Origin of the sequence: Kribbella kalugense, assembly GCF_004365875.1 — a bacterium.
Lineage (GTDB): Bacteria > Actinomycetota > Actinomycetes > Propionibacteriales > Kribbellaceae > Kribbella > Kribbella kalugense.
In genome coordinates, this window is the sequence record NZ_SODF01000002.1 from 335110 (window position 1) to 448788 (window position 113679).

Below are 113679 nucleotides of genomic sequence, written 5' to 3' on the forward strand. Positions count from 1 at the left end.
GCTCCGGCGACCTGCGTGACAGCGTGCTGAAGCTGCTGCTGCTCGAGGCGCAGACTCACCCGCTGGCCGTCATCCGCGCGCACGAGCTGCGCCGCTGGGTCGACGAGGGCGAGTACACCACGGTCGTGTCCGGCGACTACCCGAAGCGCCAGGACGACGGCAACGCGTCGATGTCGCAGGAGGCGAAGAACGCGGCCAAGTCGTACACCGACGCGTTCAACCGCTCCCAGGACCCGCTGGCCAAGCTGCTCCGCGACCTCGGCGACGGCCTCGGCGGTGTCCGCGACTGGGTGTCCTCGAAGTTCCCACCCCGAAACTGACTGGTCCTGGAACCGGGCCGACTGCGATCCTGTCGGCGTGATCGACGTACAAGCAGTTGGCCCGGATGACTGGAAGGCCTGGCGGGAGCTCCGGCTCGCCGCGCTCGAGGAAGCGGCGTTCGCCTTCGGTTCGCAGCTCGCGGACTGGGTGGACGCCACCGAGGAACGCTGGCGGGAGCGGCTCTCGGTAGCCGGCGCCTACCAGGTGATCGCCTCGATCGACGGTACGCCGGTCGGTCTGGCCGGCGGGTTCCCGGCTGACGAAGAGTCCAACGCCGAGTTGGTGTCGATGTGGGTCGCGCCGGCCGGTCGTGGTCACGGTGTCGGCAACGCGCTGATGACCGCGATCGAAGACTGGGCCCGCAGTACCGGCGCCACTGTTCTCGACCTGTCGGTTGTCCCCGGCAACGATCCGGCGCACAACCTCTATCTCCGCAACGGTTTCGAGGACACCGACGAACAAGGTGACCTGATGGCGGACGGCGTACGCCGCGAACTCGTGATGCGCAAGCAGCTGTAGAGACAAACGAAAGGCCCGCTTCCCCCCTCCCGGGAAGCGGGCCGTTCGCGTATCGGGTGATCAGCCCACGTGGACCGGGCTCTTGCCGTCGTTGGCCAGGTCCTTGTGCTTGATCGACAGGCCGACCAGCGTGACCAAGGCCGCGCCCAGCGCCAGGAACCCGGACCAGATGAACGCACGGGTGAAGCCGTGGGTCGTGGCCAGTGCGGTGAACTGACCCTGCAACTGCTTGATCTGGTCGGGCGACTGCCCGGACTCGGCCGCCTTCTGCAGGCCCGGGGCCAGCTCGGCGAACTTGTCCTTGATCGCGTTGGCCGAGATCGTGCCCAGCAGCGCCAGGCCGATCGCACCACCGATCTGCTGCACGGTGTTCAGTACTGCGGAACCGACACCGGAGTCCTCGTCCGCGACCCCACTGACCGCGGTCAGCGTGAGCGGCACGAAGATCAGGCCCATACCGAACGCGAGCACCAGGATGTACGGCAGCAGGTGACCCCAGTACGTCGAGTCCACCTCGAGCCGGCTGAACCCGAACATGCCGGCCGACACCAGCACGCCACCGGCGCCGGAGATCCAGCGCGGGTCCATCCGCGCCACCAGCGTCGAAGCGACCTGGGCCGCGACCACGATGCCGACGCTGAACGGCAGGAACGAGATACCGGTCTTCAGCGCGCTGTAGCCCATCACGCTCTGCACGTAGATGCCGAGGAAGTAGAACATCGAGAACATCGCCGCGCCGACGATCAGCATCACGAAGAAGCTGACCCCACGGGTCCGGTTCGCGAGGATCCGGAACGGCATCAGCGCGTGCCGCGACCGGGCCTCGATACCGAGGAAGATCCCGATCAGAGCCAGGCCGCCGAGGATGAAGGTCAGCGTCAACGCGTCACCCCAGCCGTTCGAGCCCGCGTGGGTCAGACCGTAGACCAGCGAGGTCAGACCCACCGTGCCGGTGATCGCGCCAGGCAGGTCGAACTTGCCGGTCTGCCGGGCCGACTCACCCAGGAACCGGAATGCCAGTACGGCGACGATCAGGCCGATCGGCGTGTTGATGAAGAAGGTCCAGCGCCACGACGCCTCGGTCAGCGCACCACCGAGGATCAGACCGACGGCCGCACCGGCCCCGGACATGGCGGCGTACACACCCATCGCCCGGTTGCGCTCCTTGCCGGCCGGGAAGGTGGTGGTGATCAGTGCGAGCGCGTTCGGCGAGGCCGCCGCGGCCGCGAGACCCTGCAGAATCCGGCTGGCCAGCAGCACGCTCTCGCTCTGCGCGATACCGCCGACGAACGACGCCAGGCCGAACAGTACGACGCCGAAGATGAAGACCTTGCGGCGACCGAGGATGTCCCCGATCCGGCCGCCGAGCAGCAGCAGACCGCCGAAGGCCAGCGCGTAGGCGTTGACCACCCACGGCAGCGACGCGTTGCTGAAGCCGAGCGCGTCCTTGATGTGCGGCAGTGCGATGTTCACGATGGTGCCGTCCAGCACCACCATCAGCTGCGCCATGCAGATCAGCGCGAGCGCGACACCGAGATTGCGGTGACCGTGCGCCGCGGGCGCGGCCGCGGCGTTGACTCCGTCGACCGGCCTCCCCTCCGGCGGGTCGGCCTTGATGACTTCTTCGGACATAGGAATTTCCCCTCTTGGGCAGACTGTCTTGGTCGCGAACCGGCACCCCGCCGGTCAGCTCGCCTGCGACCCCCGCGCCGCAGGCAGAATCACGTTGTCGATCACTCGGAGGATCAGCTCGTCGGTCGGCGGGACGCCGAGGACGTAGGCGTGGTGCACGATGACCGCGGGCAGTGTCGTCGAGAGCAGCTCGATGTCCACTCCCGGCGCGATCTCGCCGCGCTCGACGGCGCGCTCGAACACCTTGCCGGTGACCTCCTGCCGAGGCGCCAGGAAGCGCTCGCGGAAGGCCTTCTGCAGGTCGGCGTCACGGTGCAGGGCGGTGATCAGGCCGGCGATCACCGACATCGGCATCTCGTCGGTGAAGCCACCGTCGCCGCACGACATCGAGATCAGGTCCCCGCGGAGGCTGCCGGTGTCGACATCCTCCGGCATCGGGCAGCCCTTGGCCCGGCTGATCGCGTCGACGACCAGCTCGGCCTTGGTGGTCCAGCGCCGGTACAGCGTGGCCTTGCTGGCCTTCGCCGCCGTCGCCACCGCGTCCATCGTCAGCCGGTCGTAGCCGAGCTCGGCCACCACCGCGACGGTCGCGTCGAGGATCTCCTCCTCACGCCCACCTTCGACCCGCGGCCGCTGCCGCACGCCTGCTGTGTCCACCTTCATCACCCTGAGTAGTTACTAGAATACCGATGGAACGAAACCGTTTCGTTTCATCCACCACTGTACGACTCATGTGAAGGAAGGCACAAAGGATTTTGCGGAGAATTCCGAAGTGGCATAGGTCACTCTCCGTACCAGTCGATCACTGGTACGGCGTCGTGGGCCTGACCGGCGGCGCGGTCGGCGCTTTCCGGAACCTTCCTGCCACCTGGTGCAAAATTTGTTCCGCAAACTCGCCTGCCGCACTCACCCCCCGCCCAGCCCTGCTCGCCCGAACGTCTCAGGGGTCAACCCCTCACCTGGTCGGTTAACACCCCCCAGTCCACGGGGGCAACCGGCCAGCTCAGGGGTTGACCCCCGAGACGGCCGCGTCGGAGAGATGCACGCCGCCGCGATGGTCGCGGACGGACGGCGCGCACGGGGAAGGTTCGCGCGGCGGGCGGACCCGATCAGGCGCTTGGACGGCAGCGGGGATCAGCCCCAGCGGTCCGAGCAGCGGGAAGAACGGCGTGACCGGGATGTACTGGACGCCGAGCAGCCGCGCCAGCGAGGCGATATGCCGACCAGCGGACAGATCTCCTCAGCGCCGACGACCGAGCACGGGGACGAGCGTCAGTCGTCGTCTTCGGCGGTGCGGGCCTGCTCGAGGCGGGTCGAGATGTTCGCGGCGCGGGTCTCGATCTTGCCGGCCAGCCGGTCGCGGGCGGCACGGAGTACGAAAATCGAGAGGATCGACGACAGGACCAGCGCGATGAGGAGCAGCGGGAAGATGGTCAGCCAGCTGTGCAGCACGAGCCAGAACACGGCGAAGCAGACGGCGAACAGGACCGCCCGCAGGCCGGTGTAGATGGCGAACTCCTTCATCTCACACCCCGGCGTAGGAGTGCATGCCGGAGACCAGCAGGTTCACGCCGACGAAGTTGAAGATGAAGACGAACCAGCCGACGATCGCGATCGTCGCGGCCCGGCGGCCCCGCCAGCCCGCGGTCGCGCGTGCGTGCAGGTAGGCGGCGTACACCACCCAGGTCACCAGCGACCAGACCTCCTTGGGGTCCCAGCCCCAGTACCGGCCCCAGGCGTGCTCGGCCCAGATCGGCCCAGCCACCAGTACGCCGAACGTCCACAGTGGGAACGCGAACGCCAGCACCTTGTACGCCGTACCGTCCATCGACTCGGCGCTCGGAAGCCGACCCAGCGAAGCCGACATCGTGCCGCCGGCCAGGACCTTGCGCTCGGCGCGCGCCTTGATCAGGTAGAGCACCGAGAGCAGCCCTCCGACAGTGAACGCACCACCGGAGATCGCGGCCGCGGACACGTGGATCACCAGCCAGTACGAGTGCAGCGCCGGGACCAGCGGACCTGCCGGCGTGTACAGCGCCAGCGACGCCAGACCGAGTACGGCGGCGATCACGAAGGTCACGCCGAGCCCGAGGTACTGCAGTTTGTAGCGCTGGACGAAGATCAGGTAGACGATCGCGACCGCCAGCGACGCGGTGATGGAGAACTCGTACATGTTCCCCCACGGCACCCGCTGCGCCGCGAGGCCACGGGTGACGACACCGCCGAGGTGCAGCAAGAACCCCAGCCAGGTCAGCAGCAGCCCGATCCGGCTGGCCGCATCCATCCGCTCGCCGGACTCCGGCTCCTCCACAGCAGGTACGTCGGAGACCGGCTGGCCGTCAGAAGCGACCAGGACCCCTTCCTTGACCACAGCGGTCTTCACGACGGACGCGCGGCCGATGGCCCACTCCATCGCGTGCGAGACCATGGCCAGGGCATAGATCACCGTGGCGGTAGGGATCAGCAGGTTGGAGACATGTGCGTAGGTCTCCCCGCTCATCCACGTCCTCGCTTCGCTCCGGGCGCGGATGAGGCTCTGCACGCGCTGTGCTTGATGATGAGCTCACTCCGTTCGCTCATGGCTGCTCCTGGTTACTCGGTCCGGCGGGTTTCAGGCTCTTGGTTATCGCGTGGATCTCGTCACCGAGGCCGCGTTCGGGACCGCGGTCCAGACCGGCCACCTCGACCACGGTACGCCCGTCCTCGTCCCGGACGCGCACCCAGGTACGACGTGGGTGCACGAACAGCGAGCCCATCAGTCCGAGGATCGCCAGCAGGATGCCCGCCAGCGCGAGATGCGTCCCGGGAGTGTGGCTGACCTGCAGCTTCACCCACCGGCTGTAGCCGTCGAAGGTGATCGACCCGGCCTTGTCCGGCAACGTCGCGCTCTGCCCTGGCGCGAGCTGGAACCGCCACTTGTCGCCGTTCTGCTCGAACTGCGTCAGCTTCGACTTGTCCAGCTGGTACACCGACTCCGGCTTCCCGGTCTCCGGCTGCGGGCGGCCGTAGTACCCGGTCATCACCAACTGCGGGTTCAGGTCGTCTGGGAAGACCGACACCGGACCGTCCTGGCCGATCACCGCGGTCGGCAGGAAAAACCCTTCGAAGCCGAGCGTCTCCGGTCGTGCGTCCGGCGCCTTGATCACGCCGAACGACGAGAAGTTGTTGTCCTGCGGCAGGAACGGCGCCGGCCCGGAGAACGCCACGTTCCCCTGACCGTCCCGGACCGTCACCCGCGGCGCGTATCCGTGGCCGAGCAGGAAGAGGCTGCTGCCGTCCAGCTCCAGAGGATGGTTGACCTGCAGTACGTAGGACTTCTGCGGCGAGTCCGGCGTCTCCTGGTACTCCAGCTGCGCCTTGAACTCCCGTGCCGCACCCTTCTGCGGCCCGTCCTGCTGGAACTTCACCTGGAAGTCCTTCACGGTCAGCGAGAACGGCGGCAGATCGTCGTCACCGCCGAACGCGCGCCCCGGCGTGAAGTCGTCGTACTGCGCCAGCGTGTTGGAGAAACCGTTGCCCACGACAACCAAGACCGTACCGCGGTAGCCGAACAGCGAACCCCAGGCGAATCCGATCAGCGCCAGGATCAGCGAGAAGTGGAAGAGCAGGTTGCCCGCCTCGCGCAGATAACCACGCTCGGCCGAGACGGCGCCGTCGTACGTCTGCACACGGAACCGGCGCCGGCGTAGCTCGCGCTTCGCGACTTCCAGCACGTCGCTGTCGGCTTCGACCTCGAAGCGTTCGTACCCGGGCAGGCGGTTCAGGTTCCGCGGCGGCTTCGGCGGACGAGCGCGGACGGCCCTGAAGTAGACCGAGAGCCGGGGTACGACGCAACCGATCAGCGAGATGAACAGCAGCAGGTAGATCGCGGAGAACCAGGCCGACTTGTAAACGTCGAACAGCCCGAGCTTGTCGTACAACGGCCCGAGCTTCGGATGCGCGGTGAGGAAGTCCGACACCTTGATCGGGTCGATCGCCGTCTGCGGAACCAGCGAGCCCGGCACCGCGCCGAGCGCGAGCAGGAACAGCAGCACCAGCGCGGTCTTCATCGACGTGAGCTGCCGCCAGGTCCATCGCAGCCAGCCGACCAGGCCCAGCGCCGGCGGTCCGGACGGCTCCTCCGGGCGGGACGAGGCTCCGATGCGGTCCTTGATCTCGGTCATCTCACACCGCCGATCCGAAGTTGGCGACCCACTGCCGTAGCTCCGCGGTCATCGAATCCCACACTCCCGTCAGCAGCAGCAGTCCCACCGCGATCATCAGTACGCCGCCGATCCGGATCACCAGCAACTGGTGCTTGCGGACCCACGTCACCGCGGACAGCATCCGCCGGAACGCGAGCGCCGCCACGATGAACGGAATGCCCAGCCCGAGACTGAACACCAGCGCCAGCAGAGCACCTCGCCCGCTGCTGCCTTCGGTCGTGGCCAGCGTCATCACGGTCCCGAGCGTCGGACCGATGCACGGCGTCCAGCCAAATCCGAACAGTACGCCGAGCAGCGGCGCCGCCGCGATCCCGACCGCCGGGACCCGATGCACCCGCAGATCCTTCTGCATGAACCCGAACCCGCCGAGGAAGACGACACCGAGTACGACGGTCAGTCCGCCGAGCACTCGGGTGATCGCGGTCTGGTGATCGATCAACAGATCACCGGCCTTGCCGAACACCACCCCGGTCAGGATGAACACGGCCGAGAACCCGGCCACGAACAACGCCGTACCGGCAAGCATCCGGCCGCGCTTCGCCGAGTCCAGCTCGGCCGCGGACAGACCAGTGACGTACGACAGGTAGCCCGGCAGGAGCGGTACGACGCACGGCGAGAAGAACGAGATCGCGCCGGCCAGCACTGCGATCGGCAGTGCTACCAGCATCGACCCCGTCATCGAGTCGGCGAACCACTGTCCCATCAGGTCAACCGGCGTCCTTGACCATGCCGAGCAAGGTTTGCTTGGTCACTTCACCGACCACCCGCGAGGCGACCTTGCCGGTCTTGTCGATCACGAGCGTGGTCGGGATCGCGGCCGGGGAGATCTGACCGCGGAACCGCAGCAGTCCTTTACCGTCCGGGTCGTAGAGGTTCGGGTACGGCACCCCGAACTCCTGGACGAACTTCTTCGCCGGCGCCGGATCGAGGTCGCGCGTGTTCAGGCCGATGAACTGCACCGACGGCCCGAGCTCCTTCGCCGCCGCGACCAGATCCGGTGCTTCCTTACGGCACGGCGGGCACCACGAGCCCCAGACGTTCAGTACGACGACCTTGCCGGTCTGGTCGGACAACGTCCAGGTCTTGCCGTCGAGCGTCTTGCCGGTCAGCACCGGCGCCGGCTTGCGGTCGGCCGCCGCGAACACCGAGACGTTGCCGGTGCCGCTGACGAAGCCCGACTGTCCCTGCCGGTTCTGCGCGGCCTGCTGACCTGAGCTGCACCCCGCGACAAGGAGGAGTCCGGCCACCACGACCGCCGTACGACGGATCATCACGCGCCACCGACGAACTTCTTCGGGTTCTTGACCGGCAACAGGTCCTTCGCCGGTTCGGAGTACCCGACGGAGACGATCTGGTCGCCGTGGAAGGTGAAGGACGTCAGGCTGGCCAGGCTGCACTGCCGTTTGCGCGGGTCGTGGAACATCCGCCGGCCCTCGATCGCGGACCGGACGATCCAGATCGGCAACTGGTGCGACACGATCAGCGCCTCGTGCCCGGCGGACTTCTCCCGGGCGGTCTCGATCGCGTCCCGCATCCGCCGTACCAGCTGCTGGTACGGCTCGCCCCAGGACGGCTTGAACGGGTTCCGCAGCAGCCACCAGGCGCTCGGGTTGCGCAGCGCGCCGTCGCCGACGCCGAACTTCTTGCCCTCGAACAGGTTCGCCGCCTCGATCACCCGCTCGTCGATGTCCGGCGTGATCCCGAACACCTTGGCGATCGGCTCCATCGTCTCCTGGGCCCGCTCGAGCGGCGAGCTGACCAGGTGGACGATGTCGCGACCGGCCACGTGCTCGGCGACCCGTTCGGCCATCTTGCGGCCGAGCTCGGACAGGTGGAAGTCGGGGATCCGGCCGTAGAGCACACCGGTCGGGTTGTGCACCTCGCCGTGACGCATCAGGTGCACGACCGTCGTTTCGGTCACCGCTGTCCCTTCAGTTCTGTACTGCGGCTGCTGCCCGAGCAGCAGGGGTCAGGGCGGACTCCAGCTCGGCCAACGCGTCGTCATCGACGGCACTGCTGACGAACCAGGCCTCGAAGGCGCTCGGCGGCAGGTAGACACCGGCGTCCAGCATTGCATGGAAGAACGCGCTGAACCTTGGCAGCACCTGGGCGTTCGCCCCGGCGAAGTCCCGGATCTCGGCAGGTCCCTCCGAGGACTCCACGAAGAAGACGCTGAAGAGGTTCCCGGCCGCCTGAATGACGTGCGGCACACCTTCCTTGTCCAGCGCGGTCGACACCAGTCGCTGGATGGTGAGCGAGGTCTCGTCGATCTTGGCGTAGACGTCGTCGGTGGCCAGCCTCAGCGTGGTCAGACCGGCGGTGGTGGCGATCGGGTTCCCGGACAAGGTCCCGGCCTGGTAGACGGATCCTTCCGGCGCGAGGTGGGCCATCACGTCGGCACGCCCGCCGAAAGCAGCAGCCGGGAAGCCGCCGCCCATGACCTTTCCGAACGTCATCAGATCCGGCTGTACGCCGTCGACGCCGTACCAACCGGACCGGGTGATCCGGAAGCCGGTCATCACCTCGTCGGAGATGAACAGCGCGCCGTTCTCGGTGCAGATCCGGGCCAGGAAGGCGTTGAAGTTGTCCCGCGGCGGTACGACGCCCATGTTGCCGGGCGAGGCCTCGGTGATCACGGCCGCGATCTGATCGCCGTACTCGGCGAAGGCAGCCGAGACAGCGGCCTGGTCGTTGTACGGCAGCACGATCGTGTCGGCGGTCGTTGCCTCGGTGACTCCCGGCGTACCGGGGATGCCGAGGGTGATGACGCCGGAACCGGCCTGGGCCAGCAGTGCGTCCACATGTCCGTGGTAGCAGCCGGCGAACTTGATGATCTTGGCGCGCCCGGTGAACCCGCGGGCCAGCCGGAGCGCGGACATCGTTGCCTCGGTCCCCGACGACACCAGCCGGACCTTGTCCACCGGCGTCCGGGCGACGATCTCCTCACCGAGCAGGACTTCGGTCTCGGTCGGCGTCCCGTACGACGTACCCCGGGCGACCGCGGCCTGGACGGCGGCGATCACCTCCGGGTGCGCGTGGCCGAGGAGCAGCGGGCCCCAGGAGGAGACCAGGTCGAGGTAGCGGTTGCCGTCGACGTCAGTCATGTGACATCCGTCACCGGATGCCATGAAGCGCGGCACACCGCCGACGGCGCGGAACGCACGTACGGGAGAGTTGACCCCGCCCGGGGTGACTGCGGAGGCCCTGTCGAAGAGCTTGGCGGACTGTTCAGTGTGGTCGGGCACGGCAGTTATTCTCCCCGACCACCCGCGCGGTCCGACCGGCAGGGCAGGGACAATTCCGGCACCGGATCGTTCCCAGGGGGTTCACAGGCGCTTTGTTACGCGCCAGTATGGGTACCCGGTGACCGCACGTACACGGTCTGCATCCGACGCGTAACCCACGCAACGGGGCGGACGTTAGACCTATTACGACGGCAACCGAGAAAGACTACGAAGACTGTCCGCAGCGTGGGGCCGGACTGGTCGATGAGTCACGGAGGGGAATCATCGATGGCGAAGGGCAAGCGCCGCGCCTCGGGTAGCGGGTGGCGTCAGGTGGCGCCGCTGATCCCGGTAGCGCTGTTCGCGAGCGCGTTCACCGTCAGTGCCACGGACGACCCGGCGATCGCCACGGCGTCGCTGGACAGCGGTCTGTCCGGAGGCAAGTCGGTCGTCGTACCGAAGCAGCCGATCTCGGAGCCGGCCAACGTGCCGGTGCCGGGTGTGGTCGGCCAGGGCGTCGATCCTGGCGAGCAACCGACCCAGGTGGTGTCCGGGCTGTCCCGCAACGGCATCCCGAACGCCGCACTGAAGGCATACTCCCGGGCCCAGCAGGTGCTGGCTCAGGCCGACCCGGCCTGCCACCTGCCCTGGACGCTGGTGGCCGCGATCGGCCGGGTCGAGTCCAACCACGGCCGCTTCGGCGGCAACTCGCTGAACTCGCAGGGCGTCGCGGTTCCGGGCATCTACGGTCCCCGGCTGGACGGCTCGTCCGGGATGGCCAAGATCTCCGACACCGACGCCGGTGCGTTCGACGGTGACGGCGCGTTCGACCGCGCGGTCGGTCCGATGCAGTTCATCCCCGGCACCTGGCGAGCCATGGGAGTGGACGGCGACGGTGACGGAGTGCGGAACCCGCAGGACATCGACGACGCGGCCATGTCGACCGCTGTGTACCTGTGCTCCGGCAAGACCGACCTGTCCAAGGCGTCCGACCTGAATGCGGCGATCCTGCGCTACAACCACTCCCAGCAGTACGCCGACCTGGTGATCAGCATCGCCAAGGCGTACGCCGGTGGCAGCTGGATCGCGGTCGGCAACGGGACCTCTGGTGACGACGTCGACGACGCCGGCGGCCAGATCGGTGGCGGGGACATCAACGCACCGTCGGACAAGAACCTGCCGAGGTCGATCGACCTCCCGACGCCGCCGCCCACGGTGATCCCGACGCCGACCGACGAGCGTGACCAGACGCGGCCGACGGTGGAGCCGACCGATCGTCCGACGGACCGGCCGACCAGCAGGCCGACGACGGTCAAGCCGACGACCACGAAGCCGACGCCGGGTAAGCCCACGACGACGAAGCCGACCACCCCGACCACGACGACGCCGGGTGTAGCCACCCTGACGACGGCCGCAGGGCTGATCGTCGGCACGGTCGGCACCACGCTGAACGAGTTGAAGACGGCCACGACGTACTGCCAGTCCGAGATGACGAAGGTGACGATCACCAAGCCGACTCAGGACCAGCTGCAGAAGTGCGTGACCGCCTACCAGACCGGTGGGGCGAAGGCGGTCGACCAGGTCATCCGCAACCTGCTGTCCCTGCTCGGACTGCTGGGCGTTCTCGGTGGAGGCATCCTCGGGAGCTGATCCCCCCTAGTCGGGCGCGCCTGCCCCCACCCCTCCCTTGGCGCGCCTCTGGCGACGCCACGGAGCACATCCCCCCGGCTTCGTGGCGTCGCCTCTTTTTAACGTTCAGTTCGCCCAGGCGCGGTCGATGGTCTGGGTAATGCTGTTGCCGATCAGATCCTTAGCCGTCACCCGAATGCTCGGGTAAGCACCAGCCGGGACCTGCGCGCGGACCGTGCCACCGATCCCCCGCAACGACAGCTTCTGCCAGGTCTTCCCGTCGTACGAGATCTCCGCCGTGGTCCGGAAGAGTCCAAGACCACGCGCGCCTGGCTGGTACCGCGGTGTCAGCTCGAGCCAGCCGTTCGTGTGCTTGTAGTCGACCTGGACCAGCGGCAGCACAGCCCGGGTCTTGGTCGGCGCCGAGAGGAAGTGCCAGGTCGTGTGCGTCGACGTGGACGTGGTCGCCCAACTGCTCGGACCGCGCTTCTGGTCCAGCGTCAGGTCGTACCAGGCGGTCCGGGTCGGGACCGTGAACTGTGCAACCGACCAGTTCATGCTGCCCAGCTCGACGCCGTTGCTACTGAGCTTCATGCTCGTCACGTCGCCACGATCGCCCCAACCGAAGACACTCCGGTCACCACTCACGTACTGCGGAATCGCGATCCGCAACGCGTTCTCGAACCGCGCCGGCGGCCAGCCCTGATCGATGTCCCCTTGCGCCTCCGACAGCCCTGGTACGGCGGGACGCATCAGCGACCCCCACCAGCCCCGGGTGACCTGCTCCCCCGGCCGGTAGGCGCGCGGAATCGTGGACTCGAATCCGCTCTCGTTCCACTCCCCGGCCGCCGTCGTCTCGTCCCAGGTCACACCCTTGACGTCGCTGACCAGGTAGTCGGTACGGGTCACCGGACCGGTCACCCCTCGCGACGAGCTCAGTCCGGCGGTGATCCCCGGAAAGTGTGCGATCCGCTGGTCGTTGTGCAGCGGGAACGCGTCGTTGCGCTGGAAGTCCATCGTCACGACGGCCGGGTGCATCTTCGCGACGTCGTACGTCAGCGGGCCCTTCACGATCGACGGTCCGATCGCGACGTCGTACCGGTAGGTGCTGTCGCGGACTCCGCTGAGCTTGAGTGAAACCGGGCCTTTCGCGAGCGTGCCCAGCAACTGCTTGCCCTGCTCAGATTGCAGTAGGTAAAGCGGGATGCCTTGCTCGGTCCCGGTCGACCACCAGCCGGGCGCCTCGTTGTAGAGGAAGACCACCTTGGCTCCGGCCGCCTTCGCCGCCTGCACCTGCGGGGTCGTCTCGTCCGGCGACGTCCAGCGGATCAGCGCGATCTTGTCCTTGGCGCCGGTCAGCTCGGCCGGCGTACCATCGCCGCCGTTGTAGAGCGGCAGGTTCTCGTTCCCGACGTACACAGTCCGGGACGAACCGGGGCCTGGGGTCGGCAGACGGCCCGCGCCGGGAACGTCGACGGTCAGCTGCGGCTGGGCGAGGTCCCAACGCTGCACGACCTGGAACGTGCCGTTGGCAACCTTTCCGAAGTCCTGCACGTAGATGCCGTTGGCAACCTTGCCGTTGAAGCCCCAGCCGGAGACCGCGTCCCGGTTGCCGACCTTGCGGTGCCAGGCGATCCCGATGCTCTGCGCGTCGGCCGGCCGCGGCGTCTTGATCGTCACCTTGTGCGCGGTCCGGGCGTCGAACGTGAACGTCCGGTCGCTGTCGATCCACTCGTCCGGATCGCCGAGCAGCGTGATCGAGTTGGCCCAGTCGGCCTCGTCCCCGCCCACGGCGTACGCCATCACGCTGTAGCGGCCGCTTGGTACATCAAGAGTCCGGCTGCCGGTCTCGTCGAACGCGATCGCGTTCACATCACCGGTGTCCTCGTTCCACAGCTGCACCCCGCTCGCACCGGCGGCGGTGGTCGCGGGCTTGCCGTCGCGGCCGATCGCCTTCACCGTCACCTGGTTCAGCCGTCCACCGGCCGCGAACCCGAGTCCGGTCCGGATCGACGTGTTGCCACTGCGGGCAGTCAGTACGCCGGCGTAGTTGGCCGGTTTGGTCTTCGCGAGATCTAGGGTGACCGTTGCGGACGCCGTACCGCCGGCCGGGACGGTCAGGCGGGATGGCTTCACGGTGAGGGCGGCCGCGACCTTGGCCGGCGACTGTGCGCCGACGGACAGGTCGAGGGTCACCTGGCGGTTCGAGTTGTTGCGGTAGGCAACCGTCCGGGTGACCGGCGCGGGGGCGGTCGGGCCGGTCCAGGAGACATCGCCGAAGAACAGGTTGGCGGTGTCCGGGAGGACCTTCGGGTCGAGCGCGTTCGGGATGTTGATCAGGCCGAGGCCCTGCTGGTCGGTCCGGGCGCCCGCGGACGGGACGGCGGTCGAGGCAAGCGCGGCCTTCAGTTGCGGGCCGGTCCAGTCGGGGTGCCGCTGAGCCAGGATCGCGGCGGCGCCGGCCACGTGCGGCGTGGCCATCGAGGTGCCGCTCATCGCGGTGTAGTACTGGCCGAGGATGTGACCCTGCGTGGTGCCGGCGGCCCGGGCTGCGGCGATCTCCACACCCGGGGCGGTCACCTCGGGCTTCAGTGCGCCGTCGCCAAGTCGCGGGCCGCGGCTGGAGAAGTTCGCCAGGTTGTCGTCGCCATCGACCGCACCGACGGTCAGCGCCTCGGACGCCGCACCGGGAGAACCGACGGACTGCTCGGCGCCGGCGTTACCGGCCGCGATCACGAACAGCGTGCCGCTCGACTTCGACAGCCGGTCGACGGCCTCGCTCATCGGGTCGGTGCCGTCCGACGGCAGGCCGCCGAGGCTCATGCTGACGACCTTCGCACCCTGCTGGACGGCCCACTCCATGCCGGCGATCGCCTCGGAGTCGTAACCACCGCCGCTGTTGTCGAGCACCTTGCCGATCAGCAGCTCGGCGCCCGGCGCGACCCCCTTCCGCTTGCCGTCGGACGCCGTACCGAGGCCGGCGACGATCGACGCCGTGTGGGTGCCGTGGCCGTGCAGGTCCTGGACGGCCTCGTCGGGGACGAAGCTCTGCGACCCAACGACCTGCTTCGCGAGGTCGGGGTGGCCGGCGTCGTACCCGGTGTCGAGTACGGCGACCTTGACGCCATGACCGTCGTACCCCTGCTTCCAGGCAGTCGGGGCACCGATCTGCTGGTTCGACTTGTCGTCGGTGGCGTGGGTGCGGCCGTCGAGCCAGATCTTGGTGACCTGGCTGGACTTGAAGGTGGTCGGGCCGCTGATGCCTTCCCAGAAAGCTTTCGCGTCGGACTTCTGCACGGTGACCGCGGAGCTTCCGACGCTGGTGAGGGTACGGCGGAGAGTTGCAGCGGGGGGAGTCACAGGCGGCGTGCTGGTATCGCTGCGCAGGGTGGCCGGCGCGGTGAGGAGGAGGGGCAGCTGGTTGCTGCTCGCGTCGTCGTACCCCTGCGCAGCGAGTTCGGTGAGGTTGAACAGCCGCTTGTCCAAGCGGCCTTCGGTGAGCAGCGGGTACGCCTCGGCCGGGACCAGGCTCAGCTCACCGTCGAACGTGCCGAAGTAGTACGGCTCGTCGCCGATCAGGTGGGCCGAGACCTGCCCGTTCGCACTCGTGGTCAGCTCGGCGACGTCGCCGGTGACCAGCGTGATTCGCTTGCTGCTGGCGCCGGGTGTCGGCTGCACAGCCGCAGCGGGCTCGCCAGGGCCTCCGGCGTTGGCTGTGGTGGTCGTCAGCAGCAGGGAACTGACGACCACCCCAGCAAGCAGGCTCTTCGCGATCCGGAGCCGGGACGATCGGGAAAACACAGCGGGACACCTCCCGACGCCCCGACCCACGCGAGGCCATCATCGGGAGCCTGTCAGTTGCCCTCAGCCCCGGTCCACGAATACCGCTGACATACACCCGCCATGACCGGTACCGGTCAGGCGAAGCGCTTCGTGATGTTCTCGACTCGCTCCAGCAGGTCCAGGTCGTAGGCGACGCCGGGGATGTAGAACAGCACGTAGTCGGCGCCGGCCTCGAGGACCGCCTCGACCTTGTTGGCGATCTCGTCCTCGGTGGTGATCAGGTTGTCCCGGTCGAACTTCTCCCGGTTCATCGGGCCGAGCGCCTTCTCGGTCGCCTTCTGCGGGTCGTCACCCTTGTCGATCGGGAACACGTTGAAGTTCGTCGACTTGATGATGTCGTCGTAGTTCCGGCCGACCTTCTCGCAGTGGCCGCGGAGGATGTCCGCCTTCTCCTTGAAGGTCTCCGGGTTGCCGCCACCGATGTTCGCGGCGTCGCCGTACTGCGCGACCAGCTTCAGCGTGACCTTCGGGCCGCCGCCGCCGATCCAGAAGCTCGGGTGCGGCTTGCGGACGCCCTTCGGCTCGTTGATCGGTGCGTCGATCGAGTAGTACTTGCCGTTGTAGACCGGCTTGTCCTCGGTCCACATCTTGTAGATGATCTCGGTCGCCTCGCGGAACGCCGCCATCCGCTGCGGGATGTCGGTCCACTCGTAGCCGTAGGCCTTCCACTCGTGCTCGTACCAGCCCGCGCCGATACCGGCGTACAGGCGGCCGTGGCTGGCGACGTCGACGGTGGACGCGATCTTCGCGTACAGCGCCGGGTTGCGGTAGCCGTTGCAGCCGACCATCTGGCCGATGTTCACCCGCTTGGTGTCGCGGGCCAGCGCCGCGGTCGCGCTCCAGCACTCGAAGGTGGTGTTGTCACTCGGCTCCGGCACCGTGTGGAAGTGGTCGAACAGCCAGATCGAGTCCCAGGACTGCTCGTCGGCGCGCTTGGCGACGTCCGTCATCGCCTCCCACTGCTCGATCGGATCGGCGATCTGCGCCAGATCCATCTTCCAGCCCTGCGGGACGAAAACCCCGAAACGTGTAGTCATGCTGCCATCCTTTCTGGGGATGGCAGCATCGGTCCATCACTACGAGTACTGAATTTGCACTCAATCGGACCACTACAGCTTCTTAATTCATCGCGCGCTCAGCACTCCCGCGCCCACTCCGGGTCCCGGGCGGTGTACGGCGCGCGCGGCCAAGATCGCGTTCAGGGCGATCGGTGCCAGCCGGCCGCCGAACTCCTGCCGGGTCAGGGCCGCCACCCCGGCGGCGCTCGGCGCGGAGGCCGACGTACCGAAGAAGAGGCAGGTCCGGTTGAGCGTGGTCGGGCAGGTCCCCGAGCCGAAGCCGCCGGCACCGCTCACCGAGACACCGTCGGACGCGAGCCAGTACGGCGCCGGGAAGCTCACCGAGCCGGGACCGGGGATCCCCTTGCACGGACCGGGCTTGCCGCCCGGGCAGCGGGTGGTGGTGATCAGCTGGGTCGGACCGGCCGCGCTGTAGGCCTCGAGCGGCGTGGTCTTCGGGTCGACCGACGTGTTCGCGTTGACCGCGCCGGCGCTGGTGGCGAAGCCGATGTAGTTGGAGTCCGGGTTCATCGAACCGGCGCGCTCCGGCGGGTCGATCGTCTGGACGCCGGCCGACAGCGCACGCCAGCGCAGGTCCAGGATCGGCGCCTTGCGGGCGGTCGAGGTGCCCTGGACGTCGACGACGAGCTTCACGGCCTGGGCCGCGGTGGTCGTGTTGTCGTACTCGAACTGCTCGATGGTGTCACCGACGCCGTTCGCCTGGACTCCGGTGCTGGACGCGAGGCACCTCGTGCCGGTGCTGTCCATCAGGTACAGGTTCAGGTCGGTGAAGCCGCCCTGGCCCGCGGTCGGGTAGACCGCGCGCGGCTCGCTCCACTGCAGGGTCGGCATGACCGACGCCCCGGGCAGCAGGTTGAGGTCGTACGACGTGTCGTCGCCACGGAGCTTCACCACGTTGTCGGGCGCGTCCGGGCAGCCGTTGAACGGGCCGGTGGCGCCGTCCGGGCCCTTGCCGGTACCGACCGCGGCGACCCGCGGCGCGTGCCGGTTGCCGAGGTTGCCGGCCGACGAGCTGACCCAGATGCCGTGCTTGGCCAGGCCCTCCGCGGTCGCGGCGCCGATGCCCTGCTGGAAGACCGGCTCGTCGTCGAGCGCGATGTCCTCGGCGATCATCGAGACGCCCGCGTTGGCGAGCGTGTGGAACGCCTCGACGTACTGCGCCGTGGTGTCCTGCGTGCTCGCGTAGGCCAGCTTCGCGCCGGGCGCGAGGTCGTGGATGATCTCGAGCATCGCGGTGCCCTCGTCGTCGACGTACGACGCCGCCTGCTGGAGCACCTGCACGTCCGCCGGCAGCTCACCCGCGGCGATCGCATCGGCGATGTGGTCCACGTCGCCGGAGATCGCGCCGACCTTCTGCCCGCGACCGGTCAGGCCGCGTGCCTGCGCGAGGTCCGCCTTGTGCAGCTGCACGCCTTCGGCGGTCACCGGTCCGACGTCCACCTGCGGGCGGAGCGACGGCCGGAGGGCGGTCACCCAGCCGAGGGCGGCCACCGCGTCGAGTTTGTCCGGCGGGATCGACGCCGAGACCAGGCCGGTCTGCGGCAGGTCGGCGCCCGGGACGCTCTTGAAGCTCGCGGTGTTCTTCAGCACGGACACGCCGAGCGAGGTCAGCGCGGCCTCCTGCTGCGCGGTCACCGGCGAAGCGGCATAGACCTCAACACCGAGCCGGCCGCTGCCGTCCACCTTCAGCGCCTTGGTCCCGGCGCTCAGCGACCTGCTGTTCGCCGTCGCCTTGGCCGCGGCGTCGCGCAGCATCGTGGGGATCTTCACCGAGCCTGCCGAGTCCTGCGGTGATGCCGCTGTCGCTGGTGAGACCACCGCGACCACAGCCATCGGAACGATCAGCGCCACGCTGCTCAGCACGTATCGAAGCTTCATGGAGTCCTCCCCCTCGTCGCCGGGACCACAGTCACCTAGCCACGAACCAGCTGTCCAGACTTCGCGTCAAACCCAACTGACCGCAAGGGAGAACTCTCATCGACAAGTTCGAACGGCTGTTCATCACGGCCGCCACAAAGATTGCACAAGGCACCCATCAACGCGACGAACTCCCCCAGGACGGCGGCCGCTGGCCCGTCTCCGTCGTACTGCGCCCTCCCCAGGACAGCCCACTCACACAAGCCCTAGACACCCTGACCACAGAGGCAGCCGCCCTAGCAGGCCCAGCCCACTGGCAAACCGGCCAACTCGGCTCCGCCCACCTCACCGTCCGCGCCCTCGAGCCACGCCGAGAGCTGATCCCACCCGACGACCCCACCCTCAGGCGCTACCAGTCCGCCCTCCACCGCGCCACCCTCGCCACCACCTGGCCCATCCCCTTCCAAGTCACCGGCCTCACCCTCACCCCCGGCACAGTCATGGCCTGTGCCGAGCCCCTCGACGAAAACGCCGACCTCTTCAGCAAACGCCTCACCACCGAACTAGGCCCCGACGCCCATCACGAGCCCGACCCTCGCGACATCTGGTACCTGAACCTTCTGCACTTCACCACTGAGATCGCGAAGCCTGATGCACTGATCGACTGGGTCGCCGCCCGCCGTAGAACACCCATCGGCACCACCACCATCTCCAGCCCGGAACTCGTCCGCTCCGACTACCACCCCGGCCCCAGGCCGCACATGCGACCGGGCGGTGTGAGAGCGCTCTAGTTTCGGAACCGGTGAGGGGTTGACCGGCGGGTTGGGAGGGCTGAGAGTCGGGCGCAGCGTGGGTGTGAGGCTCGCGGTGAGGTGGGGAGTCGCTGATGCGTGGTTTCCGGCGGGTTGCTCTGGTCGCGGCGGCGACTCTGGTCGCGGGACTGCTGCCGTTGTACGCGGTGGCCGATGATCCGGCGCCGCTGACGTTGGCCGCCTTCGAGGGAGCCGAGCCCTTCGCGTCCCCGCCTAACGCGGGGATCTTCGCCTGGGGCAGTGACGCGGACGACCCGCCGACGCTGGAGCTGCAGACCCGGGCGGACGCGCCGGCCGGTGACAAGGTGCTGCACGGGACCTACAACATCAGCGGGTACGGCGGGTTCAGCCACGACATCACGTACGACGTGAACCCCGGCAACTGGTCGGCGTACAAGGGCATCCGGTTCTGGTGGTACGGGCAGAACACCGCCCCGCTCCCACCCGGCTCCGGGAAGCGGATCTTCTTCGAGATCAAGGACGGCGGCGCGAACGCCGAGGCCTCCGAGCTGTGGAACACCAGCTTCACCGACGACTGGCAGGGCTGGCACCAGGTCGAGATCCCGTTCAGCCAGCTCGTCTACCGCAGCGACTACCAGCCGGTCGGCGGTATCGACCAGATCCTCAACCTGACCCAGATGTGGGGCTACGCGGTCACCATGCCGGTCGGCTCGCCTGGTGAGTTCGCGATCGACCAGGTCGAGGTGTACGGCAAGGCCGATCCGGCGTTGAAGGCGAGTGTCGTCACGGATGCCGGCGTCTATCCGGTCAAGGAGGGCGCCACCGCTCAGGTCAAGGTCTCCGTCGCGACCACCGACAGCGCACCGCTCGAAGCACCGGTGACCGTCGACTACAAGACCGGCACCGGATCAGCCGGAGCCGACGACTACACCCCCGTGAGCGGCACTCTCACCTTCCCAGCCGGTACGGCGTCCGGCACCAGCCAGACCGTCGCGGTCGTGACACGCAAGGACCACACGGCGGAGGCCGCGGAGACCATCCCGCTCGAGCTGACGGTCACCGGCGCGAAGGCACCCTCGACCCAGCCGGTCGTGGTGATCAACGCGCACGACCTGCCGTACCTGAACTCCAAGCTCCCGATCAAGAAGCGCGTCGACGACCTGGTCGCCCGGATGACGACGGCCGAGAAGGTCGGCCAGATGACGCAGGCCGAGCGCAACGCACTGCAGTCGAAGTCGGACATCGCGTCGTACGCCCTCGGCTCGCTGCTCTCCGGCGGCGGCTCGGTCCCGACTCCGAACACCCCGGCGGCCTGGGCCGCGATGATCGACACCTTCCAGCTGAACGCGCAGGCGACCCGGCTGCAGATCCCGTTGATCTACGGGGTCGACGCGGTGCACGGGCACAACAACGTGGTCGGCGCGACGATCCTGCCCCACAACATCGGCATCGGCGCGACCCGCGATCCGGCGCTCGCTCAGAAGGCGGGTGAGGTGACCGCAACCGAGGTCCGCGCGACCGGCATCCCGTGGGACTTCGCGCCGTGCTTGTGCGTGGTTCGTGACGACCGCTGGGGCCGGGCGTACGAAGGGTTCGGTGAGGACCCGGCGCTCGTTCAGTCGATGGAGACCGTGATCACCGGGCTCCAGGGCAAGGCGGACGGTAGCCAGCTGTCGAAGAACACTCACGTACTGGCCACCGCGAAGCACTTCGTCGGCGACGGCGGTACGACGTACGGCAGCTCGACGACCGGCTCGTACAAGATCGACCAGGGCATCACCCAGGTCACCACGCAGCAACTGGAGACCTTGCACCTGCCGCCGTTCAAGACCGCCGTGGATCTCGGCATCGGCACCGTGATGCCGTCGTACTCGAGTGTCGCGCTCGACGGTGGGCCGCCGGTCAAGATGCACGGGAACGCCGACCTGATCAACGGCGTCCTCAAGCAGAAGATGGGCTTCAACGGCTTCGTGATCAGCGACTGGCAGGCGATCGACCAGCTGCCCGGCGACTACGCGAGCGACATCCGTACGTCGATCAACGCCGGCCTCGACATGATCATGGTGCCGACGAACTACCAGGGCTTCACCCAGGGACTGACCACCGAGATCGCCGCCGGCAACATCCCGATGAGTCGGATCGACGACGCGGTACGACGGATCCTGACCGAGAAGTTCAAGCTCGGTCTGTTCGAGCACCCGTACGCCGATACCTCGAACGCGAGCACGATCGGGTCGGCCGCACACCGGGCCGTCGGCCGCGAGGCAGCGGCGGAATCGCAAGTGCTGTTGAAGAACGACGGCAATCTGCTGCCGTTGAAGGCTGACCAGAAGGTCTATGTTGCCGGCAGCAACGCCAACGATCTCGGCAACCAGATGGGTGGCTGGAGCATCACCTGGCAAGGCGGTTCGGGTGCGACGACCACCGGTACGACGATCCTGGACGGGATCAAGCAGGTGGTGCCGACGGCAACGTTCAGCGCCGATGCCTCTGCCCCACTTGAGGGTCACGATGTCGGCGTGGTCGTGGTCGGCGAACGCCCGTACGCCGAGGGAATTGGGGACGTGGGCAACGGTCACACCTTGCAGCTCTCCGCTGCCGACAAGGCCGCGGTGGACAAGGTCTGCGGCGCGATGAAGTGCGTCGTACTGGTCGTGTCCGGTCGGCCGCAGGTGATAGCGGACCAGCTCGGCGAGATGAACGCGGTCGTCGCGTCCTGGTTGCCAGGGACCGAGGGTGCCGGTGTTGCCGACGTACTCTTCGGCAAGCGTCCCTTCTCCGGTCGCCTCCCGGTCAGCTGGCCGCGTGCCGAGGACCAGCAGCCGCTCAATGTCGGTGATGCTTCCTACGATCCGCAGTACCCGTTCGGTTGGGGTCTGACCACTCAGGCCGCGGCTCGTCAGGCGCTGACTGATGCTCGCAACAGCCTGCTCCGTAAGCACGATCCCAACGCTCTGGCGGCCGCAGTCACGGCAAGCATCGCTCTGAGCGTGAAGGACTGGTCGGGGCCGCAGGCAACCATTGCCTTGGCCGCGGCGGCTCAGTCGGCGAAGTTCCTCGAGCGCACCAAGGTGGACACCTTCGCCGAAGACGACGCCGTCGTCGGTGTGGCCCGCTGGGTCGCCCAGAACCACATCGGCCAGAACATCACCGAACCCACGTCCAAACTGACATCCGACGCGGACCACCTGCTGCTGAGCGGAAGCTTGAGCGCCGCGGTCAGCAAGCTGACCGCGGCCTCCAAGAGCTAGCTAGAAGTGGGGGTGGGTTCAGCTCACCCCCACCAGCTCACGGTCGACAGGAGCCAACGCCTGCTTGTGCAGACGGTTCGGCCACCACGCGCGGCGACCGAGCAGCACCATGATCGACGGCAGCATCACGATCCGGACGAGCGTGGCGTCGATCAGGACAGCCACCGCCAGGCCGACACCCATCTGCTTCATCTCCAGCATCGCGAGGGTGGCAAAGACCGCGAACACCGAGACCATTACCGCGGCCGCGCTCGTCACCACGCCGGCGGATTCGGTGATGCCCTTCCGGACCGCCTCGCTCGGGGTCAGTCCCTCGACCACGCCCTCGCGGATCCGGCCGAGGACGAACACGTGGTAGTCCATCGACAGCCCGACCAGGATCACGAACAGGAACAACGGGATCCAGGAAACCACGAACCCGGATGACGTGAACCCGAGCAACCCTTCCGCCCAGGTGTGCTGGAACACCAAGGACAGCACCCCGAAGCACGCCGCCACCGAGGCGAGGTTCAGCACCGTCGTCACCACCGCGATCGCCACACTCCGGAACGTCACGGCCATCATCACCAGTGTCAACGCCAGCACGAAGGCGATCACCCACGGCAGCTTGTCCCGCTGATTGTTGCCATAGTCAACCGACTCGGCCGACTCCCCGCCAACCGCCCAGGTCGTGGATCCCAACGCGGCCGGCGCCAACTGCTCACGTAACTGATCCAGCGCAGTCTCGGCGTTCGCACTGCCCTCCGGCAACACCGACACCAGCGTCAGTACGGCGGTACCGTTCGCCTGCCGGATCGGATGTCCCGGCGGTACGACGAACTCGCCGCTCTTCACCGCAGATCCCTGCAACCCGGCCAGCGCCGCAGCCGCGTCTCCACCCTGCGCGACCACGTCGTACGACAGACCGCCTTGCGACGGGAAGTTGTCCTGCAGGGCCTTCAGCGTGCGTACTTCGGGAATGGTCTGCGGCAGCGTATTCAGGTCAGCCGACTCGGTCTTCATCCCCAGTGCCGGTACGGCGAGGGCGATCACAATCACCGCGGAGAACGACAGTGCCGTGCGCGGATGACGCAGTACCGGAGCCAGGATGCGGCGGCTGATGCCGGCCGGACCGATGCGTCGATTGAGCCGCCACAGCAGCGGGACGCGCGGCCGGTCGACCCGGTGACCGAGCTTGGCGAGCAACGCCGGCAGGACGGTCAGCGAACCGAGAACCGCTACCGCGACGACCACGATCGTTGCCGTTGCCATCGAGGTGAAGGTCGCGTCCTGAGCGACGTACAGGCCGGCCATCGACACGATCACGGCCAGGCCGGAGACGACGACCGAGTGGCCGGACGTTGCCGCGGCGATCTCGACCGCGTCCAGGGTGCTGCGGCCTTTGCGGCGTTCCTCGCGTTCGCGTTTGAGGTAGAAGAGCGAGTAGTCGACACCGACCGCCATCCCGATCAGCAGGACCACGTTCGCGACCGATCCGCCGTCCGGGAAGAGGTACGACAGCGGCGCGTAGAAGCCGAGAGCCGCGCCGACGGCCGAGAACGCCAGCAGGACAGGGATCCCGGCCGCGATCAACGCACCGAAGGCGAGCAGCATCAGCCCGAACGTGATCGGCAAACTGAGCTTCTCCGCCTTCGCCAGGTCGGAACCGACCTGCTTCCAGATCCCCGCGTCCACCGAGGCGTTGCCGGCCTGGGCGATGGTCAGCTCCGGATTCGCCTTCTGTACGTCGGCTGTGGTGGCGACGATCTTGTCGATCGCGTCGGCCGCGTCGTCCGCCGTACCTTTGAGCTCCATCGGAACGAGCACGGCCTTGCCGTTCTCGGACCAGACCGGCTTGCCAACGGCCTGGACCGACGGCAGTGCTGCCAGCTTCTGGCTGAGCTGGGCGATGGCCGTGGTTGCCGCGGCCTTGCTCAACGGACCGTCCGGGTCGGTGATCAGAACGGTTTCGGCGGGGCGATCGCCGAGGCCTGCCTTCTCGACCAGTTCCGCGGCCTGGCCGGACTGACCGACCCAGTTGTCCTTGCTCTGCGTGTGTTGCTTCGGGATGACCACCGACATCCCGACCGCGACGACGACGAGCAACAGCCAGAGGCCGATCGCCCGCCATGGATGGACAGCACTCCAGCGCGCGACGCGCACAGTCACTGAACCCCTGGTCATCTTCCCCACCTCTCGACGGCCGGGCCTTCTGCCCAGTCAGAACGAGCCTGACCTGGTTGACCGCGGATCTCAGGAGTCCTGACCCCCCGGCCAAGGGGGAGGTAGGTCTACCCAGCGACCGGTTCGGTCGTCCGGGAGCGGAGGCGGCGGAGCATGCGGGCGTCCTCGAAGCCGACGGTTCGGGCCGCCGCCTCGATGGTGGTGCCGTGGCCGATCAGGTGCTCGGCGCGTTCCAGGCGGAGGAGTTGCTGGTACCGGAGCGGGGTGAGGCCGGTGGCCGTGGTGAAGATGCGGGTCAGGGTGCGCTCGCTGACGCCGACCTGACCGGCCAGGTCGGACAGCGGGAGGCGCTCGGCGTACTGCACGTCGATGACGTCCTGGACGCGGTGGGCGAGGTCGCTGAGATGACCGCGGTGGCGCAGCATCGCGCTCTCCTGCAGCTCGTCGCCGTTGCGGCGCGCGTACACGACCATCTGCCGGGCGACCCGGGCGGCCGCCTCCGCACCACGGTCGACCGCGACCAGATGCAACGCCAGGTCGATCCCGCTCGCGATCCCGGCGGAGGTGATGATCCGGTCGTCCACGACGTACAACACGTCCCGAACCATCGTCCCCCGCGGGTAGCGGGCAGCCAGCTCGTCGGTCAGGTCGTGGTGGGTCGTGAAGCGCCGGCCGTCGAGCAGACCGCTCGCCCCGAGCGCGTCCGCACCCGAACAAACACTGGCCACCGACCCGCCACTCGCATGGTGATCACGCAGCCTCTGCCGGACCTCGGGCCCGATCGGCGGCACCGGCGACAGCGACGGCGATCGCCACCCAGGTACGACGATCAGGTCCGTCGGCTCGATCTCCGGCCAGTCCAACTGTGCCCGCAACGGCACGCCCTGAGCGGTCATCACCTCCTCGGATTCGGCGACGTAGCTCAGCTCGTAGCCGTACCCGAGGTCGTTGGCCGTCGTGAACGCCTGCGCCGGCCCGGCCAGATCCAGCAGGTGCACCTTCGGCACGAGTACGAAGACGATCCGAGTGGGACGCATTCGGTCAGGATGACACGGGTACGGCGGTGAGTTCGTCGAGTGTCCGGATCGTGGCGAACCGACCCGCCAGCACGTACTCGGTCCGCTCGCTGACCTGGTCCGCGGAGAGGGTCCGGGGATCGGCGAGGACCTCCTCGACAGTCGCATCGTCGCGGATCGACCAGTGCGCGAGCGCCATCGTCGCGGTCGCCTCGGTCACGAACACGACGTCGTACCCGAGGTCCGATCCGACGCGCGCGGTGGTCTCGCAGCACTGCTCGGTACGGATGCCGCTGACAACGATCTCGGTGACGCCGTGCTGGGTCAGCAGTTGCTGCAGATTCGTTGTGGTGAAGGCGTTGTGCGACGTCTTGGTGATCATCGGCTCACCGGGCAGCGGCTCGAGTCCGTCGATCAGCTGGACGTGTCCGTTGGCCGGGTCGAACGCGCCACCGGTACCGGGCTCGGTGTGCAGGACCCAGACGACGAGGTCGCCCTTGTCCCGGGCCGCGCGGACCAGGCGGTCGACCCGGTCGGCGATGTCGGGGTGGTTCACCAGCTGCCAGTTCGGGCGGACCCGGAACGATTCCTGGACGTCGATCACGATCAGTGCGGTTCGGCTCATGACCCCATCGTCGCCCGCTGACGGCGTACCGCAGAAGGCTCGATCGAGGCCGGGACCGGACCGATCTGGTCACAGCCGCGCGACCTCTTCAAGCATGGTGGAGAGATCGGACGAATTCACACCGTTCCGAACTGTTCCAAACACCGGTCTGGCGCGCTTATCGTGCCAACGTCTGGATCTACAACGATTGAGGGGATTGCGATGCCCGACCACCTGCCCCGCCGCCAGGTCCTCCGGACCGCCGGCGTCCTGGGTCTTGGTGCCGCCGCCGCGGGCGCTTTGAGCAACACCGCGGATGCCGCCACCCAGGCCGCTCGTACGCCGGATAAGTTGGCCGCCATGGGCGAACACCACGGCAGACTCGAGATCCACAAGGACAAGTTCGGTACCACGCCGGACGGTCAGCAGGTGGACGTGTACACGTTCACCAACGGCCGGGTGACGATCTCGATGCTCACCTGGGGCGCGACCATCCAGCGGGTCGAGACGCCGGACCGCCGCGGCCGGACCACGAACATCAGCCTCGGCTTCGACAACCTGCCCGACTACGCGGCCCTCAGCCCGTACTTCGGCGCCACCATCGGCCGCTACGGCAACCGGATCGCCAAGGGCAAGTTCACCCTGGACGGGACGACGTACCAGATCCCGATCAACAACGGCGAGAACGCGTTGCACGGCGGCACCATCGGATTCGACAAGAGAGTCTGGAAGGCCGAGGTCGTCAAGTCCGACAAGGCCGTCGGCGTCGCGTTCACCTACGTCAGCCCGGACGGTGAGATGGGCTTCCCTGGTGAGCTCACCAGCACCGTCACGTACACGCTGGACAAGCGCGACAGCCTGCGGATCGACTACCACGCGACCGTCGCGGGCAAGCCGACCATCGTCAACCTGACGAACCACTGCTACTTCAACCTGCTCGGCGAGGGCAACGGCACCATCTACGACCACGTGCTCGAGCTGAACGCGGCGAAGTACACCCCGGTCGACGTGAACCTGATCCCGACCGGCGAGATCGCTCCGGTCGCAGGTACGCCGTTCGACTTCAACCGGCCGACCGCCATCGGCGCCCGGCTCCGCGGCGACCACCAGCAGCTGATCTTCGGCCGCGGCTACGACCACAACTTCGTGCTGGCCGGCCAGCCGGACAGCAACGGGATGCGCCTCGCGGGCCGCTTCACCGAACCCGAGCACGGCCGCACCATCGAGGTCCACACCGACCAGCCCGGCGTCCAGTTCTACAGCGGCAACTTCCTCGACGGCACCTTCCTCGGCATCGGCAACAAGGCCTACCGCCAGGGCGACGCCTTCGCCTTCGAAACCCAGCACTTCCCCGACTCCCCCAACCACCCCAACTTCCCGTCCACCGTCCTGCGGCCGGGCGAGACCTACAAGAGCACCACCGTCTACAGCTTCGGCACCAAGTAGCCCGGTGAGGTGCAGGACCGGCGTCCTGCACCTCACGCTTGCCAGCACCGGCCAACCGGCGCACGCTGGCCGGTGGAGGGTGGGTGACGGGTTGTGGTTAGGGCGGCGCCGGCGATCGAACCGGCCCGCGGACCGGGGCCGTGGGCTCTGTGGACAACTGTGGTGGCGGGTTTCGGCACGCTCGTCGTCTCGATCGCGCTCGCACTGGCAGGCGACGAGCTGGTCCGGCCGGGACTGCAGGCACTGCTCTTCAACTGGATCACCGTCCCGTACCTGATCAGCGGGACGATCGCGTGGTGGCGCCGGCCTGCGAGCCGGCTCGGTCCGCTGATGATCGCCACCGGATTCGTGATGGCCCTGACCGCCCTGCAGTGGTCGACCGTGCCCGTGCTGCTCTCCGTCGGTCATCTGCTCGACCTGGTGCCGGCGGCGATGTTCCTGCACGTGTTCCTCGCGTATCCCACCGGACGCGTGGCCGGACGCCTCCGCCAGGTGGTCGTCGTGGCCGGCTACGCGACGGCCGTCGTACTGCAACTCACGAAGATCCTGCTCGGGATCAACCCTGACAGTCTCTTCACCGTCACAACGAAGCCGGTCCTGGCCGGCCGGATCGAGCAGGCCGAGCTGATCACGATGAGCGCTCTGCTGCTCGTCGGCGCCGCCCTCCTCCTGGTACGGCGACCATCCGCGATCCGGGTACGTCGTCGGCCGGTCGCGTTGCTCGTGGACAGCTTCGGTCTGGCGCTGATCGTGCTCGCGATCCTGTTCGTCGCGGGGCTGCGTGGCTGGTCGCAGATCGAAACGGTTCGGCACGTCACGTTCGCCGTACTCGGGCTCGCGCCGGTCGTGTTCCTGCTCGGGCTGCTCGACGCCCGGCTGGCCCGCACCGATGTCGGCGCACTGCTGATGGATCTGCGCGCCGACCCGGCCGGTGACCTGCGCGAGCCGCTGGCGCGCGCCCTGCACGATCCCTCGTTGACCCTTGCCTTCTGGTTGCCGAAGTACGGCAGCTGGGCGGACTCCGAAGGGCACGCCGTCACGCTGCCCGGCGGATCCGACGGGCGGGCGACGCGAGTGATCTACCGCGACCACGAACCCGTCGTCGCTCTCGAGTTCGACCGGTCGCTCGAAGACGAGCACGAGCTGCTGGACGCTGTCGCGGCAGCGGCCGGCATCGCCTTGGAGAACAGCCGCCTGCAGGCGGAGCTACGGGCCCGGCTGCACGAACTGCAAGGTTCCCGTGCGCGCGTCATCGATGCCGAGCAGCAGGAACGGAAACGGCTCGAACGCAACCTGCACGACGGCGCCCAGCAGCGCCTGGTCGCGCTGGCCCTGGAAATCGGGCTGCTCGCCGGCCAGTCCGCCGGCGACGCCGACACCAAGGCGCGCCTGATGCAGGCCAAGCAGCAGGTCAGCGCATCGCTGGACGAACTCCGTGACGTTGCCCGCGGCATCCATCCGGCCGTCCTGACCGGACACGGCCTGGCCGTCGCACTGGAGTCGCTCGCCGCGCAGGCCGCTGTCCCGGTGACGCTGGAGGTCGTGGCCGACGGAAGGCTGCCCGAACACGTCGAGGTCGCCGCCTACTACGTGGTCAGCGAGAGCCTGACGAACATCGCCAAGCACGCCCACGCTAGTACGGCGTCCGTCCGGGTCACGCGATCCGCCGGCCGGCTCGTGGTAGAGGTCGTCGACGACGGGGTCGGCGGCGCGGACACCGAACGCGGATCGGGTCTGCGCGGACTCGCCGACCGGGTCGAGGCGATCGGCGGGCGGCTCCGGATCTGGAGTCCCGCCGATGGCGGTACCCGGCTCGAGGCGGAGATCCCATGCGGGTAGCGATCGCGGAGGACAGCGTGCTGCTGCGCGAGGGACTGACCAGGATCCTCGGCGACGCAGGGCTGGACGTGGTCGCGGCGTACGACAACGCCGACGACCTGCTGCGGTACGTCCGCGGCTTCCCGCCGGAGGTCGCGATCCTCGACATCCGGCTGCCGCCGACCCACAACGACGAAGGGATGCGCGCCGCCCTGCAGATTCGCGAGCGGCATCCCGGCGTCGGTGTGCTGGTGCTGTCGCAGTACCTCGAGCTCGGTCTGGCGATGCAGCTGCTGTCCGAATCGGCCGACGGCGTCGGCTACCTGCTCAAGGACCGGATCAGCGACGTCGAGGACTTCACCGGCGCGGTACGCCGGGTTGCCGCCGGCGGCTCGGCCATCGATCCGAAGATCGTCTCCACCTTGCTGCAACGCCGGCGCAGCGATGACCCGCTGGCCGCGCTGACCCCGCGCGAACGGCAGGTGCTCGAACTGATGGCGACCGGCGCCTCCAACCAGGGCATCGCCGACGACTTGGTCGTCACGTTGCGGGCCGCGGAGAAGTACGTCTCCGGCATCTTCACCAAGCTCGGCATCCCGTCCACGCGCAGCGAGTCCCGCCGGGTGCTCGCCGTACTGCTGTATCTGCGCGCCTGACGGGACACCAGAAACCCGAACCCCGCCTTCACCGGCTGCCCGGTCTGCCGAACGCGCCCGCCGGCGCGAGTCTCGAGGTAGACCCCTGGAGGCGCCGTGAAGACCCGAATCATCCAGAACCAGCCTGACGACGACGGCACCCCGCCGCCCGCCCGCGTCGCGGCACCACCTGACAGCCACCCGTCCGCAAGGAGATCCGTCATGTCGTTCGTCCGCAACCACCCGGTGATCAGCTTCTTCGTCCTGGCCTACGCGCTCACCTGGGCAACGCTGCCGTTCGGCAGCTTCTTCGCCCCGGGCGCCCTGCTCGCTGCTCTCATCATCGCCTTCCTGAACGACGGCCTCGCCGGTCTCCGGGCCATCGGCGCCCGGCTGATCCGCTGGCGGGTCCGCTGGGTCTGGTACGTCGTCGCGGTCGCCGTACCGCTCCTCGTCCACTTCGTGACGATCGGGATCAACCAGGCGATGGGCGCACCGTCACCCAACTCCGGGCAGTTCGCGCCGTGGTACGGGCTGGCCCTCGTCATCGGCATGAACATGGTCGACCCGATGGGTGGCCCGTTCAGCGAGGAGCCGAGTTTCCGCGGCTTCGCACAGTCGAAGCTCCAGACGACCCGCACTCCGCTCGCCGCTACCGCACTGATGGCCGTGGCGGTCGCCGGCTGGCATCTGCCGCTGTTCCTGATCTCGTCCTACGGCCTCCAGCCCTACGAAGCCGTGACCACCGTCGCCGTCACCTTCTGGTACGGGTGGCTGTTCGATCACGCGGCCGGCAGCGTGCTCATCACCCTGATCGCCCACGCCACCGAAGGCAGCATCAACACCAGCGACCTCTGGCCCACCGGCCCCGACCTGACCCGCGAGACCTGGCTGTACGTCGTCGTCTGGTCCGCAGTCGCCATCACGTTGCTCATCGCCAGCCACCGCTTCTGGACCCGCCCTGCACCAATCAGCGCCACCTCCCCCGCCCCCACACCGGAGCGTGTCTCATGACCACCACGCCACTCGCCCCCGCACCACCGGTACGTCGCTCCTGGAGCGGCTGGCGCACCCTGCTGGTCGTCGTGGGTGCCACGTTCGCAATGGTCAGCGTCGTCCTGTTCGCTGTCGGCGGCGTCGGCCTCTGGGCCCAGCACCAGCGCGACGACCACGGATACTTCACCGCCGGACCAGAGCATCTCACCACCAGCACCTACGCGCTGTCGGCTCCGTCGCTCGACATCGGCGGTACTGGACCGGACGCGCTCTACACCGACGATTTCCTCGGTGATGTCCGCGTCGACTTCGAGTCGAAGACGCCCGGTACGACGGTGTTCGTCGGCATCGGTCCGGCGGCCGACGTCGCGGCGTACCTGAACGGCGTCGGCCACGACGAGGTCGCGGACTTCGACGTCGATCCCTTCAAGCTCTCCACCACGTCCCAGGCCGGTGACGAGCCGTCCGCCGCTCCCGCTACTCAGTCCTTCTGGGTCGCGTCCGCCACCGGCGCCGGACTCAGCACCCTGACCTGGCCCGCCACCGGCGGCGACTGGTCCGTGGTGATCATGAACGCCGACGGCTCGCGGAACGTCGCTGTCGACCTGAGCGTCGGCGGCACCCTGCCGGTGGTCGAGGGCATCACGATCGGCGCGCTCGTCGGAGCTGTCCTGCTGCTGATCATCGGGACCGCCTTGATCGTCCCGACCGTCGTCACCCGGCGACGCGCTGATCGCTGAGCAAGGGTTACCTAACTTGCTTAGGGTTGGGCGCATGGTGCTGCAGATTCCGTTCGAGGATGCGTTTCGGTTTGATCCGTCGCCGACGTTCGCGGAGCTCCGGGAGAACGAGCCGGTGGCGCGGGTGCGGACTCTCGCGGGCGCCGAGGTCTGGCTGGTGACGCGGTACGACGACGTGAAACTGGTGCTCGCGGATCCGCGGTTCTCGCGGGCCGCGGTGGTGAAGCAGGGCGCGCCGCGGGTGGCGCTGGCCAAGCCGATGCCGAACAGCCTGACCACGACGGACCCGCCGGAACACACCCGGCTCCGACGATTGGTCGTACCAACGTTCGCGCACCGGAAGATCGAGCGGACCCGGCCGTGGGTCGCGGAGCTGTCCGCGCAATTGGCCGAGGACGTCGCCCGCGCCGGTGACGGTGCCGACATCCGGCAGCTGGTCGCGCTGCCGCTGCCGATCCAGGTGATCTGCCAGCTGCTCGGCGTACCGTATGCGGACCGCGCGCAGTTCCGGGAGTGGACCGAGCTCGGGTACAGCATGAAGATGGCCGAGAAGGATCTGGTCGAGGACGCGATGACCAACCTGACGGCGTACATCGAGGACCTGGTCAACAAGAAGCTGGCGAACACCTCGGGCCCCGCGGAGGATCTCCTCGACGAGCTGGTGCGCGCTCGCGAGGAAGGCGACCGGCTCAGTCAGGAGGAGCTGATCGCGTTTGGCGTGAACCTCCTGGTCGCCGGTCACGAGACGTCGGCGAACCAGATCTCGAGCTGTGTCGCGACGCTGCTCCGCTGGCCGGAGAACTGGACCCAACTCGTCGAGGAGCCGGAGTTGGTGCCGTCGGCAATCGAGGAGCTGCTGCGCTTCAACCGGTTCAGCGAGGTCGGTCAGCTCCGGGTCGCGGTCGAGGACCTCGAGCTGCACGGCGTACAGATCAAGGCCGGCGAAGGCGTGATGGCCGCGCTCAACTCGGCCAACCGGGATCCGCGCGCGTACGACGCTCCCGACGAGCTGCGGGTGGATCGGCCGGACAACAAGCATCTGTCGTTCGGCTTCGGGCCGCACTTCTGCCTCGGCGCACAGCTGGCGCGGATCGAGCTGCAGGAGTCGTTGCTGGCGCTGGTACGCCGCTTCCCGCGGATGAGCCTGGCGAAGCCCGCCGAGGACCTCGAGTGGCGACGAGTCCTGGTGAGCGGTCTCGCAGAACTGCCGGTGAACCTCGATTGAGGTCCACCGGCAGGTCGGCTAGTTCTGCGAGGCGAACACGACTCCGTGCTCGGTCTCGTACTGCTCGATGAAGCGCGCGGCCATCGGCTCGCTCGACGCGATCGCGTCGGCCAGCGTCTTCGCCGTGCGCTCATGACCGGCCGGCCAGTCGGACAGCAGCGCGTACGCGCGCATCCGCTTCTTCTCGAGCACGGTCGGCTCCGGCTGCTCCTCCACCACCACCGGCTTCGGGTCGGGCAACACGGGCTCGACCTTCGGCGTGGTGATCAGCGCCGGCGGCTGCGGGTCGGCCGGTCCGGCGAACGGCGACGGCGGCTTGGGCTTCTCCACCGTCGGCTCGGCCTTCGGCTGCGGCGCGAACGGCTTGAGCTTGCCGGACGCACCGTTGGTGCCAGAGCTGCCGTTGGTGGCGGAGCTGCCGTTGACGACATGCTGCGGCTCGCCGGCGTCCTCGACCACGACCGCCTCGGCGACCGACTCGTCGCCTTCCGGCGGCTGGTCGACGATGGCCATCAGCTCGCCGGTCCAGGCGTCCTCGTCGCGCAGCGACACGCCTGAGTTGTCCACCCGCCGTGGCTGCCCGCCTTCGAGCACCCAGACAGCGGCCGGCACGCCCGCACCCTCTTCGGGCTCCGGCGGCGGCGAGATCGCCTTGGTCAGCTTGTTGGTGATGACCTCGTAGTTGATCCGCTCCTCGAGCATCCCGGCCAGCCGGTCCGGGTCGTACGTCGTCTCGGCGATCTTCGCCAGCCGCTCGTCCTGGTGCTCGGACCGGATGTACTCCGCGACCGTCCCGGCGATCGCCTCGCGGCGACTCCGGTTCCGGATCTGGTGGTGCGCCGCGCGCAGGCTCTCGTACAGGCCGTAGCCGTGCTCGATCGCCAGCGAACGCGCCAGCCAGGTCACCCGCGGCTCGCGGGCCCACTGCACGACGCCGTACACCGGACCGGTCTCGCGCATCTGCCCGGCGCGGCGCAGCGCGTCGCGACGGCGGGCCGAGCTGTGGATCAGCCAGAGCACGTAGGCGAACGCGGACAGGCCGCCGAAGCCGAAGGCGAGGAAGCGCTCCTCCGGCCGCCAGTGGCCGACCACGTTGAAGACGACCGCGACGAGTGCCGCGAAGAACGACATCGCGCGATAGGCGTAGGCCTGCTCGCCCTTGCGCCGGCGGAGGTCGGCCAGGGCCGCGGTGGCGACGCCACCGAGCTCGAGCACTGCGACCGCGGGCGTGACGAGGACGATCTTCAGCAACTGCGAGAAGCCACTGTCAGGCCAGGGGATGTGGGTCACGCCGGCCCAGACCTGGCCGACCAGCGCCGCGGCAGCCGCGGTCGCGTAGAAAGCGTAGGCGACTTTGTCCGCACCAGTAAGAGGTACGTTGACCAGTTCGCCAGTACTGGATGTGCTGGTGTTCTCCTGCAAGACGTGCACTCCTGACCGGTTTGGGCTCTCCGGCAGTTCGTCGGGTGGGTGGTACGGCGGCCCCCATATAGCGCGCTGCACGAGGCTACCGGTTTCCGGCCCCGATCGGGGAGGCGAATCCGGAAACGTCTCGAACCTCCCCACTCTTACCACGGTTCTAACCTGGGAATTCAAACGACCCATAGGCTCGGGTCCGTGATCCCGACCGTCCGCTCCCTCCCCGACCCCGCTGCGCTGGCCGGCTGGCTCGGCCCGCGCTACGGCCTGAGCTTCACCAGTTGCACCCTGCTCCGCTCACTGGTGAACGACGTCTACGTACTGTCGACCGACGAGTCTCGATATGTCCTCAAGCTCTATCGGTACGACGGACGCCGACCGGACGAAATCCGTTGGGAGACAGGGCTTTCGGCCCATCTCGGTGCGGCCGGCGTACTCGTCCCGCCTGTGCGTGAGTTGCTCGATGGAGACACCGTCGGGCTGCTCGAATCACCCGAAGGACCCCGCACGTTCACCCTCTCGTCGTACGTCGAGGGGACCAAGCCGCGGCCGCCGTTCACCGACTCGATGTACGCCGAGTTCGGCGAGCGACTCGCTGCCTTTCACGATGCCGCCGACAACTACACGTCGACGTACTTCCGGCCGCCGGCCGACCTCGTGCACCGGCTCGACGAACCGCTCGAAGAAATCCTCGCTGTCGACAACGCGGAGGAAAACCTGCTCCGATCCCTTGCGGAAGCTGTACGGAACAACGTCGCGCAGTACTCAAAGGCAGGAACCTGCCACGGCGACGTCTCGATGGACAATGTCTTGTTGACGGAACAGGGACTCCTCCTTCTCGATTTCGATCTCGCCGCCGTCGGCCCGTTGGCCTCGGACTTCGCCGGCGTCGCGACGACAGTGCACTGGGATGCGTTCAAGGCCGGCTACCGGATCCGCCGGCCGATCACGGCCGAGGACGAGGCGGCGATCCCGTACCTGCAGGTCGTCGGCAGCATCTTCAACCTGCGGTTCCATCTGGTCGACAAGCCGCAGTGGCGTGGCGCCGAGTCGCGCGACGAGGGCTGGGCCGCGGCGGAGCTCGATCGGCTGCGGGCGGCGGCCGACGTACTGCTCTGAACTTCACAGCAAGGTGCCAGGAAACGCCAAGCGGCTCTGAGGGCTGGCCGCACATCCTGAAGGCATGAAGGTTGCGGCGCGTTCGCTCAGTGTGCGGGTCGCGGCGGCGATGGTGCTGCTGGTCGCGGTGATGAGTATCGTGATCGGCGCGCTGACAACCGCCGCGATCAGCTCCTACCTGACCAAGCAGCTCGACGGGAAGGTCGACGCGGCGCAGGGTCGGGCGATCGGCGCGCTGCAGAACAACGGGCCGCCGCGGGATTCGCCGCACGGGCAGGACGCCGGCACCGTGACGGTCTATGCGGAGTCGTCCGATGCCGTCGGCAGCGTGATCACCGCGGACGGCAAGCTGACCACCCTCTCGACCGAGGTGGTCGACGTACTGGACAAACTGACTGCCGGTGCGAACAGTACGGTCGATCTGCCGACCCTCGGCGAGTATCGCGTGCACGCGTCGAGCGCCGGTCCGATCACCGTGATCACCGGCCTGCCGACCAAGGACATCCAGGACACGATCAGCAGCCTGGTCGGCTGGGAGGTGCTCTTCGGCGGCGTCGGCGTACTGACCGCGGGTGGTGTCGCGGTGTTCGTCGTACGGCGTCAACTGCGACCACTGCGCCGGGTCGCACAGACTGCCCGGGAGGTGGCCGGTCTGCCGCTCGACACCGGTGAGATCGGAGTGACCGCGCGCGTACCCGATCAGCTGACCGACGAACGCACTGAGGTCGGACAGGTCGCGGTCGCCCTCAATACGCTGCTGGGTCACATGGAGAACGCGCTGGACGCGCGGCACCGCAGCGAGCAGCAGGTCCGCCAGTTCGTCGCCGACGCATCGCACGAGCTCCGTACGCCGCTCACCACGATCCACGGCTACGCCCAGCTGAGTCTCCACCAGGGCGACCCCGAGCTGTTCACGCACGCTATGGGCAAGGTGATGGTCGAGACCACCCGGATGGCGTCGTTGGTCGAGGATCTTCTGCTACTCGCCCGCCTGGACTCGGGCCGCCCGCTGGACAGCCATCCGGTTGACCTGTCCCGGCTAGCCCTCGACTCGGTCACCGACGCCAGGATCGTTGCCCCCAGCCACCATTGGGAGCTGGACCTGCCGGCCGACCCGATCATCGTCATCGGCGACGAGCAACGCCTCCACCAGGTCGTCACCAACCTCCTCACCAACGCCCGCCGCCACACCCCACCCGGCACAACCGTCACCGTGGCAGCGAGCCTCGCGGACGAATCCGCCGTACTCACCATCCACGACGACGGCCCCGGCATCCCCGCCGACCTACTCCCCAACGTCTTCCAACGCTTCACCCGAGCCGACCCAGCCCGCACCAGCACCGCAGGCGGCACCGGCCTCGGCCTCTCCCTGGCCCGCTCCATCACCAACGCCCACAACGGCACCCTCACCCTCACCTCAGTCCCCCACAGCACCACCTTCACCCTCCGCCTACCGAGGTGACGGGTTAGGAGGCGAGGGCCTTTTGGGCCTGGACGGCCAACGACTTGGCTCGGTTGTCGTCGGAGAGGCCGTCGGCTACTAGTACGGCGTAGCGGAGGGGGAGGGTGGTGGTGGCGGGGAAGGGGAGTTCTTCGGTGAAGAAGGGGGCGGGGCAGACGGCGGCGAAGTCTTCTGAGCGGACGAACCACTCGGGTGGGTGGCGGACGTTGTCTCCTGCGTCGGCGATGATGATCGTGGAAGCCGTGTCGGTCTCGTCCTGGCGGGCGGTGAAGCCCATCCACGGGGCGCGCTGACCGCGGAGTTCGTCGCCGCCTTTGCCTTGTGGGGCGAGGATCGTGCCGTTGGTGAACGACCGCGGTCCGCGCCAGAACAGGCCGCCGTACCCGGCGTTCGGCCGACCGGCTGTGGTCGGGCTGCCGATCTGGATGTCCTCGCCGGACACGTTGGTCATCGCGGTCTCGTAGACCAGCACCCAGCCGTCGTCGGTGAGCCGCGTGGTGATCGTGCGCGTCTCGTCGACGATGTGCTTGCCGCCCTGGGTGTGCCACGACAGGTGGTGCGCGAACCGGACCTCGTCGTCGGACACGTCGAGCGCGTCGACCCGGTCGTGGTCCTGCGAGCCGTTGTTGCCGAGCGCCTTGTACCCGTTCTCCTTGGTGTACGTCGGCCCGCCCCAGAAATTGTCGTGCCCGAAGTGCGGCAACGACCACGACATCCCCTTGTGCCACAGGTGATCCCACGGCCGGTACACGGTGACCAGGTCGCCGGTCAGCGTCCGGATCGGGTGGAAGTACGGACGCGGCGACTCGTACTGCGGATCGTCCGCGTTGTAGACATAGGTGAACAGCTCGCCGTCGCCCGCCGTCACCTGGATCGATTGGTTGACAGCGTGATTGCAGCCGAGATTCATGAATTCTCCCGTGGTGATTGCCCTGTCCATGGCGCCCCGAGCTCGCCGAACAGCGCCAGCTCGTCCGAGGCCCGGTCGATCCAGTTCTCCACGTCGAGAACGATCGGCCGGCGCTCAAGTCCTTCGCCTTCCCAGCGCACCGACTCGGCCGGGATCTCCACTGGATCCGCAGCCGTCCGGACCGCCTCGACCACGCGGGTGAACCCACCCGTCGCAGCCAGCGGCACATACAGCGGCACGGCGGGATCGGCCCGATGCGCGAGCAGATTCTCCAAGAGATCGGCTCGCGCGTACTTGGTCTCGCCGATCCGGTCCGAGGCGTACCGCAGTACGGCGTCCCCCTCGGACCCGTGCACGATCAACGATGGCTCGAGATGCTCGGTCGCGCACAACGTGACCGCGATCAGGATCGTCGTACCGCGGCTTGTCGTGATCCGCACTGTCGAGGTGTCGTCGGACTCGATCGGGTTCGCGCGGTACAGCTCCGTCTCGACCGACCGTACGTCGTCAACACCGGTCGACCCGTCCAGCAGCAAGGCAGCCGCAGTCGAGTGCGCGAGCGGGTTCGTCACGGCACCGTCGACGACATCGACCCCGTCGAGCCTCCGTTTACCGGCCCACCGCGCCCGCTGGAAGTACTTCGCGGTTCGCACCCACTTGCCCGTCGCGCTGATCCCGCGGATCTCACCGAGCTGCCCGTCGGCGACCATCGCGGCCAGCTTGAGCGTCGCCTCCGACGCCTGCGCCTGAAAGCCCACCTGACAAGCCCGCCCGGTCTCAGCAACCACCGCCGACAACTGCTCGAACTCGGCCAGCGACGCCGTCGGCGGCTTCTCCAGCAGTACGTCGGCACCCGCACGCATCGCCAGCTCGGCCAGCGGTACGTGCGTCTGGATCGGCGTACTGATAATCACCACGTCGACCTCGGTTGCCTGCAGCAACTGCTCCAGACTCGTGAAGGAGGGCAGATCCCCACCAGGCCTAGGATCGGCGACCCCCACCAGCTCGGCCCGGCCGGCCGCAGCCAGCCGGGTCACGTTCCGAACGTGGGACGCGCCGTGGCCGTGGACACCTGCCACGGCCACGCGCGGCCCGGTCATCGACAATCAGTTGCCGTCAGCAACACTATTTGAGTCCCCCGCTGATCTCGTCCAGCATGGCCTTCGCGGCCTTGTCGGGCGCCTGCCGGCCGAAGAGTACGTCGGTCGTGTAGCGCTGGACGATCTTCTCCGCCTGACCGCCACCGACCGGCGGCGCCGGCGACGGGTCGCCGAGTTCCTTGCCGATGTCCTGGATGAACTTCGCGGACGTCGCGTCGGCCGGCTGCAGCTTCGGGGCCACCGCGGCCCGGATCTCGGTGTTCGGCGGTACGCCACGCTCGGCGAGCAGAACGTTGCCGGCAGCGGCACTGTTCGCCAGGTAGTTGACGAACTCCGAAGCCTCCTTCTGGTGCTTCGACCTCGACGAGATCGACCAAAACATCGAGCCCTTGTAGTACGACCCGTTGTCGGCCGCCTTGCCGTCGGGGCTCGGGATCCGCAGCAGCTTCAGGTTCTGACCGGAGGCCTTGCTGAAGGCAAGCAACTGGTTGCTCCAGGTGAAGCTCATCGCCAGCTTGCCGGTCGCCATCATCGACTGGTCCAGCGCCGCATTCAGATCCTGGGATACCGCCTCGGCCGACGGCAGCGCCTTCGCGTCACGCAGCTTCAGGATGTACTTGAAGAAGTCGGTCGCCTTGTCCTGCGTGACGCCGAGCTTGCCGTCCTTGGTCCACAGCGACTCGCCGTTCTGCCGAGCCCAGAGGTTCAGCCCGGCCTCGTTCTGGCCGAGGGTGCCGGTCCCCCAGGCCTTGCCGTTCAGCTTCGACGAGAGCTCGGCAGAGATCCGGGAGTAGTCGTCCCAGGTCCACGTGGTGTCGTCCGGCATCGCGACTCCGGCGGCCTTGAAGACAGCCGGGTTCGCGATCACCGCGAACGAGTTGATCCCTGCGTTCAACCCGTAGAGGCCGCCGTCGAACTCACCGGCGCTCAACGTGTCGGGCTCGAACTTGCCGGTGTCCAGGCCCTGCGCCTTCTTGAGATCGAGCAGCGCGCCACGGTCGGCGTACTCGCGCAGGTACTTCTCGTCCATCTGGATGACGTCCGGAGCGTCGTTCGCCGCGACGGTGGTGGCGAGCTTGTCCCAGTACCCGGACCACTCGCCGAACTCGCCCTTGATGGTGACGTTCGGATGGTCCTTCTGGTACGCGTCGATGACCTGCTGGGTGAGCTTGGTCCGGGTGTCCGAACCCCACCAGGTGAATCGGAGCGTGACCTTGCCGCCGGCATCGTCCGACGAGCCGCCCGGACCGCCGGAGTCGCCGCCGCAGGCGCTTGCCGCCAGCAACGTGGTGGCCAGGGCCAGGGCCGTTGCCACGCGTGGGATGTGCAGCCTCATGATGTGCACCTTTCAGGGGGAGCTACTACTTGATGCCGGTGGTCGCGATGCCCTTGATCAGGAACCGCTGGCCGAGCAGGAAGGCGAGGAAGACCGGGACGAGGGAGACGACCGACATCGCGAACATCGATCCCCAGGAGCTGCTGGAGGTCGAGTCGATGAAGCCCCGCAACGCGACCGGGACGGTGTACATGTGCGGGTCGGTCAGGTAGATCAGCTGGCCGAAGAAGTCGTTCCAGGTCCAGATGAACGTGAAGATCGTCGTGGTGGCGAGCGCCGGCACCATCAGCGGGAGGATCACCCGCAGGAAGATGCTGCCCCGGCCGCAGCCGTCGATCCGGGCGGCCTCGTCCAGCTCGCGCGGGATGCCGCGGATGAACTGCACCATCAGGAAGACGAAGAACGCGTCGGTGGCGAGCAGCTTCGGCACGATCAGCGGCAGGAACGTGTTGATCCAGCCGAGGTGCGAGAACAGGATGTACTGCGGCACGATCACCACGTGGATCGGCAGCATGATGCTGAGCAACATGATCGCGAACCAGAACTTCTTGCCCAGGAACTCGAGCCGCGCGAAGGCGTACGCCGCCATCGAGCAGGACACCAGGTTGCCGAGGATCGAGCCGAGCACCACCACCGCCGAGTTCAGCAGGTAGCGGGTGAACGGCTCGGTCAGCGCGTTCCAGCCGACCCGGTAGTTCTCGATCCGCAGGTCCTTCACCAGGATGCCGGGATCGCGGAAGATCTCGTTGCCCGGCCGCAGTGAGCTGACCACCATCCAGATCACCGGATAGAGCATCACCAGAGCGGATCCCGCGAGTACGACGTGGGTCACCAGCGGCCGGACCCGGGCCCACGTGATGACGCCGGTCCGCCTGGTGGTGACAGTCGCGCGGAGCGTTTCAGTCGTCATAGAACACCCAGTACTTCGAGGCGAAGAAGTTCGCCGCGGTGAAGACCCCGATGATCACGAGCAGGAACCACGCCATCGCCGACGCATAGCCCATGTCGAAATTCCCGAAGCCCCGGTCGTAGAGGTAGAGCGTGAAGAACATCGTCGAGTCCGACGGCCCGCCGCTGCCCCCGGAGACGACGAACGCCTGGGTGAACGACTGGAACGCGTGGATGATCTGCAGCACCAGGTTGAAGAAGATGATCGGGGTCAGCAGCGGCAGCGTGATGCTGAAGAACCGCCGAAGTACGCCGGCGCCGTCGACCGACGCGGCCTCGTAGTACATCGACGGGATCTGTCTGAGGCCGGCCAGGAAGATCACCATCGGCGAGCCGAACGTCCAGACGTTCAGTACGACGAGGGTGCCGAGCGCCGTACTCGGGTCGGAGATCCAGCCCTTGCCCTCGATGCCGACCAGGTCGAGCACCTGGTTGAGCAGACCGGTGGTGCCGAACACCTGCCGCCAGAGGATCGCGATCGCGACACTCGAGCCCAGCAGCGACGGCAGGTAGAACACCGACCGGTAGAACGCCATCCCGCGGACGCCACGATCGAGTACGACGGCCAGCAGCAGAGCGATCGCCAGCTGCAGCGGGACCGAGACGAACACGTACGTGAACGTCACCCGGAGCGAGTTGTGCAGCCGCTCGTCGGACAGCATTCGGGTGAAGTTGTCCAGGCCGATCCACTTCGGCGCCTGGATCAGGTTGTAGTCCGTGAAGGACAGGTACAGCGAGGCCAGCATCGGCCCGATCGTGATCAGAAACAGCCCGAGCAGCCACGGGGCCAGGAACAGGTATCCCGCCAAGTTGTCTTTCTTCTGACCGGGCGGCTTCTTCCCCCGGAGGCTGCCCAGCTCACCGAGCGCACTCATAACACACCCTCTTCCAGCCGTCGGCCTGCGGCCCGACGTTCGGAAAGCGCTTGCCTTGGCCGGTCAAACTAGTACAAGAAACCGGTTCCCGCAAGGCCTCGTGAACGTGCTGAGATGGATCCGTGGACGACGACTTCCTGAACCTGCTGACCAGCGCCAACCAGGCCCAGATCCCGCTTGTGCTCGGGAGCTACCAGAACGCGGACGACACCGTTCGTACGGTCGCGCGGAGAGCCCGGCGGCTGGTCTCCGGGTACGTCTGGGGCAGATCGGCGTACCACCATGACGGCACGCTGCTCGGGCCGGTGGGGTGGCTCGTCGGTGAGCTTGCGGCGCGGCAGCACGAGGACGGGCTGTACGACGTCGGCAGTTTGCACTCGCCGCCGGACAGCGCGTTCGCGATTCAGGACATCTGCATGCTGTACGCGCTCCTCGACGCGGACGGCCAAGCGGAGACGGCAGCGTTGCGGGCGACACTCGCCTCGGTGATCAAGAAGGCCGGGCCGGCGTTGGCGGCCGGCGGCGTACACACGCCGAACCATCGGTGGGAGGTATCGGCGGCACTGGCGCGGACGAACCAACTGTTCCCGGACCAGCGGTACGCCGAGCGGATCGACGACTGGCTCGACGAGGGCATCGACGCGAGCCTGGACGGGATCTACAGCGAACGAAGCTCGACGTACGCCGCCGAGGTGACGAACCCGTCCCTCTTGACGATCGCACGGTTGCGCGACAAGCCGGCGCTGCTCGAGTACGTACGGCGGAACCTCGAAGCGACGCTGTACTTCCTCGAGCCGAACGGCGAGGTGGACACGACCGCCTCCCGCCGCCAGGACCAGAAGGGTCTGCGCGAGGTCTGGTGGTATTTGACGCAGTACCGGGAGCTGGCGCTGCACACGGGCGACGGTCGCTTCACGACGGTTGCCAAGAGCATCGAAGCGCGCGGGACGGGTGAGCTCGGCGACTTCCTCGCCGAGGTACTCGAGCGGCCCGAGCTGTCTGCCGGTCTGCCGGCCGTCCAGTCTGTGCCGACGGACTTTGTGCAGCACTATCCATCGCAGGCGTCGGTCCGGATCCGGCGGGGCGCGCAGACTGCGACGGTGTTCGGCGGGACCGACTTCCACAACATCCCGGTGATCTCGTCCGGGCTGTCCACCAACCCGACGTTCTTCAAGCTTCGCAGCGGCGCGGCGATCCTGGACTCGGTGCGCTTGTCTCCACAATTCTTCAGTACAGGGCATTTCCGCAGCGACGGTCTTCTGCTTTCCGGTGACGCCTTGAAGCTTTCGTCCGAGGTGAAGGTGCCGTATCACCTGCCACTTCCGAAGCAATACCGCCGCGCGGACGGCCGGTACGCCCTGTCACCCGACGGCCGTTTCTACGCGTCGATGGACTTCGACCACCGCCCGAAGCAGTACCGCTCGCTGCGGACCGAGATCAGGATCACCGAAGTTGCCTCGGGCTACGACCTGGAGTTCGACTTCGCCGGCGACAAGACCTCCTACGCTATTGAGCTCTGCTTCCGCCCCGGAGGCACGTTGTCCGGCGTCGAGCCGCTGGACGGCGACTATCTGCTTGCCTCCGGCACCGGCGTCTACACCGTCGGCGCCGACCGGATCGAGTTCGGCTCGGGCAACGGCGCCGCCCGGGTCGCCATGGACCCGGGCGAGCGCTACACCTACCTCAACGGCTCTCTCACCCCAGACGGCCTCCGCGTGTACCTGACCGGCCGAACCCCAGGCCAACAGGTACTGCGATTGCGGACCTCCTAGCCCGCGGTCCGTACGACGGTCTCGAGCGAGCCGTCGTGCGGGATCCGGAGTACGTGCACCCGGCGACGCCCGTCGCGCAGATAGGTCCGAGTCGACGTGCTGAGCGTCGCCGTACGCCGTCCTGACCAGGTGATCGTGATCGTGGCCGGCCCACGCCGGATCACGATGCCGTCGGCCGTGGCGGTGCGGGTCTCGCCGTACGGTACGACGGTTCCGTCCGAGAACACGACCCCGTCACCCGGCTGCAGCACCAACGGGATCTGCTCGGTCGCGGCGCTGGTCGCGGTGACCCGGCGAGTCACCGAGCTCGCCGTGATGACCAGGTCAGTCGATACCGAACCGTCGGGCGTGCGGTAGCGGACCAGGTCCTTCGACGGATACTCGGCGATGAGGTTGCTGTCGGCATCGGCCTTGCCGTCGCGGACCGTGCCCCAGCAGCCGGTCGCGGTCTGCTGGGCGTGGATGACGGTGCCAGCCCGCGGGTGCCACAGGAACCCGGTTCCGGCTTTGACCGCGCTGCCTTGACGCGTCCCGAAAAATGCGCCCAGGTAGAGGCCAGGTCGCCGTACGTAGAGGTAGTCCTGGTTCCCGTAGTCGTCGTGGCGGCGTTCGGTGAAGTTGTCGCGGCGGAGGTACGGGATGCGGTCGATCGCGGCCTGCCTGGCTGCGCGAGTCGGCAGCGTCTCGCCGTACGGCGCGTGCGCGATGATGCGCGGCGAGGTGTCCTGCTTGGCCAACGGCGGCACCGGCGCCGGGTCCTCCGCCCACGCCTGCCGAGTCGCCGCCTTGTCCTCGCGGGATGTGAAGAAGGCGCCGAGATCCGGCACGGCGGGGACGAAGTGCGAGCCGAGAATGGTTCGGTCCGGGTCAGGGGTCACGTCGTCGTAGAACGCGGTCGCGGTCCGGTCGGAGACGGCGTAGTACGTCAGCCAGCCGGAGCCGTCCGGTTCGCGAAGCAGGTTGTAGCCGAACCAGTCGGCGAACTTGCGCGTCATCGAGACCAGCAACGGGTTCCGGGTGAGCAGGTACAGCTCGGCCATCTCCGGGAGCATGACCTCGAAGTTGTAGTTGATGTCCATTCCGCGCGGGTCGTAGAAGAACCCGGCCGGGCTCTGCGCCCCCTTCGCGACGAACCGGATCCGGTCCTGCAACTTGAGCGATCGAGCGTGGTCGGGCAGCAGAGTGAGGGTTAGCGCCGAGCCGGCCACACCCGCGACGGCTTGGTTCGTGTACTCGAACGGATCGTCCCAGACCACGGTGTTTCCCGGGTCGAGGAACCAGTCGACTCCCTTGCGCAAGGCAACTTCCAGCTGGGTCTGACGGCTCGGCAACGCACGTGCCTGGCGAAGGTTGGCCAGCGTCTTCGCCAGGTAGCCGATGCCGAATCCACTCGGCGCCTTACCGCGCTCCCCCGGCGAGTACGGACCACGAGCCATCCGGGTTCTGCAGGCTCAGGTAGTGCTGGATGGCCGCATCGAGGCGCCCGAGCAGGGCGGCGTTGCGATAGTACGGATTCCAGGCCCGCTGGTTCGCGTAGAACCAGCTCAGCGTGAACACGTGTTCCTGCACCCGCGCGTTGAACGGCTGCGCCGGCGTCCGCCACCAGCCGCCGCCCATGAAGCCGTACGGGTCGGTGTCGACGATGTCGTTGGTCATCGGCGCGAGGATCACCAGGTAGCCCGCGAACCGCTGCTCCCCTGGTGCGAACAACCGTCGGTCGGGCGCGCCCGCCGGCAGACCGGCCAGCAGCGGCAGACCGGCGGCGCTCGCTGGGGACGAGAGCATCGCGGGTGCGAGACCGGCGCCGACAGCACCGAGCAGGACGGTACGACGTTTCAGGTGCATGACTGATCTCCTTGGCGACGGGAGGGACTGCGGCGAGTTTTCTGCCCCGCGACCGGGCCGGTCAAGAGGTCGGCTGTGATAATTCGAATTATCAGCGGTATCGGCCTCTTGACGGCCATCCGCGGACTGCTCTACGGTTCCCGGCAATGCGTATTACCGTGAAGGATTGATCGATGCCCGAGAAGGCGACCCGACTCACCCAGCGTGACATCGCGCGGCTGGCCAAGGTCAGTCAGACGACGGTCTCGCTGGTACTGAACAACCGCAGCGACGCGACCGCCCGGATCCCGTCCGAGACCCGCGACCGGGTGCTGAAGGTGATCCGCGAGACCGGCTACCAAGCCGACCCGCTGGCCCGGCGGATGCAGCAACAGCGCAACCAGATCCTCGGTGTGTTCACCTACGAGTCGGTCTTCCCGAGTTCGAGCGGCGACTTCTACCATCCGTTCCTGGCCGGGATCGAGGACCACGCCGAGCGACTGGGCTGGGACCTGCTGCTGTTCACCAGTGCGCCGGTGACGGACGGCCGCCGGCGCATCTTTCACGAGAACAACCGGCTCCGGATCGCCGACGGTTGCGTGCTGCTCGGCCGTGAGATCCCGGCCGACGAGCTGGCCCGGCTGATCGCCGAGGAGTATCCGTTCGTCTCGGTCGGCCGTCGCGACGACGCCGGCGCCCCGGTCCCGTACGTCGGTGCCGACTACGCCACCGCCACTCGGACGGTTGTGGAACGCGCGCAGGCGCTCGGGCATCGGCGGATCGCCTTCGCGGGGCTCGGCGTCGGAGCCGAGTCATCCGCCGACCGCCTGCGCGGCTTCCGGGAGGCGGCTGGACGGCGTGCACCTCATCTTCCAACCACCGGCCGCTCGCCCGGCGAGGTGCTCGACGACCTGCTGGAGCACCGGATCACGGCGGCGTTCGTCGAGGAACGGGCCGACGCGATCGCGCTGTACGGCGCCGCGGCCGAGCGGGGGGTCGACGTACCGGGTGAGCTGTCTGTGATCGCGCTCGGTGACTCGACTCGGCCGGTCGCGACCGATCCCGACTTCAGCGGCTTCCACGTGCCGCGGCGCGCGATGGGCCTGCGGGCGGTCGAACTGCTGGAGGCGATCCTCAGTGGTGCCACGACCGACCGTCAACTGCTGCTCCCGTGCGAGCTGACCGACGGAATCACCCTTAGCCCGCCTAGCAAAGGTGCCTAGATGCATACGGATGTTCTTGTCGTCGGTGGTGGGCTCGGTGGGGTTGCCGCCGCCCTGGCCGCGCTGCGCGCCGGTCGCTCGGTGGTGCTCACCGAGGAGTTCGACTGGCTCGGCGGTCAGCTGACCAGCCAGGCTGTGCCGCCGGACGAGCACACCTGGGTCGAGCAGTTCGGCGTCACGGCGTCGTACCGGGCGTTGCGGGACGGGATCCGCGACTACTACCGCCGCCATTACCCGCTGACCGCTGCCTCGCGGGCCGCGGAGCACTTCAACCCCGGTGCGGGGTATGTGTCGAAGCTCTGTCACGAGCCGCGGGCGGCGTTGGCTGTGCTCGAGGGGATGCTTGCGCCGTACCGGGCTAGTCGCCGGTTGGTGGTTCTGCAGCCGTATCGGCCGGTGGCGGCTGAGACGGACGGAGACCGGGTCAGCTCGGTGACCGTGCAGCATCGCGACACCGGGGAACAGTTGACGCTCACGGCGCCGTACGTCCTCGACGCGACCGAGGCCGGTGAGCTGCTGCCGCTGACTGGGACGGAGTACGTCACCGGGTTCGAGGCGCAGGCCGAGACCGGTGAGCCGAGTGCGCCCGCGGAGGCGCAGCCGTTGAACATGCAGGCGGTGTCGTTCTGCTTCGCGGTCGATCAGGTCGACGGCGATCATGTCGGGGACAAGCCGGCCAACTACGCGTTCTGGCGGAACTACCAGCCGTCGTTCTGGGGCGATCGGCTGCTGTCCTGGACCGCGCCGAACCCGCGCACGCTGGAGAGTTCGCAGCGTACGTTCACCCCCAACCCCGATGACGATCCGCTTGCGGTCGTCGCCGATCAGCGGCGGTCCGGCGGCGACATGAACCTGTGGACGTTCCGCCGGATCGCGGCTCGCCGGCACTTCGTCCCGGGTGCCTACGACAGCGACATCTGCCTGGTGAACTGGCCGATGATCGACTACTTCGAGGGTCCGGTGATCGACGTACCGGATGCGGCCAAGCACCTCGCCGCGGCACGCGAACTCTCGCAGTCCGTCTTCTACTGGCTGCAGACCGAGGCGCCTCGCTCCGACGGCGGCGCGGGCTTCCCCGGACTGCGGTTGCGCGGCGACCTGCTCGGATCGGCCGACGGTCTGGCCCAGGCGCCGTACCTGCGGGAATCTCGTCGGATCAAGGCCGAGTACACGATCGTCGAGCAGGACCTGTCCGTCGCGGTGCGCGGCGATCGGGGCGCCGTCGAGTACGAGGACAGCGTCGGGATCGGGATGTATCGGATCGACCTGCACCCGTCGACCGGCGGGGACAACTACATCGACGTCGCCAGCAGCCCGTTCCGGATCCCGCTCGGGGCGCTGATCCCGCAGCGGGTCGAGAACCTGTTGCCGGCGAACAAGAACCTCGGCACCACCCACATCACCAACGGCTGCTACCGGTTGCATCCGGTCGAGTGGAACGTCGGCGAGGCCGCCGGCGCACTGGCGGCCTTCTGCCTGGACCGCGGCACCGACCCGCGCGCGGTCCGCGCCACCCCCGCCCTGCTCGGCGAGTTCCAGGACCGCCTGGTTGCCCAGGGCATCGAACTCGGCTGGCCGGCCATCACCGGCTACTAAGGAGTCGACATGAAGAAGACCTTGACCGCGGCCCTGACCGCCGCGGCATTGCTGGTCGCAGCCGGGTGCGGCGGCGGATCCAGCTCGAGCAAGAGCGATGCACCGGTCGACCTGCGGATGACGATCTGGAGCGCGAACGCCCAGCATCTGGCTCTGTTCAACCAGATCGCGGCCGGTTACAAGAAGGACCATCCGGAGATCGGCAAGATCAGTTTCGAGTCGATCCCGTTCGACAGCTACACGACGACTCTGACCACCCAGATCGGCGGCGGCAACGTGCCCGACCTGGCCTGGATCTTCGAGAGCAACGCACCCGACTTCGTCACCTCCGGCGCCCTCGAGCCGATCGACAAGGACGCCGACCTGTTGCCTAGCACAACGGCCGACTGGGAGCAGGACGGCAAGCTGTACGCGTACCCGTTCTCCACCTCGCCGCTGGGTGTGTTCGTGAACACCGACCTGGTGAAGGCGGCGGGGCGGCCGGCTCCGGCACAGCAGATCGCGTCCGGGACCTGGACCTGGGAGGAGGCCGCCAAGACGGCAGCCGCCGTACAGGCGCTTGGCAAGGGCGGGGTCGTCGTCGGTGACTTCGACTACAAGGGCTGGGACACGCTGAACGCGATCTGGGCCGGCTGGGGTGCGCGGCCGTGGAGCGAGGACGGCAAGACCTGCCAGTTCGACCAGCCGGCGATGGTGGACGCGATGACGTTCGTCCACAACCTGATCTTCACCCAGAAGGGCATGCCGGGACCGGGCGTGACGAAGGACTTCTTCGCCGGTGACTCGGGCATGATCCTGACCCAGATCAGCCGGGCCGCGCTGCTCCAGAAGGCCAAGTTCCATTGGGATCTGGTGCCACTGCCCAAGGGCCCCGCCGGTGACTACTCGGTCGTCGGGCAGGCCGGGATCGGCGTCTTCAAGCGCGGCAAGCACGCGGACGCGGCCAAGCAGTTCCTTGCCTACTTCACCAATGCGGAGAACTCGGCCAAGCTCGCGCAGTTCTTCCCGCCGCCGCGCAAGTCGCAGCTGAACGCCGCGACCCTGGCCAAGGCGAACCCGTTGCTCAAGCCGGCCCAGCTCGACAGTGTCGTTGTCAAGGGCATCGAGACCGGCACGATCAAGCCCAGCCACACGGGGTACGCCGAACTGCAGCAGACCGTCCGTGCCGCGCTCGATCCGTTGTGGAAGCCGGACGCGGACGTGAAGACCGTCCTGTCCGGTGTCTGCTCGAAGATCAACCCGCTGCTGGCGAAATGACCTTGCTCCTCGACAAGCCGACATCCCGGGTAGCGCCGGCCGGCAAAGCGCCGTACTGGACGATGCGGCGGCGCGACACCCTGGCCGGCTGGCTGATGGTCGCGCCGCAGCTCGCCGGGATCGTGGTTTTCGTGCTGGTCCCGCTGGGCCTGGTGGTCTGGTACAGCCTGCACGAGTGGAACGTGCTGGCCGGGACCTTCAACTTCGTCGGTGCCGAGAACTACAAGGCGATGGCTTCGGATGCGCGGCTGGGACCGGTGCTCAGGGCAACGGGTCTGTTCTCGGTCGGGCTCGTGGTGCTGAACCTGAGTCTCGCGTTGTTCCTGGCCGTCCTGCTGAACCAGAAGCTGCGTGGAACGGTGGTGTTCCGGACGCTGTTCTTCTCGCCGGTTGTGGTCACGCTGGTGGCCTGGACGATCGTCTGGGGCTTCCTCCTGCAGGACAACGGCGGGGTGAACGCCTTTCTCAACCTGTTCGGGATCGACGGGCCGAACTGGCTGCGGTCCGGCGGTACTGCGATGGTGTCGGTGATCGTGGTCCAGTTGTTCAAGAACGTCGGGCTGAACATGGTTCTGTTCCTGGCCGCGTTGCAGGGTGTACCGGCCGAGCTCTACGAGGCGGCCCGGATCGATGGTGCGTCGGCGTGGGCGCGGTTCCGCCGGGTGACGGTGCCACTGATCAGTCCGACGATCCTGCTGACGATGATCTTGACGATCGTGGGCTCGCTGCAGGTCTTCGCGCAGATCGCCGTACTGACGCAGGGCGGGCCGGGGACGTCGACGACCGTGCTGGTCTATTACCTGTACCAGCAGGCGTTCCAGTTCCACCACTTCGGGTACGGCGCGACGCTTTCGCTGGTGTTGTTCTTGATCGTTCTGGTGCTGACGGCTGTGCAGTGGCGGATGCGGCGGAGATGGGTATTCCATGAGGCTTAAGTTGCTGGTGTACGGCGTACTGCTGGTGTGCTGTGTGCCGTTCGTGTTCCCGATCTGGTGGATGGCGACGACGTCGCTGAAGCCGGTGTCCGAGATCTTCGCGTTCCCGCCGACGCTGCTGCCGACCTCTCCGACGCTGGAGGCCTATCGGCAGGTGTTCGAGCTGCAGCCGTTCGGCCGGCAGTATCTGAACAGTCTGTACATCGCTCTCGTGGTGACGATCGGGACTTTGGCCGTGTCCGCGCTGGCCGGGTACGCCTTCGCGCGGATCCGGTTCCGGGGTGCGGGGATCGTGTTCGTGATCGTGCTGAGCGGGCTGCTGGTGCCGAACGAGGTGACGATCATCCCGCTGTACCGGATGTTCGACACGTTCGGCCTGGTGGACACGCACTGGCCGCTGATCCTGATCCCGATGCTGGGTGCGCCGAGCGTGCTCGCGACGTTCATCATGCGGCAGTTCTTCATCACCCTGCCGGCCGAACTCGAGGAGGCCGGCCGCGTCGACGGCCTGGGCCGGTTCGGCCTGTTCTGGCGCGTCTGCCTCCCGCTGGCGCGACCGGCGATCGGCGCGGTGGCCATCTTCACCTTCCTGCACAGCTGGAACCTCTACCTCGAGCCGATCGTGTTCCTTTCCAGCAAGCAGAAGTTCACCATCCCGCAGGCCCTCACCCAGTACGTCGACGCGTACGGCGGCCCGATGTGGAACACCCAACTGGCCGCCGCGACGCTGTCCGCCCTCCCGGTCCTGATTATCTTCGTGCTGGCCCAGCGCCAGTTCGTCGAAGGCCTCGCCCAAACCGGTTTGAAGGGCTGACCGAGCCGGATTGGGGCCGCGTGTGAAAATGGCGGCGTGAGCTTTCATGCGGCCGTCTTCATCGCGGTCAGCCTCGACGGATACATCGCCCGCCCGGACGGATCCATCGACTGGCTGACCGAACGCGGCGAGCACGCCGGCGACACCGGGTACGACGAGTTCATGGCGTCGATCGACACCGTCGTACTCGGCCGGAACACCTACGAGCTGGCCCTTGACTTCGACGCCTGGCCGTACGACGGCAAGCAGGTCGAGGTCCTCAGCACCACCCTCGACCCGGACGCCGACGAACGCATCATCGTCCACCGAACCCTCGAGGCCCTGGTCGAGACCCTGAACGACCGCGGCGCCCGTCGCGTCTACACCGACGGCGGCCAGGTCATCCAGACCTTCCTCCGCGCCGGCCTCCTGGACGAACTCACCATCACCACCGCCCCCGTCATCCTCGGCACCGGCATCCCCCTCTTCGGCCCGGTAACCGCAGACATCCCCCTAACCCACAACGCCACCCGAACCCTAAAAGCCGGCTTCACCCAATCCGACTACACAATCCAGCACTAGACCCCCTCGTCGCTCGTCGCTCGTCGCGAACTCTGCGCTGGCCACCCGACTCTTCCGCCGAGCGTGCCTGTGGAAAACCCTGAGTCTTGAAATCTCTTAGAAATAAGGGGTTCTGGGGTTCGAAAACTGTCGGTGGCCGTGTCTAGAGTTGTCTGCATGGAAATCCTCGGCGAACGACCCGTCTGGTCGATGAGCGACAGCGAGCAACTGTCAGCGCTCGACGCGGTCTTCGCTGAGATAGCCCGATTGAAGACACTCGCTCTGCAGCTGATCGCCGCCATCGACCAGTCCGGCTACGCCACCGAGCTCGGCGCCGGCAACACCGCGCGCCTACTGACGAAGCGCTACCGCATCGACTCCTCCGAGGCCCACCGCGACGTCCGCCTCGCCACCAGCCTCACCAAGTACGCCGCCACCACCGCAGCCCTCCCCGACCCGACCATCCCCTTCACCAACCCAACCACCGGGGACACCGGCGACGTCGGAAACGCCGGGGACGCCGGGGACTCTGATGCTGCAGGCGGCACGTGGCGGGTGGATCCCGCGCAGGCTGCCGCCATCGTGTCCGTCCTGGACAAGGTGCCCGCCGCAGTACCCACCGAGAACCTCGAGTTCGCCGAACAGAAGCTGATCGACCTCGCCGCCACCCACACCCCCACCGAACTCCGCAAAGCAGGCAAGTCCATCCGCGACATCCTCGACCCCGACGGCCCCGAACCCGACGAGAAAGCGGCGTACCTCCGCGAATCCCTGGCCTGGAAAACCGCCGACCAAGGCGTCACCTTCCGCGGCTACCTAGCCAACGAGAACGCCGAACTCTTCCGCACCCTCATCCACGCCCACGCCAAACCCCACAAAACCATCGAAGGCGACCTCGACCCCCGCCCCCTAACCAAACGCCAGGCCGACGCCCTCACCACAATCCTGAACACCGCCACGGCCACCAACACGACGACCGTCACTCACCCCAAGCCGGCCGACACCGGCGACACGTCGGACCCGGCAACCGACAGCGCGTCGGACAGCGCGGCGAAGCGGACAGAACACGGCGAGGGCGGCACGCTCATCCAGCTGCCACTCCCACCAGCCGACACCGACGACGGCGATGCAGACAGCCGTGATCCCGAAGCTTGTACTGCGGATCCCCCGGGCAACGATCGTCACTTCGTACCGGGCCACGGACCCAAGCCCCACATCAGCATCACCATCGACTACAACGACCTCGCCGCAGCCACCGCCCACGCAACCGGCGCGCTGGTCTTCGGCGACAACCTGTCCGCCGCGACCATCCGCCGGCTGGCCTGCGACGCCGAGGTCCTCCCGATCGTCCTCGGGTCCAAATCACAACCCCTGGACGTCGGCACCACCCAACGCCTCGTCACCCGCCCGATGCGCCGCGCCCTCAACGCCCGCGACAAAGGCTGCGTCATCTGCAACGCCCCACCCATCCACTGCGATGCCCACCACGTAGTCCCCTGGCTGGACGGCGGCATCACCGCCGTCTCCAACCTCGCACTCCTCTGCAAACGCGACCACCGCGACCTCCACTCCGGCCACTGGCAAATCCGAATCCTCAACGGCATCGTCCACGTCACCCACCCCACCTGGACCACCCCCGACCAGATCCCCCGCAACAAATACCACCCACCCACCGCCGACATAATCCACCACCCCAAACCCCCACCCCCCAACCCCTGGACCGACGACGAACACCTCCCAGATAAGGACGAGGTGCCGCCGCGAACACGTGCACGCCCGGTGAAACCCTCGCTCTTCAACCCCTGGGGTGACGAGGGCTCAGACACGGACAAATCGAGGCCGCCTACGCCCTCCGACCAGGCGACGCACGTCGCATTCGACCCATGGGCCGACGGAGATGCAGCCCACGCGGCTACAGCCGAGCAACCCACGCTCAACGGCTCGCAGGAAACCGCGCCCTTCAACCCATGGAGCGATGACGACGCCCCAGAGCCGGCTACAGCAGGTCCGCCTACACCCTCCCACCGAGCGAAGCGTGTCGCGTTCGACCCGTGGGGCGACGGGGAGGCAGCGCACGCGTCTACAGCCGGGCCGCCCACACCCGCCAGATGGTCGGGCTGCATGCCGTTCGATTCATGGGCCGATAACGCAAGCGCCAGCTGACAACTCCCGGGATGCCGGGATGCCGGTGGCGATCGTCCCTCGAAGCGTGCGAGAGTCTCCGGCGCTGCGCCGTGGCGTCTCTCGTCTGGCTCGCACGACGGACGTTGGCGCCACTCCCCATTAAGCCGGCGACGGTGGCTGTAGCGGTAGCGGTAGCGCGAGTGTTGTCGGGGAGGTCGTGTACGACGGCGTGCGTGACCGGCTGGACCTCGCGCACTGGTAGGCCCACTGCCAGCAGCCGGAACCTTCGTCCCGCGGGTTGGGGCTACCTCCGGTACGTCGAAGCCGTAGAGGCGGCGAACCTGCGGGGGCTCGGGATGTCTTCGAACACTGAGGCGCTCGTCGGTTCACCAGCGGCCTTGGTCATGCGGGTCGTGCAGGTCGTGCAGGTCGTGCAGGTCGTGCGACAGCCTCCGCACGCCGCTCAGCCAGCCGGTTACAGACATCGACCTCTGTCGACGCCGACGATGGGTTCATCGTCACCTGTCCGGCCGATCAGCCACCAGGGCTGCGGAGACCGCGCTTGGCTCAACCGCAGAGCGCGGGCGATGTTCACACCGGCTCGGACCATGAGCCCACCAGGCTACGGGCGGTTTCATCCACTGTCGCCGGCACTACCATCCGCCCACCGACGGGCGCGAGCCAAGCAGTCGAACGCGCGACAGGCGCGAGTTCGCGGGCGGCAGCCCGCAGGTCGCCGGCGGTAGCCGGCAAGGTCCGGCGGTAGCCGGAAGGGATGCGCCGGCGGTAGCCGGAGGGTGGGTGGGTGGGTGGGAGCGCGCGTAGCAGGTGTGCCGGGGAGCGGAGCGACGAGGGGCAACTCGTAGCACGCGGGGTCGACGCTAGTTCACCGGAGGAGTTGGACTGCTTCGGTGGCCCAGTAGGTGAGGATTGTGTCGGCGCCGGCTCGGCGGATGGACGTCAGGGTTTCGAGGATGGCGGCGTCGCGGTTTATCCAGCCGTTGGCGGCGGCGGCTTCGACCATGGCGTACTCGCCGGAGATGTTGTAGGCGGCGACGGGGATGTTCACGTGGTCGCGGACCTGGCGGATGATGTCGAGGTACGCGAGAGCCGGCTTGACCATCACGATGTCGGCGCCTTCGGCCACGTCGAGGTCGACCTCGCGGATGGCGTCGCGGGCGTTGGCGTTGTCCTGCTGGTACGTCTTCCGGTCGCCGGTCAGCGACGAGCCGACCGCCTCGCGGAACGGGCCGAAGAATGCCGACGCGTACTTGACGGCGTACGCCAGGATCACCGTGTCCACAAAGCCGGCCGCGTCGAGAGCGGAGCGGACGACGCCGACCTGGCCGTCCATCATCCCGGACGGGCCGACGACGTGCGCGCCGGCGGTGGCCTGTGCGACGCCCATCTCGGCGTAGATCTCGAGGGTCGCGTCGTTGTCCACGCGGCCGGCGGAGTCCAGTACGCCGCAATGCCCGTGCGAGGTGAACTCGTCCAGGCACAGGTCCGACATCACCAGCAGCGAGTCGCCGACCTCGGATACTGCGTCCCGGATCGCGACGTTCAGGATGCCCTCAGGGTCCAGAGCACCAGATCCCTGCGGATCCTTCTCCGACGGTACGCCGAACAGCATCACCCCGCCGAGACCAAGGGACGCCGCCTCGGCGATCGCCTTCCTAGCCGTGTCCCGGGTGTGCTGTACGACGCCGGGCATCGACTTGATCGGGATCGGTTCGCTGGCGTCTTCCCGGATGAACATCGGCAGGATCAGCTGCCGTGGTTCGAGCGTGGTCTCCGCGACCAGCCTGCGCATCGCCACCGACGACCGAAGCCGCCGCGGCCTGACCTCCGGGAATCCAGGCACCTAGATCAGCTCTTCCGACGAGATCCCGAGCGACGCTCGGACGGACGGGTGACCGGTTCCCCGGCCTCCACCATGGTGTCACGCCGGTCCGCACCGAACCGGGCGAGGGCGTCGGCCAGCTCCTCGACGGACGGCGTCTCGGCCATCGCGTCGACCCGCAGGCCGTGTTCCTCGGCGGTCTTCAGGGTGGCTGGGCCGATGACCGCGATCACGGTCGACGCGTGCGGCTTGCCGGCGATGCCGACCAGGTTCCGCACGGTGGACGACGAGGTGAAGACGACCGCGTCGAACTTGCCCGACTTGATCGCCTCACGCGTCGGCGCTGGCGGCGGGGCGGCCCGCACGGTCCGGTACGCCGTGACGTCGTCGACCTCCCAGCCGAGATCGGTCAGACCCGCGACCAGGGTCTCGGTGGCGATGTCCGCACGCGGCAGGAAGACCCGGTTGATCGGGTCGAGCACCTCGTCGAACGGCGGCCAGTCCTCGACCAGACCGGCGGCCGACTGCTCACCGGACGGGACCAGGTCCGGACGAATGCCCCAGGCAGCGATCGCCTCGGCGGTCTTGTCGCCGACCGCCGCGATCTTCAGCCCGGAGAACGCCCGCGCGTCCAGCCCGTACTCGTCGAACTTCTCCCGGACCGCCTTGACCGCGTTCACCGAGGTGAACGCCACCCATTCGTAGCGACCCTCGACCAGGCCGCGGATCGCCTTGTCCATCTGCTGCGGGTTGCGCGGCGGCTCGACCGAGATGGTCGGGACCTCTTCCGGCATCGCGCCGTACCGACGAAGCCGGTCCATCAGCGGCCCGGCCTGGTCCTTGGTGCGGGGGACCAGGATCCGCCAGCCGAACAGCGGCTTGGTCTCGAACCAGGACAGGGACTCACGCTGCTCGACCACCGCGCCGACGACGATCACGGCCTCGCCGATCACCTTCGACGCGCGCAGGTCCATCACGATCGTCTCGAGCGTGCCGACGACGCTGGTCTGCGCGGTCGTCGTACCACCGACCGTCACGGCGACCGGCGTGGACGCCTCGAAGCCGCCCTCGACGAGCGCGGCGACGGTGTCCTTCAAAGCCTCGACAGCGTTCAGCAGCACGAGCGTCTGCTTCGGCTGCAGCCGGGTCAGGTCGAGCTTGTTCTCGGCCAGGTCGACGACGGTGACCTCACGGTCGCCCTTCATCGTCAGCGGGATCCCGGCGTACGTCGGAACCGCGCTCACCTCGCTCACGCCGGGAACGACGTTGAACCCGATGCCCGCCTTCTTGCACGCGACCGCCTCTTCGGCGCCGCTGGAGAAGGTGAACGGGTCGCCGGTCAGCAGGCGGACCACGTTCGCCGCGGACTTGGCCGTCTTCACCACCAGCCGGGCCCGGGCGGCGACCTTCAGCGCCCGGCTGCCCTCGGTGCCGGAGCCGTCCACGACCTCGACGCCCGGCCTGCAGTAGGTCAGGAACGCGTCGTGTTCGGGGCCCTCGACAACGACCGCGTCGGCGCTGGCGAGCACGTCGCGGCCGGCCAGCGTCAGCAGCGCCGGGTCACCAGGACCCACACCGACGAACGTGACATGGCCGAGTGGTCTGGTCTGCTTGACGGTGCTGGTCGCAGCCGTCTGAGGTGTCCTCGATGCCGCGGTGGCCGCTGTCTTCGCGCTCACGTCTGCCTTCGCCCTCGTCGTTTTCCTGCTCGTCTTCTGGGCCGTCTTCTGTGCCGTGTTCTGGGCCGTCGTGCCTTGTGCCGGTGTCATAGTCACTCCAGCAGCTCGTTCGCCAGCCGCTTGCCTAGGGCAACTGGATCGTCAACCGGCCCGTTCGCGGAGAGCCGCCGTACGCCGTCGTCCTGACCGAGCGCACCACGCAGCCACAGCTCCGGACCGTCCTCACCCTCGACCACCTCGGCCAGCGCGCCGACCGGAGCCGTGCACCCTGCCTCGAGGGTGGCCAGCAACTGCCGCTCCGCTGTCACCGCAGCCCGGGTGGACGGGTCCTCCAGCGGAGCCAGAGCAGCCAGTACGTCGGTGTCGTCCGACCGGCACTCGACCGCCAGTGCACCTTGTCCCGGTGACGGCAGAACCTGGATCGGGTCCAGCGTCTCGGTCACCTCGGCCAGCCGACCCAACCGGGCCAAACCTGCCCTCGCGAGAACGACCGCGTCCACTTTGCCTTCGGCAACCAGATTGATCCGGGTGTCCACGTTGCCACGGACTCCGGTGCACTCCACGCCCAGGCCGAGCGCGTCGATCTGGGCCGCCCGGCGTGGTGCGCCGGTGCCGATCAGTGCGCCGCGCGGCAACTCGCCGAGCGTCAGGCCGTCGCGGGCGACCAGGACATCGCGCGGGTCCTCGCGGACCGGAATGGCGCCGATGGTGAGGCCGTCGAGCGGCGCGGTCGGCAGGTCCTTGAGCGAGTGCACGGCGATGTCGATCTCGCCGGCCAGCAAGGCGTCGCGCAGCGCGCTGACGTAGATGCCGGTGCCGCCGATCTGCTCGACCGGGGCGACCTTGTTGGCGTCGCCGGTGGTCTGGATCGGGACCAGTTCGACCTCGTGCCCGCCGGCGCGGAGCGCGTCGGCGACGAGGTTGGCCTGCACGGTCGCCAGTACGGACCGCCGGGTACCCAGCCGGATCATGCGTTCTCACCAGCCTTCGAGTCGGCGCGGGTATTGCTCGTCTCGGCCGGAGTCTTCGCGGCCGTGACAGCATCCACGGCAGCCTGGTCGAGGGCGAACAGTTGCCGCAGCGCATCGGCGTACGTCGGTCCGCCCGGGTCGGCTGCGAGCTCCTTCACCCGGACCGTCGGGTTGTGCAGCACCTTGTCGACCACGCGACGGATGGTCCGCTCGACCTCGTGCTGTTCGTGCTCGTCGAGGCTGGGCAGCCGGCGCTCCAGCCGGGCCAGCTCGGCGTCGACCAGTTCGGTTGCCATCGCCCGCAGCGCGACCACAGTCGGCGCTACTGACGCGGCCCGCCGGGTCGCCTCGAACGCCCCGGTCTCCTCGCCGACAATCCGGCGTACCTCATCGATGTCGGCCTCGCTGCCGCCCGCCGTACCAGCGAGGTCGGCGAGCGTGACCAGCGTGACGCCCGGGATCCGGACGACCTCAGGCGCGACGTCCCGCGGCAGGGCGACGTCGAGTACGCCGAGTGGCCGGCCGTCGGAGGCGTTGCGGATCATCTCTTCGGTCAGTACGACGCCACGCGCGCCGGTGCACGACACGATCAGGTCGGCGTCGCGCAACGCGTCCGGTACGTCGGCCAGGCGGATCGCCGCACCGCCGATCCGGTCGGTCAGAGTCACCGCACGGTCGTAGTTGCGGTTGGCAATGGTCACGCTCTTCGCGCCACCGTTGAGCAGAGTCTGAGCGGCCAGCGAGGCCATCGAACCGGCGCCGACGACCAGCGCGCGGCGGCCCTCGAATCCACCGACCGCGTCGAGACCGGCCGAGACGACAGAGCGCCCGGCGGAGTCGATACCGGTCTCGGTCCGAGCCCGCTTGCCGACCCGCAACGCCTGCTGGAACAGGGCATTCAGGTCCGTGCCGATGGTCTCCAGGTCCTGGCCGACGCGCAACGTCTCTTTCACCTGGCCGAGAATCTGACTCTCGCCGACGATCATCGAGTCGAGCCCGACCGCGACCTGGAACAGGTGCGCGACGGCACCTTCCTCGAAGTGCACGTAGAGGTGCTCGGCCAGATCCAGCAGCGGTACGCCGGTGACGTCGGAGAGGATCGCGGTGACCTCGTCCATGCCGGCGTGGAACCGGTCGACGGTCGCGTAGACCTCGGTCCGGTTGCAGGTCGCGAGTACTGCGGACTCCGCAACGGCCGGCGTGTGCTTCACGGCCAGGGCCAGCTTGATCGCCGCGTCCGCGTCGAGCGCGACCCGCTCGAGGACGTTGATGTCAGCGGAACGGTGACTGATGCCGACGACCAGGTAACTCACGCGCCGACACCTCCTCCAACACTGGGAAGATCCGTCAGGCCGTTCATCGCTGGTAGTTCGGGCACCTGGGGAAGCGCCGCCTCTCCGGACTTTCGTTGTTCGTGGTACGCCAGGATCTGCAACTCGATCGAGAGGTCCACCTTGCGGATGTCGACGCCGTCGGGCACGGACAGCACTACCGGGGCGAAGTTCAGGATGCTGGTCACGCCGGCCGCGACCAGCCGGTCGCAGACCTCCTGGGCCGGACCGGCGGGGGTGGTGATGACCCCGATCGAGACCCGGTCGGCCTCGACGATGGCCTCGAGCTCGGCGAAGTCGCGGACCTCCATGTCGCCGATCCGCTCGCCGACCAGGTTGGGGTCGGCGTCGAGCAGGGCGACGATCCGGAATCCGCGGGTCCCGAAGCCGGAGTAGTTGGCCAGCGCGTGGCCCAGATTTCCGATCCCGACGATGACCACGGCCCAGTCCTGGGTGACGCCGATCTCGCGGGCGATCTGGTAGCGCAGGTACTCGACGTCGTACCCGACGCCGCGGGTGCCGTACGACCCCAGGTAGGACAGGTCCTTGCGGAGCTTGGCGGAGTTGACGCCGGCCGCGGTGGCCAGATCCTCGCTCGACGCGGTCGCGATACCGCCGTCCGAGAGCGCGGTCAGGGCCCGCAGATAGACCGGCAAGCGCGCGACAGTCGCCTCGGGGATGCCGCGTTCGGTTCTCGTCGGCGGGCCGGGGCGACGGCTGCTGGCACGCGTCACAATTCTCCTGGGAGCGGTTGGTTCACCGCGGTCTGACGGCCGGCGGCGGTTCTTACTCTAGGAGCTTGTGAACGTGAGAACAAAATCGGCGAAAGTGACGCCGGGCACGCTCTACCTCATCAGGGCTTTCCGGAGGCGGGCGGGGTCGACTCGCCAGAAGTCGTGCTGCTTGCCGTCGACGAAGGTGACCGGGATCTGTTCGCCGTACTGAGTGAACAACTGGTCGTCCTGAGTGATGTCGACTTCGGTCCAGTCCACACCAGCCTCGGCGCAGACCGCCCGGATCACCTCGCGGGCCTCGTCACAGAGGTGACAGCCCGGCTTGCCGTACATCGTCACCCGGCTCATCGGCCCGCCTCGCGCAGCCGGCCCTTGGCGACCTTCCCGGTGACCGAGTGCGGCAGGTGGTCGACCACCTCGATCTCCACCGGCGACTTGAATCGCGCCAACCGACCATCGGCGTACGCACGCACCGCCTCGACATCCAGCGCGGTGTCCGCGAGCGGTACGACGAATGCCTTCACCGCCTCGCCGGTCTCCTCGGACGGTACGCCGATGACCGCGGCCTCCCGTACGCCGGGAGCACCGACCAGCACGTCCTCCACCTCGCTCGGGAACACGTTGAACCCGGACACGATGATCAGCTCACGCAACCGGTCGACCAGGAACAGATCGCCGTCCGGGTCGAGGAAGCCGACGTCACCGGTCCGGTACCAGCCTTCCGCGTCCGGACCGTCCACGCCGTCCGGCCAGTAGCCGGAGAAGAGGTTGCCGCCGCGGATCAGGATCTCGCCGGGGTCGTCGCCCTCGACCTCTTCACCCTGCTCGTCGGCGATCCGGAGCTCGACGTTCGGCAGCGGGCGGCCGACCGAGCCGGGCTTCGGCTCGTCCTCGCCCAGAGTTGTGGTCACGCCAGGGGACGCCTCGGTCAGGCCGTACCCCTGGTGCACGAACAGGCCGCTGGCCCGCTCGAAGCGGTCCGCGAGCGCGGGGTCCAGCGTGGAGGCGCCGGTCAGCACGACCTTGACCGACCGGAGCGCGTCGATCAGATCCGATCGGGACAGCAGCGCGTTCAGCGCCGGCGGAGCCAGCGGCAGCCGGGTCACGCCGTACTTGGCGACCAGGCCGAGGGTCTGTTCTGGATCGAACCGCTGCTCGACGATCAGCGCCGCACCGGTCGCGACGGCCCAGCCGAGGACCGCGTTCAGACCGAACGCGTGGAACATCGGGAGCACCCCGAGAACCACGTCCTCGGGCCCCATCCGGTCCTCGCCGAGCTCGGTGAGGTTGCGAACATTCGCTGCGAGTGCCCGATGGGTGAGCATCGCGGCACGCGGATCTCCACTGGTTCCGGACGTGTACAGCAGCACCGCGAGGGCCTCGGGGTCGATCGGCGGCGGTAACGGAACGTCACCTTCGAGCTCGCCCGGCGCCACCGTCCGGACCCCTTCGATCCGGTCCGCGAGGCCCGGTCCGGCCACCGCCAGCCGGGCGCCGGAGTGCGCCGCGACGGTCGCTACCTCGGGCTTGGTGAGCCCGGTGTTCAGCGGCACGGCGACCAGCCCGGCGCGGAGAATCCCCAGGTAGGACGTGACGAACTCGATGCTGTTGGCGACCAGGAGCAGCACCCGGTACCCCGGCACCAGGCCGGCCGCGGCGTACCCCTGGGCGGTCCGGTCGACGGCCCGGTCGAGCTCACTCCAGGTCAGCCGCCGGTCCCCGTCGACCAGCGCCGGACGCTCGCCGTGTCGTTGCGCTGTGTCACGAAGAATGTCCGCGAAATTCACGTTCACCAGGCGAGTCTGTCACGGTCCCGATTCAGCTCCGGACCAACCGGCTCGCTCGGAACGGTTGCAGCAGAGCGTGACGGCCGATATACAGGTGACTTCGCGAACGCGGCTTCTGTCGAACCTCACACTGCAGAAACCCGTCCGCGCCGGGGAACCTCATGCGCGATGGACCCTCCCCGACAGCAGGCTGCTCCGTTTTTGGAGGCAGTCCGCTGGCGCATTCGAAGACATGGACCGGACGGAAGGCGGCACGCCCAACGCTGTTGACAGCACGTGATGCAGCAGTAACGCTCAGTGTTGTCTCAGCCACTGTGGCCATTCGCGGATGTGTCAGAAGACGTGTCAGTTGAACGGGGAGAAAACTTGACCACGCCGGAGCCAAGCCCGGACGGGATGAGACGTGCAGAGCTCGTCGATCGCGCCCAGGCCGGGGACGTCGGTGCCTTTGGTGAGCTGTACGACGAGTACTCGCTCACCGTCTATCGCTACATCTACGCCCGAGTGTCCTCGTCGGCACTCGCCGAGGACCTGACCAGCGAGACCTTCGTCCGGGCCCTCCGGGCGCTGGACTCGTTCCGCTGGCAGGGCCGGGACTTCGGAGCCTGGCTGGTGACGATCGCCCGGAACCTGATCACCGACCACTACAAGTCGGGCCGGGTCCGGCTCGAGGTGGTCACCGATGAGATCGAGACCCACGACCGGCAGACCGAGGGCCCGGAGATCGACGTACTGGCCGCGGCCACCGCGGAGGTACTTCGGGACGCCGTGGCAGGTCTGCCCGACGAGCAGCGCGACTGCCTGACGATGCGGTTCTTCGCCGGCCTGTCGATCGCGGAAACGGCCAAGGCGCTGGAGAAGTCAGAAGGCGCCGTCAAGCAACTGCAACTGAGGGCCGTCCGGCACTTGGCGAAGGTTATCCCCAAGGACTTGAGATGAGGCGGATGACAACGAATGTCTTTCGTAACCCGTCAGGGAGTTTCCTCGTTTGCCTGATGAGGACCTGTCGGTGACCCCGGCTGGCCATTGAGGAGAACGAGAACTCATGAGTGACCTACACAGGGCTCGAGCGCGCGCGGAGTCATTCGCGCACGCCGTCGATCACGGGCCCCGTCACTCCGCGCGACTGAGCGATGACCCCGAGTTGATGGAAGCTGTGGAGCTGGTCGGACGGCTGAGGACCGCCGGCGCAGTTGCACCGCGTCCGGAGTTCAGTGCCGAGTTGCGGCACCGCCTGTTGGAGCAGGCGGCGGCGCGCGCGGCGACCACTGCGACTCCGGTGATGGTGCGCAGCACACCGGACAATTCGGACGACCCGCCGGGTAGCGAGGACGTTGGCGCGTCCGTGACAGATATCCGCCGTCGCCAGGGCCGGAGGATCCGGCTGGTGGCCAGTACCGCGGCACTGGTGCTGCTCGGAGGTGGCATCGGTTCTGCCGCCGCCGCTCAGCAGGCCATGCCCGGCGACACCTTGTACGGAATGAAGCGCAGCATCGAGAACGTGGCGACCAATGTGGGGGTCGGCGACGACTCCCGCGGCCGGCGCGATCTCGAGCATGCCATGACCCGACTGTCCGAAGTCCGTCAGCTGGCCGGCAACGGCGGTTCGGTGGACACGATCAACGCAACCCTGGACGACTTCTCGGCACAGTCCCGCAAGGGCGTGTCCCGACTGGTCGCGTCGTACCAGCAGGACGGCGACCAGAGTTCGATCACCGCGATCACGACGTTCATCACCAGTGCCCGCCAGGCTCTTGTTGAACTCGCGCCGAAGCTCCCACCCGAGTCACTCAAGTCCGGTGTGGAAGCGCTGGCGACGATCGAGCAGCTGGCTCAGCACACCTCGGCAGCCTGTCCGAAGTGTGCGGCGCCGAAGCCGGCCACCACCGGCGGCGGCACCAGCAACCAGCCGAATCGGACCAGCCCAGGCAGCGGCACCGAGCCGAGCGACCCGGCGAAGTCATCGACGAGCACCAATGCGTCGGCGACCATCCCGACGCCCGGCGTGTCGACCACGGTGCAGCCGAGCACGTCACCGACCAAGATTCCGAACACCACGATCGTCCAGGAGTCCAGTGCTCCGCCGTCGACGGTCCTGAAGACACCACCACGGCCGTCGTCGTCAAACTCGCCGATTGCGACGCCCACTGTGCTGCCTTCGCTGACCCCGACCACGCCATCCTGGCCGTGGCCGTTCCCGACCACACCGCTCATCGACCTTCCAGGCCTGATCAACACGCTGTTGCCACCCTGGAAGTGAGCTGACGACAGAAGGCCCCGGCACACGGTTCGTGTGCCGGGGCCTTCTGCGTGTCCTCTAGAAGAAGACGCTGCGGCGTTGCATGAGCAGGGTGTAGAGGGTCTGCTGGATGGTTTCGCGGACCTGGTCGGTGACGTTGAAGACCAGCATCGGGTCGTCGGCGGCGCCGTCGGCGAAGTCGTCGGTGCGGATCGGCTCGCCGAATTCGATCAGCCACTTGGACGGCAGCGGGATCAGGCCGAGCGGTCCGAGCAGCGGGAAGAACGGCGTGACCGGGATGTACGGGACACCCACCAGCCGCGCCAGCGAGGCGATGTTGCCGACCAGCGGATAGATCTCCTCGGCCCCGACGATCGAGCACGGGATGATCGGTACGCCGGTCCGCATCGCGGCACTCACGAATCCGCCGCGTCCGAAGCGCTGCAGCTTGTACCGCTCGGCGAACGGCTTCCCGAGCCCCTTGAAACCCTCCGGCCAGACACCGACCAGGTTGCCCTGCCGGAGCAGCCGCTCGGCGTCGTCGTTGTTCGCCAGCGTCGCCCCACCCTTCCGGGAGAGCTCACCGACGAACGGCGTCTGGAACACCAGGTCCGCCGCCAGCGTGCGCAGCGGCCGGTTGGTGTGATCCGCGACGACCACCTGGGTGACCAGCCCGTCGAGCGGCATGGTGCCGGAGTGGTTCGCGACGATCAGCGCGCTGCCGTCGGCCGGGATGTTCTCGATCCCGCGTACTTCGACGCGGAACCACTTCTCCACCATCGGACGCAGCATCGGCAGCAGGACCTGGTCGGTCAGGTCGGAGTCGTACCCGAACTCGTCGAGCTCGTAGTCCCCGCTCAACCGCCGCCGCAGGAACGCCAGCCACTCGGCGACCCGGCGCTCCCCGTCCTCCCCGAACAGCGACCGCACCACTCGCTCGAGCCCGGCAAAGTCGAAGTCGCCACCTTCAGGTACGTCGATGCCCGGCACAGCCTCGATCGGCTCGACCGGCGTCTCGGTCGGCTGCGAGGTGACCGGCTTGTCCTTGACTGTCTTCTTGGCGCGACCACCCGGTCCCGCGAGCGCGCGAGCCGCGGCGGAGGGCGTCGTACGGCGGCCACTCCCCCGGCCCGGTCGCCCGCCGGAGCCGATCGGGATCACGTCCGCGTCAGCCACGCAACGCTCCCAGTCCTGCGGTGAGCAGCCCCGAGACCCGCGTCATCGCGCCGGTCCCGAGCGAGGCCCGGAAGGCGTCGAACGCCTCGGCCGTGGTGTACGCCGGCTCGAAGCCGAACTCGGTCCGCATCCGGGTCGTGTCCACACCCCGCCCGTACGTCAGGAAGGTGATCTGGTCCGGCGAGAAGTCCGCCAGCCGGGCGCGCCGGACAGCGGCAGCCGTGCTGGACGCGGTGAACGAAGGCAACCGCAGCGTCGGCCGGCCGAGCCGGCGGATCGCCTGGGACAGCGAGAGCACGCCGTCACCGGCCAGGTTGAAGGTCCCGGGGATGTCGTTCACGGTCGCGCGCAGAATCGCCTCGACCCCGTCGTCCTCGTGCAGGAACTGCAGACGGGCGTCGTACCCGAAGACCGTGGGTACGACGGGCAACGCGAAGTACCGCGTCATCGGGGAATCGGTCTTGGGGCCGATCCAGTTCGCCATCCGGAGCGTGGTCACGCAGACATCGGGGCGGCGCCGGGCGAACCCGCGCACGTACCCCTCGACCTCGACCGCGTCCTTGCTCAGCCCGTGATGATGAATCGCCCGCGGCGCCATCTCCTCGGTGAACATGGCCGGGTCCCGCGGACCCGCGCCGTACACCGTGGTCGACGACTTCACCACCAGCTTGGCCACGCCGGACGCCTTCTGGCAGGCGGCGAGCAGCTGCATGGTGCCGATGACGTTGATCTCCTTCATCGACGACCGGCCGCCGGCGCTGCCAGGGGTGGCAACCACGCCGGTGTGGACGACCGTGTCGACACCCTCAGCGGCGATCACCTTGGCGATCACCGGATTGCGAATGTCGGCCCGGACGAACCGCACCCGCCCGAGCTCGGCACGTGGCGGAACCACGTCGACGCCGAGCACGGTGCCGATCGCCGGGTCGTCGGCCAGTCTGCGGGCACAACGAGCACCGGCGTCCCGCGAGACGCCGGTAACCATCACTACCTGTGCCACGAGCTACCCCCAGCCGGACCGGGCGCGGCAGAACGACTTACTTGCCGAGCTTGCGGCGCTGCACCCGCGTCTTCTTCAGCAGCTTGCGGTGCTTCTTCTTCGCCATACGCTTGCGGCGCTTCTTGATTACGGAACCCACGTCTGACCATCCAAACTCAAAGAGAACGTCGGCAAAGCTTACCCGTAGGTCACTCCCCCCACCTAAAGCAGCCTCGACCACTAGACTGGGGATGACCTGGGGAGGCTGTTTTGAGGGCTCGGTACGACGGTTTGGCGGACTGGTACGAGGAGCGATTCGTCGAGGGCTCGGAGCCGCATCAGCCTGGGATGCTGGAGCTGCTCGGCCCTGGTTCGGGGCCTTGTCTCGACATCGGGTGCGGCACCGGGCGGAACTTCGAGTCCATCCGGGCCAGCGGGCGCACCATCGTCGGGCTGGACTTCTCCAAGGACCAGCTCGGCCTCGCTCGGACCCGCACCGACGGACCTCTGCTGCACGGGGACGCCGCAGTACTCCCCTTCGCCGACGAGTCCTTCGACACCGCGATCACGATGTGGATCTCAACGGATGTGGACGACTTCGGCGCCGTCCTGCGCGAGGCGGCGCGAGTACTGCGTCCCGGCGGGATCCTGGTCGCCTACGGCGTACACCCGTGCTTCAACGGACCGCATGTCGTTTACGAGGAGGACGGCCGCCGGACCGCCTATCCGACGTATCGCCAGGCCGGTTGGCACCACGATTCACCGTGGTGGAGCGACGACGGGATCCGCCGCCGGATCGGCATGCGCCACCTGCCCCTGGCCGAGTACCTGAACGCCATCATCAAATCCGGCCTGACCGCCGAACACTTCGAGGAACCCACCGGCCCCGACATCCCCCACGCCCTGGCCTTCCGCGCCCGCAAGAGCTAGGCGGCTTTGCGGACTGCTATCTGCGTGACGGGCTTTGTCAGGACAGCGAGGTGTGGGGTGGCTGTGCGGTTGGTGGTGCTTGCGTAGGCGGCGGGGGTGAAGGCGACGGCGGCCAGGCCGAGGGTCGCAATGGTGCCTACGGCAACTGTTTTGACGATTCGGATCGGCATCGGAAGCCTCCTTCAGGTTGGTGACTCCATCCTGGTTGTGCGGACTGCGACGGTGCTGGAAGGAACCTGGCAGCCGGCTGGGAATGGCGCAGTACGGTTGTGGCATGGCCTACCTGGTGTTTCTCGGTGGACTTGTGGTGGTGCTCGCGGGGCTGACTTGGTTCGCCTCGTGGGCGAAGCGGCGCGGCCGCGGGTCCGGGGTCGCCGGCGCGATCGCGGCGTACGACGAGGCGTACCGGACCACCGCGCATCAATCGCACTACGAGCTCCGGCAGCAGGGGGATCGGAGGTCCGAGAGCGGATCCCCGGACGATCTCTAACTCAGGTAGTCGGAGATCGGGCCGAGGGTGATTAGGCCGCTGCCGGCCGCGTGTTCGTTGGCCGCAGGCGCGAGTGCGATCTGCGCCTTCTCCAGTAGTTGGGCGTTGCCCGACTGCCTTGCACTGTGGACGGTCAGGGCCCAGTAGGCCTCGAGTAGCAGGCCCGGCGGCGGATCGGCCGCGACGTCGGTCTGACCGCGGCCGGCGAGGTTCGGCGAACCCTTCAACCACAGGGCGTGCGGGCCGTAGTCGGCCGCGGGGATCGGCTCGTTGTGGCGTACGGCGTGTGCGGCGAGCGCCAGCGGGAGAAGACCGGCAGTCAGGCCGGGCATGCCGGAGTCATCGAGCAAGGCGGCTGCGGCGCGGTAGGACTCGGGGGTGTCGTCGCGGAGGGCGGCGTACCAGCGGGTGAAGACGGACACGAGCGGCAGTTCATGGCGGGCAGCCAGTGCGTCGGCGGCCGCGGCGTGTTCGTCGGCAGCGGTGTGGTCGGCTCGAGCGCAGGCGGACTGGAGCTGGACGAGGTGGCCGAGAACCTCGTAGGTGAAGAGGTTGTGGCGCTGCGAGAGAGTAACAAGCTCTGCGCCGATGACGTCGCGTTGCGGAGCGAGACCGGCGCGGTAGCAGGTCTGCATGAAAACGCCGTTCAGCGTGAACGCCAGCAGTGCAGGGTCGTCGAGTCCGCGCGCCAACTGCTCGGCCTCGAGCGCCGCGTCCCGAGGACGCGGTGATCGCGAACCACGGGACTCGAGCGCGATCGTGGCGAGCAGCCGAGCGCGGATGCTCGGATGGTCCTGCGTCGGCAGCACCCGTTCGGCGGCAGCCACGATCGCGGCCGCCTGCGCCTCGTCGTCGGACCGCGTCCAGATCGCCGGTACGTCGTACGCGCCGATGACTCGCGCGGTCAGGTCGGGATCGCCGAGCTCCTCGGCGGCGGTGACGGCAGCGAGACGATGCCGACGGGCAGCCTCCAGCCCACCGCCGCCGGTGACCGCGAGGTTGCGGAGCAGGCCGACGGTGGACTCGATCCGGGCTCTCGTTCCGCCGACCACGCGGTCGTACGCCGCGGTCGTCTCGGCCCACACGCTGCCGGCCGGCGAGAGCTGTTCGGCGTGGTTGAGGATGTCGCTCTCCAGGCGGCTCAGCGCCGGACCAGGATCGACGCCGAGCTGACCAACGAGCGTCTCCCGGGCACGACGCAGTACTGCGAGAGCGTCGCCCTGCCGCTCGCTGCGGTACAGCGCCAACGCCAGCAACCGCCACGCGTCTTCACGCCATGGATGCTCGGTCACGTGCGCATCGAGGTCCGGCACAGCCTGCGCCGCGAGCCCCAACGCCAGCCGCGCCTCCGCGATCTGCTCCACCGCCCGCAACCGGAGCTCGGTCAGTCGCGAGCGTTCGGCCAGCGCCCATCCCTCATCAGCAAACTCGGCGTACGCCGGACCGCGCCACAACGCCATCCCCGCCAGGAGTTCCGGCAACAGCTCCCCCGGCGACAACGACGCCTGCACGGCCGCCTCGAACCGCAACGCGTCCACAGCTTCGGTCCGCAACGCATAGCCAGGACCTGACGTCACCAGCAACCTCGCGGGTGCCCGCGGGGCCCGATCCGGCTCGATAACTCGTCGCAGCGCGGCCACGAAGGTCCGCACCGCACCCAACGCACCCGCCGGCGGATCCACCCACAGGTCATCCACCAGAACAGCCGCCGGTACGACGCGACCCCGAGCCACGATGAGCCGGGCCAGAACGGCCCGATGCCGAGGACCCTTCAGATCAACCGGCTCCCCGTCCCAAGCCACCACCGGCCCGAGCACCCCGAACTCCACCCAGCCACCGTAGCGGGCCGGCGGTTTGGCGGACGGGTCGACAGGTGGTGTCAGGCAGCCAGTAGTACACCTGAGCGTGAAAGCCTCCGCGCGTACGGCGTATCGCAGGTGTACTACCTGTCCAGCTGCTGCAACCACCACCGAAACGCTCATCGGTTGCTCATTCGGAGCCGGGATGCTCGGGGGTATGGAGATCGAAGGATTCGACTACCTGCGTGTGCGCGGCGCGGATGAGGTCGAGCTGGGCGTTGCCCGCGGTGGTTCAGGTACGCCGGTTGTGTTGTTGCATGGGTTTCCGCAGACGCACCTGATGTGGCGCCATGTTGCGCGTGACCTGGCTGCCGAGCACACCGTCATCTGTCCGGATCTCCGTGGGTACGGCGACAGCGGGAAGCCGATCGAGGGCTATTCGAAGCGGACGATGGCGGCGGATGTTGTCGCGGTGGCTCGGGAGCTCGGGCATTCGCGGTTTGCGTTGGTTGGGCATGACCGGGGTGCGCTGGTGGCGTTTCGGGCTGGGCTGGATCATCCGGAGGTGGTCACGCGCCTGATGTGTCTGGACGTGCTGCCGACGCTCGACATGTGGGAGGTGATGCACGGCACCAGCGCCGCGGTCGGGTTCCATCTGTATCTGATGGCGCAGCCGGCCGGGTTGCCGGAGCGGATGATCGCCGCGGCGTCCGACGAGTTCTTCGGGTACTTCCTGGATCTCTGGGCGAACGATCCCGCGGCGATCCCGCCCGAGGTTCGCTCCGTCTACCTGGAGGCTTCGCGCCGTGCGGTGCCGTCGATCGTCGCTGACTACCGGGCCTCGGCGACGATCGACGTCACGCACGATTCGGACGATCTTGCTCAGGGCAACAAACTGCGGATGCCGATGACGGTGGTCCAGCAGGACTGGGGCGCCGCACTCGGCTTCGACGCCGCCGCCCGCTGGAAGGCCTGGTCGACCGACCTCCACCACCAGACCACAAACGCCGGCCACTTCATGGCCGAGGAAGCACCCGACGAGATCACCACCGCAATCCGGGCACTCCTCAAGCGCTGAGGTACGTCGACTCACGCCGTGAGGTACGCCGACGACTCAGGCCGTGAGGTACGCCGTTGACTCGGTCAGGGCGTCGACGGCAGCGGTCAGGGACGTACTGATCAGCTGTCCGTCGCGCTTGACCGGCGTACCTCCGACCAGGACGGTGTCCACGTTGCCTGGATGGGCGGCGGTGACCACCGTCGCGACCGGATCGTGCAGACCGCCGACCAGGTTGATGTCCGTACTGCGGATCAGCAGGACGTCGGCCTTGTTGCCTACTGCGAGCGAACCGACGTCGGTCAGCCCGAGAGCGCGAGCACCGCAAACCGTCGCGAGCTGCAACACGTACGCGGCCGAGAACGTCTTGTAGCCAAGGGAAAGCAGCTCGTGCATCGCACGGAACATGTCACCGCCGGAGGTGGTCACGACATCGATCCCGAGGCTGAAGTCGACCCCGGCCGCACGGAGTCGGCCGGCGAGTGGCTGGCCCATCTCCATCCGCGCTTCGACCGTTGGGGTGACCGAGACGGCCGCGCCGGTGTCGGCGATCACCTTCAGTTCGGAGTCTGGAAGGTTGTTTCCGTGCACGTACAGGGTGTTCGGCCGAGTCAGGCCGGCGTCCCGTAGTTGCGTGATCGGATCCGGCGTCTGCGAACTGCTGCTGATGTGCACCACGACCGGCACCCCGAGCGAGTCGGCCAACTCCCAGTCCGCGCGTACCGTCTCGAACGGAGCGAACGACGGCCCGATCGCCGCCACCGCGAGACCGAGGCGCTCGGACCGGCGGCCCATGATCCGCCGCATCTCCCCTGCATCGACAACACCGCCGCTCAGCGGTGAAGGACCGTAGCCGAAGACGGCCCGGATCCCGCTGCGTTCCAGGGAATCCAGGGCCGCGTCGGCGTGTTCGGGCGACCGCTGAACGTGTGAATAGTCCTGCACTGTGGTGATCCCGGCGTCGAGGCACTCCAGCGCGCCGACGAGGTTGCCTGCTGCGACATCTTCGGCGCGGAACCTGGCGCCGTACCCGCCCAGCACTCGCTCGAAGTACACGCCGAGGTCCGCGTCGACCGTGATCCCGCGCAACGCGGTCTGCCACAGATGCCGATGCGTGTCGACGAACCCCGGCAGCACGATCCGCCCGGTCGCGTCGATCACCTCGGCATCCACGTCCAGCCCAGGTCCTACGGCCGCGATCCGCCCGTCCTCGATCAGTACGTCGGTCTCCGGCCGCACGACCACCTCCGGAAAGGTATCGATGACTGTCCCACCCTTGAGCAAACGCCTCACACACATCTCCCTCACTAGAAAGCTTTAGAGAAAGCTATCACCAAAGCATCCTAGTCTGTCCACAGGCAAGAGAAGGACGGAGTGCGAGCGGAGGCGGGGTGTGATGGGGTGTCAACCGTGAATGACGATCCGGTAGACCGGTTGATCGATTCCTGGTGGCAGGAGTTGCCCGAGGTGCTGTATCCGAGCAGCGAGCTGGCGAAGCGGATCATGGTGCTGGCTGGGCAGCTGAATGAGTCGACTCGGCAGGTGCTGCGCGAGCTGGGGCTGACGACGGCGGAGTTCGACGTGATCGTCTCGTTGCGGCGCGGCGGGTCGCCGTACCGGCAGAAGCCTTCGGAGCTGAGCCGGAATCTGCTGCTGTCGTCCGGCGGCACCAGCAACGTCACTAACCAGTTGGTACGCCGCGGACTCGTCGTACGCGAGCCGGACCCGGTCGACGGCCGCGGGACGCAGATCCAGTTGACGCCGGAGGGGATCAGGCTTGCCGAGCAGGCGGTGAAGGCGAGCTCGGCCGCACATCACGAGCTCTGGGCCGGCCTACCGGAAGGCACCGTCGAGCAGGCAGCCAAGGCGCTACGACCGCTGTTCAAGACCAAGGCGTAAGGCTCTTCAAGACCAAGACCAAGACCAAGACGTGACGAAGGGACCGATCCTCGGCGGATCGGTCCCTTCGGCTTCTCGTTGTTATCCGGCCTGGAAGAAGGCGCCTTTGAGGTAGTCGTGCACGGCGTCCTCCGACACCCGGAACGAACGACCCACCCGCACCGCGGGCAGCTCACCGGAGTGCACCAGCCGGTACACCGTCATCTTGGACACGCGCATGGCCGTGGCGACCTCCGCCACGGTCAGGAACTTCACCTCGGCGAGCGGCTGCTCACCACCGGACTTCTTTGATGCCATTGCGCACCGCACTTCCAGCACGGATCGTGCGCCGGCTTCCCCTCCGGCACCTCCGTCCGTGCATGCAACGAGCGTAGTGGCTGTTGGTGCGAATGGGAAAGAGGGGGACTTCTGTGACTCAACCGGGACCCGTTGCTGACTCAATACGTGGGATCAAGGCCTAACAAAGGGAAGCTGGCGTCGCGGGTGGCCTTGATCGCCCGGTCCAACCAGGTGTCCGGGTTGTAACCGGTCGACCAGTCGACATAGGTCGCGTCCCGGCCATCCGTCATCCGCACCGGCGCGACCCGCCCGAACCGGATCTGGACCTCCTCGCGCCACGAGTCCGGCACCGGCGTCAGCGGATCGATCGGGTTGCCCGCGACGATCGCGAGCAGATGAGTCCAGGCCCGCGGTACGACGTCGATGATCGCGTACCCACCGCCGCCGGTGGCGACCCACTTCCCGCCGGCCACCTCGTGCGCCAGATCGTGCAAGGCGAGGTACGCCGCGCGCTGACCGTCGATCGTCTTCGTCAAGTGGGCCAAGGGATCCTCGACATGCGAGTCGCACCCGTGCTGCGTCACCAGAACGCTCGGCCGGAACGCCTTCACCACATCCGGGACGATCGCGTGGAACGCTCGCAACCAGCCCGCGTCGCCCGTCCCCGGGGGCAGTGCGACGTTGACCGCCGTACCCTCGGCGTCCGGTCCGCCGGTCTCGCCGGGGCTGCCGGTACCAGGGAAGAGGGTGGTCGGCGACTCGTGCAGGCTGACCGTGAGCACCCGCGGATCGTTGTAGAAGACAGCCTGTACGCCGTCCCCGTGGTGCACGTCCACGTCGACGTACGCGACCCGCTCGGCGCCGTGGTCGAGCAGCCACTGGATGGCGATCGCGGGGTCGTTGTAGACGCAGAAACCGCTGGCCTGGTTGGGCATTGCGTGATGCAGGCCGCCGGAAATGTTCGCGGCATGCAGGACGTCGCCCTCCCAGACCGCGCGGGCGGCCTCGACCGAGGCGCCGACGATGTGCGCCGAGGCTTCGTGCATCTGCGGGAAGCAGTACGTGTCGGAGGTGCCCAAACCGTGGATGGGATCGGCCTCGTCAGGGTGGTCCCCCGCGCGCTTCACCGCAGCGACGTACTCGGGGGTGTGCACGGTCTCGAGCAGCGCATCGTCGGCTGTCGGCGCGGGCACGACCTTGAGCTCGTCGAGCACACCGAGCGCCCGCGCGAGCTTGATCGTGAGTTCCACCCGAATCGGACTCATCGGGTGCCCTCGACCGAAGTCGTACGCCGTCAACCCGTCGTCGAAGACCAGCATCGCCTCACCACTCATGCCCCCGACGATAACGGTCAGGCTTGCGGAAGTGGTTTGCCGAAGCGGCGGCTCATCCAGTAGGCGCCCCGCCGGGCGTGGAAGACGGTCATCAGGACGGCGCCGACAGCACCGGCGATCAGGGCCGAGGCAAGGTGGTCGCCGGCATGGGCGGCCGCGATCAGCGCGCCGGCAATCGCGAAGGCAGCCAGGCCGGCGATCGCGTTGTTGGTGGCCGAGTTGCCGGTCACGTTCGGGTACTCGCGGGCGGTGATGCCCTGGACGAAATGCGGGATGCCGTTGGTACCCATCAGGCCGGCCAGGAAGGTCAGCACAATCGCCTGGATCATCGAAGGTCCTCAATTCGGTCTACGTATGTTGACTGAACGGTAGACCGGACGAGGCCCCTCGGTCAACAGACGTAGACTGAGGGATGTGGCGACGAGAGTGGAACAGCGGCAGCGGACCGAGACCCGGATCCTGACGGCGGCGCGGCGGTTGTTCGGCGAGCACGGGTACGACCGGACCACGATCCGCGCGATCGCTTTCGAGGCCGGCAGCGATGCCGGGTTGGTGATGCGGTACTTCGGGTCCAAGGAGAAGCTGTTCGCGCAGGCAGCCGCGACGCCGGCAGACGGCCCGATCGAGGGCTCGCCGGAACAGATCGCCGAGCTGCTCACCGTCGCGTTGACCGAGAAGCTGGCGGACGAGCCGGGTGCGGCACTGGCTGCGCTGCGAGCGATGTTCAGCTATCCCGAGGCTGCCGACGAGGTGCGTGCGGCGATGACCGGCCAGCAGCGACAGATCGCCGCGCAGTTGCCGGGGGACGACGCGCTGCTGCGATCCGGGGTGATCGGCGCGCTGACGCTCGGGCTGGTGATCGGCCGGCATCTGGTCCGGCTGGACGGATTGGACGCGTCGCCAGAGGAACTGATGGCCGTAGCCGGCCCGCTCATCGAGGAGCTGGTAACAACAAACGGGCGGCGCGACACCCCTCCCCGGTCGCGCCGGCCCGTTAGTGGTCCAACGCCCGATTAATCGGTGCTGGACTGCAAAGCGTTACAGGATTCCCAGGTTGGTCCAGATTCAGCGCAGATTTCGGGTCGATTCCGGGGTGATCCGACTGCGGACAGTGAGATCCGGACTTGCGGGTTCCCGCGCCCAGGCCGCACAGTTCTTGCCGTGAGGCAAACGAAACCCAACCGGCGGCAAATCTTCACGGTGGGTGCGGCTGCAGCCGTCGCCACGGTGGCAGCCACCCAGACCGCATCAGCCACGACAGACATGACGATGTCCACTACTGCCACGTCGACCGGTCCGTACGGATCGGGCGTGCTCGGCTCCTGGGCCACCGGCACCCACGCCATCTCGACCACGACGCAGATCCGTCGCGTCCTGGACACCGACGGCGTGTACATGTTCGGCGACAGCATCTCCGTCCAGGACGGCAAGTCGCTCGCGACCCGGCTGCTGGGTCGCGACGGCAGCCAGATGGCCGTGAACAACTGGTCCAGCCGGCCGACCTCCGGCGCGGTCGATGTGCTGCAGCAGTGGGCGTCGGCGTACGGCCTGCCGCGGCGGATCCTGATGGCGAGCGGGTCCAACGACATCTTCGACCCACCGAAGTTCGCCGACCAGGTCGCCCGGGCGGTCAGCATCGTCGGCCGGAACCGGACGCTGTTCTGGGTCAACATCCAGGTCGTCCGCAAGGGTCTGACCGCGCCGGTGCAGCTCGCCGACCAGCGCAACAGCGCGTGGCTCAACATGCAGATGTACGACGCCCAGGAGAAGTACTCGAACCTGCGGATCATCCGCTGGGCCGAGTGGCTCTGGGTCAAGCCGTACCGACTGGCCAACTACCTGCGCGACGGCGTACACCCGTCGGTGCCGCTCGGTCAGGATGCCCGTAACGAGCTCATCGTTCAGTCGCTCACCCAGTGATACGCTGATGCCGTGAACACAAACTTGCAGCTGTGGTGGGCCGTCTAGGACGGTCCATCCCAGCGTGTTCGCACGCATCCAAAGGCCGTCTCGCCGAGGCGGCCTTTTTTGATGCCCCGGTGAGGTGGGCCACCAATCACCGAAAGGGAAGCATCATGACCTCGCTGTCCGGCATCACCCCGTCCGGCCGTCTGACGCTGGGCAACCACCTCGGCGCACTGCGCCGGTTCACCGACCCCGACGGGTTCTACTTCGTCGCGAACCTGCACGCGATGACGACCAGACACGACCCTCGAAGACTCGCCACGCTGACCCGCGAGTTCGCGACGCTGATGCTCGCGGCCGGCGTCCCCGAAGGCACGGTCTTCGTCCAGTCCGACGTACCCACGCATGCACAACTCGCCTATCTGCTGGAGTGCACGTCGTACGTCGGGGAGCTGTCGCGGATGATCCAGTACAAGGAGAAGGGCAACGGCCGGCCGATGACGCGGGCCTCGCTCTTCACGTACCCGTGCCTGATGGCCGCGGACATCCTGCTGTACGGCGCGGAGCGGGTCCCGGTCGGCGGCGACCAGGATCAACACGTCGAGCTTGCGCGCGACATCGCGATCCGGTTCAACCGCGAGTACGGCGAGACGTTCGTCGTACCGCAGCTGAACAAGGCCGCACTGGCGACGCGGGTGAAGGACCTGGCCAACCCGACCGCGAAGATGAGCAAATCCGATGCAGACGACGCGGTCGGCACGATCCGGCTGCTGGACCCGCCGGACGTGATCCGCCGGCAGGTAATGCGCGCGGTGACCGACTCCGACAACGAGGTCCGGCACGACGAGGCGAACAAGCCCGGAGTGACCAACCTGCTGGAGATCCTGGCCGCCTGCACCGACGGCGACCCGGTCGAGCTGGCCAAGTCGTATGCGTCGTACGGCGCTCTGAAGCAGGACGTCGCCGACGCGGTCCTGGCCGTGATCGAGCCGCTGCAGAAGGAGTACGCACGGCTGACGACCGATCCCGGCGCGATCGACCACCTGCTCGTGCAGGGCCGCGATCGGGCCCTCGAAGCGAGCACTCCCCGACTGCAGGCTGCGAGCCGGGCGATGGGTTTGGCAGGATCGGCTCCATGAAGATCCGCCCAGTTGTTCGCGTGGCCACGTTCAACCTCCGCAACTCCTCCGCACCGGACGGCGACAACGCCTGGCCGGTACGGCGGAAAGCGGCAGTGGCGGCGATCGAACAGCTGGACGCGGACGTGGTCGGGTTGCAGGAGGTGCTGCCCGACCAGCTCGAGTACCTGCGCTGGCGGTTCCCGAAGTCCGAGATCGTCGGCGCCGGCCGGGACGACGGGATGAGTGCGGGTGAGCACTCCCCCGTCCTGGTCCGGCCCGGCGACTGGCGGATCGAACGGCACGAGACCCGCTGGCTGTCCGACGACCCGGGTACGCCGGGATCGGTCGGCTGGGACGCGGACCTGACCCGGATCGCCACGCTGGTCTGGCTCCGCAACCGCACCGGTACGACGGTCGGCGTCGTGAACACGCACTACGACCATGCCGGCGAGGTCGCGCAACTGCAGTCGTCGCGGCTGATCGCCCGCTGGATCAACGGATCGCTGCCCTGGATCGTGATGGGCGACCTCAACGCCACCCCCGACTCCCCGCCGGTCAAGTCCCTGGTCAACTCCGGCTTGTCGCTCGCCGTACCGGCCGAGGCGGGCGGCAGCTGGCACAACTTCACCGGCGCCGTCGACGACGACCGCATCGATCACATTCTGGTGAGTTCGGCCTGGACTGTGACCGATGCGGCCGTTTCGCACTACTGTCCGGACGGGCGGGTGCCCAGCGACCACTGGCCCGTGGTTGCGACCTTAGAACTTCGCTAGTACTTCCTCGCGGAGCCGCTCCAGCGCGTCGAAGCGCCGGTTGCCGTCACCGAGGAAGGAATCCGGCACCAGCAGTTCGTCGATCCCGGCCGCCGGGTACTGCGCGACCACGTCGAGCACCTCCTGCGCCGAGCCCATGATCACGTGCGCACCACGGTCCTCGAGCCGCTGCTTGCGCTCGATCGCCTCGGTGTCACCCGGTACGACGATCTCCAGGAACGTCTGCGCGGAACGCCGTACCGTCTTCGGGTCGCGGCCGATTCGCTCGCAGTGCTTGGCGAAGACCTCACCCTTCTGCGCGGCCAGGTCCGGGCGACCCCAGTGGTTCCACTCGTCGGCATACTTCGCGACGATGCCGAGGGCAACCTTCTCGCCGGCGGCGCCGATCAGGATCGGAAGGTTGGCCGGCTTGGGTTCGCACGGTGCGTCGGTGAGTTGGTAGTAGGTGCCGTCGAAGGTCGTGCGGTCCTGGGTGAGCAGGCCCTTGATCACCTGGCAGGCCTCCTCGAACCGCTTGAGGCGCGGACCGATCGGCGGCAGCTCGATCCCGTACACCTCGTGCTCGTTGACCTGCCAGCCGGCGCCGATCCCGAGCACGAACCGGCCGTTCGCCATCTGGTCGATCGTCGCGGCCGCGTTCGCGACCACGGCCGGGTGCCGGTAGGTGTTGCCGAGCACCATCGACCCGACCCGCACCCGCTCGGTCCGGGCGACGATGCCGGCGATCAGCGCCAGACACTCGTTGACCGGGACACTCAGGTCGTCCCCGTTCTGCATGAAATGGTCAGCTATCCAAACCCCGTGCCATCCGGTCCGCTCGGCGTACTCCGCTCCTTCGAGCACGTCCTGCCAGGTCCGGGAGGCCGCAGGCCACAAAGAGAAGTCCATGCGGTCATCCTCTCTCTTGCGCGGCGAGGACAGCCTCTCCGTTCTCTTCTGCCCACTCTGTGAGCAGGCGGATCGGGCCCATCAGCGTGCGGCCGAGGGCGGTCAGCTCGTACTCGACGCGTGGCGGCACGCCGCCGTGATCAGTGCGCGTGACCAGGCCGTTCGCCTGCAACCGGCGCAGGGTCTGGGTGAGTACCTTCTTCGAGATGCCGCCGATCAGGTCGACCAGCTCCGAGTGCCGGCGGGCGTGATCGTTGAGTCCCCAGAGGACGACGACCGCCCACTTGTCCGCGATCACCTCGACCGCGAGGCGGGCGGGGCAATCGGCCAGGAAGATGTCGCCGGGTTCGACTCCGTACACAGCGCTCAGGGTACCCAGAGGTTCCCACGGCGGTGGCTAGCGTCGACGTCATGATTCCCGAATCCAGCTATCGGCTCTTCGAGGAGCCGAAGGACGTCACGATCGTCACCGTCGATCCGGACGGGTCGCCGCAGGCCTCGCTCGTGTGGGTCGAGCGCGACGGCGACGAGCTCCTGATCGGTCTGCAGGCGCCGCACCGCAAGACCCGCAACCTGTTCCGCGATCCGCGGGTGACGCTGCTGATCCAGGACGACCAGGTCAGCGCCCGCGGCATCACGCAGTACCTGCTCGTCCGCGGTACGGCGAAGCTGGAGGGGCCCGGGATCCCGGCCGAGTACAAGGCGCTGATGGATCGCGAGACGCAGCGCTACCTCGGCCTGCCCGAATTCCCTTTCGGCGAAGGGATCTGGGACACCGGCGTGATCGCCCGCATCACCGTCGACCGGATCAGCGGCGAAGGGCCGTGGATCAAATGACTCAGCTGACTCAGATGACGATGTGCCAGCGGAGCAGGAAGGCGCCGATGGAGAGGACGAGGTAGAGCAGGACGAGCAGGGCGCCGATGCCGGGGCGTGGGCGGTGGCGGCGTACCGGGGTGCCGTCGGCCTGTTGGCGGATCGCCTCCATCACGGCGCCGACCTCGGCGGTGCGGTCCTTCGGGATGCCGTTGATCTCGCTCTCGTCCCGGCCGCGGGTGAGTACGACGTTGTCGTCGCCGATCTCGATCGAGTCGACGTCCTGCCAGGCCAGGCTGCGGATCAGCATGCTGGTGCGGGCCTTCAGCGCCGTCTCGGTCAGCTCGACCCGGTAGAGCACGACGCCGCCGGCGACGCGGACGACCGATGCGCCGATGATCGTGAGCAGGCCGACCGCGAGCATGTCGCGGGCGCCCATCCACAGCCACGAGTTCAGTCCGGGCACGACGATGAACGGCAGGACGAACAGCGCCCAGGCCCACCACGGCGCGGGATCCAGCGGCACGCGCCAGGGTAATTGAGGCACGCCGGATTCCTGCGCGACCTCGGGTTGCTGCTGCGCAGGGGCGGTATCGGGCTTGACCGAACCATTACCCATGGGCGGGACCATAGCGACTCATCCCTCGAACACGGAAGGAACTGCGGCGACCAACCATAACGCCAGCAGTGCGAGAGGTGTTATTCGGCGGCTATTCGGCGGCGAGGTCCCGGGAACGGTTGCGGGCGGCCTCGATCGCCGACAGGAACGCTGCGCGCACCTTGTGGTCCTCGAGTTCGCGTACGGCGGCGGCCGTCGTACCACCCGGGGACGTCACGCGCTCCCGCAGTACTGTCGGGTGCTCGCCGGTCTCACGCAGCAGCTTCGCCGACCCGACGACGGTCTGTACGACGAGGTCGGTCGCCGTACTGCGCGGGAGCCCCATGTGCACGCCTGCCTCGATCATCGACTCGACCACGAAGAAGATGTACGCCGGACCGGACCCGGAGATCGCGGTCACCGCGTCCTGCTGCTTCTCCGGGACCCGGATGACCCGGCCGGTCGCGGCGAGCAGACTCTCGGCCAGCTCGAGGTGGCTCTCGTCGCAGTGTGAACCGCGGGAGATCGCGGCCATGCCTTCGTCGACCAGGGCCGGTGTGTTCGGCATGACCCGGACGACGGCGACGCCCTCGGGCAGTCGGGACTCGACGAACCCGGTGGTGATACCGGCGGCCAGGGAGATCACGGTCTGGGTCGGCTGGACTGCGGGGGCGATCTCGGCGAGCAGATCCGGCATGTCCTGCGGCTTCACCACCAGGACGAGCGTGTCCGCCTGCTTGGCCGCGTCCAGATTGGACACGACATCGACGCCGTACCGCTCACGCAGCTCGGCGGCGCGCTCCTCCCGGCGCTCGGTGATCAGGAGGTCCTCCGGTCGCCGCCCGGCCCGAATCAGCCCGGACAACAACGTCTCCCCCATCACTCCGGCCCCGAGAACGGCCACCTTTGCACTCATGGTGCACAGGTTACTGCTGCGAGCATGCCCTATTTCTTGCTGATCAAGGAGCGGGCGAAGAACTGCAGGTTGGCGGGGCGCTCGGCGAGCCGTCGTACCAGGTAGCCGTACCAGTCCTCGCCGTACGGGACGTAGATGCGGACGGTGTGACCCTCGCCGGCCAGGCGGAGCTGCTCCTCGGGGCGGATCCCGAACAGCATCTGGTACTCGTAGCTGCCCGGCTGCCGGTTGGCGCGGTCCGCGAGCGCGCCGGCGATCGAGATCAGCCGCGGGTCGTGGGAGGCGATCATCGGGTAGCCGGCGCCGTTCATCAGGATCTTCATCGCGCGGACGTACGCCTTGTCGACCTGGCGCTTCTCCTGGAACGCGACCGACTCCGGCTCCTTGTACGCGCCCTTGCAGAGCCGGACGCGGGAGCCGGCGTGGGCGAGGTCGCGGCAGTCGGCCTCGGTACGACGGAGGTAGGCCTGCAGGACCGCACCGGTCTCGGGGAAGTCCTGGCGCAGCTCGCGCAGGATGCCCAGCGTGGAGTCGGTGGTGGTGTGGTCCTCCATGTCGAGGGTCACCGTCGTACCGGCGTTGCGGGCCGCGTGGCAGATGGTCCGGGCGTTCTCCAGGGCAACCTTCTCGCCGTCGCCGGGCAGCGCCTGGCCGACCGCGGACAGCTTCACCGAGACCTCGGTGTTCGCGGTCAGGCCGGCGGCGGAGAGCTTCGTCAGTACGTCGAGGTACGCGTCCACGGTCGCGGTCGCCGCGGCCAGGTCGGTGACGTCCTCGCCGAGGTGGTCGAGGGTGACGTTCAGCCCGTTGCTGACCAGCTTCTCGGTGGCCAGCACGGCCTCCGGGTTGGTCTCACCGGCGACGAACCGCGCCACGATGCCGCTGGACACCGGCAGCGACGACACGGCCTTCTTGATCTGGGGGCTGCGGGACATGCCCAGCAGGACTCGCCGAAGCACTACGTTCTCCTCCTCGTCAACCCACATCTGCCAGTGGTGTCAGCAGGTTACGCGCGTGAACCTAACGCTCCCTAATCCTGTGGCGGGGACCACACCAGGGGGCCGACTGGTTCGATGGTCGCACCCCAGGTTGTTAGAGGATGCGCTCATGCCCATCTTCAAACGTCGCCGCCGGAACGCCGCGGATGCGGACCCGATCGGCGCGTTCTGGTCCTGGTGGTCCGCCACCGGCGCCGCGACCCTCGCCGACGCGGTCGCCCGCCGGCAGCCGGCCGACGCGAACGGGGAGCTGAACGAGCGGGTCGCCCGGATCCACCCCGACCTCGAATGGGAGCTCGGTCCGGGCCTGTCCTCCGAGCACGTGCTGATCATCACAGCCGCCGGCAACCCGGTGCAGCGGGCAGTCGCCCGGCGCTGGCTGCGCGCGGCCCCGCCGTCCGACCAGGTCTGGGAGTACGCCGACCTGCGCCGGCCCGGGCCCGCCGTGACGATCCAGTTCGACGGGCTTCCGCCGGTCGCGACCGACGAGTCGGTGGTGTCGATCGAACCCGACTCGGCGTCGGTGCACGTCGGCGTACATCACCCTGTGTTCGCGTCGCTGTCGGTGGATGCGCAGCGGCGGGTGACGTTCCTGATCCTCGATCTGGTGCTTGGTGAGGAGATGGTGGAGACGTGGGTTGGCGCGATCGACACGTTGCCTGCCCCGCCCGACGACGCGGTGCCGATCGAGTCGCTGCTGCCTGCGGTGGCTGGGTTCGCCGCGGAGCACACGCTGGAGGATGGCAGTCCGGCGTGGAAGATGCTGGAGGGTACGCGCGACGGGCAGCGGGTGATCGCCACGGCGGAGTACCCCTTGCGCTCGATCCGCCGGCCGCATTTGGATACCCACGTCGCGGTCTCGATCCACTACCCGGTCGTCCGCGACGACGGGCTGCCCGAGTCCGAGATGCTCGACGAACTCCGCGCCTTCGAAGACCACCTCACCGACCGGCTGGGCGGCTCGGGCAACCTCCTCGCCCACGAAACCTCCGCCGGCACCCGGGTCCTGCACTACTACACCGACGGCACCACGCCGGCCGACGCCCAACTCCAAGCAGCCACCACCGGCTGGCCCCACGGCAAAGTAACCCTCACCGTCACCCCCGACCCGGCTTGGCACAACGTCGCCCACCTCGCGGGCTGAGCTATCTGGGTTCGACGCGGAGGGTGGTCGCTCTTGCCGCAGGGCTGACGATTGCGCGGGTGGCTGATCCGTTGCCGTACTTCTTGTTGTAGGCCGCGTCGAGCTGGTCGTCGGCTGTGGTGTCGGGGATGTAGGTGACTTCGCGGGGCTTGCCGTCCCAGGAGATCGCGCCTTCGTGGTGACGGGTGACGCCCTTGTACCAAGCGCCTTCGGCGCCGCGGACCGATCGTACGTAGAGGCTGCCGTCCACGACGACGTGCCACACGATGGTGAGTGTCCGCAGCGATCCGTCCTGGCGTCGCCCGGCTACGCGGATCTCACTGATCCGGTCCAGGGTCCGCAGCTCTTCCGCAGTCCAAGTGCTCATCAGTTCCTGCTCCTTCGACCGGACAGACGCGCCGGTGGTGTCAGGCTTCGGGGATTGGGGTTCCGAACTTTGCCAGGGTGATGCTTTCGGGTTCTGGTCCGCCGCGCTTGCCGGTCTCGAGCTTGTCGATGGCTACGAGCTCGTCGGCGGTGAGTTCGAAGTCGAACACGTCGAGGTTCTGGGCGATCCGCTCGGGCTTGGTCGACTTGGGGATGACGGAGCGCCCCTGCTGGAGGCCCCAGCGAAGCAGCACCTGCGCCGGCGACTTGCCGTGAGCTCGGGAGATCTCGCCGATGACGGGATCTTCGAGGGCGCTGGTATGACCGCTGTCGCGGTAGAAGGTGATGCCGCCGATCGGCGACCAGGCCTGGTTGAGAATGCCGTGTTCGCTGTCGAACGCCTGGACCTCGCGCTGCTGGAAGTACAGGTGGATCTCGAGTTGATTGACCGCCGGAACCACGGTTGCGACGTCAAGGAGGGCGCGGAGGTGATCCACCATGAAGTTGCTGACGCCGATAGCGCGAACCTTGCCGTCGGCAAGCAGGGCTTCGAGGGCGCGGTAGGCGTCGAGGGTCTTGCCGAAGTCGCTCGGCAGCGGCTGGTGCAGGATGAACAGGTCGAGCTGGTCGACGCCGAGTTTGCCGGAGCTCTTGTCGAAGGCGTGCAGCGTCTCGTCATACCCGTAGTCGCTGATCCAGACCTTGGTCTCGATGAACAGCTCGCCTCGCGGGACACCGGAGTTGCGGATGGCCTCGCCGACTTCACGCTCGTTGCCGTACGCGGCGGCGGTGTCCACGTGGCGGTAGCCGACGTCCAGAGCCGCGGCGACCGCGGCGCGCGTCTCGTCCGGGGGTGTCTGGAAGACGCCGAGACCGAGGGCGGGCAGGTGAACGCCGTTGTTCAGCGTCAGGGTTTGCATCATCAGTCCTTAAGGCCAGGGGTGCGGATCAGCGACGGCGTCGTTCGGGGCGGAGTTCGTGGTCGCCGTAGCTGTTGTCGGCGGGGTTGACGGTCACGCCGGGCGCGACGATCTCGTCGATACGGTCGAGCACGTCCTGGGTCAGTACGACGTCCGCAGCCGGCAGGAATGATTCGAGCTGTTCCATCGTGCGGGGGCCGATGATGGCCGAGGTAACGCCGGGGTGGTTGATCACGAACGCGACCGCCAGCTCGATCAGGGTCAGGCCCGGCTGCTCGGCGAGCAGCGCCAGCTCCTCGACGATCTCGAGCTTGCGCTGGTTGGCCGGCGAGGACATATCGAAGCGGGCCGGCGGGCGTGCGGACGAGTTCGGAGCCGCGGCAGCGCCCTTGCGCCAGCGGCCTGAGAGCCAGCCACCCGCGAGAGGGCTGTAGGTGAGGGTGCCCATGCCGTGCCGGAGCACGGTAGGGAGGACGTCTTCCTCGATGCCGCGCACGAGCAGCGAGTACGGCGGCTGCTCGGTGACGAACCGCTGCAGGTTCCGCTCCCGGGCAGCCCACTGGGCTTCGACGATCTGGGAGCCGGAGTACGAGGACGAGCCGATGTAGCGGACCTTGCCTTGGTGAACCAGGTCGGAGAGGGCGCCGAGGGTCTCTTCGACGTCGGTGCCGGGGCTCGGGCGGTGGACCTGGTAGAGGTCGACATAGTCGGTGCCGAGCCGCCGCAGCGAGTTCTCGATCGCCTGGATGATCCAGCGGCGCGAGCCACCGCGCATGTTGGGGTCGTCCTGGCTCATCGGCATGAAGAACTTGGTGGCGAGGAACACCTCGTCACGCCGGCCGTCGAGTGCCTTGCCGACGATCTCCTCGGAGCCACCGGCCGAGTAGACGTCGGCGGTGTCGACGAAGTTGATGCCGGCGTCGAGCGCGCGGTGGATGATGCGGGTCGAGTCGGCGCGGTCGTCGTTGCCCCAGGGGCCGAACATCATCGCGCCGAGACACAGCGGGCTGACCTGGACGCCGGTGCGTCCCAGCGGTCGGAACTCCATGTTTTAGTCTTCCTTGTCGTCGGACCCGGCAACGGCCATGACTTCACGCTACGTCGTCGTACGGCGCGTGCCAGGCCCTGTCATTACCCCTCTCGAATGGACCTCAGGTGGGTGCAACCTGGGGTGGTGGGCTTTTCGTCTTGGGGGAGAGATGGAGAGTGGAGGGGCCGATGGCGGAGCGGGACCGGGAGTTTGTCGAGTTCGTCGAAGGGGCCAGTGCCTCGTTGCGGCGAACTGCGTTTCTGGTGTCGGGTGATCGGCATCGGGCCGACGACATCGTCCAGGACGCGCTGTACAAGCTGTACCTCGCCTGGCCGAAGGTACGTCGGGTCGGGAACACGCTGGCGTACGCCCGCCGGATGGTGATCAACGCGGCCCACGACGGTGGGCGGCGGCCGTGGCGGCGGGAGGTTGCGATCGCCGACGTACCGGATCGGGTCGATCACGACGACTTCGCGGCCGGGCATGCCGATCGGGACGAGGTGCTCGAGGCGTTGCGATCGCTCGGGCCGCGGCAGCGTGCCTGCGTCGTACTGCGGTACTACGAGGACCTGTCGGTCGAGCAGACCGCGGAGGTCCTCGGCTGCTCGCAGGGCACCGTGAAAAGTCAGGCATCACGTGGTCTCGACACTCTCCGACGAGCCATTGACCAACGGCGAACGAGCCGGGCGCTGTGAAGGAGAACGAGATGGAAGACGTAGAGGTGGTCAGCGCCGAGCTCCACCGGCTTGCCGACTCGGAGCCGCTGGACCCCTTCGACACGAACCGGGTGGTCGAACGCGGCCGCCGTGGACGGCGCCGGCGCAAGCTGTTCGGCGTAGGCGGAGCGGTCGCCGGTGTGGCCGCGATCGCGATCACCGCGAGCCTGCTGCCCAACCTGTCGTCGGCGAAGCCGGAGCCGGGGGTCGCGGAGCACAAGCCGCAGAACCCGCTGTTCCTGCCGGTTCCGGGTGTCCCCTTCGGTGAGGCGGGCGCCGATCAGCGGATCACGAAGGCCGAGGCCACCCGCCGCTGCTCCTTGCGGTACCCGGAGGAGAAGCGCCCGCTCCAGGGCGGCGACCCGGGGGTTCGGTCCGGACACCTGATGATGTACGACGTCAAAAACGGTCAGAAGTTCGCGCAGTGCATCGTCCCCGGTGGCGACAAGCCCACGGCAGCGTTGGCCGCGGCGGCGGCGAAGGACCCGCTGCCGGTCAGCAGCGCGGACAAACTGCGGAACTGCTCGGTGATCGCCTGGATCGACCTCACCGACTGGCAGGTGGTGGCATCCGACCAATCGAAGACCCTCGGGCGGGCGGAGCTGGTAGCAATCTCTCCTTCCGGGCACAAGGTCGTCGACTGCGGATTGTCGGCCGACGAGGAATTCCCGGGGGTCGCTGAGAGCAGCACGTCCTTCGCGACACTGACGAATCTCAACGGAAGCGACCCGGTGCTCGACCCGTCCGACAGGTCCGTCCGTACGGACATGTACGTCGCCGGCGGTGGCGGCGGGGGCTGCACCAACGGGATCTGCACGACCTACGGGATGACCGGCTGGGGCCGGGTCAAGTCGAAGGCGGCCACCACGATCCGGATCCGGATCGGATCCAGCCCGGTGTACAAGGTCCCGGTCGGCCAGGGCGGCTGGTTCGCGTTCACCTGGTCCACGAAGGCGAAGTACAACATCAAGGACCAGCCGAAGGTCGGGGCCTACGACAAGGCCGGCAAGCTGGTCAAGAAGTTCTAAGCGGTACGACGTTTGAGGGTGGCGGCGCCCAGTCCGAGCGCGGCGAGAATGAAGCCGAGCACGACCAGGGCGTCGCCACCCGTGCCAGTGGTGAACCCGTTGCCCTTGGCAACTCCTAGTACTGCGTCGACGGCATAAGACAATGGCAGTACGTCGCTGATGCCGTGCAGGACTGTGGGCAGCTGGTCGCGCGGGACGAGCAGTCCGCAGAGCAGGATCTGCGGGATCATCACGGCCGGCATCATCTGGACGGCCTGGAACTCGGTCGCGGCGAACGCGCTGGCGAACAGGCCTAGCGCCGTACCGAGAACGCCGTCGAGGACCGCGACCACGCCGAGCTGCCAGGCGTCGCCCTGGATGTTCAGATCCAAGAGATACAAGGCGATCGAGACCACGACGACCGCTTGGACGACGGCGATCAGCGCGAAGGCGAGCGCGTACCCGAGCAGGAAGTCGAGCTTGCCCATCGGCATCGTGAACAGCCGGGACAGTGTGCCGCTCGACCGCTCGCGCAGGGTCGCGACGGACGTGACGACGAACATGATGATCGACGGGAACACCGCCAGCAACGGTCCCCCGACCCGATCGAACGTCCCCGGCGAGTCGTGGAACATCCACCACATCAGGCTGACCAGCAACGCCGGCAGCACGATCAGCATCGCCACTGTCCGGTGGTCCCGCCGCAACTGGGCAAGCACCCGGGCCGCAACCGCGAACGTCACGCGCGGAGTCATCGCGCACCAGCCTTCCGGTCGATCAGGGTGAGGAACGCCTGCTCGATCTCCGCAGTACCAGCCGAGGCGAGCAAACCTTGAGGAGTGTCGTCGGCCAGCAGATCGCCGTCGCGCAACAGCAGGAGCCGATCGCAGCGCGAGGCCTCGTCCATCACGTGACTCGAGACGAGGAGCGTCGCACCGGCATCGGCCAGCCGGTGGAAGAGCTCCCACAGATCGCGACGCAGGACCGGGTCCAGCCCGACCGTTGGCTCGTCCAGCACCAGGAGTTCTGGGCTGCCGAGGAGCGCAGCAGCCAATGATGCGCGGGAGCGTTGACCGCCGGATAGCCGGTCGACGCGGGCGTTGGCGTGGCTGGTCAGGTCGACGGCCTCGATCACCCGCTCGACGTCGGACGACGGTACGCCGAGGACCGCGGCGAAGAAGCGCATGTTCTCTGTGACGGTCAGATCGCCGTACACACTGGGCTCCTGGGTCACGTACCCGATCCGGCCGCGCAGTTTGGGCGCACCCGCGGGCAACCCGAGGACGGACACGTCGCCGGTCACGTGAGCCTGCAGCCCGACCATCGCGCGGATCAGCGTCGTCTTGCCGCAGCCGGACGGCCCGAGCAGCCCCGTCACCGACCCGGCCCGGAGGTCGAACCCGACCCCGTGCAGGACCTCCCGGTCGCCGCGCACCACCACGACGTCCCGGCAACTCACCGCGTTTTTCATCATGTGATGAATTTAGCGGGTACGTCGACCTGCCGCAACAGCTCGTTGGTCAGACGACGGCGTACCCGGTGGCGGCACTCAGCGCACTCAGCGACGGGTCGCCGTACTGCTTGCGGAGTTCACCGAACCGCTGCACCTTGTCCTCGCCGAAGCGCGCGATCTCCGCGGCGTACGTGTCGCCGGAGAGGAAGACCGGCGGGGTGCGTTTGCTGTGGAACTTGTCGGCGTACATGACCAGTTCCTCCTCCGGCGTCCGCGGCAGGTAGTCGTCGACAGGGATCGGCAACACCTGACGTACGACGTCCTCCCGGGTGATGCCAACCCCGGTGTGACAGGACGCGAATCGGCAGATCTCGACCGGGAATCCCAGCGAGGCAAGGAGTTCGTGCCCGAGTACGCCGTGCCGGACATACGCGGAAGAATCGAGCCGGTAGACGCCGATGTCGTGCAGCAGGGCGCCCGCGCGGACCAGATCGGTGTCGATGTCCAGCCCGTCGAAGAACTGCTCAGCGACCGAACACACCAACTGGCAGTGCTCAAACACGCTGTCGAACGCTGCCCGAGTCGGCGCATGATCCCGGTGCAAATCCAGGATCTCGCTGTCGGTCGGGACCTGCATCAGCCGGTCAAATGCTGTTGGAGGACAGGCGCCAATCGGTCGATCAGCGTCTCGATATCAACAGACGCGACCGGCTCGAGCCCGACCAGGTAGCGGACGATCGCGGCCCCGACCAGCTGGGAGGCGACCAGGCCGACCCGGAGCTGCGCGTCGGGTACGTCGAGCACCTGCGAGATCGGCTGGATGATCATCTGGCCGATGCCTTCACGCATCATCCGGGCCACCTCGTCGCTGGTGAGGATGCTGCGGAACAACGCCTTCATCCGCTGCGCCCCCTCCGGCGACTCCCAGATGCCGAGGAAGACGGTCGCGACCCGGCGGCCGATCTCCTCCCGCGGCCCGTCCAGGATCTGCGCTGCGATCTGGCGCGGGTCGACCGGGATCGCCATCGCCTCGATGAACAGCTCGTCCTTGCTGTCGAAGTAGTGGTGCACCAGCGCCGCGTCGACGCCGGCCTGCCGCGCGACCGCGCGGATCGAGGTGGCCGAGAACCCCTTGTCCGCAAAGGATTCCCGGGCCGCCTGGACGATCTCTCCCCGGGTGTCCGGTCCGCCCGGGCGGCGTCCCGGCGTACGTCGGGGAGCTGTCACGGAATCAGCTCCGAGATCTCACCGTCCGACGACACGGCGAACGACGTACGCCGGGACGCGGTCCGGACGAAGTGTTTGCGGGTGAACTCCAGCGACTCGACCAGGTCGACCTCGCGCTCGGACCGGCTGGTCGCGCGGCGGGTGTTGATCTCGATGATGATGTGCCCACGGAAGTCCTGGTTCGCCAGCACGCCCAACAGGTCCGCGGCGCGCTGCGTCCCGCGGCCCGGCACCAGGTGCTCGTCCTTCGCGGAGCCGGTCCCGTCGGTCAGGTGGACGTGGGTGAGGCTGTCGCCCATCGTCGCGGCCAGCTCGACGCAGTCCTGTTCGGCGGTCGATGCGTGCGACAGGTCAAGGGTGGTGTGGGCGTAGGACTGCTCGGTCGGGTCCCAGCTCGGCGCGTACGCCTGCAGGCCCTTGCCCGGCGCGCGCCACGGGTACATGTTCTCGACCGCGAGCGTCACGCCGGTTTCGGCCTCCAGCCGGGCGATCCCCTCGACGAACCCACGCGCGTAGTCCCGCTGCCAGCGAAACGGCGGGTGTACGACGACCACGTCCGCACCGAGCTCCTTCGCCGCCTCGGCGCTGCGTTCGAGCTTGCTCCACGGGTCGGTCCCCCAGACCCGCTGCATGATCAGCAGGGTCGGCGCGTGCAGCGCGAGCACCGGCAGCTGGTGATAGTCGACCAGCCGCTGGATCGCGTCGATCTGGGTGCTCAGCGGATCGATACCGATCATCACCTCGACACCGTCGTACCCGAGCCGGGCAGCGAGCTCGAAGCCGCTGGCGGTCGACTCGGGGTAGACGGACGCGGTGGACAAGCCGATCTTGGCGGCGGTCGTACGGGAGTTCATTGGGTCACCGGGGTTGCAGCTGGTCGAGCCGGGAGAGGATGACGCCCTCGCGGAGCGCCCACGGGCAGACCTCGAGCGCGGGCAGGTCGAACAGGTCCATCACGGCGTCCGCGACCAGCGCGCCGGCGACCAACTGCGACGACCGGCCGGCCGAGACCCCGGGCAGCGCGGCCCGCTCGGCAGCCGTCATCTTGGTCAGCTTCGGGATCCAGTCGTTCAGGTCGTCGCGGTTCAGCGTGCGCGGCACGTACGGTCCGTCGGCCGACGGCGCCGCACCGGAGATCCGGGCCAGCGAGCGGAAGGTCTTGCTGGTCGCGACCGAACGCTGCGGCTTGCCGGCCCGCAGCACCGGACCGGCGACCGCGGCCAACTCGAGCCGGATCCGCCGTCGCAGGGCCCGCACCTGGTCCTTGTCCGGCGGGTCCGCGGTCAGGGCCTCGCGGGTCAGCCGGCCGGCGCCGAGCTGTACCGACACTGCAATGGTCGGCTGCTCGTCGGATCCGGCCGCGATCTCCAGCGACCCGCCACCGATGTCGAACACGGCCAGGCGACCAGAGGACCAACCGAACCATCGACGTACCGCAAGGAACGTCAGCCGGGCCTCCTCGTCGCCGCTCAGCACCTCGAGGTCAACGCCCGTCTCGGAGCGGACCCGGTCCAGCACCTTCTCGCCGTTCGGCGCCTCGCGCAGCGCGGACGTGGCGAACGCGAGCAACGACTCACAGCCCTTGTCCTCGGCCAGCGTGACCGCTTCCTTGGTGAACGCGATCAGCCCGTCAGCGCCGGACTGGTCGATCTTCCCGTCCTTGTCGAGGTGCTCGGCCAGCCGGAGCTCGGTCTTGTGCGAGTACGCCGGGAGAGGCGCGGCACCACGGTGCGCGTCCACCACGAGCAGGTGAACAGTGTTTGATCCCACGTCGAGTACGCCGAGCCGCATACCCTCCACGCTACTGGACGGCGGGTCGTAGGCAGAGTTCACGGTTGTGGCGGGAAGGCGCGTAGGCTTTCTGGGTGCCTGAGGTTTCTCTCGATTTCCCCCGCGCCTGGGTCGAGTTCGTCGACCCCGACGACTCCGACCAGGTCTTCCGCTGCGACCTGACCTGGCTGACGTCCAACTGGACCTGCATCTTCGGCGGTGGCTGCCAGGGGATCTACAAGGGCCGTCCGAACGACGGCTGTTGCACCCTGGGCGCGCACTTCTCCGACGCCGACGACGAGAAGCGGGTGAAGAAGTACGCCAAGGAGCTCGGCAAGGACGAGTGGCAGTTCCGCAAGGAAGGCCGGAGCAACGGCTGGGTCGAGACCGACGACGAGGGTGAGCGCAAGACCCGGGTCTGGGACGGCGCCTGCATCTTCCTGAACCGGCCGGGCTTCGAAGGCGGCGCGGGCTGCGCGCTGCACGGGCTGGCGCTGAAGCGCGGCGTGCACTTCGTCGAGACCAAGCCGGACGTCTGCTGGCAGCTGCCGATCCGGCGCACCTTCCGCGAGGTCGAGCGCCCGGACGGTACGACGTACACCGAGGTCGGCATCGCCGAGTACGACCGGCGTGGCTGGGGCCCGGGCGGTCACGACCTGGACTGGTACTGCACCGGCAACACCGAGGCGCACATCGGCGTCGAGCCGGTCTTCGAGTCCAGCAAGGTCGAGCTGCAGACGCTGATGGGCCTCAAGGCGTACGACGTACTCGCGGACCTGTGCCGCCAGCGCCTGGAGGCGGCGCGGCCGTTGCTGCCGCACCCAGCGTCTATGTAGTGATCTTGCCGTTCTCGACGAGCCACCCGATCGCGTCCAGGGTGGCCTCGAGGGCGGAGTAGCGCGGCCGGAAGCCGAGCAGGCGGGCCGCCTTGTCCATCGAGCAGTTCGGACTGTGCTCGATGTGGTCCCTGGTGGCGCCCGCGTCCTGATCGGAAACGGTCCGGCGCCACTCGTCCCAGGCTCCGAACGTCAGTTGGGCTTCCTGACCGAACCAGCCGGCCACGCCCTCGGCGTACCCGCGCAGCGTCACCGCGTCGCCGGCGACCGCGTGGAAGCTCTCGCCGACCGCTGTCGAACGGCTCGCGATCGCGGCCAGGAAGACGCCTGCCACGTCGGCGGCGTGGACCGGGTTGAGTGTCTCCAGGCCGAAGTTCGGCAGCAGTACGCCGGAGCCCTGGGCAAGCTTGTCGAAGACACCGAGATCGAAGTTGCCGGCCGGGTTGACCGGCGTCCAGCCGGGCCCGCAGATGTGACCGGGGTGGACGATCGTGACCGGCAGTCCGTCACGGCGTGCCATGCCGAGCAGATAAGCCTCGATCGCCGCCTTCTGTACGCCGTAGTCGCCGAACGGTCTGCGCGGCGTGTCCTCGCGGGTCGGGACGACCACGCTCGGGCCGTGCACCCAGATCGTGCCGCAGTGCAGGAGGTGCTGGATCTTTCCCTGCACGGCCTCGGCCAGCTGCCGGGCGCTGTCCTCGGTGAAGCAGATCAGGTCGATCACCACGTCCGGGCTCAGCTCGGCGACCCGCTGCCCGAAGGTCCCGGCAGCGTCCTCCGCCGCTCGGTCGACCTGGATCAGCTCGACCCGCTGCCAGGCTCCGTCCGAGTGGTACGGCGTACGTTCGCCGCGACTAAGCACCGTGACCTGATGACCGAGGCGGACCAGCTCCGGGACCAGGTAGGTGCCGATATGACCGGTGCCTCCGATGACGACGGTACGCATGGTCCTGAGCCTAACGACACACCCGAAGCCGCAACTGTCGGTGGGTGAGGACACAATGACTGGCATGCGTCTGGATCATCTGTCGTACGCGTGCGGGCCGGATGGTTGCCGCGCGACCGTCGAGCGGTTGTCGGCGCTGCTCGGAGCGGAGTTCGTCGACGGCGGTGTGCACCCGCGCTTCGGCACGGTGAACCACATCCTGCCGCTGGAGAACGACCGCTACATCGAAGTCGTCGACGTGCTCGACCACCCGGCGTCCGACAAGGCGCCGTTCGGTCAGGCGGTCCGCGCCCGGAAGGAGCTGGGCGGCGGCTGGCTCGGCTGGGTGGTCGCGGTCCCCGACATGGGGGCGATGGAGCAGCGCCTCGGCCGGCAGGCGGTCCCGGGTAACCGGCACCGGCCCGACGGGGTGAACCTGACCTGGCGGCAGATCGGCGTGAAGGGTCTGATCGCGGATCCGCAGCTGCCGTTCTTCATCCACTGGGACGACCTCGGCGAGCACCCGTCGATCGGCGGCAAGGACGTCAAGCTCACCGCCCTCGAGATCGCCGGCGACCCGGCCCGCGTCACCGAGTGGATCGGCCACCCGGCCGACCATCTCCTCGACGACCTCGACGTCGGCTGGATCGGCCCCAACGGCCAACCCGGCTTGGTCGCCGCGGTCTTCACCACGCCGAACGGAATCGTTCGGCTGTAGCTCGCTACTGGTGGCGGGTGCGGAAGGCGGCCTTCTTCGACTGGTTGCCGCAGGTGCCCATCGAGCACCAGCGGCGGGTGCCGGGGCGCGAGGCGTCCAGGAAGATCGCGCCGCAGTCGGGATTCGCGCAGTCTCGGACTCGCTCGAGCATCGGTGACGTGACCAGGTCGAGCGCATCACGCGCGACCAGCGCGAGTACCGCAGTGACTGGCTCGTCGGCCGTCCACTGCAACTGCCCGGCGGAGTCCAGCCGAGGCTGCGGGACCGGCTCTGCGGCCGCACGGTTGACCCGGCTCCGCGCCGACTGCACAACTGTGTCACCGGATCGCGCTGCAGCGAGCAGGTCGTAGATCCCCTCGCGTAGCGCCTGAGCCTGGACGACCTGCGCATGCCCCGGGGTCGAGTCCTTGGGCGTGACCGGGCCGAAGTCGGCGATCCAGGCGGCGAGCGCCTCGGCGTCCGGCAGTTCTTCGGCGGCTTCCGGCGTACCGCGCAGGCGCAGCGTCCGGACGAAGTCGAGGCAGAGCCGTCCCGCGCCCTGCCGGAACTGAGTCTCCACACCTGCCACCGTACCCCACGGAACCGGTTTAACTGGTACCGTTCGGGAACCAGTCAAACCGGTTCCTTGGAGGATGGCATGCGCCGGTCCCTGCTCCTGACGATGGCGATCGCCTGCGGTGTGGCAGTGGCGAACGTGTACTTCCCGCAGGCGATGACTCCGCTGATCGCCCGCGGACTGGACGTCTCGACGGGTACGGCGGCTTTGGTGCCGACGGCAACTCAGCTCGGGTACGCCGCGGGCATCGCGCTGCTCGTCCCGCTCGGAGACAGGCTCGCCCACCGCCCGTTCGTGGCCGGACTGCTCGCCGTCACCACAGTCGGATCGGTGGTGGCCGGCCTCGCTCCGACTCTGCCTGTTCTGCTCGGCGCGGCGATCCTGATCGGCATCGCGACCGTCGTACCGCAGGTGCTTCTCCCGCTGGCGGCGTCTCTGGTGGAGCCGGAGCGGCGTGGCGCGGTGACCGGTCTGCTGCTATCGGGCCTGCTCGCCGGGATCCTGCTGGCGCGCGCATTCGGCGGCCTGCTCGGCGACTGGCTCGGATGGCGTACGCCGTACCTCGTCGCGGCCGTACTCACGGCAACCCTGGCTGTGGTGCTCGTTCGGGTCCTCCCCGCGACGACGCCGGCTTCCCGGGAGAGCTACCCGGCTCTGGTTGCCATGCCGCTCCGTTTGCTCCGCCGCGAACCGGAGCTACGCCGGTCCTGCCTCTATCAGGCGCTCATGTTCGGTGGGTTCACGGCGGCGTGGACCAGCCTGACCCTGCTGATCACCGGACCGACCTTCCGACTGAGTGCGAGTGTCGTCGGCCTGGTCGCGCTGGTCGGAGCCGCCAGCGCGTTCGCCACCGCCTGGGCCGGCCGCCAAGCCGACCGACGCGGCCCGGATGCCGTGAACCTGCTCAGCTTCCTCGGCGCGATCGGTGCGGCCGCGATCCTTACCGCCGCCACGCTGGGTGGCGTCGCGGGACTCGTGGCCGTCATCCTCGGCATGCTCCTGCTCGATGTCGCCGTACAAACCGGCCAGGTCGCCAACCAGACCAGGATCTTCGCCCTCGATCCCGCCGTACGCAGCCGGCTGAACACCGCCTACATGACCGCGGCCTTCCTGGGCGGCACAGTCGGCTCGTGGTTGGGCGTCCATGCCTATCTCCGCTACGGCTGGTTCACCATCCCCAGCCTCATCGCCCTCACAGCCTCGATCGCGCTACTCCGCCACCTACGCCGTTCGCGTTCGCTAGTGGATGTTCTCGAGGTCGGCCAGTGAGGTCTCGAGGTGGCCGAGCATGCGTTGCAGGTGCGGGACGGTTCGGCGGTCGCCGATCAGGCCGAAGTGCAGGTGGTGGTCGTAGCTGGTCACGCTGATGTTGAGCGCCTGGCCATTGAGCACGATGCTGGCCGGGTACATCCCGAGCAGCCGCGAACGGTTCCAGTACAGCGGACTCTCGGCCGGGCCCGGCACATTCGAGATGACCACGTTGTACGGCGGCGTCGTACGGCCGGCCACGCCCGGTAGGACCGCGGCCGGGCCGGCGACGCCGAAGCCGAGAGCGCCGACGATCAGGTTCTGCAGCGGACTGAGGTCGGACAGCGTGGCCTTGCCGTAGGCGGTCGAGGCCATGATCCGGCGGATCCGGCGCTCCGGGTCCGCCTGGTCGGTGGCAAGGTCCGCGATCAACGTGGCGAGCGAGTTGCCTCCGCCGGGCGCACCGTCGCGGTCGCGCAACGAGACCGGGACCATGGCCGTCAACGGCTTGTCCGGCAGGGCGTTCAGCTCGAGCAGATAGTTGCGCAAGGCCCCTGAACACATCGCCAGCAGAACGTCGTTCAGCGTCGCACCGGTGATCGCCCGGACCTTCTCCAGCCGCTCGATCGGCCAGGACTGTGCCGCGAACCGGCGGGCGCCGGTCACCGGCTGGTTGAAGATCGTCTTCGGCGCCTGGAACGGCATCGTCGAGTGCAGCAGGCTCTTCACCCCGGCCAGCGGAAGCCCGGCCAGACCTGCCAGCGTCTTGACCGCGTCGGCCGGCATCCGGGTGATCGACGGAAGCCACCCGGTCGCGGGAACAGGACCGGTGGCCTTCGGCGGCAGCGCGTACGTCGCCGGCATGCCGGTCCGGGTGGGGTCGGCGGTGAGGGTGTCCTGCATCCAGCGGAGCGCGGTGACGCCGTCGATCATCGAGTGGTGGATCTTGCTGTAGATCGCGAACCGGCGGCCCTCGACACCCTCGATCAGGTGCATCTCCCAGAGCGGACGGTGGCGGTCCAGCAACGTCCCGTGCAGGCGGCTGGTCAGCTCGAACAGCTCGCGGTACCGGCCCGGACGGGGCAGCGCGGACAACCGGACGTGGTACTCGAGGTCGATCTCGTCGTCCTGCTCCCAGGACCAGTACCCGAGGTCAAGCGATCGATTGCGGATCCGGCGCGCGAACACCGGATTCACCTCCGCGCCCGCGATCATCTCGTGGTACAGCCGCGAGACGAAGTCCCGTGAGCTCTCCGGGAACACATGGTCCCGGCCGGCCCCCTCCGGCAGCTCGAACAACATCAGCCCACCGACATGCATGGGCTGCTCCCGAGTTTCGCCACCCAGGAACATCGCATCCAGCGGCCCCACCACGGTCATGGCTCCTCCGGCTTCCCGACCCGACCCCTGACGGTTCATCGTTCGCCAGGTCGGGCCGGGTCGTCTACCCCTGCTAACAGGGATAACGGAGATTTTGTTATCCCCTCAGTTACTGAAGAGGCAGTGAACTTCAGTCGAGGGGGCGGTAGTTGACGCCGATCTTCTCGATCCGGGTCAGGTGCGGGCGGAGGCGGGTGAGGAACTCGTCGTACGAGACCTTCGGGGAGCCCCAGGCGCGCTCGGCGAAGGCGGACAGCCGCGGCAGGAGCATGTAGCCGACCTGGTCGGGGCCCTCCATGTACTCGGTCCAGATCTGGCACTGGGTGCCGACGATCAGCGCCTTCTCCTCGTCGGTCAGCGACTCCGGGATCACCTCGAAGTCGTAGACCTTCTCCAGCGGGATGAAGTTGCCGATGGCAAGCGGTTCGGTCTTCGGGTCGCCCTGGTAGTAGTCGAAGTACACCGACTCGCACGGCGCCATCACGACCTCGTGGCCCGCCTTCGCCGCGACCTCTCCGCGCTCGGCGCTCCGCCAGGCCATGATGACCGCGTCCTTCGGGCAGTCGGTCTCGACCATCTCGTCCCAGCCGACCAGGCGGCGACCCTCCTCGGCCAGCACCTCCGCGACCTGCGCGGTGAACCAGCCCTGCAGCTGACCAGCCTCGTCCAGCCCGAGCTCGGCCTGCCGCTTCTGCGCCGCCTCCGACTCGGCCCACTGCACCGACGGGCACTCGTCTCCGCCGAGGTGCACGTAGGGCGAGGGAAAGATGTCGAGGACCTCACGCAGCACGGTCTTCACGAACTCGACGGTCGCGTCGTTCACGTTCAGCACGTCTTCGCTGATGCCCCAGTACTGCCGGACGGTCAGCTGCTGGTCCGGGTGATTGCCAAGCTCCGGGTACGCCGTGATGGCGGCCTGCATGTGACCGGGCAGATCGATCTCCGGGACGACCGTGATCCCGCGGTCGGCGGCGTACCGGACGATCTCGCGCAGGTCGTCCTTGGTGTAGAACCCGCCGTGCCGCTTGCCGTCGTACTCGAAGTCCTTCTGGCCGCGCGACATCTTGCCGACCATGGTCTCGTCCCGCCACGCACCGACCTCGGTGAGCTTCGGGTACGCCTCGATCTCGACCCGCCAGCCCTGGTCGTCGGTGAGGTGGAAGTGCAGCACGTTCAGCCGGTGCAGCGCGAGTACGTCGATGATCTTGAGGACGAACTCCTTCGGCATGAAGTGCCGGGCGACGTCGAGCATCATCCCGCGCCAGGCGAACCGCGGCTCGTCGTCGATCCGGACCAGCGGCACCGCGACCTTGCCGGTTTCGTCGGTCCGCTCGGCGGCCTCGACCAGCTGCGCGTACGTCGTCTCGGCGTGCCGGAGCGCGTCCTCGGAACCGGCTGTCAACCGGGCGCCGTCGGTGCTGACGTCGATGCGGTACTCGTTCGCGCCGAGGTTCTCGACCACGTCCCGGACGGCCTCGCCGACCGGGTCGGCGGCGATCCACTGCCCTTCGGTGACGGTGAGTTCGCGCGGGGCAGGGACGATCGCGATGTCGGACATCCGGACTCCAGGGGAGCGTGGGTCGATTTATGTCAGGACGATCCTATATCCGCCCGGAACTGCGCAGAACCCATCCTGCCGAGCATTAACAATCGCCCTGCCTTCGCCGTCAGGTTCATGAGAGGGTTTGCGCGTGACAAGCGAGCGGCAGCGGACGACGCTGCGGGTTCTGGTGGCGAGCAACGCGCTCGGCGGCGTCGCGACGGCCAGTGGGTTCGCGGTCGCCGGCCTGCTCGCGGAGAAGGTCTCCGGCTCCACCTCGCTGGCCGGACTGGTCGCCACGTCGACCACGCTGGGCGCCGCGATCCTCGCCGTACCGCTGGCCAAGCTGGCGCGGTCCCACGGCCGCAGGGTGTCACTGTCGACCGGGTACCTCATCGCCTTCGTGGGCGCCGGGCTGACGATCTTCGCCGCACAGATCGGGTCCCTGGCCTTGCTGCTGGCTGCCGGCTGTCTGTTCGGCAGCGGCTCCGCGTCCAACCTGCAATCCAGGTACGCCGCTACGGACGCCGCCGAGCCCAGCCGGATCGCCCGTTCGCTCGGGCTGGTCGTCTGGGCCACCACGATCGGCGTGATCGTCGGACCGAACCTGACCGGTGTCGGCGGCTCGATCGGCGCGTCACTCGGCGTCCTGGCGCTGGCCGGTCCCTATCTCTTCTCGGTCGTCGCATTCGGCCTCAGCGCGGCCACCGTCTGGGTCGGCATGCGTAGTCAGGTGCGGCCGACGAAGGTGCAGCGCCAGCCGTTGGCCGAGACCTTCCGGCAGGTGATGGCCATCCCGCACGCCCGGCTGGGGTTGCTGGCCATTGCTACAGCACATGCGGTGATGGTCGGCGTGATGTCGATGACCTCAGTACACCTACGGCACCACGGCGCGTCCCTGACCATCGTCGGCTTCGTCATCAGCGGACATGTGGCCGGCATGTACGCGCTGTCGCCACTGACCGGCTTGCTGGCCGACCGGCTCGGCCGCATCCCGACAATCGGCATCGGCCTCGGCATCCTCGCGGTCGCGATGGCGCTGGCCGCTGTCGCACCGGACGACGCCCACGTCCTCACCGGACTCGCCCTGTTCACGCTGGGCCTCGGTTGGTCCGCCTGTCTGGTCGCCGGCTCCACTCTGCTGTCCCGGTCCGTTCCGGACGAGATCCGCACCTCAGCTCAGGGTCTGTCCGACCTCACCATGGGCGTCCTGGCTTCCCTTTCGGGCACAGCCGCCGGCCCGGTCCTCGCCTACCTCGGCTTCCACTGGTTAGCCATCTTCTGCGGCCTCCTGCTGATCCCGGTCGCCCTGCTCGCGGCACTAACCACGCAGCAGATGCAGCGTGCGTGAGCCTGGCCGAAAACCGATGCTCTGGTAGAGCGCCCGCGCCTGCGGGTACCCGTCATCGCCTCGCGGACAGACGACGGCCCTGGTCCCACCTGCCTCCCGCAACGCGTGCAGTGCGGCCAGGTTGACCGCCGCTCCAAGTCCCCGCCGCCGGTACGCCGGGGCGCACCCGACGGGCTCGACCAGCCCGACCTGGTGCTGCTCGTCCAGCCAGATCAGCGCCGAGGCGACGAACTCTCCGGCCTCGTTCTCAACCACCCAGTCCAGCTCGGGCCGATAGGGCCAGGTCGACATCACCTCGGCCAGGTCTTCGTCGGTCACGTTCGACGGCCCCAAGTCGGACCAGGCGGCGCGGTGCGCAGCGCCCCGCTTCGCGACCTCGTCCGGGCGCGCGTGCCGCAGCGTCAGCCCTTCGGGCACGACGGGTTCCGGCAGTGCGTCCACCGAAATCCAGTGGTGGGTGTAGTACGGCGCATCGTCGTCACGCCGGAAACCGGCCGACTCCAGTGCAGCCAGCAGGTGCTTCTCGGTCTCCAGTACGCCGGCAGCCAGGTTCGGCCCGTCCGCGGTCGCCTGGAACCACTCGACGACGCCGGCGGCGAGGTCCGGCCGCTCCGGGTCGACGGTCATCAGCAGATGGCTCGGCTGGTGGAGCCACCCCCACGCCACGACGTCGCCGCCGTCCCGCCAGACCGCCGTACGCCACCTGTCCTCCGACCGGCGGGCGTTCACGCTGCGCTCCCAGGCGACGTCCCCGAGGTGCAACCGGGACGCTGGGCTCCAGGTCCGCTGGACGAGCTCCTGCATGTCACTGAGGCCATCACGGCCGGCGTACTCGGTCATCTGCACGGAGGGCAGCCTCGCAGGCCCGGCAGGTCACCTCAACTGCATTAGGCTCGAGCGTCGTGAGCATTGCGGAGGGTGGGATTCCTAGTCCCAACATCTGGCAGCACCCGAAAGTGTACGAGATCGAGAACCGGGCGGTGGATCCGGACGGGGTGATCGAGCCGGCGATCCGGGCGATCCGGGACTGGGCCGGGGCGACGGTGCTCGACATCGGGTGCGGGACCGGGTTCCACCTGCCGAAGTTCGCTGCGACGGCTGGGCAGGTGATCGGAGTCGAGCCGCACGGTGCGTTGGCGGAGGCTGCTCGGCGGCGTACGCGCGCGTTGCCGAATGTCGACGTACGGCAAGGTACGGCGCAACGGCTGCCGGTGGCGGACTCGTCGGTCGACGTGATGCATGCGCGGTGGGCGTACTTCTTCGGACCGGGCTGCGAACCCGGGCTGGCCGAGCTGGACCGGGTGATGCGGCACGGCGGGACCGCGTTCGTGATCGACAACGACGGCGGCCGGTCGACGTTCGGCCGCTGGTTCAGTACGTCGTACCCGATGATCAAGCCCGAGGTGGTCGAGCGGTTCTGGACCGACCGCGGCTGGCGCCGGACGCCGCTGGACATGGGCTGGCGGTTCGAGAACCGGGCGGACTTCGAGGCGGTGGTGAAGATCGAGTTCACGCCGAAGGACGCCCAGCGGATCATCGCCTCGCACCAAGGGTCCGAGGTGGACTACGCGATCAACATGTGGAGTAGGAGCTTCTAGCGACACTCCGTGGTCTACAGAGTGACCTCCGTGCTCATAGGGTTGACGAACCACTCGACGGGCTTTTCTGGGGAGGCACCAGCCACGGATGGACGGACTGCTGCTCGAACGCGTGCCGGGGTTGCCGGAGCGGCTCCGGGTCGACGTAGGTGAGCAGCGTGCGGTCGTCGTACCGCAGGCCGCCGACCGTCGCCGGCTGGCCGACATCGTGACCGGACTGGACGACCCACCCCGCGGAGCGCTCGTACTGGCCGGCGGATCGGTCCGACTGGTACCGGCCGAAGGCGGACTGCTCCCCCATCTGACCGTGCTTGGCAACGTGATCCACGGCCACCGGACCATGCACTCGGTCACCAAACAAGCGGCCCGCGAGGAGAGCCTGGTCAAGGTCATCAGCTGTGGGCTCGAGGACGTCCAGGACCGCTATCCGCACGAGATCACCCCCGGGCGTCGTCGGCTGGCCGGAGTGGCCCGAGCACTCGGCGCGTACCCGCGGGCGATCGTGCTGGAGGATGCGGTCGGTCTGCCCACCTGGGGATCGCTCCTGTCGATCCGGCCCAACCCCGACCTCGCTTCGGCCGCTCTCCTGCTCATCACGACCAATGCGTCGCGTACTACCGGCTTTGTCGATGTTGAGTAGTCGTAGAGCGTTCCTGGCGACCACGGGCACGCTCCTGCTCGCTGGATGCTCAAGTGACGTGCTGGGACTGCGGCGTGCGGTGCGGGTGGCCGTCAGCTGGAGCGGGCAGGAGCTGCGCGCGTTCCACAAGGTCCTGGACGGTCTGGGCACGCTGGACTATCCGGTCGAGGTCGTACCGCTCGGCGACGACATCTCGACCGCTTTCGCTACCCGCTCCACTCGCCGGCCGGACGTCGTCATGCTGCCGCAACCAGGTCTGGTCCCACGTCACCTCGACGACCTGGAGCCCATCCCCGACGACCTGGCTCCACTCGGCCGGGCCCGTCTGTGGAAAGACCTCCTGGTCCACGACGGGACGACGTACGGCGTGCCTTTCAAGACTGCTCACAAGTCCGCGGTCTGGTACCGGCCGTCGCTGTTCCAGCAGGTCGGCGTACAACCGCCTCGGCTGTGGTCGGACTGGCTAACGCTGAACCGGACGCTGACGCAGGCCGGTGTCACACCGTTGTCGCTGGCAGCAGGTGACGGCTGGGTGCTGACCGACTTCCTGGAGAACATCCTGCTCGGTATCGCGCCCAGTGTGTACGAAGGTCTTGCTACAGCGACCGATCCGCGTCCGTCTCAGCAACCGCAGTTCGCTGCTGCCCTGCGGTTGCTGGGGACGATGTGGTCGGCACCTGACGTGTTGGCGGGTGGCGTGAAGGAGTCACTCGTTCAGCAGTTCCCGGATGCGCTGATCGAGGTGTTCGGTCATCGCCGGGCTGCCATGGTGCTGGCGTCCGACTTTGCCGAGCCGGTGGTCCGTTCGTTCGCTGCGGATCCCAATGACATCGGGCTGTTCACGTTCCCACCGATGGGGCCGGGAGCCGCGGCACCGGTCGTTGTCGGTGGTGACGTGATGGTGCTGCAGGAGCCGACCACGGACGACGCGCGAGACCTGGTACGCCGGTTGTCCGCGCCGACCGCTGCCGATCCATGGATCAAGGAGGGCGGGTTCCTGGTCGACGGACGGGTCACCGGGTACTCCCCCGAGCTCACCCGACTCGCGGAGCAGCTGACCAAACCGGGAGAACAACTGCACTTCGACCTGTCCGACCGGCTCGGCCGGCTCGGTGACATCAACGGGCTGTGGCGAGTGCTCACCGACTTCCTGATCGAGGTGGGTGGTCGCGGGGCTGCCGTCGTACCAGGGGCTGTGGACGACGCTGTGGCCGAGATGCGCAAGGTGGAGGAGGGCTGATGGGGTTGCAGACCAACGGCCTGTCCCTCGAGGTCGTCGGCCGGGAGATCACCGGGCGCCCGGTGCCTGGCAAACCACGCCGGCCGGCCGGTCCGTACCTACTAGGGTTGCCGGCGTTGCTGCTGAGCTGCCTGCTGCTGGTGCCGATCGGGGTGACGGTGGTGGCGGCGTTCCGGACGCCGGGCGGGTTCGGGTTCGGCAACTTCGCGGTGATGGGCGACCCGGGCGCATTGCGTGCTGTGGGCAACAGTTTGTTGTGGGTGCTGGTCGCGTTCGGGATCGTCGTGGTCGGGTTTCTCCTTGCCCTGTTGAGTTATCGGCTGCCTGCGGTGACGACTTACCTGCAACCCGCGCTCGTGATCCCGTTCGCGGTGTCGGTGCTCGTGTCCGGTGCGACGTTCCGGCTGCTCTTCGACCCGACGCCGGAGCGTGGGACGGTTACGGCGGTCTGGACGCGGTTGTTCGGGACGAGTCCGGTGTGGCTCGGACCTGGTCTGTTCTGGCTGGTCCTGGTGTCCGCGTTCGGCTGGACGTGGCTCGGGTACGTCGTGTCGCTCTTCCGGGCCGGTCTGGATGCGATACCGGACGACGTGACCAGGACCATCACTGCCGAGGGTGTGCGGGGCTGGAGACGGCTGCGGGCGTTGGAGATCCCGTTGCTGCGACCGATCACCGGAGTGGTCACGCTGACAGTGGTGATCGCGGCAGTGCGGGTGTTCGACCTGGTGCTGATCGTCGTACCAGGGTCGATGCAGCGGTCCGCCGACGTACTAGGGCTGAACTGGTGGCGGGCGACGACCACTGGTGACGACACCGGGCGTACGGCGGCTCTTGGCGTCGTACTGTTCGCGATCGTCGCGGCGGTCGGGCTGATCGGTGTCCGTGGGTTGCGCCGGCGTCGGTGGGCGATGCCGGTGACCGTCGTACGGCCGGATCCGACGCTGGAGCGGCCTAAGCCGGGCAGAGTGGTACGGCGGTATGGCTGGCTGACCGGGTTAGCGGTGGCGCTGGTGTGGATCTTCCCTGCCGTGGTGCTTGTGGCTACTGCGTTCCACTCACCGGACGTCGCCGGTGTGCGCGGTTGGTGGTCGGTGTCGGGACTCGGGTTCTCGTCGTTCGCTGCTGCCGCCAACGTCGGGTTGTTCCGCGCCTTGCTGTCCACGCTGATCATTGCGGCCGCAGCCACGGCAGTACTACTGGTCATCGCCGTACCAACGGCCTATCTGGTCGCCTGGGGTGGCCTGCCGACGCGGCTCGGTCGGGTTGTGATGGCTGTGTTCGTGGTGCTGGCTGTGACACCGGTGCAGATGTACGCCGCTCCGCTGCGGGATGCGATCGACGCGGCAGGACTGGCCGGGTCGCGGATCGCACTGGCGTTGGTGCATGCGGCTGCTGGTCTTCCGTTTGCTGTGCTGTTGCTGCGGTCCGCGTTCGCGTCCGCCCCACCTGCGTTGGTGTCCGAGGCGCTGCAGGGTCCGGTGCGGCAGAGCGCCGTACTAGCGACTGTGCAGCGGACGTACCGTCCTGCGCTGATCGCTGTTGCGGTGCTGGAGTTCGCACTGGTGTGGAACGACTTCATCGTCGGGTTCCTGATCAGTGGTCCGGGTACAACGCCGCTGTCGCTGGTGTTGTGGGGTGAGGCGCGACAGTTCTCCGCGTCCAGCGGACCGGTCGCCGCTGCGGCCGTGGTCGCGTCGGTCGTGCCGGCGGTTCTGATGCTGTCGTTCTGGCGGACTGTGGTGCGCGGACTCACGACGGGGAGTCGCCCATGAGCGAAGAAGAGGCGAAACCGCCGGAGAAACCGCCGGAGCCGGCCGGGACGCGGGGTTTCCGCTTCTTCATCGGCACGGTGGCTTTTGGACTGCTCACTGGCCTTGCATCGGAGTTGCTGAACCAGAGCCTCGACAGCGGCGGGTTGGTGCAGTGGATCGGTCTCGGCATCACGGCGCTGCTCGGCGTGGTCACGCTGATCGAGTACGGCCCGACGCTCTGGCGTTCACGGCAGCAGGGCGGCGACAGCGCTCCTGAACTGCGGGCGACCGCTGAGGAGGCCGAGCAGTGGATGATCGCGCTCGGCTCCCACGCCGGCGGGATGGCAGCCGCCGAGTGGTACGCCCTCAACGAGGAGTGGCTCCGTGAGCGGCTGATGACCGAGAAGCCGCACGTCGACACCATCGATGACTTCGCCCGCATCTGCGACTCTCTCGAGGCCTGGTACGTACGACGTGCCAATCCGGACGCGCTGCTTCAACTGAGTGACCTACTGAGTGCTGCTGCGGAGGTCTGCGGACGCCGTGACCTTGCCGAGCTGGCTGCGGCTCGCGCGGCAACGGCGTACCGGATGCTGGGTGACCTGGACACGGCGAGCACGCGGCTCGGCATCTCGGACAACATCGCTACCCACAGCCGTACCGCGTCCGCGATGACGATGCGGCGACAGGTCGAACGAGCCCTGCTGCACCTGGCCCGCGCAGAACGCGCACCGGCCGGCAACGACCGCGACGAGGCCGTCCTGAACGCACGCGACCGACTGGACGACGCCAGGCTCAAACGACCCGGTCCGGACCTTGCGGCGGAGATTGCGATCTCGATCAACCTCGCTGTCGTGCACCTGTACCAACTGGACGCAGAGGCCGCGCTGGACCAGCTGCGACCGGCCGTTGCCCGAGCAGCATCAGCAGGCGACCTCAGCGGCCAGGCACACGCACTCGAACTCATGGGCATGGCCGCGTGGATGCAACGCAACCCGCACGAAGCCACCAGCCGATGGGAGCAGGCCGCCCACCTGTACGCCGAGATCGACGAACGCGAAGGCCACGGCCGCTGCCTCCAGCACCTCGGCTCCGCCGCCGTCAACGAGGGCCGTCTGGACTCTGCCCTCGAACTCCTCGAACAGAGCGCGCTGCTGCGTACGTCGGAGAGCGAGATCCTCACCAAGTACCTCGAGGCGGCCCGCCAAACCACCGACCCCCCGATCGTCGCCGACGACCCACCACGCCGTACCGCGGCCCACTGGCTGAAACGCCTCTTCCGTCGCTGAACGGATTTGTCGGACGCGCCGTCTAGGTTGATTCCATGGCGAAGGCGGCGATACAGGCGAAGAGCAAATCGGCGTATGCGTGCTCGGAGTGTGGATGGACCTCGGCGCGGTGGATCGGGCGGTGCGGCGAGTGCCAGGCCTGGGGCACGGTCGCCGAGGTCGGTGCGCCGAAGGCTGCCCGGATCACCGCGGGTCCGGTGTCGTCGCCGGCGATGCCGATCGGCAAGGTGTCCGCGATCGAGGCCGAGTCCCGCCCGACCGGCATCGGCGAGCTCGACCGCGTGCTCGGCGGCGGCGTCGTACCTGGCGCCGTGATCCTGCTCGCAGGTGAGCCCGGCGTCGGGAAGTCCACGCTGCTGCTGGAAGTCGCGGCGCAATCGGCGCGCGGCGGCCAGCGGACCTTGTATGTGTCCGGCGAGGAGTCGGCCGCCCAAGTGCGGTTGAGGGCCGGCCGGACCGACGCGCTCGTCGACGAGCTGTACCTCGCTGCCGAGACCGATCTCGGCGCCGTCGTCGGCCAGGTCGACGCGGTCGAGCCGACGTTCCTGGTGATCGACTCGGTGCAGACGATGGCGCACCCGGAGGTCGACGGCGCGCCTGGCGGGGTGACCCAGGTCCGCGAGGTGACCGGTGCCCTGGTCCGGCTCGCGAAGGAGCGGCACATCGCGGTCGTGCTGGTCGGTCACGTGACCAAGGACGGCGCGATCGCGGGTCCGCGGATGCTGGAGCACCTGGTCGACGTCGTGCTCGCGTTCGACGGCGACCGGCACTCCGGGTTCCGGATGGTGCGCGCGACGAAGAACCGGTTCGGCCCGTCGGACGAGGTCGGCTGCTTCGACATGGTCGACACCGGGATCGTCGAGGTGACCGACCCGACCGGCCTGTTCGTGTCCGAGCACGCCGAGCCGGTCGCCGGCACCTGTGTGACGGTGATGATGGAAGGTCGCCGCCCGCTGCTGGCCGAGGTTCAGGCGCTGGTCGGCCCGTCCGCCGCGCCACAGCCGCGCCGGACCACATCCGGGCTGGAGTCATCCCGGGTCGCGATGGTCCTCGCCGTGCTGGGCAACCGCGTCGGGCTGAAGCTGACCGACCGGGAGGTGTACGTCGCGACTGTCGGCGGCGTGAAGATCACCGAGCCGGTCGCCGACCTCGCGGTTGCGATCGCGGTCGCGTCCTCGGTGATGGACAAACCGATCCACCCCGGACTTGTCGCGATCGGCGAGGTCGGCCTGGCCGGCGAGGTCCGCCGGGTCGGCGGTCTGGAGAAACGGCTCGCGGAAGCGGCCCGGCTCGGGTTCACCAAGGCGATCGTCCCGGCCGACATCCCGAACCGGAGCAAAGACCTCAAGCCGATGGACATCCAGAAGAAGTACGGCCTCCGCACCTTCGCCGCCCCCGACCTCCCCTCGGCCCTGCTGGCCGCCGGTCTCGCTTGACCGCTGTGTTCCGGACCACAGCTGAGACGGGGGATCCACAGCGGACGGGTCAGGAACGTACTCTGGGGGCGCCCCCACCGGGTTCAACGTCGAACCCGGGATGTACGCCGGATGACCGCAGGAGCACCTGATGACCGGATCAAGAGTTGTCGCGCTCGGCCACTACCAGCCGGAGCGGGTGCTCACCAACGCAGAGCTCGCCACCATGGTCGAGACCAACGACGAGTGGATCCAGAGCCGCGTCGGCATCCGGGAGCGCCGGATCGCGGCCCCCGACGAGCAGGTCGACGAGATGGCCTGGCGGGCCGCCGACAAGGCCGTCGCGAACGCGGGCATCGACTCCTCCGAGATCGACTACGTCGTCGTCGCGACCTGTACCGCGATCGACCGGTCGCCGAACATGGCCGCCCGGGTCGCTGCGCGCCTCGGCCTCGGCAACCCGGCCGCGATCGACCTGAACACCGCGTGCTCGGGCTTCGCCTACGCGCTGGCGACCGCCGACCAGGCCATCCGGGCCGGCGCCGCCACCAAGGCTCTGGTCATCGGCGTCGAGAAGCTCAGCGACTGGACGGACTGGACCGACCGCACCACCTGCGTGCTGATCGGCGACGGCGCCGGCGCGGCCGTGCTGGTCGCGAGTGACGAGCCCGAGGTCGGTCCGGTGGTGTGGGGTTCGGTGCCGGAGATGTCGGACGCGGTCCGGATCGAGGGACGCGACGGCCCGTTCGCGCAGGAAGGCCTGAGCGTCTTCCGCTGGGCCACCACGCAGCTGCCGGAGATCGCGAAGCAGGTCTGCGAGAAGGCCGGCCTGAAGCCGGAGGAGCTCGGCGGCGTCGTCCTGCACCAGGCGAACCTGCGCATCATCGAGCCGCTCGCGAAGCGGCTCGGCGCGGTCAACGCGGTGGTCGCCAAGGACGTCGTGGAGTCCGGCAACACCTCGGCCGCGAGCATTCCGATCGCGTTGTCGAAGCTGGTCGAGAAGCGGGAGATTCCGTCCGGCGCGCCGGTGCTGCTGTTCGGATTCGGCGGCGGCCTCTCGTACGCCGGTCAGGTCATCCGCTGCCCCTGACGCGACAGGCGTCGTACCTGGGTGCCACGGATTCACGCGGAGAACCAGTACTGCACGGTCCGGATGCACGATCCGGTGCACGCGCAACCGCAAGTTCGGCTCGGACCACACCGGGCCCGGCCGACGCAGCGGCAGTTATCCGCACAACTGCATCCGCGTAACCGCATAGACTCAGGTTCCGTGGCACCGAACACGGACAAGAACAGCACCGGCGCCCGCTTGCGCGCGACACTCGCGGCGGTAGCGCCCGGCACCGAACTGCGCGAAGGCCTGGAACGAATCCTGCGCGGCCGGACCGGCGCACTGATCGTGCTCGGTCATGACAAGGCCGTGGACGCGATCGCCACCGGCGGCTTCGAGATCGATATCGAGTTCACCGCGACGGGGTTGCGTGAGCTCAGCAAGATGGACGGCGCGATCGTCCTCGACCGCGACGCGACCCGGCTGATCCAGGCCGCCGTACACCTGATGCCGGACCCGGCGATCGTCACGCAGGAGACCGGCACCCGGCACCGGACCGCCGACCGGGTCGCGCGGCAGACCGGGTTCCCGGTGATCTCGGTGTCGCAGTCGATGCACATCATCGCGCTGTACGTCGACGACCAGCGCTACGTACTCGAGGACTCCGGCGCGATCCTGTCCCGCGCCAACCAGGCTCTGGCAACCCTCGAGCGGTACAAGCTGCGCCTCGACGAGGTGTCCGGCACGCTGTCCGCCCTCGAGATCGAGGACCTGGTCACGGTTCGCGACGTGGCCGCGGTCGCGCAGCGGCTGGAGATGGTCCGCCGGATCGCCACTGAGATCGACGGGTACGTCGTCGAGCTCGGCACCGACGGCCGGCTGCTCACTCTGCAGCTGAACGAACTCGTCGCCGGAGTCGCCGGCGAACGCGAGCTCGTCGTCCGCGACTATCTCCCGCCGGCCACCGGTCGCCGAGCCAAGACGGCAGACGACGTACTGCTCGAGCTGGACGCGGTCAGCCCGACGGACCTGCTCGACATCGGCCAGGTCGCCCGCGCCCTGCAGCTCGGTGGGGCCGAGCAGCTCGACGCTGCCGTCACTCCGCGCGGCTACCGGCTGCTGGCCAAGGTGCCGCGACTGCCGGGCGCCGTGATCGATCGGTTGATCGAGCACTTCGGCCACCTACAGAAGTTGCTCGCAGCAAGCATCGACGACCTGCAGACAGTCGAGGGCGTCGGCGAGAACCGCGCCCGCACGGTCCGCGAGGGCCTGTCCCGGCTGGCCGAGTCCAGCATCCTGGAACGCTACGTCTGACCACCTGCGGTAACCAGACGCCTTCGGTTCGTGAAAGAACCGGGGGCGTCTTGCATTTCGGCGCGGATCGTCTAATACTCCACATGGAACATTTGGCGCGGAACAATCCGTCTGGAGGATCATGGCCGACCTCACCCCGCTGGCGATCTCGGTGCTGGCGTTGCTCGAGGAGAAGCCGATGCACGCCTACGAGATGTACCAACTGCTCGTCAGCCGGCACAACCACCGGATCGTCAAGGTCCGGCCCGGCTCGCTGTACCACACGGTCGAGCGGCTGGCCGGGCAGGAATTCGTGCGTGCGACCGGCACCGAGCGGGCCGGGAACCGCCCCGAGCGGACGACGTACGAGATCACCCCGGCCGGCAGCGAGGCGCTGGTCCGGCGGGTCGAGAGCGGTATCGAGACCTTCGCCTACGAGTACCCGATCTTCCCGGTGTTCCTGGCCGAGGCGCACAACCTCGACGCCGAGGACGCCGTACTGCGGTTCCGCCGCCGGATCGAGGACCTGGACTGCTGGCTGGCCGATCTGGAGAAGGCCCTCAGCGGAGCCCAGGCCCGGGACGTGCCCGAGCCGTACTGGATTGCCGGCAGCTATGTCCGCATGCAGGTCATGGCGGAACGCGACTGGCTCACCACCACCATCGAACGTATCGAGAGCAAGGACCTGGAATGGCAACCGGACAAGACACAGTGAGGCCCGAGGTGCGGCCGTGGCCGGCGTTGTGGGCGCTGGTGCTCGGCTTCTTCATGATCCTGGTCGACTCGACCATCGTCTCGGTCGCGACCCCCGCGATCCTCGAGGATCTCGGGTCCGACGTCGGCACGGTGGTCTGGGTGACCAGCGCCTACCTGCTCGCGTACGCCGTACCGCTGCTCATCACCGGACGCCTCGGCGACCGGATCGGACCCAAGAAGCTCTACCTGACCGGGCTCGCGCTATTCACACTCGCGTCGGTCTGGTGCGGGCTGACGAACTCGATCGAGATGCTGATCGTGGCCCGGGTGTTCCAGGGTCTCGGCGCCTCGATGATGACGCCGCAGACGATGGCGGTGATCACCCGGATCTTCCCGCCGAACCAGCGCGGCCGGGCGATGAGCCTGTGGGGCGCGACGGCCGGCGTGGCGACGCTGGTCGGCCCGATCCTCGGCGGTGTGCTGGTCGACGGGCTCGGCTGGCAGTGGATCTTCTTCATCAACGCGCCGATCGGCGTGATCGGGTTCGTGCTGGCGATGCGGCTGGTGCCGGACCTGCCGACGCACGAGCACAAGTTCGACCTGATCGGCGTCGTACTGAGCGCGGTCGGATTGTTCCTGCTGGTGTTCGGGATCCAGGAAGGGCAGAAGTACGACTGGGGACAGATCAAGGGCCCGATCTCGGTGTGGGGCCTGATCATCGCCGGCATCGTCGTACTCGTGGCCTTCGTGATCTGGCAGTCCCAGAACAAGGGCGAGCCGCTGCTGCCACTGGGGTTGTTCAAGGACCGCAACTTCTCGCTGGCGAACGTCGCGATCACCACCGTCGGGTTCGCGATCACCGCGATGGCGTTCCCGCTGATGCTGTACGCGCAGGCGGTCCGCGGGCTGTCGCCGACCAGGTCGGCGCTGCTGCTGGTGCCAATGGCCGTCATCTCCGGTGCGCTGGCGCCGTTCGTCGGCCGGCTGGTCGACCGGACGCCGCCGCGATTCATCGCCGGGTTCGGGCTGCTGTGCTGCGCGGTGTCGATGTTCTGGATGAGCCAGGTGATCGAGCCCGACGTGGCGATCTGGAAGCTGCTGCTGCCGATCGCGCTGCTGGGTGTCGCCAACGGCTTCATGTGGGCGCCGATCGGCACGACCGCAACCCGGAACCTGCCGATGCACCAGGCCGGGGCCGGCGCGGGCGTTTACAACACGACCCGGCAGGTCGGCGCGGTGCTCGGCAGTGCGAGCATCGCCGTACTGATGGAGTCGCGGCTGGCGCACAACCTGCCGGGGATGCCCGGCGGTGCGGCGGCTGAAGGTTTCTCGGGCGGCAAGTTGCCGGAGGCGGTGCGGCAGGGATTCAGCGACGCGATGGCGCAGGCGCTCGTGCTACCTGCTTTGGTGCTGGTGATCGGGTTGGTCGCAGCGCTGCTGTTCGTGGCGCCGTCCCACCTGCAGAAGCAGCCCGCCACTGCGGCGCAGCCGGCTGATCAGACGACCTGAAAAGCCTGTGCGCTCGACAGATGGCCGTCGTACTCGGCCTTGACGACATAGGTTCCGGGCTTGGCGACCGGTTGACCCGGTAGACAGCCAGGCCCGGACCGATGTCCGTTCCAGGGCACGGTGATCGCCGACTGCTTGCCCTTAGCAACAACCAGGGTGGCGGGCTGGATCGCCTTCGCACACTGGGTCGTGCTCCAGATCAGGTCCTTGCCCGACATCACCGTGACGGTCAGGGTGT

The 113679-nt window shown here is 68.0% G+C and carries 108 protein-coding genes (2 of these 108 cut by a window edge); 49 read left to right on the forward strand and 59 right to left on the reverse strand.

Annotated features, from left to right (window positions below; genetic code table 11):
- On the forward strand, nucleotides 1-320 hold the end of the coding sequence (locus EV650_RS19240; protein WP_134120429.1) for a M48 family metallopeptidase. 700 nt of this gene lie to the left of the window's left edge; 320 of the gene's 1020 nt are visible here — the last part of the coding sequence; the start codon falls outside the window, past its left edge; the stop codon is at nucleotides 318-320.
- A gap of 37 nt (nucleotides 321-357) precedes the next feature.
- The gene (locus tag EV650_RS19245; protein WP_134120430.1) at nucleotides 358-840 is read left to right on the forward strand and encodes a GNAT family N-acetyltransferase; all 483 of its coding nucleotides are present in this window, start codon (nucleotides 358-360) and stop codon (nucleotides 838-840) included.
- A gap of 60 nt (nucleotides 841-900) precedes the next feature.
- Here the strand turns inward: EV650_RS19245 and EV650_RS19250 are convergent, their stop codons facing one another.
- The 9 genes from EV650_RS19250 to hemL all read right to left on the reverse strand — a co-directional run bounded on the left by EV650_RS19250 (nucleotide 901) and on the right by hemL (nucleotide 9931).
- On the reverse strand, nucleotides 901-2472 hold the full coding sequence (locus EV650_RS19250; RefSeq protein WP_134120431.1) for an MFS transporter: 1572 nt from the start codon (nucleotides 2470-2472) through the stop codon (nucleotides 901-903).
- Between the two features lie 54 nt (nucleotides 2473-2526).
- Complete coding sequence (locus EV650_RS19255) at nucleotides 2527-3135, reverse strand: TetR-like C-terminal domain-containing protein (protein ID WP_134120432.1); 609 nt, start codon at nucleotides 3133-3135, stop codon at nucleotides 2527-2529.
- Nucleotides 3136-3744: 609 nt separating this feature from the next.
- The gene (locus EV650_RS19265; RefSeq protein ID WP_134120433.1) at nucleotides 3745-3996 is read right to left on the reverse strand and encodes a DUF4229 domain-containing protein; all 252 of its coding nucleotides are present in this window, start codon (nucleotides 3994-3996) and stop codon (nucleotides 3745-3747) included.
- 1 nt (nucleotide 3997) lies between these two features.
- The gene (gene ccsB, locus EV650_RS19270; RefSeq protein WP_134120434.1) at nucleotides 3998-4972 is read right to left on the reverse strand and encodes a c-type cytochrome biogenesis protein CcsB; all 975 of its coding nucleotides are present in this window, start codon (nucleotides 4970-4972) and stop codon (nucleotides 3998-4000) included.
- Between the two features lie 76 nt (nucleotides 4973-5048).
- A complete protein-coding gene (resB, locus tag EV650_RS19275) occupies nucleotides 5049-6635 on the reverse strand; it encodes a cytochrome c biogenesis protein ResB (RefSeq protein WP_134120435.1) in 1587 nt (528 codons plus the stop codon).
- 1 nt (nucleotide 6636) lies between these two features.
- The gene (locus EV650_RS19280; RefSeq protein WP_238174562.1) at nucleotides 6637-7344 is read right to left on the reverse strand and encodes a cytochrome c biogenesis CcdA family protein; all 708 of its coding nucleotides are present in this window, start codon (nucleotides 7342-7344) and stop codon (nucleotides 6637-6639) included.
- Nucleotides 7345-7384: 40 nt separating this feature from the next.
- Nucleotides 7385-7948 carry a TlpA family protein disulfide reductase gene (locus EV650_RS19285; RefSeq protein WP_134120437.1) on the reverse strand — a complete coding sequence of 188 codons (564 nt, stop codon included), beginning with the start codon at nucleotides 7946-7948 and terminating at the stop codon, nucleotides 7385-7387.
- Complete coding sequence (locus EV650_RS19290; protein WP_238174563.1) at nucleotides 7948-8571, reverse strand: histidine phosphatase family protein; 624 nt, start codon at nucleotides 8569-8571, stop codon at nucleotides 7948-7950. Before EV650_RS19290 ends, EV650_RS19285 begins: the two co-directional genes overlap by 1 nt.
- A gap of 37 nt (nucleotides 8572-8608) precedes the next feature.
- Nucleotides 8609-9931 carry a glutamate-1-semialdehyde 2,1-aminomutase gene (gene hemL, locus EV650_RS19295; protein WP_134120439.1) on the reverse strand — a complete coding sequence of 441 codons (1323 nt, stop codon included), beginning with the start codon at nucleotides 9929-9931 and terminating at the stop codon, nucleotides 8609-8611.
- A gap of 258 nt (nucleotides 9932-10189) precedes the next feature.
- Between hemL and EV650_RS19300 the strand changes: the two genes are divergently transcribed.
- Entirely contained in the window at nucleotides 10190-11551 is a 1362-nt protein-coding gene (locus EV650_RS19300) for a lytic transglycosylase domain-containing protein (protein WP_134120440.1), read from the forward strand.
- 105 nt (nucleotides 11552-11656) lie between these two features.
- Here EV650_RS19300 and EV650_RS19305 read toward each other — a convergent pair whose 3' ends face one another.
- The 3 genes from EV650_RS19305 to EV650_RS19315 form a co-directional block, all read right to left on the reverse strand.
- Complete coding sequence (locus tag EV650_RS19305) at nucleotides 11657-15331, reverse strand: S8 family peptidase (protein ID WP_238174323.1); 3675 nt, start codon at nucleotides 15329-15331, stop codon at nucleotides 11657-11659.
- A gap of 116 nt (nucleotides 15332-15447) precedes the next feature.
- On the reverse strand, nucleotides 15448-16410 hold the full coding sequence (locus tag EV650_RS19310) for an LLM class F420-dependent oxidoreductase (protein ID WP_134120442.1): 963 nt from the start codon (nucleotides 16408-16410) through the stop codon (nucleotides 15448-15450).
- Between the two features lie 87 nt (nucleotides 16411-16497).
- The gene (locus EV650_RS19315; RefSeq protein WP_134120443.1) at nucleotides 16498-18330 is read right to left on the reverse strand and encodes a S8/S53 family peptidase; all 1833 of its coding nucleotides are present in this window, start codon (nucleotides 18328-18330) and stop codon (nucleotides 16498-16500) included.
- A 479-nt stretch (nucleotides 18331-18809) separates the two neighbouring features.
- On the opposite strand from EV650_RS19315, the gene EV650_RS19320 reads away from it, so the two are divergent.
- Nucleotides 18810-19100: a hypothetical protein gene (locus EV650_RS19320; RefSeq protein ID WP_134120444.1), complete on the forward strand. Its 291-nt coding sequence runs from the start codon at nucleotides 18810-18812 to the stop codon at nucleotides 19098-19100.
- A 95-nt stretch (nucleotides 19101-19195) separates the two neighbouring features.
- The gene (locus EV650_RS19325; RefSeq protein WP_134120445.1) at nucleotides 19196-22333 is read left to right on the forward strand and encodes a glycoside hydrolase family 3 N-terminal domain-containing protein; all 3138 of its coding nucleotides are present in this window, start codon (nucleotides 19196-19198) and stop codon (nucleotides 22331-22333) included.
- Nucleotides 22334-22351: 18 nt separating this feature from the next.
- On the opposite strand, the gene EV650_RS19330 is transcribed toward EV650_RS19325, so the two are convergent.
- The 3 genes from EV650_RS19330 to EV650_RS19340 form a co-directional block, all read right to left on the reverse strand.
- Complete coding sequence (locus EV650_RS19330) at nucleotides 22352-24496, reverse strand: MMPL family transporter (RefSeq protein WP_134120446.1); 2145 nt, start codon at nucleotides 24494-24496, stop codon at nucleotides 22352-22354.
- Nucleotides 24497-24603: 107 nt separating this feature from the next.
- Nucleotides 24604-25533 (reverse strand): GlxA family transcriptional regulator, encoded by a 930-nt coding sequence (locus EV650_RS19335; RefSeq protein WP_134120447.1) that lies wholly within the window; start codon nucleotides 25531-25533, stop codon nucleotides 24604-24606.
- 4 nt (nucleotides 25534-25537) lie between these two features.
- A complete protein-coding gene (locus EV650_RS19340) occupies nucleotides 25538-26137 on the reverse strand; it encodes an isochorismatase family protein (RefSeq protein WP_202874765.1) in 600 nt (199 codons plus the stop codon).
- Nucleotides 26138-26338: 201 nt separating this feature from the next.
- Between EV650_RS19340 and EV650_RS19345 the strand changes: the two genes are divergently transcribed.
- From EV650_RS19345 to EV650_RS19370, 6 genes are all read left to right on the forward strand, one after another.
- Nucleotides 26339-27562, forward strand: coding sequence for an aldose epimerase family protein (locus tag EV650_RS19345; RefSeq protein ID WP_134120448.1), 1224 nt, complete (start codon nucleotides 26339-26341; stop codon nucleotides 27560-27562).
- A 93-nt stretch (nucleotides 27563-27655) separates the two neighbouring features.
- Nucleotides 27656-29401: a sensor histidine kinase gene (locus tag EV650_RS19350; protein WP_134120449.1), complete on the forward strand. Its 1746-nt coding sequence runs from the start codon at nucleotides 27656-27658 to the stop codon at nucleotides 29399-29401.
- Nucleotides 29392-30036, forward strand: coding sequence for a response regulator transcription factor (locus EV650_RS19355; protein ID WP_134120450.1), 645 nt, complete (start codon nucleotides 29392-29394; stop codon nucleotides 30034-30036). The genes EV650_RS19350 and EV650_RS19355 overlap by 10 nt, the downstream gene beginning before the upstream one ends.
- A gap of 96 nt (nucleotides 30037-30132) precedes the next feature.
- Entirely contained in the window at nucleotides 30133-31029 is an 897-nt protein-coding gene (locus EV650_RS19360; protein ID WP_134120451.1) for a CPBP family intramembrane glutamic endopeptidase, read from the forward strand.
- Nucleotides 31026-31751: a hypothetical protein gene (locus EV650_RS19365; protein WP_134120452.1), complete on the forward strand. Its 726-nt coding sequence runs from the start codon at nucleotides 31026-31028 to the stop codon at nucleotides 31749-31751. Before EV650_RS19360 ends, EV650_RS19365 begins: the two co-directional genes overlap by 4 nt.
- A gap of 34 nt (nucleotides 31752-31785) precedes the next feature.
- On the forward strand, nucleotides 31786-32976 hold the full coding sequence (locus tag EV650_RS19370; protein WP_134120453.1) for a cytochrome P450: 1191 nt from the start codon (nucleotides 31786-31788) through the stop codon (nucleotides 32974-32976).
- Between the two features lie 18 nt (nucleotides 32977-32994).
- Here EV650_RS19370 and EV650_RS19375 read toward each other — a convergent pair whose 3' ends face one another.
- The gene (locus EV650_RS19375; protein WP_134120454.1) at nucleotides 32995-34398 is read right to left on the reverse strand and encodes a hypothetical protein; all 1404 of its coding nucleotides are present in this window, start codon (nucleotides 34396-34398) and stop codon (nucleotides 32995-32997) included.
- Between the two features lie 195 nt (nucleotides 34399-34593).
- Between EV650_RS19375 and EV650_RS19380 the strand changes: the two genes are divergently transcribed.
- Both EV650_RS19380 and EV650_RS19385 read left to right on the forward strand, forming a co-directional pair.
- A complete protein-coding gene (locus EV650_RS19380) occupies nucleotides 34594-35514 on the forward strand; it encodes a phosphotransferase enzyme family protein (protein ID WP_134120455.1) in 921 nt (306 codons plus the stop codon).
- Nucleotides 35515-35578: 64 nt separating this feature from the next.
- Nucleotides 35579-36976, forward strand: a complete 1398-nt coding sequence (locus EV650_RS19385; protein WP_134120456.1) for a sensor histidine kinase — start codon at nucleotides 35579-35581, stop codon at nucleotides 36974-36976.
- Between the two features lie 4 nt (nucleotides 36977-36980).
- Here EV650_RS19385 and EV650_RS19390 read toward each other — a convergent pair whose 3' ends face one another.
- The 5 genes from EV650_RS19390 to EV650_RS19410 are packed head-to-tail and all read right to left on the reverse strand — an operon-like array spanning nucleotide 36981 to nucleotide 42145.
- Nucleotides 36981-37886 carry a DUF6807 domain-containing protein gene (locus tag EV650_RS19390; RefSeq protein WP_134120457.1) on the reverse strand — a complete coding sequence of 302 codons (906 nt, stop codon included), beginning with the start codon at nucleotides 37884-37886 and terminating at the stop codon, nucleotides 36981-36983.
- On the reverse strand, nucleotides 37883-38986 hold the full coding sequence (locus tag EV650_RS19395) for a Gfo/Idh/MocA family protein (RefSeq protein ID WP_134120458.1): 1104 nt from the start codon (nucleotides 38984-38986) through the stop codon (nucleotides 37883-37885). Before EV650_RS19395 ends, EV650_RS19390 begins: the two co-directional genes overlap by 4 nt.
- Before the next feature lie 25 nt (nucleotides 38987-39011).
- Nucleotides 39012-40322 (reverse strand): ABC transporter substrate-binding protein, encoded by a 1311-nt coding sequence (locus EV650_RS19400; protein WP_134120459.1) that lies wholly within the window; start codon nucleotides 40320-40322, stop codon nucleotides 39012-39014.
- Between the two features lie 25 nt (nucleotides 40323-40347).
- Nucleotides 40348-41232, reverse strand: coding sequence for a carbohydrate ABC transporter permease (locus tag EV650_RS19405; RefSeq protein WP_134120460.1), 885 nt, complete (start codon nucleotides 41230-41232; stop codon nucleotides 40348-40350).
- Nucleotides 41222-42145 carry a carbohydrate ABC transporter permease gene (locus tag EV650_RS19410; protein WP_134120461.1) on the reverse strand — a complete coding sequence of 308 codons (924 nt, stop codon included), beginning with the start codon at nucleotides 42143-42145 and terminating at the stop codon, nucleotides 41222-41224. Before EV650_RS19410 ends, EV650_RS19405 begins: the two co-directional genes overlap by 11 nt.
- A gap of 122 nt (nucleotides 42146-42267) precedes the next feature.
- On the opposite strand from EV650_RS19410, the gene EV650_RS19415 reads away from it, so the two are divergent.
- Nucleotides 42268-43917, forward strand: coding sequence for a hypothetical protein (locus tag EV650_RS19415; RefSeq protein ID WP_134120462.1), 1650 nt, complete (start codon nucleotides 42268-42270; stop codon nucleotides 43915-43917).
- On the opposite strand, the gene EV650_RS19420 is transcribed toward EV650_RS19415, so the two are convergent.
- Both EV650_RS19420 and EV650_RS41085 read right to left on the reverse strand, forming a co-directional pair.
- A complete protein-coding gene (locus EV650_RS19420) occupies nucleotides 43914-45353 on the reverse strand; it encodes a hypothetical protein (RefSeq protein WP_238174324.1) in 1440 nt (479 codons plus the stop codon). The two genes, EV650_RS19415 and EV650_RS19420, sit on opposite strands and share 4 nt — an antisense overlap.
- Nucleotides 45316-45762 (reverse strand): hypothetical protein, encoded by a 447-nt coding sequence (locus EV650_RS41085; protein WP_238174325.1) that lies wholly within the window; start codon nucleotides 45760-45762, stop codon nucleotides 45316-45318. Before EV650_RS41085 ends, EV650_RS19420 begins: the two co-directional genes overlap by 38 nt.
- Before the next feature lie 173 nt (nucleotides 45763-45935).
- Between EV650_RS41085 and EV650_RS19425 the strand changes: the two genes are divergently transcribed.
- From EV650_RS19425 to EV650_RS19455, 7 genes are all read left to right on the forward strand, one after another.
- Nucleotides 45936-46964 carry a LacI family DNA-binding transcriptional regulator gene (locus EV650_RS19425; protein ID WP_134120463.1) on the forward strand — a complete coding sequence of 343 codons (1029 nt, stop codon included), beginning with the start codon at nucleotides 45936-45938 and terminating at the stop codon, nucleotides 46962-46964.
- The gene (locus EV650_RS19430; RefSeq protein WP_134120464.1) at nucleotides 46965-48560 is read left to right on the forward strand and encodes an FAD-dependent oxidoreductase; all 1596 of its coding nucleotides are present in this window, start codon (nucleotides 46965-46967) and stop codon (nucleotides 48558-48560) included.
- A 9-nt stretch (nucleotides 48561-48569) separates the two neighbouring features.
- Nucleotides 48570-49817 carry an ABC transporter substrate-binding protein gene (locus EV650_RS19435; protein WP_134120465.1) on the forward strand — a complete coding sequence of 416 codons (1248 nt, stop codon included), beginning with the start codon at nucleotides 48570-48572 and terminating at the stop codon, nucleotides 49815-49817.
- Nucleotides 49814-50752 (forward strand): carbohydrate ABC transporter permease, encoded by a 939-nt coding sequence (locus EV650_RS19440; protein WP_134120466.1) that lies wholly within the window; start codon nucleotides 49814-49816, stop codon nucleotides 50750-50752. The genes EV650_RS19435 and EV650_RS19440 overlap by 4 nt, the downstream gene beginning before the upstream one ends.
- Nucleotides 50742-51566, forward strand: coding sequence for a carbohydrate ABC transporter permease (locus EV650_RS19445; RefSeq protein WP_134120467.1), 825 nt, complete (start codon nucleotides 50742-50744; stop codon nucleotides 51564-51566). Before EV650_RS19440 ends, EV650_RS19445 begins: the two co-directional genes overlap by 11 nt.
- 36 nt (nucleotides 51567-51602) lie before the next feature.
- Nucleotides 51603-52127, forward strand: coding sequence for a dihydrofolate reductase family protein (locus EV650_RS19450; RefSeq protein ID WP_134120468.1), 525 nt, complete (start codon nucleotides 51603-51605; stop codon nucleotides 52125-52127).
- A gap of 156 nt (nucleotides 52128-52283) precedes the next feature.
- Nucleotides 52284-54269 carry an HNH endonuclease signature motif containing protein gene (locus EV650_RS19455; protein ID WP_134120469.1) on the forward strand — a complete coding sequence of 662 codons (1986 nt, stop codon included), beginning with the start codon at nucleotides 52284-52286 and terminating at the stop codon, nucleotides 54267-54269.
- 847 nt (nucleotides 54270-55116) lie between these two features.
- On the opposite strand, the gene hemB is transcribed toward EV650_RS19455, so the two are convergent.
- The 7 genes from hemB to EV650_RS19490 form a co-directional block, all read right to left on the reverse strand.
- The gene (hemB, locus tag EV650_RS19460; protein ID WP_134120470.1) at nucleotides 55117-56094 is read right to left on the reverse strand and encodes a porphobilinogen synthase; all 978 of its coding nucleotides are present in this window, start codon (nucleotides 56092-56094) and stop codon (nucleotides 55117-55119) included.
- 5 nt (nucleotides 56095-56099) lie between these two features.
- The gene (locus EV650_RS19465) at nucleotides 56100-57842 is read right to left on the reverse strand and encodes a bifunctional uroporphyrinogen-III C-methyltransferase/uroporphyrinogen-III synthase (protein WP_134120471.1); all 1743 of its coding nucleotides are present in this window, start codon (nucleotides 57840-57842) and stop codon (nucleotides 56100-56102) included.
- A gap of 2 nt (nucleotides 57843-57844) precedes the next feature.
- The gene (gene hemC / locus EV650_RS19470) at nucleotides 57845-58723 is read right to left on the reverse strand and encodes a hydroxymethylbilane synthase (RefSeq protein ID WP_134120472.1); all 879 of its coding nucleotides are present in this window, start codon (nucleotides 58721-58723) and stop codon (nucleotides 57845-57847) included.
- A complete protein-coding gene (locus tag EV650_RS19475) occupies nucleotides 58720-60036 on the reverse strand; it encodes a glutamyl-tRNA reductase (protein ID WP_134120473.1) in 1317 nt (438 codons plus the stop codon). Before EV650_RS19475 ends, hemC begins: the two co-directional genes overlap by 4 nt.
- The gene (locus EV650_RS19480; protein ID WP_134120474.1) at nucleotides 60033-60788 is read right to left on the reverse strand and encodes a redox-sensing transcriptional repressor Rex; all 756 of its coding nucleotides are present in this window, start codon (nucleotides 60786-60788) and stop codon (nucleotides 60033-60035) included. Before EV650_RS19480 ends, EV650_RS19475 begins: the two co-directional genes overlap by 4 nt.
- 111 nt (nucleotides 60789-60899) lie before the next feature.
- Nucleotides 60900-61136, reverse strand: coding sequence for a glutaredoxin family protein (locus EV650_RS19485; RefSeq protein ID WP_134120475.1), 237 nt, complete (start codon nucleotides 61134-61136; stop codon nucleotides 60900-60902).
- Entirely contained in the window at nucleotides 61133-62581 is a 1449-nt protein-coding gene (locus tag EV650_RS19490) for a class I adenylate-forming enzyme family protein (protein ID WP_134120476.1), read from the reverse strand. Before EV650_RS19490 ends, EV650_RS19485 begins: the two co-directional genes overlap by 4 nt.
- A 390-nt stretch (nucleotides 62582-62971) precedes the next feature.
- On the opposite strand from EV650_RS19490, the gene EV650_RS19495 reads away from it, so the two are divergent.
- Together EV650_RS19495 and EV650_RS19500 are read left to right on the forward strand one after the other, a co-directional pair.
- A complete protein-coding gene (locus EV650_RS19495) occupies nucleotides 62972-63514 on the forward strand; it encodes a sigma-70 family RNA polymerase sigma factor (RefSeq protein ID WP_130384882.1) in 543 nt (180 codons plus the stop codon).
- A gap of 208 nt (nucleotides 63515-63722) precedes the next feature.
- On the forward strand, nucleotides 63723-64835 hold the full coding sequence (locus EV650_RS19500) for a DUF5667 domain-containing protein (protein ID WP_238174326.1): 1113 nt from the start codon (nucleotides 63723-63725) through the stop codon (nucleotides 64833-64835).
- A gap of 57 nt (nucleotides 64836-64892) precedes the next feature.
- On the opposite strand, the gene EV650_RS19505 is transcribed toward EV650_RS19500, so the two are convergent.
- Genes EV650_RS19505 through EV650_RS19515 form a run of 3 tightly spaced genes read right to left on the reverse strand, consistent with a single transcriptional unit; the run spans nucleotide 64893 to nucleotide 67129 of the window.
- Nucleotides 64893-65990: a lysophospholipid acyltransferase family protein gene (locus tag EV650_RS19505; protein WP_134120478.1), complete on the reverse strand. Its 1098-nt coding sequence runs from the start codon at nucleotides 65988-65990 to the stop codon at nucleotides 64893-64895.
- Nucleotides 65983-66975, reverse strand: a complete 993-nt coding sequence (locus tag EV650_RS19510) for an NAD-dependent epimerase/dehydratase family protein (RefSeq protein ID WP_134122567.1) — start codon at nucleotides 66973-66975, stop codon at nucleotides 65983-65985. The genes EV650_RS19505 and EV650_RS19510 overlap by 8 nt, the downstream gene beginning before the upstream one ends.
- Before the next feature lie 52 nt (nucleotides 66976-67027).
- Nucleotides 67028-67129, reverse strand: coding sequence for a 30S ribosomal protein bS22 (locus tag EV650_RS19515; RefSeq protein ID WP_008356322.1), 102 nt, complete (start codon nucleotides 67127-67129; stop codon nucleotides 67028-67030).
- 110 nt (nucleotides 67130-67239) lie between these two features.
- On the opposite strand from EV650_RS19515, the gene EV650_RS19520 reads away from it, so the two are divergent.
- Nucleotides 67240-67899 (forward strand): class I SAM-dependent methyltransferase, encoded by a 660-nt coding sequence (locus tag EV650_RS19520; RefSeq protein ID WP_134120479.1) that lies wholly within the window; start codon nucleotides 67240-67242, stop codon nucleotides 67897-67899.
- Here the strand turns inward: EV650_RS19520 and EV650_RS40395 are convergent.
- Nucleotides 67896-68069: a hypothetical protein gene (locus tag EV650_RS40395; protein ID WP_166678220.1), complete on the reverse strand. Its 174-nt coding sequence runs from the start codon at nucleotides 68067-68069 to the stop codon at nucleotides 67896-67898. The two genes, EV650_RS19520 and EV650_RS40395, sit on opposite strands and share 4 nt — an antisense overlap.
- 104 nt (nucleotides 68070-68173) lie before the next feature.
- On the opposite strand from EV650_RS40395, the gene EV650_RS19525 reads away from it, so the two are divergent.
- Nucleotides 68174-68389 (forward strand): hypothetical protein, encoded by a 216-nt coding sequence (locus EV650_RS19525; RefSeq protein ID WP_134120480.1) that lies wholly within the window; start codon nucleotides 68174-68176, stop codon nucleotides 68387-68389.
- On the opposite strand, the gene EV650_RS19530 is transcribed toward EV650_RS19525, so the two are convergent.
- Nucleotides 68386-70371, reverse strand: coding sequence for an AfsR/SARP family transcriptional regulator (locus tag EV650_RS19530; protein WP_134120481.1), 1986 nt, complete (start codon nucleotides 70369-70371; stop codon nucleotides 68386-68388). The genes EV650_RS19525 and EV650_RS19530 overlap by 4 nt on opposite strands.
- 34 nt (nucleotides 70372-70405) lie before the next feature.
- Between EV650_RS19530 and EV650_RS19535 the strand changes: the two genes are divergently transcribed.
- Nucleotides 70406-71266 (forward strand): alpha/beta fold hydrolase, encoded by an 861-nt coding sequence (locus EV650_RS19535; RefSeq protein ID WP_134120482.1) that lies wholly within the window; start codon nucleotides 70406-70408, stop codon nucleotides 71264-71266.
- Nucleotides 71267-71302: 36 nt separating this feature from the next.
- Here EV650_RS19535 and EV650_RS19540 read toward each other — a convergent pair whose 3' ends face one another.
- Nucleotides 71303-72538: an amidohydrolase family protein gene (locus EV650_RS19540; RefSeq protein WP_238174328.1), complete on the reverse strand. Its 1236-nt coding sequence runs from the start codon at nucleotides 72536-72538 to the stop codon at nucleotides 71303-71305.
- Between the two features lie 117 nt (nucleotides 72539-72655).
- Between EV650_RS19540 and EV650_RS19545 the strand changes: the two genes are divergently transcribed.
- The gene (locus EV650_RS19545) at nucleotides 72656-73144 is read left to right on the forward strand and encodes a MarR family winged helix-turn-helix transcriptional regulator (protein ID WP_134120484.1); all 489 of its coding nucleotides are present in this window, start codon (nucleotides 72656-72658) and stop codon (nucleotides 73142-73144) included.
- Nucleotides 73145-73225: 81 nt separating this feature from the next.
- Here EV650_RS19545 and EV650_RS19550 read toward each other — a convergent pair whose 3' ends face one another.
- From EV650_RS19550 to EV650_RS19560, 3 genes are all read right to left on the reverse strand, one after another.
- Nucleotides 73226-73441 carry a helix-turn-helix domain-containing protein gene (locus EV650_RS19550; RefSeq protein WP_012923942.1) on the reverse strand — a complete coding sequence of 72 codons (216 nt, stop codon included), beginning with the start codon at nucleotides 73439-73441 and terminating at the stop codon, nucleotides 73226-73228.
- A 140-nt stretch (nucleotides 73442-73581) separates the two neighbouring features.
- Nucleotides 73582-74757, reverse strand: coding sequence for an acetoin utilization protein AcuC (locus tag EV650_RS19555; RefSeq protein WP_134120485.1), 1176 nt, complete (start codon nucleotides 74755-74757; stop codon nucleotides 73582-73584).
- A gap of 17 nt (nucleotides 74758-74774) precedes the next feature.
- On the reverse strand, nucleotides 74775-75086 hold the full coding sequence (locus EV650_RS19560; RefSeq protein WP_134120486.1) for a hypothetical protein: 312 nt from the start codon (nucleotides 75084-75086) through the stop codon (nucleotides 74775-74777).
- Between the two features lie 85 nt (nucleotides 75087-75171).
- Here EV650_RS19560 and EV650_RS19565 point away from each other — a divergent pair, with 85 nt between their 5' ends.
- The 4 genes from EV650_RS19565 (at nucleotide 75172) to EV650_RS19580 (ending at nucleotide 78556) form a co-directional block, all read left to right on the forward strand.
- A complete protein-coding gene (locus EV650_RS19565) occupies nucleotides 75172-75774 on the forward strand; it encodes a TetR/AcrR family transcriptional regulator (protein ID WP_202874767.1) in 603 nt (200 codons plus the stop codon).
- Between the two features lie 144 nt (nucleotides 75775-75918).
- Complete coding sequence (locus EV650_RS19570) at nucleotides 75919-76677, forward strand: SGNH/GDSL hydrolase family protein (RefSeq protein ID WP_238174329.1); 759 nt, start codon at nucleotides 75919-75921, stop codon at nucleotides 76675-76677.
- 155 nt (nucleotides 76678-76832) lie between these two features.
- Nucleotides 76833-77801: a tryptophan--tRNA ligase gene (trpS, locus tag EV650_RS19575; protein ID WP_134120488.1), complete on the forward strand. Its 969-nt coding sequence runs from the start codon at nucleotides 76833-76835 to the stop codon at nucleotides 77799-77801.
- A complete protein-coding gene (locus tag EV650_RS19580) occupies nucleotides 77798-78556 on the forward strand; it encodes an endonuclease/exonuclease/phosphatase family protein (protein ID WP_134120489.1) in 759 nt (252 codons plus the stop codon). Before trpS ends, EV650_RS19580 begins: the two co-directional genes overlap by 4 nt.
- Here the strand turns inward: EV650_RS19580 and EV650_RS19585 are convergent.
- On the reverse strand, nucleotides 78542-79444 hold the full coding sequence (locus EV650_RS19585; protein ID WP_134120490.1) for a TIGR03560 family F420-dependent LLM class oxidoreductase: 903 nt from the start codon (nucleotides 79442-79444) through the stop codon (nucleotides 78542-78544). The two genes, EV650_RS19580 and EV650_RS19585, sit on opposite strands and share 15 nt — an antisense overlap.
- A 4-nt stretch (nucleotides 79445-79448) precedes the next feature.
- On the reverse strand, nucleotides 79449-79805 hold the full coding sequence (locus EV650_RS19590; RefSeq protein ID WP_134120491.1) for a winged helix-turn-helix transcriptional regulator: 357 nt from the start codon (nucleotides 79803-79805) through the stop codon (nucleotides 79449-79451).
- A gap of 50 nt (nucleotides 79806-79855) precedes the next feature.
- Between EV650_RS19590 and EV650_RS19595 the strand changes: the two genes are divergently transcribed.
- Nucleotides 79856-80281 carry a pyridoxamine 5'-phosphate oxidase family protein gene (locus tag EV650_RS19595; protein WP_134120492.1) on the forward strand — a complete coding sequence of 142 codons (426 nt, stop codon included), beginning with the start codon at nucleotides 79856-79858 and terminating at the stop codon, nucleotides 80279-80281.
- Nucleotides 80282-80291: 10 nt separating this feature from the next.
- Here the strand turns inward: EV650_RS19595 and EV650_RS19600 are convergent, their stop codons facing one another.
- The 3 genes from EV650_RS19600 to EV650_RS19610 all read right to left on the reverse strand — a co-directional run bounded on the left by EV650_RS19600 (nucleotide 80292) and on the right by EV650_RS19610 (nucleotide 82733).
- Nucleotides 80292-80879 carry a hypothetical protein gene (locus tag EV650_RS19600; protein WP_238174330.1) on the reverse strand — a complete coding sequence of 196 codons (588 nt, stop codon included), beginning with the start codon at nucleotides 80877-80879 and terminating at the stop codon, nucleotides 80292-80294.
- Nucleotides 80880-80970: 91 nt separating this feature from the next.
- A complete protein-coding gene (proC, locus tag EV650_RS19605) occupies nucleotides 80971-81774 on the reverse strand; it encodes a pyrroline-5-carboxylate reductase (RefSeq protein ID WP_134120494.1) in 804 nt (267 codons plus the stop codon).
- Between the two features lie 29 nt (nucleotides 81775-81803).
- Nucleotides 81804-82733 carry a proline dehydrogenase family protein gene (locus EV650_RS19610; protein WP_134120495.1) on the reverse strand — a complete coding sequence of 310 codons (930 nt, stop codon included), beginning with the start codon at nucleotides 82731-82733 and terminating at the stop codon, nucleotides 81804-81806.
- 148 nt (nucleotides 82734-82881) lie between these two features.
- Here EV650_RS19610 and EV650_RS19615 point away from each other — a divergent pair, with 148 nt between their 5' ends.
- Nucleotides 82882-83916 carry a DUF695 domain-containing protein gene (locus tag EV650_RS19615; protein ID WP_134120496.1) on the forward strand — a complete coding sequence of 345 codons (1035 nt, stop codon included), beginning with the start codon at nucleotides 82882-82884 and terminating at the stop codon, nucleotides 83914-83916.
- A 1-nt stretch (nucleotide 83917) separates the two neighbouring features.
- Here the strand turns inward: EV650_RS19615 and EV650_RS19620 are convergent, their stop codons facing one another.
- Genes EV650_RS19620 through EV650_RS19630 form a run of 3 tightly spaced genes read right to left on the reverse strand, consistent with a single transcriptional unit; the run spans nucleotide 83918 to nucleotide 86250 of the window.
- A complete protein-coding gene (locus tag EV650_RS19620; protein ID WP_134120497.1) occupies nucleotides 83918-84283 on the reverse strand; it encodes a DUF2255 family protein in 366 nt (121 codons plus the stop codon).
- 40 nt (nucleotides 84284-84323) lie between these two features.
- On the reverse strand, nucleotides 84324-85205 hold the full coding sequence (locus EV650_RS19625; RefSeq protein ID WP_202874768.1) for an aldo/keto reductase: 882 nt from the start codon (nucleotides 85203-85205) through the stop codon (nucleotides 84324-84326).
- Between the two features lie 25 nt (nucleotides 85206-85230).
- Nucleotides 85231-86250, reverse strand: coding sequence for an aldo/keto reductase (locus tag EV650_RS19630; protein ID WP_134120498.1), 1020 nt, complete (start codon nucleotides 86248-86250; stop codon nucleotides 85231-85233).
- A 170-nt stretch (nucleotides 86251-86420) separates the two neighbouring features.
- Here EV650_RS19630 and EV650_RS19635 point away from each other — a divergent pair, with 170 nt between their 5' ends.
- Together EV650_RS19635 and EV650_RS19640 are read left to right on the forward strand one after the other, a co-directional pair.
- Nucleotides 86421-86927, forward strand: coding sequence for a SigE family RNA polymerase sigma factor (locus EV650_RS19635; RefSeq protein WP_134120499.1), 507 nt, complete (start codon nucleotides 86421-86423; stop codon nucleotides 86925-86927).
- Nucleotides 86928-86938: 11 nt separating this feature from the next.
- Nucleotides 86939-87976 (forward strand): hypothetical protein, encoded by a 1038-nt coding sequence (locus EV650_RS19640; protein WP_134120500.1) that lies wholly within the window; start codon nucleotides 86939-86941, stop codon nucleotides 87974-87976.
- Here EV650_RS19640 and EV650_RS19645 read toward each other — a convergent pair.
- From EV650_RS19645 to EV650_RS19670, 6 genes are all read right to left on the reverse strand, one after another.
- A complete protein-coding gene (locus EV650_RS19645; protein WP_134120501.1) occupies nucleotides 87973-88710 on the reverse strand; it encodes an ABC transporter permease in 738 nt (245 codons plus the stop codon). The genes EV650_RS19640 and EV650_RS19645 overlap by 4 nt on opposite strands.
- Nucleotides 88707-89429, reverse strand: a complete 723-nt coding sequence (locus EV650_RS19650; RefSeq protein ID WP_134120502.1) for an ABC transporter ATP-binding protein — start codon at nucleotides 89427-89429, stop codon at nucleotides 88707-88709. Before EV650_RS19650 ends, EV650_RS19645 begins: the two co-directional genes overlap by 4 nt.
- Nucleotides 89430-89475: 46 nt before the next feature.
- Nucleotides 89476-89970 (reverse strand): HD domain-containing protein, encoded by a 495-nt coding sequence (locus EV650_RS19655; RefSeq protein ID WP_238174331.1) that lies wholly within the window; start codon nucleotides 89968-89970, stop codon nucleotides 89476-89478.
- A gap of 74 nt (nucleotides 89971-90044) precedes the next feature.
- Nucleotides 90045-90635 carry a TetR/AcrR family transcriptional regulator gene (locus EV650_RS19660; RefSeq protein ID WP_134120504.1) on the reverse strand — a complete coding sequence of 197 codons (591 nt, stop codon included), beginning with the start codon at nucleotides 90633-90635 and terminating at the stop codon, nucleotides 90045-90047.
- Nucleotides 90632-91489 (reverse strand): sugar phosphate isomerase/epimerase family protein, encoded by an 858-nt coding sequence (locus EV650_RS19665; RefSeq protein ID WP_134120505.1) that lies wholly within the window; start codon nucleotides 91487-91489, stop codon nucleotides 90632-90634. The genes EV650_RS19660 and EV650_RS19665 overlap by 4 nt, the downstream gene beginning before the upstream one ends.
- Nucleotides 91490-91493: 4 nt before the next feature.
- Nucleotides 91494-92426: a Ppx/GppA family phosphatase gene (locus tag EV650_RS19670; RefSeq protein ID WP_134120506.1), complete on the reverse strand. Its 933-nt coding sequence runs from the start codon at nucleotides 92424-92426 to the stop codon at nucleotides 91494-91496.
- Between the two features lie 74 nt (nucleotides 92427-92500).
- On the opposite strand from EV650_RS19670, the gene EV650_RS19675 reads away from it, so the two are divergent.
- On the forward strand, nucleotides 92501-93241 hold the full coding sequence (locus EV650_RS19675; RefSeq protein ID WP_134120507.1) for a DUF3109 family protein: 741 nt from the start codon (nucleotides 92501-92503) through the stop codon (nucleotides 93239-93241).
- On the opposite strand, the gene EV650_RS19680 is transcribed toward EV650_RS19675, so the two are convergent.
- Nucleotides 93234-94187, reverse strand: coding sequence for an NAD-dependent epimerase/dehydratase family protein (locus EV650_RS19680; protein WP_134120508.1), 954 nt, complete (start codon nucleotides 94185-94187; stop codon nucleotides 93234-93236). The two genes, EV650_RS19675 and EV650_RS19680, sit on opposite strands and share 8 nt — an antisense overlap.
- A 64-nt stretch (nucleotides 94188-94251) precedes the next feature.
- On the opposite strand from EV650_RS19680, the gene EV650_RS19685 reads away from it, so the two are divergent.
- Nucleotides 94252-94884: a VOC family protein gene (locus tag EV650_RS19685; RefSeq protein WP_134120509.1), complete on the forward strand. Its 633-nt coding sequence runs from the start codon at nucleotides 94252-94254 to the stop codon at nucleotides 94882-94884.
- A 4-nt stretch (nucleotides 94885-94888) separates the two neighbouring features.
- On the opposite strand, the gene EV650_RS19690 is transcribed toward EV650_RS19685, so the two are convergent.
- Nucleotides 94889-95443: a CGNR zinc finger domain-containing protein gene (locus tag EV650_RS19690; protein ID WP_134120510.1), complete on the reverse strand. Its 555-nt coding sequence runs from the start codon at nucleotides 95441-95443 to the stop codon at nucleotides 94889-94891.
- 78 nt (nucleotides 95444-95521) lie between these two features.
- Between EV650_RS19690 and EV650_RS19695 the strand changes: the two genes are divergently transcribed.
- Nucleotides 95522-96709, forward strand: a complete 1188-nt coding sequence (locus tag EV650_RS19695; RefSeq protein WP_134120511.1) for an MFS transporter — start codon at nucleotides 95522-95524, stop codon at nucleotides 96707-96709.
- Here EV650_RS19695 and EV650_RS19700 read toward each other — a convergent pair.
- Complete coding sequence (locus EV650_RS19700; protein ID WP_134120512.1) at nucleotides 96680-98068, reverse strand: WS/DGAT/MGAT family O-acyltransferase; 1389 nt, start codon at nucleotides 98066-98068, stop codon at nucleotides 96680-96682. The two genes, EV650_RS19695 and EV650_RS19700, sit on opposite strands and share 30 nt — an antisense overlap.
- Before the next feature lie 130 nt (nucleotides 98069-98198).
- A complete protein-coding gene (locus tag EV650_RS19705; RefSeq protein WP_134120513.1) occupies nucleotides 98199-99626 on the reverse strand; it encodes a beta-N-acetylhexosaminidase in 1428 nt (475 codons plus the stop codon).
- A 133-nt stretch (nucleotides 99627-99759) separates the two neighbouring features.
- Between EV650_RS19705 and EV650_RS19710 the strand changes: the two genes are divergently transcribed.
- Nucleotides 99760-100959 (forward strand): MFS transporter, encoded by a 1200-nt coding sequence (locus EV650_RS19710; protein ID WP_238174332.1) that lies wholly within the window; start codon nucleotides 99760-99762, stop codon nucleotides 100957-100959.
- Here the strand turns inward: EV650_RS19710 and EV650_RS19715 are convergent.
- Entirely contained in the window at nucleotides 100930-101799 is an 870-nt protein-coding gene (locus EV650_RS19715) for a GNAT family N-acetyltransferase (protein ID WP_238174565.1), read from the reverse strand. The two genes, EV650_RS19710 and EV650_RS19715, sit on opposite strands and share 30 nt — an antisense overlap.
- 62 nt (nucleotides 101800-101861) lie before the next feature.
- Between EV650_RS19715 and EV650_RS19720 the strand changes: the two genes are divergently transcribed.
- The 10 genes from EV650_RS19720 to EV650_RS19765 all read left to right on the forward strand — a co-directional run bounded on the left by EV650_RS19720 (nucleotide 101862) and on the right by EV650_RS19765 (nucleotide 113441).
- Entirely contained in the window at nucleotides 101862-102557 is a 696-nt protein-coding gene (locus EV650_RS19720; RefSeq protein WP_134120516.1) for a class I SAM-dependent methyltransferase, read from the forward strand.
- Between the two features lie 88 nt (nucleotides 102558-102645).
- Nucleotides 102646-103197 (forward strand): P-loop NTPase family protein, encoded by a 552-nt coding sequence (locus EV650_RS19725; protein ID WP_134120517.1) that lies wholly within the window; start codon nucleotides 102646-102648, stop codon nucleotides 103195-103197.
- 58 nt (nucleotides 103198-103255) lie between these two features.
- Nucleotides 103256-104437 (forward strand): ABC transporter substrate-binding protein, encoded by a 1182-nt coding sequence (locus EV650_RS19730; protein WP_238174333.1) that lies wholly within the window; start codon nucleotides 103256-103258, stop codon nucleotides 104435-104437.
- Complete coding sequence (locus EV650_RS19735) at nucleotides 104437-106209, forward strand: ABC transporter permease subunit (protein WP_134120519.1); 1773 nt, start codon at nucleotides 104437-104439, stop codon at nucleotides 106207-106209. Before EV650_RS19730 ends, EV650_RS19735 begins: the two co-directional genes overlap by 1 nt.
- Nucleotides 106206-107477, forward strand: coding sequence for a tetratricopeptide repeat protein (locus EV650_RS19740; protein ID WP_134120520.1), 1272 nt, complete (start codon nucleotides 106206-106208; stop codon nucleotides 107475-107477). Before EV650_RS19735 ends, EV650_RS19740 begins: the two co-directional genes overlap by 4 nt.
- Nucleotides 107478-107512: 35 nt before the next feature.
- Entirely contained in the window at nucleotides 107513-108913 is a 1401-nt protein-coding gene (gene radA / locus EV650_RS19745; RefSeq protein ID WP_134120521.1) for a DNA repair protein RadA, read from the forward strand.
- Between the two features lie 130 nt (nucleotides 108914-109043).
- Entirely contained in the window at nucleotides 109044-109982 is a 939-nt protein-coding gene (locus EV650_RS19750; protein ID WP_134120522.1) for a beta-ketoacyl-ACP synthase III, read from the forward strand.
- Between the two features lie 180 nt (nucleotides 109983-110162).
- The gene (gene disA, locus EV650_RS19755; protein WP_202874770.1) at nucleotides 110163-111257 is read left to right on the forward strand and encodes a DNA integrity scanning diadenylate cyclase DisA; all 1095 of its coding nucleotides are present in this window, start codon (nucleotides 110163-110165) and stop codon (nucleotides 111255-111257) included.
- 121 nt (nucleotides 111258-111378) lie between these two features.
- Nucleotides 111379-111951, forward strand: coding sequence for a PadR family transcriptional regulator (locus tag EV650_RS19760; RefSeq protein ID WP_134120523.1), 573 nt, complete (start codon nucleotides 111379-111381; stop codon nucleotides 111949-111951).
- Complete coding sequence (locus tag EV650_RS19765; RefSeq protein ID WP_134120524.1) at nucleotides 111927-113441, forward strand: DHA2 family efflux MFS transporter permease subunit; 1515 nt, start codon at nucleotides 111927-111929, stop codon at nucleotides 113439-113441. Before EV650_RS19760 ends, EV650_RS19765 begins: the two co-directional genes overlap by 25 nt.
- Here the strand turns inward: EV650_RS19765 and EV650_RS19770 are convergent.
- Nucleotides 113429-113679, reverse strand: the end of a protein-coding gene (locus tag EV650_RS19770) for a hypothetical protein (RefSeq protein WP_134120525.1). Its footprint extends 421 nt past the window's final position; the window shows 251 of its 672 coding nt (coding positions 422-672); the start codon falls outside the window, past its right edge; the stop codon is at nucleotides 113429-113431. The two genes, EV650_RS19765 and EV650_RS19770, sit on opposite strands and share 13 nt — an antisense overlap.

Excerpts from the sequence above, each read along its gene's own strand:
- EV650_RS19250 (WP_134120431.1), bottom strand. The coding sequence starts at position 2,472 with ATGTCCGAAGAAGTCATCAAGGCCGACCCGCCGGAGGGGAGGCCGGTC.
- EV650_RS19255 (WP_134120432.1), bottom strand. The coding sequence starts at position 3,135 with ATGAAGGTGGACACAGCAGGCGTGCGGCAGCGGCCGCGGGTCGAAGGT.
- EV650_RS19265 (WP_134120433.1), bottom strand. The coding sequence starts at position 3,996 with ATGAAGGAGTTCGCCATCTACACCGGCCTGCGGGCGGTCCTGTTCGCC.
- ccsB (WP_134120434.1), bottom strand. The coding sequence starts at position 4,972 with ATGAGCGGGGAGACCTACGCACATGTCTCCAACCTGCTGATCCCTACC.
- resB (WP_134120435.1), bottom strand. The coding sequence starts at position 6,635 with ATGACCGAGATCAAGGACCGCATCGGAGCCTCGTCCCGCCCGGAGGAG.
- EV650_RS19280 (WP_238174562.1), bottom strand. The coding sequence starts at position 7,344 with ATGCTGGTAGCACTGCCGATCGCAGTGCTGGCCGGCGCGATCTCGTTC.
- EV650_RS19285 (WP_134120437.1), bottom strand. The coding sequence starts at position 7,948 with ATGATCCGTCGTACGGCGGTCGTGGTGGCCGGACTCCTCCTTGTCGCG.
- EV650_RS19290 (WP_238174563.1), bottom strand. The coding sequence starts at position 8,571 with ATGCGTCACGGCGAGGTGCACAACCCGACCGGTGTGCTCTACGGCCGG.
- EV650_RS19300 (WP_134120440.1), top strand. The coding sequence starts at position 10,190 with ATGGCGAAGGGCAAGCGCCGCGCCTCGGGTAGCGGGTGGCGTCAGGTG.
- EV650_RS19310 (WP_134120442.1), bottom strand. The coding sequence starts at position 16,410 with ATGACTACACGTTTCGGGGTTTTCGTCCCGCAGGGCTGGAAGATGGAT.
- EV650_RS19315 (WP_134120443.1), bottom strand. The coding sequence starts at position 18,330 with ATGAAGCTTCGATACGTGCTGAGCAGCGTGGCGCTGATCGTTCCGATG.
- EV650_RS19320 (WP_134120444.1), top strand. The coding sequence starts at position 18,810 with ATGGCCTGTGCCGAGCCCCTCGACGAAAACGCCGACCTCTTCAGCAAA.
- EV650_RS19325 (WP_134120445.1), top strand. The coding sequence starts at position 19,196 with ATGCGTGGTTTCCGGCGGGTTGCTCTGGTCGCGGCGGCGACTCTGGTC.
- EV650_RS19330 (WP_134120446.1), bottom strand. The coding sequence starts at position 24,496 with ATGACCAGGGGTTCAGTGACTGTGCGCGTCGCGCGCTGGAGTGCTGTC.
- EV650_RS19335 (WP_134120447.1), bottom strand. The coding sequence starts at position 25,533 with ATGCGTCCCACTCGGATCGTCTTCGTACTCGTGCCGAAGGTGCACCTG.
- EV650_RS19340 (WP_202874765.1), bottom strand. The coding sequence starts at position 26,137 with ATGAGCCGAACCGCACTGATCGTGATCGACGTCCAGGAATCGTTCCGG.
- EV650_RS19345 (WP_134120448.1), top strand. The coding sequence starts at position 26,339 with ATGCCCGACCACCTGCCCCGCCGCCAGGTCCTCCGGACCGCCGGCGTC.
- EV650_RS19355 (WP_134120450.1), top strand. The coding sequence starts at position 29,392 with ATGCGGGTAGCGATCGCGGAGGACAGCGTGCTGCTGCGCGAGGGACTG.
- EV650_RS19365 (WP_134120452.1), top strand. The coding sequence starts at position 31,026 with ATGACCACCACGCCACTCGCCCCCGCACCACCGGTACGTCGCTCCTGG.
- EV650_RS19370 (WP_134120453.1), top strand. The coding sequence starts at position 31,786 with ATGGTGCTGCAGATTCCGTTCGAGGATGCGTTTCGGTTTGATCCGTCG.
- EV650_RS19385 (WP_134120456.1), top strand. The coding sequence starts at position 35,579 with ATGAAGGTTGCGGCGCGTTCGCTCAGTGTGCGGGTCGCGGCGGCGATG.
- EV650_RS19390 (WP_134120457.1), bottom strand. The coding sequence starts at position 37,886 with ATGAATCTCGGCTGCAATCACGCTGTCAACCAATCGATCCAGGTGACG.
- EV650_RS19395 (WP_134120458.1), bottom strand. The coding sequence starts at position 38,986 with ATGACCGGGCCGCGCGTGGCCGTGGCAGGTGTCCACGGCCACGGCGCG.
- EV650_RS19400 (WP_134120459.1), bottom strand. The coding sequence starts at position 40,322 with ATGAGGCTGCACATCCCACGCGTGGCAACGGCCCTGGCCCTGGCCACC.
- EV650_RS19405 (WP_134120460.1), bottom strand. The coding sequence starts at position 41,232 with ATGACGACTGAAACGCTCCGCGCGACTGTCACCACCAGGCGGACCGGC.
- EV650_RS19410 (WP_134120461.1), bottom strand. The coding sequence starts at position 42,145 with ATGAGTGCGCTCGGTGAGCTGGGCAGCCTCCGGGGGAAGAAGCCGCCC.
- EV650_RS19420 (WP_238174324.1), bottom strand. The coding sequence starts at position 45,353 with ATGGCTCGTGGTCCGTACTCGCCGGGGGAGCGCGGTAAGGCGCCGAGT.
- EV650_RS41085 (WP_238174325.1), bottom strand. The coding sequence starts at position 45,762 with ATGCACCTGAAACGTCGTACCGTCCTGCTCGGTGCTGTCGGCGCCGGT.
- EV650_RS19425 (WP_134120463.1), top strand. The coding sequence starts at position 45,936 with ATGCCCGAGAAGGCGACCCGACTCACCCAGCGTGACATCGCGCGGCTG.
- EV650_RS19430 (WP_134120464.1), top strand. The coding sequence starts at position 46,965 with ATGCATACGGATGTTCTTGTCGTCGGTGGTGGGCTCGGTGGGGTTGCC.
- EV650_RS19435 (WP_134120465.1), top strand. The coding sequence starts at position 48,570 with ATGAAGAAGACCTTGACCGCGGCCCTGACCGCCGCGGCATTGCTGGTC.
- EV650_RS19440 (WP_134120466.1), top strand. The coding sequence starts at position 49,814 with ATGACCTTGCTCCTCGACAAGCCGACATCCCGGGTAGCGCCGGCCGGC.
- EV650_RS19445 (WP_134120467.1), top strand. The coding sequence starts at position 50,742 with ATGAGGCTTAAGTTGCTGGTGTACGGCGTACTGCTGGTGTGCTGTGTG.
- EV650_RS19455 (WP_134120469.1), top strand. The coding sequence starts at position 52,284 with ATGGAAATCCTCGGCGAACGACCCGTCTGGTCGATGAGCGACAGCGAG.
- EV650_RS19465 (WP_134120471.1), bottom strand. The coding sequence starts at position 57,842 with ATGACACCGGCACAAGGCACGACGGCCCAGAACACGGCACAGAAGACG.
- hemC (WP_134120472.1), bottom strand. The coding sequence starts at position 58,723 with ATGATCCGGCTGGGTACCCGGCGGTCCGTACTGGCGACCGTGCAGGCC.
- EV650_RS19485 (WP_134120475.1), bottom strand. The coding sequence starts at position 61,136 with ATGAGCCGGGTGACGATGTACGGCAAGCCGGGCTGTCACCTCTGTGAC.
- EV650_RS19495 (WP_130384882.1), top strand. The coding sequence starts at position 62,972 with ATGAGACGTGCAGAGCTCGTCGATCGCGCCCAGGCCGGGGACGTCGGT.
- EV650_RS19500 (WP_238174326.1), top strand. The coding sequence starts at position 63,723 with ATGGAAGCTGTGGAGCTGGTCGGACGGCTGAGGACCGCCGGCGCAGTT.
- EV650_RS19510 (WP_134122567.1), bottom strand. The coding sequence starts at position 66,975 with ATGGTTACCGGCGTCTCGCGGGACGCCGGTGCTCGTTGTGCCCGCAGA.
- EV650_RS40395 (WP_166678220.1), bottom strand. The coding sequence starts at position 68,069 with ATGCCGATCCGAATCGTCAAAACAGTTGCCGTAGGCACCATTGCGACC.
- EV650_RS19525 (WP_134120480.1), top strand. The coding sequence starts at position 68,174 with ATGGCCTACCTGGTGTTTCTCGGTGGACTTGTGGTGGTGCTCGCGGGG.
- EV650_RS19530 (WP_134120481.1), bottom strand. The coding sequence starts at position 70,371 with ATGAGCGTTTCGGTGGTGGTTGCAGCAGCTGGACAGGTAGTACACCTG.
- EV650_RS19535 (WP_134120482.1), top strand. The coding sequence starts at position 70,406 with ATGGAGATCGAAGGATTCGACTACCTGCGTGTGCGCGGCGCGGATGAG.
- EV650_RS19550 (WP_012923942.1), bottom strand. The coding sequence starts at position 73,441 with ATGGCATCAAAGAAGTCCGGTGGTGAGCAGCCGCTCGCCGAGGTGAAG.
- EV650_RS19555 (WP_134120485.1), bottom strand. The coding sequence starts at position 74,757 with ATGAGTGGTGAGGCGATGCTGGTCTTCGACGACGGGTTGACGGCGTAC.
- EV650_RS19560 (WP_134120486.1), bottom strand. The coding sequence starts at position 75,086 with ATGATCCAGGCGATTGTGCTGACCTTCCTGGCCGGCCTGATGGGTACC.
- trpS (WP_134120488.1), top strand. The coding sequence starts at position 76,833 with ATGACCTCGCTGTCCGGCATCACCCCGTCCGGCCGTCTGACGCTGGGC.
- EV650_RS19580 (WP_134120489.1), top strand. The coding sequence starts at position 77,798 with ATGAAGATCCGCCCAGTTGTTCGCGTGGCCACGTTCAACCTCCGCAAC.
- EV650_RS19585 (WP_134120490.1), bottom strand. The coding sequence starts at position 79,444 with ATGGACTTCTCTTTGTGGCCTGCGGCCTCCCGGACCTGGCAGGACGTG.
- EV650_RS19595 (WP_134120492.1), top strand. The coding sequence starts at position 79,856 with ATGATTCCCGAATCCAGCTATCGGCTCTTCGAGGAGCCGAAGGACGTC.
- EV650_RS19600 (WP_238174330.1), bottom strand. The coding sequence starts at position 80,879 with ATGGGTAATGGTTCGGTCAAGCCCGATACCGCCCCTGCGCAGCAGCAA.
- proC (WP_134120494.1), bottom strand. The coding sequence starts at position 81,774 with ATGAGTGCAAAGGTGGCCGTTCTCGGGGCCGGAGTGATGGGGGAGACG.
- EV650_RS19615 (WP_134120496.1), top strand. The coding sequence starts at position 82,882 with ATGCCCATCTTCAAACGTCGCCGCCGGAACGCCGCGGATGCGGACCCG.
- EV650_RS19620 (WP_134120497.1), bottom strand. The coding sequence starts at position 84,283 with ATGAGCACTTGGACTGCGGAAGAGCTGCGGACCCTGGACCGGATCAGT.
- EV650_RS19625 (WP_202874768.1), bottom strand. The coding sequence starts at position 85,205 with ATGATGCAAACCCTGACGCTGAACAACGGCGTTCACCTGCCCGCCCTC.
- EV650_RS19630 (WP_134120498.1), bottom strand. The coding sequence starts at position 86,250 with ATGGAGTTCCGACCGCTGGGACGCACCGGCGTCCAGGTCAGCCCGCTG.
- EV650_RS19635 (WP_134120499.1), top strand. The coding sequence starts at position 86,421 with ATGGCGGAGCGGGACCGGGAGTTTGTCGAGTTCGTCGAAGGGGCCAGT.
- EV650_RS19640 (WP_134120500.1), top strand. The coding sequence starts at position 86,939 with ATGGAAGACGTAGAGGTGGTCAGCGCCGAGCTCCACCGGCTTGCCGAC.
- EV650_RS19645 (WP_134120501.1), bottom strand. The coding sequence starts at position 88,710 with ATGACTCCGCGCGTGACGTTCGCGGTTGCGGCCCGGGTGCTTGCCCAG.
- EV650_RS19650 (WP_134120502.1), bottom strand. The coding sequence starts at position 89,429 with ATGATGAAAAACGCGGTGAGTTGCCGGGACGTCGTGGTGGTGCGCGGC.
- EV650_RS19665 (WP_134120505.1), bottom strand. The coding sequence starts at position 91,489 with ATGAACTCCCGTACGACCGCCGCCAAGATCGGCTTGTCCACCGCGTCC.
- EV650_RS19670 (WP_134120506.1), bottom strand. The coding sequence starts at position 92,426 with ATGCGGCTCGGCGTACTCGACGTGGGATCAAACACTGTTCACCTGCTC.
- EV650_RS19680 (WP_134120508.1), bottom strand. The coding sequence starts at position 94,187 with ATGCGTACCGTCGTCATCGGAGGCACCGGTCATATCGGCACCTACCTG.
- EV650_RS19685 (WP_134120509.1), top strand. The coding sequence starts at position 94,252 with ATGCGTCTGGATCATCTGTCGTACGCGTGCGGGCCGGATGGTTGCCGC.
- EV650_RS19695 (WP_134120511.1), top strand. The coding sequence starts at position 95,522 with ATGCGCCGGTCCCTGCTCCTGACGATGGCGATCGCCTGCGGTGTGGCA.
- EV650_RS19700 (WP_134120512.1), bottom strand. The coding sequence starts at position 98,068 with ATGACCGTGGTGGGGCCGCTGGATGCGATGTTCCTGGGTGGCGAAACT.
- EV650_RS19705 (WP_134120513.1), bottom strand. The coding sequence starts at position 99,626 with ATGTCCGACATCGCGATCGTCCCTGCCCCGCGCGAACTCACCGTCACC.
- EV650_RS19715 (WP_238174565.1), bottom strand. The coding sequence starts at position 101,799 with ATGACCGAGTACGCCGGCCGTGATGGCCTCAGTGACATGCAGGAGCTC.
- EV650_RS19725 (WP_134120517.1), top strand. The coding sequence starts at position 102,646 with ATGGACGGACTGCTGCTCGAACGCGTGCCGGGGTTGCCGGAGCGGCTC.
- EV650_RS19735 (WP_134120519.1), top strand. The coding sequence starts at position 104,437 with ATGGGGTTGCAGACCAACGGCCTGTCCCTCGAGGTCGTCGGCCGGGAG.
- EV650_RS19740 (WP_134120520.1), top strand. The coding sequence starts at position 106,206 with ATGAGCGAAGAAGAGGCGAAACCGCCGGAGAAACCGCCGGAGCCGGCC.
- radA (WP_134120521.1), top strand. The coding sequence starts at position 107,513 with ATGGCGAAGGCGGCGATACAGGCGAAGAGCAAATCGGCGTATGCGTGC.
- EV650_RS19750 (WP_134120522.1), top strand. The coding sequence starts at position 109,044 with ATGACCGGATCAAGAGTTGTCGCGCTCGGCCACTACCAGCCGGAGCGG.
- EV650_RS19760 (WP_134120523.1), top strand. The coding sequence starts at position 111,379 with ATGGCCGACCTCACCCCGCTGGCGATCTCGGTGCTGGCGTTGCTCGAG.
- EV650_RS19765 (WP_134120524.1), top strand. The coding sequence starts at position 111,927 with ATGGCAACCGGACAAGACACAGTGAGGCCCGAGGTGCGGCCGTGGCCG.